The following is a 115,343-nucleotide window of genomic DNA, read 5'->3' as shown; positions in this document are numbered from 1 at the left end:
CGACAGAGCCGCGCTGGGGGCCGTCCCGACTGGTTGGAGCATGTCATGGAATATGTGGTCGAGAACCTGGACGAGCCGCTGAAGGTGGACGATCTGGCGGCCCTTGCCGACATGTCGCGGTCCGAGTTCAGTCGACGGTTCAAAGAACTGGCTGGGCAGACGCCGCATCAATGGGTGATGTCGACCCGCATCAAACAGGCGCAGCAATTGCTCAGTGAAGGCGGGTTGCTGTCCCATGTCGCCCACGACACCGGTTTCTCCGATCAGGCGCATTTCAGCCGGAACTTCCGGCAGGCGACGGGCTTGACCCCGGGGCAATGGACCCGCCGATACGTTTCGACAAATCGCGGCCCAATTCTTCAAGACAGTCTTTCCCACGCCCTCTAAATCCCTCGGCGCGATCCGGACACAGCCTCATGCCGTCCGACCAAAGCGCTGTAGTGAGGGGAAAATCAGTGAACAGAAATTCTTGGTCGAGGGGATTGCCCTCGCGCATCGTATTGTCCGCATTTCTGGCCGCGTCGGCGGGCGGTGCTGCCCTGGCGCAGGACAGTACGGAAACGGAAGATACCTACGTGCTGGAGCCGATTACCGTGCTCGGCAATCAGGAAGACGCGACGGGGCCGGTGACTGACAAGGGCAATCCGCCGACCGTCACCGGATCGAAAGTGCCGGTCTATGCGAATGAGGTTCCGCAATCTCTTTCGGTGCTGGGCAAGGAAGATCTGGAACGGTTCAACGCCGACCGGGTCAGCGAGACCCTGCGCTACACGGCCGGGATGATGACCGACGTTTTCGGCGACGATAACGATACGGATTGGATGCGCATTCGCGGGTTCCAGGCCGATCAGAACGGCATCTATCTGGATAATGCCCAGAACCTGGCCTTCGCTTTTGGCTCATTCTACACCGATCCCTATGCGCTGGAACGCATCGAGGTGCTGCGCGGCCCGTCTTCGGCCCTGTATGGCGGGTCCAACCCCGGCGGGATCGTGAACTATGTCTCCAAGCGTCCCGGGGCGCGCATTCGCGAGACCGTCCTTCAGGGCAAGGACGCGCCGTCCGGGTCGATTGCCTTCGATGTCGGCGATCCGCTGGACAATGGGGAGGCCTACCGTGTCGTCGGCCGGTTCGAAGGCGGCGACAAGTATGACGAATTCAATCACGGCGAACGTTATACCTTCGCGCCGTCCTACAAGGTCACGGCCAAGAACGGTACGGAATTGACTTTCCTCGCCAATCTGCACATCGCGGACGAGAAGCATAACGGCAGCACTTTCCTGCCCTATCACGGCACCGTGCGGCGTCAGAGCTTCGGCTACATCGACGACGATGAAAACTTTTCCGATCCCGATTGGGATTCGTATCGCCGTGAACAGTTTTCGGCGACGGCGATTGTCGAACATACCTTCGTCAATGATTTTACCTTCACGGCGATCGGTCGCGCAGGGGTGGCCAGTGTCGAAGAAAGCTACTGGTATCCAGGCGGATATACCGGCTTCGCGGCAGTCCCTGCCGACAATGCCGGTACGTTGAGCATCATCGGCTTTGAACACGATACCCTGACCCGTACCGCACAGACGGATGTTCGGTATTACGGCATCGTCGAAACCGGGCCTGTCGAACACGACCTGCTTTTCGGGGTCGATGCCCGATACTACTGGTTGGACGAAACGCAGGCCTTTGGCTTCGGCACCACGTCGGTCACCAACCCGATCAATCCGGGTGCGCCGGCCCTCGGTGCGCCGTTCCAGGACGCGACATCCACCCAGACCCAGGTCGGCTTGTACTTCCAGGACCAACTGCGCTTCGGCGACGGTTGGATCGTGACCGGCAATCTGCGCTTTGACCGGGTCCATACCGAACAGGACGGCGCGAACGGCTTTGCTCGGCGCGATGGGAAGTTTTCGTACCGCGCGGCCGTCGCTTATGACTTCAGCCAGGGGATCACGCCCTATGTGACCTATTCGACGTCGTTCAATCCGCAGATCACGTCCCCGGCCAATGGTGTCACCAAGCCGGAAACGGGCGAGCAGATCGAGACCGGTTTCAAATGGGCGCCGAATTCCGGCAACATGTATGTCAATGCCGCGATCTTCCAGATCAACCGGAATGACGTTGTGACCGGCGTCAATCCGAACTTCGAGCAGATCGGCGAAATCCGCTCTCGCGGTGCGGAACTGGAAGGCGGTTATGATTTCCGGAACGGCCTGACGGTCGCGACCGCCCTGACCTATCTGGACGTCGAAATTCTGGACGACAAGAATGCCAGCCTGATCGGCAAGACGCCGACATTGACCCCGGATCATGAACTGACCCTGCGGGCCGACTATGCCTTCGGGGGTGTCGCGGAAGGTCTGTCTCTCGGGGCGGGTGTTCGGCACCGTGGCGAAAGCTACGCCGATACGGCGAATACTCTGGACGTGCCGGATTCCACCATCTTCGACCTGTATGGATCCTATCAGGTGGTGGAGAACGCCGAACTCAATCTCTCGGCCACCAACATCGCGGACCGGCGTTACGTGACCGGCTGTCAGACGGAAACCGTGTGCTCCTACGGCTCCGGCCGCGAAGTTACACTGTCGTTGAGAGCGAACTGGTAAGCGCCATTCGGAGTAGGGGGCTGTGTCGGCCCCCTTATCGGAGTCGCATCTGTTTCCGTGCCTCCCCGGATTGGATAGACTGCCTGCGTCACAGACCGGTTCTTCCGGCAGTTATCCAATCCGTCAGAGGGTTATCCAGTGCTTTCCAGTGTCGACATTCTCGACCGGTTGATCGCCTTCAACACCGTCAGCCGCACGCCGAACATCGGACTGATCCGCTATGTCGCGGAGCTGCTGACAGGGGCTGGTATCGAGTGCCGCATTGTGGAGGGCCCGAACGGCGAGAATGCCAATCTTTATGCGAAAGTGGGTCCTGATGGCGGAGGCGGTGTCATGCTGTCCGGCCATACCGACGTCGTTCCCATCGCGGGTCAGAATTGGACGGTCGACCCATTTCGGATGACCGCGCGCGACGGCAAGTATTACGGCCGCGGTACGACGGACATGAAGGGCTTCGTCGCCTGCGCCGTGCGGGCGATGTTGCTCTCCGCCGACAGGCCGCTCACCAAGCCGCTGCACCTGGCCCTCTCCTATGATGAGGAGATCGGATGCGTCGGTGTCCGGCGTCTTCTCGATATTCTGGACAGGGCACCGGACCAACCGGGTTTCTGCATCGTCGGCGAACCGACCGAACTGACCGTTGCGACCGGGCACAAGGGCAAGATTGCCGCCCGCGCCGTCTGTACGGGTCGCGAAGTGCATTCGGCGCTTGCGCCGCAAGGGGTGAATGCGATCCATCTGGCGGCGGATTTCGTCGCGGCGCTGAGGGAGCTTCAAGCGGACCTGGCGGAATTCGGTGCGCGGGACCTGGAATACGACATTCCCTATTCAACGGTCCATGCCGGGGTCATTAGCGGTGGGACGGCGCTGAACATCGTGCCGAACCATTGCAGCGTCGATTTCGAAATCCGCCACCTGAAGGCCGACGATCCGGCGGCGCTGCTGGGACGCGTCGAGGCCGCCGCCGAAGCGATTTCGAAACCCTGCCCGGAAGGCTGCGGCGTTGTGATTGAGATCGTGAACCGGTATCCCGGTCTCGATACCTCCGCCGATGCGGAGATCGTATCCTTCGTCAAGTCGCTGACCGGTGCGAATGCCACGACCAAGGTGGCGTTCGGGACCGAAGGCGGATTGTTCGACGCGCGTCTTGGCATCCCCACCGTCGTTTGCGGGCCGGGCTCCATGGCCCAGGGACATAAGCCGGACGAGTTCATCGAAGCGTCGCAGATGGCAGCCTGCGACCGGTTCCTGGAAACGCTACTGGACCGGATGTCGGCCTGACGCCAGGGGCGGGACGCGGTCCCGGCAGAGCGCTTCGAATGCCTGCAGGATACGAGGCTTCATCTCCGTCCGCATGGTCAGCAAGCCGACCCGCAGCGGATCGATCGGATCGGAAATCGGCCGAAAGACCAGCGGCTTGCCATCCGGCGCATTCGGATTGGCGCTGGGCACGTTCAGCAGGCCGTAACCGAACCCATTCGCGACCATGGTCCGGACCATCGCCAAATGCGCGGACCGATCGGCGATACGCGGCTTCAAACCGACCCGATGAAACAGCGATTGGAAGTAGTCGCGGCTGATCGGCAGGTCCAGCAGCACGAGCGGATGCGCCGCCAAGGTCCGCAACGACACACTTTCCCGGTCGGCCAGGGGATGATCCGGGGCGAACAGCGCATAGGGACGCAGATCGGCCAGCGGTTCGAAGGCGATGTCCTTCGGAATCTCCAAATCGTAAGTAATGGCGGTATCGATCTCTGCGCCCCGGATCATTCGGAAAAGATCGGCCTGATGGGCCACCTCGTGCCGGAAGGCCGCGCTGGGATATCCTTCTTCGAAGGCCTTGCGCAATTCGGGCAGGAAATAGGGTGCGATCGTCACCAGGCATCCGACGGATATCGGCCCGCCAATTTGGTCGGATATCTCCCCGGCCATGGCATGGAGTGCCCCGGCCCCCTCCAAGAGCTCGCGGGCGGCCTTGTAAAGCCGCCGGCCGCCGGGCGTAAGTGACAGACCCTGCGCGTGCTGTCGAACGAATAGGGTGATGCCCAGCGCGTCTTCCAATTGGGAAATGGCGGTCGAGATCGACGGCGCCGATACGTTCAGCCGCCCGGCTGCGACGGCGATGCTGCCCGCGTCCCCGACGGCGACGAAGTATTCGATCTGCCTCAGCGTATACCGGATCGCCATGGGGTTTCCGCCGGTCAGTCCGACGCCGGGCTATTCATCGCCCGGCACGCCATAGCTGGGCGCTGCGCTGGGATCCAGGGCGCGCCGCACATAGTCCTTCATCTGGGGTTCATAGCGGCGCCACAGCGCGTCCAGTTCGGCGATCGGATCGCCTTCTGTCCAATCGACGCGCAGGTCGGCCACCGGCCAGGGGACGTTGTCGACAAGTTTCATTCCGGCCGAATGGACCGGACCTGCTTCACCTCCGGCATCCAGCGCCGCGCGCATCGCGCCGAGCATCCGGTCGCCCAGCGGCCCGCTGGATCCGGTGAAGGCCTCCGCCATGGCCACTGGCACATCCGGATTTGCCAGCAGATTGCCGCCGCAGGCGACATTCGTCGCTTTCGCTTCGCCCCAGACGCCAAGCACCTTGCCGCCGGAATGAATGGCGCTGCCGCCCGCGGCATCGACCGCTAGGATCTGGCGGAAGTCGATATGCGGGCCGATGCGCCGGAGGATGGCGACGGCCTCGTCGGCCGTGGCGCCGCGAGCCAGAAGATCCAGCCCCTGTGTCCCCAGCCTGGGATCGGTGACGTTCTGACTGGCGATCGCGCCTGTTCCGGCCTGGGCATAGGCGCAGCGTGCGGCGACGGCGGGTGAGGAAGAGGATACGGCGACGCCGAACATGCCCGTTTCGGCGCAGCGCGCGACAATGGAAAAGGTCATGCGCCGCGCTCCCGGTCGGATTGCTGGGCGAAGAAGGACGTCTTCGGATATTCCGGCACGGCCACGTCATAGGCCTCACCCCGGACTCGGCGCGGATCGGTGCCGCGTACGAATATCCCCATATGCTTCGTGGGGACCGGGTTGGGTGTGCAGGGCATGGCGTCACCGGCCGAATAGACACAGATGAACAGCGTGCGCGGCTGTGTCGACAGGTTCGGCTCCGACCCATGGGCCAGGCGCGTATGCATCAGGCAGACCGAACCCGCCTTACCCATGCACAGAACCGATTCCCGCTTCATCTCCTCCTCGATCTCCGGGGCGACGGCACCGGTGAAGACTCCGTCCTGCCAGATGCTGTGAATCGGTCCCTTGTGACTGCCGGGCGCGACCGCCAGCGGGCCGTTGTCTTCGGTCACATCGTCGATCATCAACAGGGCGGTGATGAGGTCGGAATTCGAATGCGGCGTGAAGGCGAAGTCCTGATGCCATTTCACCATGGTCGCGGCGCCCGGCTGCTTTGAATTGATCTTGGTGTGATGCAGCTTGATGTTCGGCCCGATCAGGTCGGCGACCATGTCCGTCATTCGGCTTTCCGCCATGGCGTCGTAATAGGCGTCGGATACTTCCGTCGGCGCCTGGACGCGGCGCAGAGCGGCGGGCTTGCCGTCGCCCGGCGGCTGCAGATCGAATCGCGGTCTGCCGTCGACCGTTTCGCCGTAGGGCGCATCGTGATGGGCGCTGTCTGCGACCCAGCGGTCGAAATCCGACCGCAGGCGGGCCAAAAGCGCCGCATCGACGGCGTCCTCAACGACCAGATAGCCATTGTCCTGGAAGAATTGTTTCTGAGCTTCCGTCAGAACCGTCATGTTCAATCCTCCTTGTCCGGAATGACGGCGGTCGCTTCGATTTCGACCAGCCATTCGGGGCGGGCGAGGGCAGGCACGACCAGTCCGGTCGAAACCGGATAGACGCCCTTCGTGTATTCGCCCATGGCCCGGTAGACCGCCTCGCGATAGCGGATGTCGGTCAGATAGACGACCAGGCGGCAGATATGCTCCATCTTCGCGCCGCTTTCTTCCAGCAGCATGCGAATATTCTGCATGGCCTTGTGTGCCTGGGCGCCAGCATCGCCGATACCGACCGATTCGGAAGTTTCCAGATCCTGGCCGATCTGACCGCGCACGAAGACCATGGTTCCTCGCGCCACCACGGATTGGCACAGATCGTTGTCCAGTTTCTGTTCCGGATAGGTGTCTTTCGTATTGAACTTACGAATTCTCTTATGCGCCATTTGTCTTGCTTCCCTGTTGAATGGCCGTATCAGCCGACCTTCGCTTTCGGTTCCGGTGCCGACAAATGCTCCCGGACGCTGGTGTGGTACGCTTCGTAACTGACCTGGGTCATGATGTGATCCGCAATGAACCGCGCGTCGTGCCAGACACCCCAGATGAAGGACGATCCGCGCCGGGACAGCCAGGGCAATCCCAGGAAATAGACGCCGGGCTCCGTCGAAACGCCGCGCTGATGGTTCGGCTTCCCAGCGGCGTCGAAGGCATCGACCTGCAGCCACCCGAAATCATAGGAAAAGCCTGTGGCCCAGATGATCGATGTGATCCCTTGGTCCTTCAGGTTCAGCGACTCAATGGGGTTCGTCACGCAATCCGGGTCGGGCAGGAATTGGCGCGCCTCCGGCTCTTCCGGCAAGTCCAACCCGTTCCGTTCGGCATAGGCGTCGGCCTCGTCCAGAACAGACAGGTAATTGGCGTCCCCCCGCGCGATATTGGCCGCCAGATCGTCCCGGAAGAACAGCGACCCGTCGCGGAACGCCTCCGTCCGGCCGACCAGCGTCATGCCGCGTGCCGCCAGCCGGCGGAAATCGACCGTGTCGCCGCCATTGGCGCCGCTGACCGAGATCGTGACATGTTCCGTGCCCGGCGCCGGGGTTTGAATGTCCCATTTGCCCATGACGCCCAGCCACCAGCAGTAATCCAGTCCGCGATACCGGCGCGGCGGCCGGTCATGCGGTCCAACGGACAGGAATGTCCGGCGCCCGGATCGCAGCAATTCATCGGCGATCTGTCCGCCGGACGATCCGGCCCCGACCACCAGGACCGCTCCTTCCGGCAACTCGTCGGGATTCCGATAGGCGCTGGAATGGATCTGATGAATTCCAGCCTCCGCCGGAACGATCGCAGGCGTGGTGGGCTTCTGGAACGGGCCGGTTGCCGCCACGACATGGGTCGCGTCGATCACACCCTCTGACGTTTCGACACGGAAACCCGCACGACCCTCATTGCGGCGAACGGACGTCACATTCACGCCGCAGCGGATCGGCGCGCCGATCTTGTCGGCATACTGGACGAAATATTGCGCCACCCGTTCCTTCGGCGCGAAGGCCTCGGGATCGACATCGTCGAAGGTCATGCCGGGGAACCGGTCATGCCAGGCCGGGCCGTTGGCGACCAGCGAATCCCATCGTTCCGTGCGCCAGCGTTCCGCGATGCGGTGCCGTTCCAGGACCAGATGCGAAATGCCGTTCCGTCCGAGATGTTCGCTCATGGCGACCCCGGCCTGGCCGGCCCCAACCACCAGCACATCCACTTTCTCGACAGTCACCGCGCTACCCTCGCTTCCTTGTCAATTGCGTTTTGAACGGGGATCAGCTTAGGGAGAGGCATTGATTAGGTAAAATATCAATTTTCTACATATGGGATAGTGTATTCCTAATCAACTTATGTCATGGGCAGTGGTTGCTATGCCGACAGGTGGTTTGAAGTGCCGGCCGGCAAGGTTTACGGTCCGCGCCGTTCTGGCGAAATGCAACGACGGTTTTTTGGCGATGATCACCGAAATCGAAGACTATTTCACCAAGGGCTGCGGGCGCTGCGACAAGTTTGGCACGCCAGAATGCGTCACGCGCGGATGGGCGGACGGGTTGACGGCCCTGCGCCGCATTTGCCGCGAAATGGGGCTGACCGAAACGGTGAAGTGGGGCCATCCCTGTTACATGCATGCGGGTCGCAACATCGTCCTGATCGGGGCGCTGCGGGGCAATTTTCGGATGTCGTTCTTTAAGGCTGCCCTGATGAAGGACCCCGAGGGCATTCTGGAGCGGCAAGGTCCGAACACACAGAATCCGGATGTCATCCGGTTTGACCGCAACGAACGGGTCGCGGAACTGGAACCGGTCCTGCGCGCCTATCTGGCGGAGGCCATGTCCTATGCCGAGGCCGGTATCGTCCCGGAACGGAGAACGGCTGAATTCGACCTGCCGGACGAACTGGCCGAGGCGCTGGATGCCGATCCTGAACTGGCGGAGGGGTTCCATGCACTGACGCCGGGACGGCAGCGCAGCTATGTAATCAACCTGAATGGGGCGAAGAAAACCGAAACCCGCATTGCCCGGATCGCCAAGTTTCGCCCGCATATTCTGGCGGGCAAAGGCGCGACGGAGCGGTAGGTCGACTTTCGGTCAGGGATGGGTGGGGAAGAGCACGAAGAACCCTGAAATCGTAACCACGGACAACAAAGTCGTCACCAGCATGACAGTGGAAGTCCGGCGGACATAAATCCCATGCGCCTGGGCCAGAACGAAGGGGCCGGACCCGATGGGCAGCGCGGCCGATAGAATCGCGACCATGGCCCACAGCGGGTCGGTCGGAAACAGAACCAGCACCGCACCGGCCGTCAGCAGAGGATGCAGGATGAGTTTCGCCAGGGTGATGGAGGCCACTTCCATACTGCCCTCGGTCAGGGGTTTGCCGACGAGGAACAGCCCAATCGAGAACAGGGCGCAAGGTCCGGCTGCCGCCCCAAGAATGCTGGTATAGGTTTCCACGAAGACAGGCAGGCCCAACCCGCCCCAGGCCCAAAGCAGCCCGGCGCAGGGGGCTACGATCATCGGGTTCCGGGCCAGCGCGCCCAGCACCCTGGCCACGATCTTCAGAATATTGGAATTCTGCTGCCGGGCGATTTCAATGGGGATAACCGCCAGGCCCACTGACAGGACCGAGATGACGGTCGCGACGATGGCGGGCAGAGCCGCTTCTTCGCCATAGGCCGCAATGGCGAGCGGGATGCCCATGAAACCGGTATTCGGATAGGCGCTGTTCAACCCGTGCAGGGCCGATTCCGCAGCGCTGAGACGGAAGACATAGCGACCCAGAACCCCGGTCAGCGCCCAGATCGCCGCCAGTGCGCCGGTGAAACCCAGCATGAAGGGAAGGTTGTAGACCTGTGCCAGATCGACATTGGCCATCGCATTGAACAGAAGCGCCGGGATCGCCACCCAGTAGACAAAGGCGTTCAATGCCTGGCTGCTTTCGGGCCCGAGGATGTTTCGGTAGCCGCACAGATAACCGGAAGCGACGATCGCGAAAATCGGCAGAACGATGTCGAACAATGCCTGCACGGTCCGGTTTCCTCTGTTGAACGCCCTAAACGGCGTTCCCTAACCTAGCCGGACGGCTACGCAAACCAAAACATCGTTCGGGCCGCGGCGGAAAGGCGATCGGTAGTTCTGCCTGTCGAATTCTTGGCACGGCGCATTCTGCTTGGCGAAGCCGGGCAACACCCGCTACCGTCCGGGCCATGAGCGATACTTTCGATTACATCATCGTCGGCGCCGGGTCGGCCGGATGCGTTCTGGCCAACCGCCTGTCGGCTGACAGCGGTGTGCGCGTCTGTGTGCTGGAAGCCGGCCCATCCGACTGGAACCCGCTGATCCATATGCCCGTCGGCTATATGAAGCTGATGCAGAACCCGGTCTATAACTGGCTCTACGAAACCGAACCGTCGGAAGGAACCGCGGGACGTCGGGTGCCGATCCCCCGGGGCAAGACGCTGGGCGGGTCCTCGTCGATCAATGGCTGCATCTTCAACCGGGGTACGGCAGAGGATTTCAATCACTGGGCCCAGTCCGGCAATCGGGGCTGGGGTTATGACGATGTGTTGCCGTATTTCAAAAGCCTGGAAAGCTATTCCGGAGACGATCCGGACGGGCGACGCGGCCGTAACGGCCCCTTGCGGGTAACGCCCACGGACTGGCGCCATCCGCTGGTGGAGGCCTTTCTGGATGGGGCGGAGACATTGGGCATTCCCCGCAATCCGGACTACAACGGTGCCCGGCAGGAAGGTGCTTCCTACACACAGCGCACCATTGTGCGGGGTCGGCGGCAGAGCGCGGCGAAAGCCTTCCTGACGCCGATCAAGAACCGGCCGAACCTGGACATCCGCACCGGCGCCCATGTCACCGCATTGACGTTCGATGGCACACGCTGCACCGGTGTGCGCTATGCCAAGGGCGGGCGCGGCGGCGCGGAAACGGAGATCGTCGCGGGCCGTGAAGTCATATTGTCGGGCGGTGTCATCAATTCGCCGCAGATCCTGCAACTGGCCGGGTTCGGCGATCCGGACCATCTCGAAAAGATTGGCGTTCCCTTTCGCCACGCCCTGCCCGGTGTGGGCCAGAACCTGCGCGACCACTTCACGCCTCGCTTCAGCGCGCGGGTAAAGAATACCGATACGTTCAACGAGCGTGTTCACGGGCTGCGTCTGATGGGGGAGGCGGTGAAATGGGCGTTTCGGCGGCCCTCCGTCCTGGGTGTACCGTCGACGGTCTGCTACGTCTTCACGCGGTCGGATCCGGCGCTGGATGTGAACGACCTGCAGATCACCTTCATGCCGGCCAGCTATAAGGAAGGCGTGCAGAGCACGCTGGACGACCGGCCGGGCATGACCGTCGCGGCCTGGCAGCAGCGGCCGGACAGTCTGGGCACCGTCCTGGCGCGGTCGGCGGATCCGTTCGAGAAGCCGATCATCGACGCCAATTATCTGGGTGAGGAAAGCGACCGTCGTGTCTTGCTGGCGGGCATGAAGCTGGCACGGAAGCTTCTTCGGACCGCACCGATGGCGCCGTATTTCGAAGGCGAACTTTATCCCGGCGACGCAGTGCAGAGCGATGAAGAGCTGCTGGCCGTCGCGCGGGAGCGGGGAACGACCGTGTTCCATATGATGGGAACCTGCCGTATGGGACCGGACAATGACCGGACCGCCGTCGTCGACGACAGGCTGCGGGTAAAGGGCGTCGAAGGTCTGCGCGTCATCGACGCGTCGATCATGCCCTCCATGCCCTCTGCGAATACGAATGCGGCGACCCTGATGATCGCGGAAAAGGGCGCAGCCCTGGTCCGCGAAGACGCCCGTTAGAGTCGCCGCCGCCTTCGCTTAATCGAACATGTCCGGTTGGTCTTCCACCAGCTGGTTCCAGATCGTCTGGAAATGCAGCCAGCCGATATATTCACTGCCGACATGTTCGCGGCTGTATCGCGCCCGCTTCTCGGAAATGCGGATCGGCGTAATGCCGCTGGCGGCGATGTCGAGCTGCTGCTGGCAGCAACGTTCCAACGCGATGAACCAGAAGGCCGCGGAATCGATGGAATGCCGGCTGGCGGTCAGAAGTCCGTGGTTCTGGTGGATCGCCGCCTTCACGCCCTTGAAGGCCTTCGCAACATCCGACCCGGCATGGTTCTCGACCGCGACCTGACCGCCTTGTTCGCCGATCACGACGTGGTCTTCGAAAAAGGCGCAGGCGTCCTGGGTGATAGGGTCGATGGCGCGGCCGGTCGCCGCCCAGGCCGTGCCATAGACGGTGTGCGCGTGACACATGGCGATGATGTCCGGATGTTCGTCATGGACATTGGCATGCAGCACGAAACCGGCGCGGTTGACCGCGTGACGGCCCTCGATGACGGTGCCCTTATGGTCGACCAGAATGAGGTTCGACAGTTTGACCTTGTCGAAATGCACGCACATCGGATTGGTCCAGTAGAGCTCCGGACGTTCGGGGTCCCGGACCGTCAGGTGACCGGCGAACCCATAATCGAACCCTTGCTGCGCGAAGGCGCGGCAGGCCGCGACCAGACGTTCCTTGCGATGCTGGCGCTCCTCGGCGACCGTGTCGAAATCCGGCAGCTCCGGAAAGATCAGGCCGCTTTGTTCGGGTTGATAGATCGAGACGCGGTTTCCAAGGTCCAACATGGCTGTATCCTTCTTGCCTGAGGATCCGGCGGGGCTGTAATGCGCCGCGATCCTGCCGAGTGCGCAAGAGTGTGGCGACGACCTTGGGGTCGCACAATGCCGCGCCCGCAATAAGACTTATTGCCCGTGATGAGGCGGAGGACTGGGGAGCAAGCGCGATGAAGGACGAACGGCTGCTGGAAATGCGGGTGTTCAGGACGGTGGTCGAAACCGGCGGCTTCACCTCTGCGGCCCATGGATTAGGCGTCAGTCAGCCTTTTGTCAGCCAAACGATCCAGCGTCTGGAGGCGCGTTTGGGTGCCAAGCTGCTGCATCGAACGACACGCGGGCACCGTCTGACGGCGGAGGGGGAACGGTTCCTCGACACCGCGCGCCGGGTCATCGACCTCGTCGAACAGGCCGAGGCGGACTGGCAGCGGGGTGAGGCGCAGGTGGAGGGACATCTGCGCGTATCCGCGCCCATCGCGTTCGGGCTGGATCGCGTGACACCGCACATGCCGGATTTCCTGAACCGACACCCGAACCTGTCGATCGACCTTCGGCTGACCGACGATCAGGAAAGCCTGATCGACGACCGGATCGATGTTGCGATCCGGATGGGCGCGTTACCGGATTCCGGCCTGATGCACCGCCGCCTCTGCGGCTTGCAACGGATCATCGTCGCCGCGCCGGACCTTGTTGCGCGATACGGCGAACCGCACGGGCTGGAGGATCTCAGCGCGATGCCCTGTCTGGCCTGGGACGGCAGCCGCGATCATCTGAACCGCTGGAAATTCGTCCAGGATGGCGAAGCCGTCACCTTCCGTGCGGCCAGCCGGTTCCGCAGCAACCAAGGTATGACGCTGTTCCAGATGTGCCTGGCCGGTGTGGGGGTCATGCGCATGGCGGAACATCTGGCGCGTCCTGCCATCGACCGCGGCCATCTTGTGCAGTTGCTACCCGCCATCACGGTGAGGGACGACGGCGCGATCCATGCGGTCTTCCTGCCGGACCGGCATTTGGTTCCGCGCATCCGGTCCTTTATCGACTTCATGGCGGCCGCTTTCCGCGATCCGGACTGGGAGGAGGGGACCGGGGGTCAGAGCGGTATGCGTTCAGATGGAACCACCTGAGATCGGTATGGCGGGTTGTGGGTTAGGAGCGTCGGCGCAGGCGATGCGGGGCATCGTCCAGCCGTCGCGACGACACCGACGGCCCGCCATACCGACCTTGGGCGCCGTCGTCGGCTCCCTGGACCGCGTCGCGGCACGCTTCCGATGCCCCGCATCGCAACGCGCGCCGCTCCTAACCAGGAAACCGAAGGCGGCGTCTCAGGCGGTTTCATCTGAACGCATACCGCTCTAGCCGTACTTTTGAACGAGATCCCGGATCTGATCGCGGTTCAACAGTCTGGGATTGGCCCCGCGCAGCATCAGCATCAATTTGGCCGTCTCCTCGAATTCCTCCATGGCGTAAACGGCGGAGTCGAGATCCCGGGCGGCTACGACCGGCCCGTGATTGGCCAGAAGCAAGGCACTGTGTTTCCCGGCAAGTCCTCGAACCGCATCCCCCATGGCCGGGTCGCCCGGCATGAAGTAGGGCAGCAGCTTCACCTGCCCCAAACGCATGATCGAATAGGCTGTGATCGGCAGCAGGACATTATCCGGGTCGATTTCCGGCAGAACGGAGACCGCCGTCGCATGGGACGAATGCAGATGCAGTACGGCGCCTGCCGACCGGGTCTCGTAGAAAGCCTGATGCAGCGATAGTTCCTTGGTCGGGCTTAATCCGGCGATGTGTCGTCCGGTCTCATCGAGGACCGATAGGGACGCGGGGTCCAGATTGCGAAAGCTCGATCCGGTGGGCGACACCAGCAAACGCCCGTCCGGCAAACGGGCGGAGATATTGCCGGAAGAACCGCCGTTCAAGCCCCGGTCGAAGAGGGATTTCGCCCAATCACACAGGCTTTCGCGCAGTTTTGCCTCGTCGCTCACGATTCGCCCTCCAGCACTGTCAGGGCGGTTTCGAAGAAATCCGCATCGCCGAAATTGCCGGATTTGAGCGCCAGCGCGGGACCGTCGCCACCGGCGCTCATGGCGGGCACGCCGGGGGCAATCTCGGGTCCGATTTCAAGCTGGGACAGACCGAGGGCGGTGACCACCGCCCCCGAAGTCTCTCCGCCGGCGACGACCAGCCGTGCGATACCGGCGTCGCGCAGCCGGACGGCGACATCTGCGAACAGGGTTTCGATCAGGTTAGCGGACGCTTCACGGCCCAGGCTCGCTTGCGCGGCCGCAACCGATTTCGGATCCGCCGTGGAATAGGCGATTGGCGCATCGTCGGATCGCTGCATCAGCCAATCGGCGACACCATCCGCCGTTTGGGCGCCGGCCAGGATCTGAACGGGGTCGATGGCGAGGGAGGGATGGGACAGCGCATACCGCGCGACCTGCATGCGGGTCATGGATGAACACGAGCCCGACAGGATAGCGGCCGGACCGGATCGCCCCGTCCATGAAACCCGATCGGTTCGGGCGGTAATACCCAGGCTCTCCGGCAGGCCGAGACCGATCCCAGAACCGCCGGTGATCAGGGTATCGTCAGGGCAGGCGAGGCCGATCTGATGCAAGTCGGCGTCCGAGACGGCGTCGACGACCACGATTGAGGAGCCGTTCGCGACCGCCGTATCCAGGGCCGCGCGGATCGCATCGCGACCGGCGGCGACCACAGGATGGGCGATGTGCCCGACGGACTGACGCGTCTGTTGGGATAACCAGCGACGGATATCGGAATCCCGCATTGGGGTCAGCGGGTGATCGCGCATGGAGGATTCGCTCAACAGCCGGTCACCGACGAACAAATGGCCCATATAGAGACTGCGCCCATTGGCGGGAAAGGCGGGACAGACGATGGCGCGCGGAAGGGCCAAGGCGGACATCAGGGCATCGATTACCGGGCCGATATTGCCCCGGGGGGTGGAATCGAAGGTGGAACAGTACTTGAAGAAATATCGGCGGCACCCCTGATCGCGCAGCCAGTTCAGGGCGGCGAGGCTGTCTTCCACCGCCCGGTCCGCCGGACAGGTGCGCGTCTTCAAGGCGACCACCCCGGCATCGACATCGCCCTCCGCAGGGGATGACGGGATGCCGCAATACTGCGTCACGCGCATGCCGCGGTTCGCAAGGGTCAATCCAAGATCACTGGAACCGGTAAAGTCGTCCCCGATACAGCCAAGCAGCATGCGCTCTACGCCTCCACCGCTCGTACCGGTCCGAAATCCAGGCGCCGCGCGAAATCGGGCAGACCGTCCGTTGCCGCGAACAGGTCGAACACTTTCGGATCGTGCCCCGGCACCACCAGCGAAGGCGAGGACGCGAGGCGCTGGACGGTCTGAAACCCATCCAGCATTTCCTGAAGATCCACCACGATCGGGAACGGCTTCCCTTTCAGGAAATTCTCATAGTAATGCGATGCGTCCGACGCGAGGCACAGCCAGCCTGACTGGGTCCGGACACGGACGACCTGCAGCCCCTTTGTGTGGCCGCCGATACGATGAACGGTAACGCCCGGCGCAACCTCGCCGTCCTGGTGATGGAACCGGACACGTCCGTCGTAAAGGGTTCGGATCATTTGGCAGACATGATCGGCGGAAAACGGGTAGCGCAGATGAGAATGGCACATGCAGGGACCGGTGACGTATTGCAGTTCGGTTTCCTGAATATGGTATACCGCGTTGGGAAACCGGTTCATGCCCCCCGCATGGTCGTAATGCATATGGGTGATGATGACGGTGTCGACGGATGCGGGATCGATGCCGACCGCGCTTAGAGCCTCGTCCGGGTTCCGCAAGACAGGACGGCCGCGACGGTCACCCTCCGGCTGATCGTATCCGGTATCGACCAGGATCGTGCCCAGCGGCGACTTCAGAACCCAGATGAAATAGTCCATGTCGTGCGGACTGGCATGATCGTCATCCAGGATGAAGGAATCCTGGCGTGTTCGGGAGTTGCGCTCGGCATACTTCACCGCGGTGACTTGCCATATCTGATCCATGTCCTGTTCCCCTCTTTCAACTCGCAATGGGCCGGTCGTAGGTTACGACGGATTTAGCCGCGACCATCCCCGCAACCGCCGCGTCGAACGCCTTAAAGTGCGCGCTTTCCAGATGCGTGTCGAATGCCGCCGCGTCGGCATAGATCTCATAGAGGAAGACCGTCGTCGGACTGTCGCTGTCGGACCAGACATCGAAGCGCAGGCATCCGGGTTCCAGATCCAGAGAGGTCCGTGCCTGTTCGCGCATTCTTTCCAGAAAGGCGTCGCACCATTGCCGGTGAATGTCGAAGGATACGCAAACCGCAAACATGTCAGTCCTTTCCAATTGCCGGAGATTTCGGAAGGCACGCGGCGACCAGCCGTCGTGCCGCCGGAATCTGGGACAGGATCAGGGCGATGTTGAGCGCCACCAGAATGGCCGCGCCGGGCCGGGTGATGAAGATCGAAAGGTCGCCGTCCGAAATCAGCAGCGACCGGCGGAACGTTTCGTCGAATAATCCGCCCAGGATGACGCCGATCACCAGGGGCGCGATCGGATATTTCATCGCCGTCATGGCATAGGCGGCAAAACCGACGCCCAGCATCAGGAACAGGTCGTTGATCCCGCCGCCGACCGAGAACGACCCAATCGTCGTCAGAACCAGCACGACCGGCAAGAACACCGTCCGCGGCAGTTTCAGGATCAGGATGAAGACGCGTGCGGTGAACAAACCCATCAGGAACATGGTCAGCGATGCCATTACCAGAATGGCGACGATATGGACGATCAACGCCGGGTCGATGGTCGGGCCTGGGATGACATTGTTGATCTTGAGTGCCCCCAACAAGGCTGCCGCCGGGGGAGAACCCGGAATGCCCAGAACCAGTAGCGGGATCAACGCCCCGCCGATTGCGGCATTGTTCGCCGTTTCGGCGGAGATGAGGCCGCGTAGGGACCCAAGGCCGAAACGACTGGAATCGCGCGCGACGCTTTTCGCAACGCCATAAGATACCCAGCCGGCAACATCCTCGCCGACGCCGGGCAGGGCGCCGATCCCGGTGCCGATTCCGCCGGACCTCAGGATTCCCGGAAAATGACGGACGACTTCGCGCAGCCGGGGAACGATTCGTCCGACCGGCAGGGGGGCCGCGCCACCCACGGCCGCGCGCATTCCGTCCAGGATCTGGGGTATCGCGAAGGCGCCCATCAGGACCGGCACGATCTGAAACCCGGACAGCAGATACGACCAGCCGAAGGTGTATCGCGCCTCCGACAGGATCGGATCCATGCCGACCATTGCCATGGCCAGACCGATCAACCCCGCGATCCAGCCTTTGATGACCAAGTCCTGGCTCATCAACGTGCCGGACAGAAGAATGCCGAACAGGGCCAGCAGGGCCTTTTCCGGCGATGCGATGTTCTTTGCGACCAGCAGCAGCAGCCAAACGAAGATCAGCAGGCAGAACGCCCCGAACAAAGTTCCGATAAAGGAGGCGGTTGTGGTGATGCCCAGGGCTTCACCACCCCGCCCCTCCTTGGCCAGAGGATGACCGTCCATCGCCGTGGCGGCAGAGGCCGCCGTCCCGGGGATGTTCAACAGAATCGACGGGTAGGAGCCGCCATAGATGGCGCCGACATAGGCGCCGATCAGGGCGATCAGAGACTGTTCCAGCGGAAATTTGTTTCCGAAGAACCCGGTCAGAATTGTCACCGCCAAGGTCGCGGTCAGTCCCGGTAGGGCCCCGAACACAATCCCAAGAAAGACGGAGGCAACGAGATAGAGATAGGTCAGCGGGTCGCTGGCCAGGGTGTAAAGACTGTTCGCGAAAGCGATGAGTTGATCGAGGACGAATTCCATCGCGTCAGTCTCCGGACCAGAGCGGGCGCAGGGTGACGTAGTAGTGATATTCGATCTGGGCAAAGACCAACCCGGTCCGGTTTGGCACGTTCTGCCGGAAGCCGAAGGCCATGCCGATAACCAGGATCAGCGGTGCCATCAACGCGACGAGGGGCGTCGCCTTGATCACACGATCGATGGCGCCGCGACGGGATTCGATCGCGAACATTGAAACGGTCAGGGCAATCCATGCGGCCAGGGTGATGGCGTCGTCGTCATGGGGTTTCGCCCATTCGTCCGGAAAGGGATGCGCCGCGACGGCAAATACGGCCGGAAGACAGGCAAAAACGGCACTAAGCGCCATTGGGACGGCGCGGCCGGAATGAAATCCATAGGTCAGCGCGGTCAATGTCAGGCCGCTTGCCAGCACAAAATCGACGCGCGGCACCAAACAGACGATATAGGCGATCAGGATCAGCGAGAGCAGGGCGATCCGGCGCAGTTCGACGCGGTCGTTGATGCCGATGGATCGCAAGGCGCGTGCCGCGCCGCCGTCCCGGATTGAGATTGTCAGCAAAGTAATGGCGAGGAGCAGCAGCAGGCCGAAAATGCCGAAGGGAACGATCGCCGCCGAATTGAACCATTGTGCCGAGTTCACCCCTGCCGCCTTGGCGTCGTAGAAGGGCAGCAAACTGGTCTGCCAAAGAAAAGCTACCGACAGGGCGACCAGGATCAGGGACGTCCAGAAATCGCGGGCCCTCAAACCAACCTTGTCATCCATTATAGAACTCCATTCGCCTGGGAGAGCGGCCGGCCCGCGTAGGCTGACGGGCCGGCGCTTCCCACTTGAACCCGAAACCGATCAGGGTTTCTCGATTCCCAGCGTCGCCGGGTCGACTGTGGCGGCGCCGAGATCCCACAGGGTCCAGGCGAAGGTGCTTTCCAGCTTGGCGAAGATGGCAGAAGCTTCCGCTCCCGACTGGCCGGAAATGTCGTAATGGTTGGTCTTGGCCCAGTCCGCGACCGTGTCGGACGCCATGGCCTTGTCGAAGGCTTCCGTCAGGGCCGCCTTCACGTCATCCGAAGCCGAGGCATGGACGGCGAAGCCGATGGCCTGTTTCAGGGGCAGGTACTTGTCCAGACCGTCATAGACCGAGAATGCCGACGGAATGTCGATCGACCCGACCTTCGCCGGTTCCGGTGTCAAGGTTGCCAGCGGCCGCAGCAGCCCGCCATCGATCAATGCCTGCTGTTCCGCAAGAGAGGTGACGACGACGGCAACCTCACCCGCGACGGCGGCCTCTTGACCGGGCGCGGATCCTTTGTAGGGGACGAATTTGAACGTCGCGCCGGTGCCGTTCTCGATGGCCAGCAGGTTCAAATGGTGGATCGACCCGGACCCGGACGCGGCGGCGGGAATGCTGCCGGGGGCGGCCTTTGCGGCTTCGATCAGGTCTTGCAGGGTCTTGTGCGGCGAATTGGCAGGCACCGAGATCAAGTCAGGGGACCCCCCGACGATGAACGGATGCCAGTAGGAGAACTTCTGATCCCAACCGCCCTGAACCGCGGCGGTGACGTTCGATTCGGACAATCCGACCAGGGTATAGCCATCGTCCGGCTGGTTCATGACATAGACCATGCCGTTCGATCCGGCGACGCCGCCGGTCTGATTGATGACATTGATGCTGACCGGAAGGTGCTTTTCCATCTCGGCCATGATCATGCGGTTGATCGTGTCCGTTCCGCCGCCGGCGCCCCAGACCACCGCCGCCGTAATGTCGCGGTAGGGATAGGTTTGCGCCTCGGCCGCCGACACGACGCCAAAACCCAATGCCGCTACGGCGGCTGCCTTTAAGAACCTCCTCATCGCTTCCTCCTGTCAATATGGTGTGTTTGTTGTTGTGTGTGTTTATGTATACGTAATAATATGCACCGTCAATAATGCTTCACAAAATCCCGGCGACGCGCTTTTGTCGGCGGATGCGAAGAGGGAGGTATCATGCCGTCGGACTTCAGAATTGCCGTCTTCTCCGGGGACGGAATCGGCCCGGAAATCACGGCCCCGACATGCCGGGTGCTGCGCAAACTGCAGGACCTGTCGCGACGGTTCCAACTGCATTTCGAGGACGCACCGGCCGGCGCGTCCCATTACGCGAAGACCGGCGAGTCTCTGCCTGCGTCATCCTTGGCGACGGCGCGCGAAGCCCATGCGATCCTGCTGTCCGCAATGGGGGATCCCGCCATCCGATATCCGGACGGCACCGAAATTTCGCCGCAGATCGAACTGCGCAAAGAGATGGGACTCTATGCGGGGCTAAGGCCTGTTCGGATCGCGCCGGGCTATCCGACCCCGCTGCGGCTGCCGCAGGACCGCGTTGTCGACTTCATGCTGGTGCGCGAATCGACCGAAGGATTGTTCTGGTCCATGGGGCGGGGCGAAGTCACACCGGACGAGGCGCGCGAAACCCTGGTCATCACCCGCGAAACCTCCCGAAAACTGTTTCGGCAGACTTTCGAACTGGCCCGACAGCGCAGTGCGCGGCAGGGAAGGCAAGGGCGCGTGACCTGTGTCGACAAGGCGAATGTGTTCCGCGCCTTCGCCTTCTTCCGCGATGTCTTCAAATCCGAAGCGGCTGCCTATCCGGATGTCGCCCATGACGCCTCATATGTAGACGCCATGGCGCTGAAAATGGTGTCGGCTCCCTGGGCGCTGGATGTGCTGGTTACCGAAAACATGTTTGGCGACATCCTGTCCGACCTTGGGGCGGGGCTGATGGGGGGGCTCGGTCTGGCACCGTCCGCGGATATCGGCGACACGAACGCCGTGTTCCAGCCGTGCCATGGCAGCGCACCGGACATCGCCGGGCGCGGCGTCGCCAACCCGATCGCGATGATCCTGTCCGGCGGCATGATGCTGGATTGGTTGGCGGCCCGTCATGGCGATGCTGCGCTGGCCGAAGCGGCGACCAGACTTCAGGCGGCCACGGACAAGGTCATCGCGGACGGCGCAACCCTGACCCCCGATCTGGGGGGCAACAGCGACACGGAAGGGGTGGCCGATGCGATCATCTCGGCACTGGAAAGTGGCTGGTCGTGAGCATTTCCCATAAGGCGCCATTGCGTGTCGCCGTGATCGGCGCAGGTTATTTTGCTCAGTTTCATCACGATGCCTGGCGACGGATTGCCCGGGCCGACCTGGTCGCGGTCGCGGACCGGGATATCGACAAGGCGCGTGCCGCCGGGGTGGAAGCCTTCGACGATCCGATCCAGATGGTGCGGGAGGTAAAGCCCGACCTGATCGATATCGCGACGCCACCGGACACGCATCTGGACATGATCCGGATTGCATTGGACAACGGCGTGCCGGCAATGATCTGCCAGAAACCCTTCTGCGGCGATCATACCTCGGCGGTCGAGGCGACACGTTTGGCGGATGCCGCTGGCGCGACCTTGGTCGTCCATGAAAATTTCCGGTTTCAGCCCTGGTATCGTGACGCCGCGGTGGCAATTCGCGACGGCCGGCTGGGACAGGTCATGCAGGCGACCTTCCGAATGCGACCGGGCGACGGGCAGGGGTCGGACGCCTATCTGTCTCGCCAGCCCTATTTCCAGACCATGCCAAGATTTCTGGTGCACGAAACCGCGATCCATTGGGTCGACACGTTCCGATTTCTGTTCGGGGAGCCGGATTGGGTGTTTGCCGATCTGCAGCGGCGAAACCCCGTTATCGCTGGAGAGGACGCCGGCAGCATCCTATTCGGGTTCGAAAATGGTATGCGCGCGTTCTATGACGGAAACCGCCTGCTGGATCACCCGGCGCCAAATCGCCGGATGACCATGGGCGAAATGTCGGTGGAAGGGGATCGCGGCGAAATTCGTCTATCGGGTGAGGGCGCCCTTCGTCTCCGCGCCTTCGGGGCGGACGATTGGCAGCTGCTGTCTGCCGCGCCGCAGACGGAAGGATTCGGCGGCGACTGCGTCCACGCATTGCAACGGCATGTGGTAGAAGGACTGCTCGACGGGACGCCGATCGAAAATCGGGCCGGTTCCTATCTTCGGAATATCGAGATAGAATCCGCGATCTATCAATCCGCCCAGGAGGGCAGGAAGGTCGAAATTCGACGATGACACCCGCGACCAGTATCCAATCCGAAGCAGCCGCGGGTTCAGACGCGGCCCCGGGCCCGAAGGGCCTGTCGCAGACTCAGCGGGCGGTGCGGGACCTGCGGGAAATGATCGTCAACAATCACCTGCCGCCGGGTTCCAATTATCTGGAAACCGAACTGGCGGAAATGCTGGGCATGTCGCGAACGCCCGTGCGCGAGGCGGTGATCGTTTTGGAATCCCAGGGCCTGGTCGAATCCCGGCCGCGTCGCGGTGTGCGCGTCCTGCCTCTGTCGGCGCGGGATATGGAAGAGATCTATGAAGTCCTGACCGAACTGGAGGCCCATGCCGCGGAACGCGCTGCCAGCGCGCCGATCAAGGCGGCGGACCGCGAGGCGGTCGAGACGGCCTTGCGGGACATGGATCTCGCGCTGGCCGGTGACGACCGGGAGGCCTGGGCCGAGGCCGACAAGCGGTTCCACGATCTGCTTGTCCAATTGGCGGGAAACGGGCGGCTGTCGGCCATCGTCGATTCATTCAATGATCAGGTCCATCGCGCCCGCATGCTGACCGTGCGGCTGCGCCCGTCACCGACCAAGTCAAATCAGGATCACCGGGACTTGTTCAACGCCATCCTGGCGGGGGATGCGGCCAAGGCACGCGCCCTTCATGTGCGGCACCGGACCGAGGCGAAAAACCTGATCATCGGCCTGCTGGAAAGCCATGGGTTTCATCAGGTCTGACACCGCAGGAAGGCCGCTGACTATCGAACTTCCACGGATTGCCGCATCCATTCCTGCAAGACCCCGATGGAATGTTCCGAGTTCACGCCCCCTTCCGGCGCGATGACCAGCGGACCCGGCCGGTAACCCCGGCTTTGCAGGCCCTGCTGGACGGATTCCACCAGGCGGATGTCTTCTTCCACCGTCGTGGCGCGGTCTTGCTGTGCCAGGCGTTGGATCACTTCCGAATCGTATCCGCCTTCCGTGAACCAGCCGCGCCAGACGGTAACCTGGTCATGGCTGTCAGTCCGCCAGTGATAGGTGTTCAGCACATTGCCCGGATAGACCTGAAAGGAGAACAGGGGCCAGAGGAACCAGGACCGGTACTCTCCCGCATGTTCATTGGCGGCCAGGTCGATCGGATAGCTCATCGAATCCAGACCTGAACACTCCGTCGTATGGCGCAGGACGTAACCCGGCTGGCGTTGAATGTCATAAGTCTCGGGCTTCACCACGCCGGTCGAGAAAGTCGGGTGGTTCAGGCTGCAGTGATAGCATTCCGAATAGTTCTCGACCGAGACCTTCCAATTGCAGTTCTCCGGGATTTCGACCCAGTTGACCGGCTGAAGGCTGTCGATCTGAGGGACGTAATCGCGCAGTTCCTCGCGGACGCCGGGATACCAGACATCCATCGGTTCCGCATCGGGGTCCAGATTGACAAAGATGAAGCCGTTGAAGATTTCCAGCCGCACGTCGGTCAGGCAAATCGCCGATTTGTCGAAGCCTGCGACCTTGTTGATATTGTTGCCGCCGCGCAGCCCGCCGGTCAGATCGTAGGTCCAGGCGTGATAGGGACAGACAATCATGCGTGTCGTGCCCTGGCCCTGCACCAGCTGATGTGCGCGATGCTGGCAGACATTGAAGAAACAGCGCAATTCCCCGTCGCGGCCCCGGATGCAAAACAGGTTCTCGCCGGCGATCCGGAAGGTGAAGTAATCGCCCGGTCGGGCGACCTCCGACACATGCCCGGCAAACTGCCAGGTCCTGGACAGCAGGCCGGTGCGTTCCTGACGGAAGATTTCCGGATCGGTGTAGTAACGGGCTTCCAGGCTGCGCAGCGGGGCGGCATCGGTCATTTGCGGGTTCCATCATCAGAAACATACAGACCCAGCCGATGGCGGCGGGCGTGGAAGGTATCGATCCGTTCGATAACCTCCGGTTTCGCATCGGCGATGACGAAGGCCATCAGAGTTTCCAGAAGCGCGATGATCGAAACCGAGGACGGGAAAAACTGGGGTGTGTCGGCGGACACGACGAAACCATGTTCGGATCCGATGACGATCGGCGAGGCGGCGCTGTCGGACAGCCCGATGACGGTTACGCCCTGTTCCCGCGCGATCGTAACCGCTTCGACAATTTCCTGGCGGTAGGGTTTGCAGGTCATGGCGATCAGCACATCGCCTTTCCCGGCCCCGGCCAGATCGTCGACCGCAACATTGCCCGGACGGGGGATCGCCTCGATCTTGCCGACCGCCATATCGGCCAGATAGGCGAAGTTGCGGGCGTTGGAATGGTGCACCCCGACGCCCAGCACATAGGTCTTCCGCGCCGCTACGATGGCATCGGCCGCTGCCTTGATCTGTTCCTCGCTGGTTGCGGCGAAGGTCTCCTCGATATTGCGCAGCGCGCTTTCCGCCATATCGGAAAACAAGGCGCCCAACTGTCCATTGGCGCTCAGCGACTGCAGCCAGCGGGCCCGATCCGGGAAGCTGGCATTGCCGCGCCGGATCTCCTCCCGGAAGGGCACGCGGAATTCGTCGTAGCCTTCGAATCCGAAGGACCGGGCCAGCCGGACAAAGGTGTTCGGCTTCACATCGGCCGCTTCCGCGATCTCGCGGATCGAACTGACGCCGACATCGTTCGGGTTTTCGATCACATAGGTCGCGGCCTTGCGGGCCTCCGGAGACAAGGTGTCGAGCCCGTTGGCCAGCGCTTCCAGAACCGCGGCGGGATCCCTTAGATCGGAATATGGTACATTTGTATCAGTCATCATTGACTATGGTAAAAATGTTTGCTTATCGTGTCCACAGAAATCGCAAACGGGATTCGAGGAGCCATCCCCATGTCGGACAAGAAGCTGCCGGAGACAGCGCGTGTGGTGATCGTTGGCGGCGGCGTCATGGGGTGCGGCCTGGCCTATCACTTGGCGCATGAAGGCTGGACCGATGTGGTCCTGTTGGAAAAGGCGGAGCTGACCAGCGGGTCGACCTGGCATGCCGCGGGGCAGATCACCTACTCGACCTCCAGCTACGGCCTGGGCAAATGCGTCGACTACAATGTCGGGCTCTATGCCGGGAAGCTGGAGGCGGAAACCGGGCAGTCGGTCACCTGGCACGGCTGCGGCTCGTTCCGGTTGGCCTATACCGAGGATGAGATGGACTGGCTGCGGCACACGCTGTCGGTCGGTCGGGCCCTGGGGTCCAACATCCATCTGGTCGACCCGGACTATATCCGGCGACATCATCCCTTCTACAATCTCGACGGCGTATTGGGCGCCCTGCATACGCCGGATGACGGCCATGTCGACCCGTCCGGCGTGACCCAGGCCCTGGCGACCGGGGCGCGGCAGCTGGGCGTGAAGATCATCCGCCGCTGCCGGGCGACCAACATCACCCAACTGCCGTCGGGCGAATGGCAGGTCGACAGCGAACAGGGCACGATCCGGTGTGAGCATGTCGTGAATGCGGGCGGAACCTATGCCCGCCAGATGGGTGAATGGTCCGGGCTGCAATTGCCCATGACCTCCATGACCCACCATTACTTCGTCACCGACACCGTGCCGGAATTCCTGGACCTCGACCGCGAGCTGCCGGTCATCCGCGATGATCGCGAAGTATCCGGCTACATCCGGATGGAGCAGAAGTCGGGCCTGATCGGAATCTATGAGAAGGAAAACCCGAATACCGTCTGGGAGGATCATTGCCCCTGGGAGGCGGAGAACGAGCTGTTCGAGGCCGATTACGACCGGGTCATGCCCTGGCTGGAAAATGCGCTGGAACGGATGCCGATTTTTGCCGAACTGGGCATCAAGCGGGAAGTCCACGGCGCCATCAGCCATCCGCCCGACGGCAATCCGCTGATCGGCCCGGCGCCCGGGGTGCGGAACTACTGGTGCTGCTGCGGCACGCAGATCGGGATCGGCTGGGGTCCGGGTCTGACACGCGAACTGGCGCGCTGGATGGTGCATGGCGCGGCGAACATCTCCATGCGCGAATTCGACCCGCGCCGCTTCGGTGCCTATGCCACGAAAGACTGGCAGGTCATCAAGGCGAAGGAAGATTACTGCCTACGCCACGAAATCCCCTTTCCACATTTCAATCGGCTGGCCGGACGTCCGGTCAAACCGTCCGCCCTGTACGACCGCCTGAAACAGAAGGGCGCGGTGTTTGAGGAAGTCTTCGGCCACGAACGCCCCCGCTGGTTTGCGACCCAAGGGGTGGAACAGCACGACCATTATTCCTTCCGCCGCACGATTGTGCATGACGTGGTTGGGGCCGAAGTGAAGGCCGTCCGCACGCGCGTCGGGATCATGGACATTTCCGCCTTCACCAAGATCGAGGTTTCCGGCCCGGATGCCGCCGGCCAGTTGGACCGGTTGATCGCCAACCGGCTGCCGCGCAAAATCGGCGGCATCGCGCTGACCCATTTCCTGAACGAGGCGGGTCGGATCGAACTAGAGGCGACAATTGTCCGGCTGGAGGAGGATCGCTTCTATCTGGTCTGCGCCGCCTTCTTCGAGCAGCGACTGCTGGACCATCTCGCCCGGCACGCCGGGAATGCCGACCTGACCGTCCGGAACTTGTCGACGGACTGGAACGCGCTGGCCCTCAACGGTCCGAAAGCGCGGGACGTGCTGGCCCGCTGTACAGATGCCCCGCTGGACAATGCCGGTTTCCCCTGGCTGCAGGCCCGCCGGATCGCGGTCGCGGGTCAGAGCCTCTGGGCCTTCCGCCTGTCCTATGCCGGGGAGTTGGGCTGGGAATTGCACATCCCGCGCGACGCCACGCTGGCCGTCTATGACGCGCTGTGGGCAGCGGGTGAGCCGCACGGCATCGCCGATTACGGGTCCTTCGCCATGAACGTGATGCGCATGGAAAAGGGCTTCAAGGGTGCCGGTGAACTGACCAATGAAGTCACCCTGCCGGAAGCGGATGTCATGCGCTTCGTGCGCCTGGACAAGGAATTCGCCGGTAAGGCGGCGACGGAAAAAAGCGCCGCCGGAACTCTGCCCTGGATCTGTGCGTATCTGGAGATTGAGCCGGACGGCGATGTCGACGGACATGGCGGCGAGGCGGTGTTGATGGGCGACCGCGTCGTCGGCAGTACCGCCTCCGTCGCCTATGGCCATACGGTCGGCAAGATCCTGGCCTTCGCCTATTTGAAGCCGGAAGCGGCCAAGCCCGGTCTCGACCTGACCGTCGTGATCCATGGCAGGCCCCGTGCGGCGAAAGTCTTGGCGGCACCGGCCTATGACCCCGAAAGCCGTCTGCCCCGCACCGATGCATTGGAAGTGGCGGCGGAATGATGTCTGAGATCCGTATCGTCGGCCTAGCGGCCTGGATCGTCCCCCTGACCAGCCATGTCGCCTATCACATGGCGGCGGGTAAAACTTGCGACACCGTTGAGACGGTTGTGATCCGCCTGCGAACGGATGACGGGCTGGAAGGCTGGGGGGAGGTCTGTCCGATCCCCGGTTACTTGCCCGCCTATGCGCGGGGTGTCGTTCCGGCGCTGACCGAAATGGCTTCGGTCCTGATCGGGAGTGCCCTGACCGGACCGGAAGCGGTCTTGGCGAAACTGGATGCGAAGCTGAAGGGTCATCGCTATGCCAAGTCCGTGGTCGATATGGCGCTCTGGGACCTGATGGGCAAACGGGCTGGCCTGCCGCTTCATGCGCTGCTGGGCGGCCGGCGTGTCGCTGATTTGCCGCTCTATCACTCGATCAGTTGCCTGCCGCCGGATGTGATGGCCGGGATGGCCCGCGACGCCCATGCGACGGGCATCCGCCAGTTTCAGGTCAAGCTGGGCGTCGATAGCGATTGGCAGGCCGATGTCGCGCGTCTGCGCCTGGTCCGGGAAGCCGTCGGGCCGGGGCCGCTGGTTTATGGCGACTGGAATTGCGGCAGCACGCGGCTGGACGCCATCCGCGTCGGTAGGGCTGTGGCCGATCTGGATATCATGCTAGAACAGCCCTGCGAGACGATCGAAGAATGCGCCGCCGTCCGCGACGCGACCGGCCTGCCGCTGAAATTGGACGAGGCGGCACATGATCCTGCCTCGCTGTTGTCGGCTTACCGGATGGGGTGCCTGGAGGCGGTCGCAGTCAAGCTGTCGAAGTTCGGCGGTGTCAGTGCGGCCCGTCGGGCCCGCGACTTGTGCCTGCATCTCGGTGCCAAGATGTGCATTGAGGACACTTGGGGGTCCGACATTACGACCGCGGCCGTCCTGCATCTCGGCGCCGCCAGTCCGCCGGAACTGGTGATGAATGTCTGCGATTTGTCGCATTACGTCGCGCCGCGCCTCTGCCCCGATGCGCCGGTGCGGCGGAACGGCCGGATCGCCCCGCCGGAGGGCCCTGGCCTGGGCGTTGAACCGAATATGGACGTCCTCGGGACGCCCGCACTCGAATTGTAAAGGAAGCAACCCGTGACCAAGCTGCACAGCCAAGCCGAATGGATCGAACGCGCCCACGCCGTCCTGCCGGGCGGCACATTCGGCAATTTCGCGCCGGATATCGTTATCCGCGAGGGGCGCGGCAGCCGGGTCTGGGACGAGGACGGCAAGGAGTATATCGACTATCTGATCGGGTCCGGCCCGATGCTGCTGGGGCATGGCGATCCGGAGGTCATGGAGGCGGTGCTGGAACAACTGCCGAAAGGTATGACATTCTTCGCCAACAACGCCGCCGGCATCGAACTGGCGGAAGCCATCTGCGACGCGGCCGCCTGTGCCGACCAGGTCCGATATGTCTCGTCGGGCGGGGAGGCGGATATGTATGCGATGCGCCTTGCCCGCGCCTTTACCGGGCGCGACAAGATTCTGAAATTCGAAGGCGGCTATCACGGCATGTCGGCCGAAGCCCAAATGAGCCTGGCGCCGGATCGTCTGGTAAATTTCCCGCAGGCGGTGCCGGACAGTGCCGGCATTCCGGAAGGCGTGCGCGCCGAAATGCTGATCGCGCCGTTCAACGATATCGATTTCGTTCGTTCCTTGGTGGCAGAGAAGGGTAGCGAGATCGCGGCCATCATTGTCGAACCGTTGCAGCGCATCGTGCCGCCGCTGCCCGGATTTCTGCAGGCTTTGCGGGATCTGTGCGACGCGGCGGGGATCGTTCTGATTTTCGACGAGATCGTCACCGGTTTCCGCCTAGCCTATGGCGGCGCGCAGGAATTCTACGGCGTGACGCCGGATCTGTGCACCTTGGGCAAGATCATCGGCGGCGGCTTCCCCCTGGCCGCCGTCGCGGGGCGCCGGGAGATCATGGCGCATTTCGACAAAGGCGCGGTGGGCGCCGACAAATGGCTGATGCAGCTCGGTACGTTGTCCGGCAATCCGGTCGCCGCTGTTGCCGGGCTGAAAACCATGGAGATTCTGCGACGGCCCGGCCAGTACGACCGGCTGCGCGATAACGGCGAGCGGATCATGGCCGGCGCTACGACGGCCCTGGAAAAGGCCGGCATCGCCCACCGGATCGTCGGCGACGCGACCCTGTTCGATATCGTCTTCACCGACCGGGATATTCGGGACTACCGGGGCGTCAAAGCGGCGGATGCCAAGGCCAATGCCCGGTTCAACGCCAGCCTGCGGGCATCGGGCATCTTCAAGTCACCCGGCAAGGTCTATCCGTCTCTCGCCCTGTCCGATGAGGATATCGCGGCTACACTCGACGCGCTGGGCACGGCAGCGGATGCCCTGGCGGCGTAGCGTCAGCGGCTTATGAGAAAAGATAGACCGGACTGGTCCAGGCCTGGAACCCGTCTTCCGTCGTGACCCGGATCCAAAGCGGATTGTCTCGATCAGTCGCCAGTTGCACAGGGACATGCGCTGTAACCGGCCCGCCGTCGAGCGTGTCCGGCAACCGGGAAAGGCGAAGCTCCAGGTCCAATCCGCCCGCATCGACAACGCAATCGTCTATTCCGATATCGGCGACGCGGAGGGTGGCGGCAGCATGGTTGGTCTGAATGTCGAGGGTCGTCTCGTCACTCATATCCTCCAACCAGAGGTCGATTGCCCCAAAATTGCCGGCGGTGACGGACTCCCATTCCACCGTATCGTCTCCGACCCGGCGCGACGGGGCATCCGGGTTCCATGCGCAGATATCGGTGGTGCGGGCAATCCTGGCACCGCGGACGGTCACCCTGCCTTCCCAAGACGCCCGAGCGCCACGCCCCTTGACCATCGCGCCGCGCCACAAAAGCCGAACGCGGCTCAAGGGCCCGGTATCCGCCTGGGTCGCCGGATTATGGACCGTGGCGACAGTGTCCATCCCATTCAGAACGTCGACGCGCAGGATTGGCAAGCGCGCTTGGGACGTGAAGGAAACCCGTGCGCCTGTGCCGGTGACCCGGGCGATATCCCCCATGCCAAGGACATCGGTACGGGTCACCGGTCCCTCGCCGACATGCGGATCGACGGCGAAACGCTCCGCTTCCGTATCCGGTTCCACGGATAGGTCGATATGTATGCGCTCGCCGGTCGTGGCGTAATGCCGCCGGTTCTTCAGGCATGCGAACAAGTCATCGCGGGTCAGGCGGTCCATAAGGAAACAGGTCAGGCCGCCATAAGCCCCGAACTGAGACGTTCCCGGATAGCTGGCACCAGGCCGCCCCTTGTGGCCGTCGGAATTGGCGACCACACCGACGCGATAGCCTTGTTCGAAACAGTCGGCCATCAGCCACTCGAACGTGCCCCAGGCGGAATGAATTTCCATCGCCGTTTCGATACGCGGGTCATGGGCATAGGCCACGTCGGCAGGCCGCCCGCCGATATGGGCATAGGCGACGCAGTCTTCGTTGCGAAGGGCGGCGAACAGCTCCCGCGCGGTGGGGGCGTCGTTCATGATTTCCGCCCGGTCGGCGATCAGCGCGTGAGAAGACCGGCGGATCGGCCGACCCTCGGTGCGGAAATAGACATTGCGATCGCCGCCTACGCCGGTATTCCCCGACCACTCATACCCCGGCAGAGTCAGGAAGCGGTCGTCCTCGTGGTATTCGGCGGTCAGCTCGTTGATATGCGCCCAGAACGCGCCATTCACCTGAAAATCGTTCGCCTGATGGCTGGTCGCATCCAGGAAGGCCATGTTCCGCGCGAAGTCGAAATATTCCCGGGCGGTGTTGAGGCCGACAGACTCGCCGGACTGACCATGCATGTCGGCCCACCAGGATGCCTCCGTCCCGGCCCGAATCATCAGGGGGTTGGTTCGCGCCAGCAGGGACCCGTCCGCGTCATGAACGGCGATGTCCAGTGTACCGGCCGTGGCGGCGCTTAAACCATCGATCACCAAGGACCTTTGACCGGGTGGGAAGGCCACCGTTTCCGGCAAGCCGCCGACCGGCGAGGATGCCGTCAGCCGGAGCGTCCGGTCGACCTGGTTCGACGGATTGCCGTAGCGGTCTTCGGCCTTGATACCCAGGCGGAAGGTTTCGCCTGGACGGCGCAAGGTCGGCAGAATCGCCTTCCAGACCGCCGGCGGACCGGGAACGATGTCGATGGTCGGGCTTTCCGCGATTGGGATGTAGTGTCCCGTGGCACACACATCGGCGATCACCCGCCAGGTGAAGGCGCTTTCACACATCGATTGCAAGATGTGGCCGGGCGAACCGCCGGACGTGTCCCCCACAACGATCACGATCGTATCGCCTTCGCGCAGGAAACCTTTATGCACGAAGATTGTAAGCGCCCGGTACCACGGCCGCATATGCCCCGACGAGTCGAAGGACAGCTTAAGCGGCGTTCCGTTCGAAGCCGTCGCCGTCACAAAGTTTGGTGCGGTCGGATCGTGTGTCTGCAAATCGCCACCATCCGCCGTGAAGCGAAAGACGACCTTGATGGATCCGGTATCGTCCAGACCGTAGCGCCCACAGGTATAGGTCAGCCGGAATGTTTGGTAACTGCGCGCCTGAAAAGCCCCCTTCGGCTCCAGGTCCGCATGTCCGTACAGTACGGGATCTTCGGCCGGCAGCGCGTCGGTAAAGATCTCGCCAATCAACTCGGGCCGGGGTGCGGGCATGGGAGGTTCTCTGCTTTCTCTGGCGACTATCCCAGGTAGGGATCGTGGAGAACTTATGGCGCGCGGCTGCAGGGCCGCAGATCAAACCATAAGAGGCCCGCATCCAGATTCAACAGCATTCGCTCGGCTGGTGAAGTCAGTTTTCCGGAAGGCCGAGAGCCATGCCGTCGTGTCCCGGATCCGCCCCGCCGGTCCATAGGCCGTCCGGTTCCCGCTTCAGGCCGTGAACCGCCGCAAAACCATAGCTCAAATGACTGCGGATGATTTCATATCCGCGCTCTTCGAGCGGCCGGGTCACATAACCCGGAATCCGGTTGCTGATATCGATCGCGTTGCTGGTCGCGGAGAAGCGGGGTGCCGCGATGGCCTCGACGATGGGCATGTCGAATTCCAGCACGTTCAGCGTTGCCTGCAGTACGCCCATCGCGATCTGTGTGCCGCCCGGTGCGCCGATGATCAGACGAGGATCGCCGTCCTTGAACGCGATCGTCGGGCAGACCGAACTGAACCGGGACTTGCCGGGGGCAATTGATCCTGCCCGCCCGGGACGCGGATCGAAGACGCCCATGCAGCCATTGTACATGAAGCCCAGGCCTTCCGTGATCACACCGGACGGCATGCCGAGCGAATGGGTCATGCTGACAATGCCGCCCTCCGGATCGACAACGGCGATATGCGTCGTGTCCTTGGATTCGTCGAACGCCTTCACGAGGCGTTCCACGGACGCGACCTCGCCCGCCCGGATGGCCGCGGCCTGGTCCCGCGCATAGTCCGGATCGGTCAGCCGGGCGACCGGCACGTCGTAGAATGCGGGGTCGCCTACAAAGGCATCCTTGTCACGGGTCGCGCGCTTCATCGCTTCGGCGACGATGCGCAGATATTCGGAAGAGTTGTGGCCGAGCGACTTGAGATCAAAATGCGCAAGCATCTGCAGCATTTCGATCAGCATGATGCCGCCCCCCGGCGGCTGGTTGCTGGCGATGTCGAAATCGCGGAACCGCCCCCATAGCGGCTCCGTCCTTGTGGTCCGATAGGTCTCCAGATCCTCGCGGGAAAGCAGACCGCCATTCGCTTTCATATCGGCCGCGATCCGGTCCGCGATTTCACCGCGATAGAAGACATCCGCGCCTTCCGCCGCGATGGTGCGCAGAGTCTGGGCCATGTCGGGATTGTGCAGCCGCTCCCCTGGTCGCTTGAGGCTTCCGTCGGCATTGAAATAGATGCGCCGTCCCGATTCCGTGAAAGCCAGCCTGTCCGACGTCAGAACCCGCCCCATGCCGTCGTTCTGGGTCCAGAAGAAATACATGTGCGGCCGGATGACGACGCCGCGTTCGGCATGGTCGATGGCGGGCTGGACAACGTCGGCCCAATCCATGACGCCATGCTCTGTCTGCGCCTCGTAATAGGCTTTCAGACTGCCGGGAACGGTGATGGACTGATAGCCGACATCGTTGACCCGTCCCTTCAGAATGAAGCCGAACCCGTCGCGCGTCTCACCTTCGATCAGGTGTTCCCACATGTCCGGGCGCGCGGCCGAGGGGGTCTTCCCGTGGAAATCGATAAGACCGTGGACCCCTTTCTTCGGCAGGAAGATCTGCATGCTGCCAAAGCCTGCGATGCCGCACATCTGCGGATCGACGACGCCCTGGACCAGCGCGACGGCGATGGCCGCGTCGACGGCGTTTCCGCCGCGTCGCAGGATTTCGATACCGGTTTCGCTGGCCTCAGGTTGAGGGGTGCTGACGAAGGACTTGGCTTTCATCTGAACTGAACTCCGAATGGGACCGTGTTAGCGGCCGGCAAAGCCGAGGGCATCGCGCATGCGGTAGTACGAAATGGCGGTGGCGAGCGCCGGGCGACGCAGACTGTGAAAAGGGATGGTCGGTGCGTCAACCACAGGGAATCCCGCTTCCCGACCTATGGTATGAGCGGCGGCGGCTTTGCCCAGCGCCGTGGCCATGGCAACCCCCCGGCCGTTGAACCCGACAATGGCCAGGCAGGCCGGACGCGGCGCGGCAAGTCGCGGCAATTCGTCGATCGTGATCCCGATCCGGCCGGCCCAGATATGTGACCAAGCCTGTCCCTCGACAGCGGGGAAGAGCCGCGTTATGGCGCGGATCAGGTCTCCGCGAATGCGATTGTCGATCTTGCCGCTCAGCGGTCCGCGGCCGGTGATCGCCAGACGACCGGCGGCATCCATCCGGATCGCATTCGCCAGCTTTCGCGTATCCGACATGGCGGAGACACCCGGAAGGATCGATCGGGCGATATTGGCGGTCAGGGGTTCCGATGCGATCTGCATCGCCTGCACGGTCATAAAGGTCGTCGACCAGCCGGGAATGAGGTTCTCATGATAAGCGCCGGTCGCAAGGATCACCTTGTCCGCACGGACCGTGCCCCCGTCGGTATCCAGGTGCCAGCGCCCGCCTTCGCGTGCCATTGCGCGAACGGGGCTGTGCTGATGCAGTTTCGCCCCGGCCGTCTTCGCGGCGCGCGCGAGACCCCGGCAATAGGACAGGGGCTGAAGCCGCCCGGCACGGCGGTCGATCATCCCGCCGATATAGTTTGATGTTCCCAACAGGGATTCAGTCTGGTTGCGATCCAGCAATTCGACCGGCGCCCCCCGCCGTTCCCACTGGGCCGCTTGTTTCTCGATGGTCGGCAAAGCAACGGGGCTGTGGGCGGCCCGGACCCAGCCGCGGCGGTCCGGTTCGCAATCGATGGCGTGCTTTTCGATCAGGTCGAAAACGAGATCGGCGGTACCCGCCGCCGTCTGTGCGACGACGGCACCCGCGTCGCCGTACCGTGTCTCCAGGTCGTCCGGACCGTATTTCAGTCCCGGAATAACCTGACCGTTATTGCGCCCGGAGGCGCCGGCACCGAATGCCTGCGCCTCCAGCAACAGACAATCGGTGCCTGATTCCGCCAAATGCAGCGCGGCGGAAAGGCCGGCATAACCGCCCCCGATCACCGCGACGGACGTCTGGCATTCGCCTTTATAGACCTCCGTCTCGACAACCGGTTCGGCGGCCGTGTCCGACCAGACTATGCGCTCCATTCCGCCTACTCGGCCGCTTCGGGAAGGGCATAGATCCGGGCCGCTTCGCCCGGGGACAGAAGGCCTTCGGCAATATCGTTCTCGATGTCGCTGCGCGCACGTTCTCTCGGGTCGCCGTAGCCCCCGCCGCCGCCGCAGAAGACCTCGACAATGTCGCCCTTCTTGAGGTTCACAAGGTTCTTGGAGCCGACGATCACTTCCTCACCGCCCCGCAGAACGCGGCAATATCCCTTCGTGCCGTCACTGCCGCCGAACAGGCCGGAGGGGGCATATTTGTGATGGTCGGAATAGATCGCGAAGGTCGCGCCGTCCTTCAGGATTTCATAGCTGCGCAGGAAGCCGGCCCCGCCGCGATGGCGGCCGTGGCCGAAGGAATCCATGACCATGCTATAGGCCTTGACCCGGAAGAAGCTGTATCCCGTATCCAGGGATTCCACCGGCGTGTTGGCACAATTGGACAGCTGGTTGTCGATTGCATCGCACCCGTCCTGATCGACGCTGCCGCCGAATCCGCCGCCATAGGGTTCGATATGAACGGCAAAGCCGTTGTCGTCCTTGTGGGCCAGGCAGGCAATTGTGGTGCAGTCGAAGCCCATGGCCGTCACCTTTTCCGGTGCCGCCTTGGACAGGGCCTTCATGATCGCGTCATAGGCGCGATAGGCGGGTATCATGCGGGCGCGTACCGGGGCGGGCGGTTTCGGGTTCAGGATCGAACCATACGGCGCCCGGAAGGTGATCGGCCGGCGAAGGCCGGAATTGAACGGCACATCGGAACCCGTCAACGCAACCTTCACCGCCGACAGCGCGACCGATTGGGTTGAGGCGAAGGGGCAGTTGATGTTGCAGTTGACCTGCGGGTCGGTGCCTTCGAAATCAACGTCGATGCTGTCGCCCTTGACCGTGACCTTGGCCCGGATCCAAACCGGATCGTCCCCATCGAATGCCGCATCGTCGATGCAGTCCTCTCCGGTATAGACGCCGTCCGGCAGATCTTCGATCGCAGCGCGGACGCGGCGTTCGGTGTAGTTGAGCATCTCGTCCATGGTTTCCAGAACCGCGTCGACGCCATGCTTCGTGCACAATTCCTTCAGACGGCCGCCGCCCATGAAATTGGCCGCGAACTGGGCATTGAAATCGCCGATCGTCTGGGTCGGAACGCGGATGTTCGAGGCGATAAGCCGTTCGAAGTTACCGCCGTTCCAGTCGCGATCCATGTTGTATTTCGACGGCGGGATCAGGATCCCTTCCTGATAGACGTCGGATGCGTTCGGGTTCAGACCCGCGCTGCCGCCACCGAGGTCAAGATGGTGCGCAACGCTGGCTCCGAAACCGATCAATTTGCCTTCGAAGAACACCGGGTTGAAGATGAAGACGTCCTGCAGGTGCTGACCACCGTGATATGGGTGGTTGTTGATCAGGAAATCTCCTTCCTGCAGCGTCTCGGGCGGGAAGAGTTCCAGACAGGGCTGCACGATGGCGTCAATCGTGCCGAGTTGCATCGGGATCAGTTCCGCCTGGGCGATGGTTCGACCTTTTGCATCCAGCAGAGCGGCGGAGCCGTCCCGTGCCTCGCGCAGAATCGTCGAATAGGCGGAGCGGATCAGTTTTACACCCATCTCGCGGGCGGCCGCCTGGACGCCCTGGCTGATGACGGCGTAGTCGAGCGCGCTGATCTTCATGACTTAGATCCTCTTCATAATCAGATTGTTCGCATGATCGAGCTCGGCGCGCCAACCGACCGGGATGAACGTGGTCGCGGTACTGCCCTCGATGATGGTCGGGATGTCGATGGTGCCGGCATTCTTCACCGCCTCGCTGGCGATATGCTGGCAGGTGATCCAGTCGCCGCCTTCGAAAACGGGATGATCCGCCGGCGTGCGTGCGACGTCGCCGGTCGAATGCATGACGGGAACTTCCTCGACGGGATAGGTCGCCCCGACGCGGAAGGACACGATTTCCACCGGCCGGTTCGATCCGATGCCGTGATAGAACATCCGGTAGTGAGCCTCCTCGAAACCGTCACGGAAATCGTCGACGGTCAGCGCGTTCAGGCGGTCGCCCGGCAGTTCGACTCCCAGTTCGAAGGCCTGGCCCACGAAACGCATCTCGGCCGTATAGGTGAATTCAAGCCGGTCGCCGGAAAGTCCCATCTTCTGGAATTCCTCGACCAGTTCGGCTTTCAATTCTTCCAGGATCGCGGCGCCGTCCTTTGGCCCGGCATTCATCGGCATCTGCTGCGTCCGGCTGGCATATTTGACGAAATCGGAGGCGAGCAGACCGAAGGCCGAGATCACTCCGGCATTCGGCGGAATGCAGATTGTGGACACACCCAGCTCGTCGGCGATGGATGCCGCATGCAGCGGCCCTCCGCCTCCGAACGGCACCAGGACGTAATCGCGCGGATCGCGGCCGCGCTCCGTCGATACCAACTGAATCGCCCGAACGATGTTCGAGTTGACCAGTTTGACGACGCTTTCCGCAGCTTCCTCGATCGATATGCCGAAATGTTCGGCGATGCCGGTGAATGCGTTTCTCGCCGCTTCGACATCGATCTTCATTCGTCCGCCGAGGAAGGCCTCCGGGCGGACCGCGCCGCGCACGACCTGGGCATCGGTGACGGTCGGCAGTTCGCCGCCATGGCCATAGCAGGCGGGGCCGGGATCGGCGCCGGCGCTCTGCGGTCCGACCCGCAACATGCCGCCGTCATCGATCCAGGCGATGGAGCCGCCACCGCCGCCGACGGTCACGATATCCAGAACCGGCGTCATGACCGGCAGGCCGCCGATTTCCGTTTCCATGGTCAGGGCCGGTTGGCCGTCATTGACCAGACAGACATCCGTCGAGGTGCCGCCCATATCGAAGGTGATCAGGTTCTTGAAATTCGACTTCTCGACCTGACGCGCCGCGCCGACGACGCCGGCGGCAGGACCGGAGAACAAGGCAGTAATGGCGCTGCGCCGCATGGCAACCGCCGGAAGCCGGCCGCCATTGGACTGCATCACCGTCAGATGCCCTTTGAAGTCGGCTTCTGCGAGGCTCTTTTCGAACCGGCCCAGATAGCGGTCGATGACCGGCTGCACATAGGCTGACAGGCTGGTGGTCGACGCCCGCTCGTATTCACGGAAGATGCGGACGATCTCACTGGAACGGGTGACCAGCAGATCGGGCAGGGCCGCCTCGATCATTTCCACCAGCCGGTTTTCGTGGACCGGGTTGGCGTATCCGTTCAATAGGCAGACCGCAACGGCGCCGTAATTGCCTTCCTTGAGTTTCGGGATCAAGACCTCGCGGACGGCCTTCTCGTCTAGCGGTGTCGCGATGCTGCCATCGGCCAGCACCCGTTCGGACGCTTCGAAGCAGTCACGGCGGGCCATCACGGGCTCCGGCTTGCGATACTTGATGTCATAGATGCTGCGGCGGTCGTGACGCTGCAGGAATAGGATGTCCCGGAAGCCTTCGGTCGTCACGAACGCGACCTTGGCGCCTTTGCGCTCTAGCACGGCGTTGGTCGCGACAGTGGAACCGTGGGCCAGATCGGTGACGGATTCCAGAGAAAGCCCCGCGGCCTTGATTCCGTTCAAGGCGCCGATATCCGGGCTGTGCGGCGTGCTGGGGACCTTGGTGATGGTGATCCCGCCATTCCCTACGGCCACAAGGTCCGTAAAGGTTCCACCGACTTCAACACCTACGCGCATCGACAACATCCTTTCATACATTCGTGCAATTCGTTCCCAAGAGACATCGCCGTTCAGCGCATCATCGAAGGCAACCAGAGTGAGATCGCCGGGAAGGCGATGAGCAGTCCAAGCGTGACCAGGTCCGCGACGATGAACCAGGACACGCCGCGGAAAATCTGCGGCAGGGTAACCAGGTTGCCGAGCGACGATTTCATCACGAAGACGTTCAGCCCGACCGGCGGGGTCACCAGTCCGATTTCAAGCAACTTGATCAGAATCACGCCGAACCAGATGAGGCTGACATCCGCCTGGTGCAGCAGGGGCAGAATGATCGGCAGCGTCAGCAGCATGATGCCGATCGAATCGATGAAGCAACCCAGCAGGAGGAACAGCAGCGAAAGCTGCAGGATCAGCAGGATCTGGGAGTCCGAAGTCAGGAAGGACCCGGCCAGAAAATCCGGCACACCGGTCAACGCCATGAACCGCGCGAACAGCCCCGCGCCCACCGCAATGATGAAGATCGACGCCGTGCCTTCGACGGCCTGACGGGCCGCCGTCCATGCGCGCATCCAATTGAAGTTGCGCTGCACCAAGGCAATCAGAACCGTCAGCCCTGACCCTACCGCGCCCGCTTCCGTCGGCGTGAAGATTCCGGCGTAGATGCCGCCTAGGACCCCAACCACCAGCAGCGGCAAGGGCCAGATCTGGCGCAACGCCCAGATACGGTCGGCGGTACTCGGCTTTTCGACCATGTCCGGGGCCAGTTTCGGGTTCAGCTTCGCCCGGATGATGATCATCAGGCAGAACATGATCGCGGACAGGATTCCCGGAAGGATGCCGGCCGCAAAAAGTTTCCCGATCGAAACTTCCGCGAAGATACCGAAAATCACCATCAGAATGGACGGTGGGATAAGGGAGCCGAGCGTTCCGGCCGATGCGACGGCGCCCGTGGCGAGGCCGGGATTGTAGCCCAGTTTCAGCATTTCCGGCACGGCGATCCGGCTCATGGATGCCGATGTCGCGACCGACGACCCCGAGGCCGCGGCGAACATTGCACAGGCGGAAACGCTGGATACCGCGAGGCTGCCCGGAAGGCCTGCGAGCAGGATGCGCATGGCGCCGAACAAGGACGACGTCAGCTTCATCTCAGTGGCGAGAAATCCCATGAACATGAACATCGGAACAGCCGAAAGGGACCAGTCGCCGATGAATTCATAGGGCACATTGCTGAGCAGTCCGAAGGCGACATTGCCATTCGTGACGATCGCAACGCCAAAGAACGCCACCAGCGCCAATCCCACCCCGATCGGCACCCTGAGCGCGAGCAGCAGAAGCAGCACCGCGATGCCGACGAGGCCCATTTCGACCCGATCCATACCGTACATTCCCCATCCTGTGAGGTGGCCGAAACCTTGCCCTGCCACTCAACGAATTCCGTGCGTGATGCGTGACGCCCCTTGTTCACAAAAGCGGGAAAAAACGCGTCATAAGTGCATCTTTTGCACAGGAATTATTGTTACACTCGCTTTAGTCTCGTAAGAATGGTATGGGCCAAAAATGAATTTTGCAAACCGAGATTTCAAAAATGGCGAACGAAATGAAAGCTAACGAGTTGACCTCGTCAGACATCGATACTGTCCGTCGGCAGTTCGCTGCCGAGGTCGGAGACATGTCCGATCAATGGGTTGGCCAGCAGGTCCGGGACATTCGAAAAGCCAAGCGATTGTCCCTGAAACAGCTGTCCGAAGCGGCGGGTATTTCGATCGGACTCCTAAGTCAGATCGAGCGCGGCTCGTCCTCTCCTTCCCTGCGGTCGTTGCAGGCGATTTCCAAGGCCGTCGGAGTCTCGCCGGTCTGGTTTTTCAACGACGGCAAGATCCCACCGGCCGAGGAGCGTAAGGTCATTGTCCGCAGCGGTTCGGGACGAAAACTCGACCTGCCGCACAAGCGGCTGATGAAGGAACTGCTGACCCCCGACTTATCCGGCTCCCTTCAGATGCTGCTGGTGACAATTGAGGCCGGCGGCACGACGGGCGGGGATTCCTACTGGCACCCGGGCGAAGAATGCGGGTATGTGCTGCAGGGCGAAATGGAACTCTGGGTCGGGGAACAGCATTTCCATCTGCACAAGGGCGACTCCTTCCGCTTCAAGAGTGAACAGCCGCATAAGTCTTATAACCCCGGTAAGACCATCGCGCGCGTACTGTGGATTACCTCTCCACCCTTCTATTGAGCCTTCTCAGAAGCCGGTCTGAAAGAAAAAGGCGCTCACCCCGGTTTGGGGCGAGCGCCAATTTTCTTGGCCTGTGTAGACAGATCAGTTCATGCCGAATGTGGAGACATCGACTTTCTTGTAGATGTCTTCGACGAAGAGCTTGGTCAATGTATCCTTGTCCGTCATTTCGACGCCTTCCAACTTCTTCTCCCATTCCGCGACGATCGCCTTGAACGTGTCGATCAGGTCGACGGCCAGTTCCTCGCTGACGCCATACTGTTCCTGCGCCATGGAAACCAACGCCGCGGAGTCGCTGGCCACGAAGTTGACGTGCTTCTCCATCAGGGCCGGATCGACTTGGATGAATTCCATGCCATGTTCGGATTCACCCTGTTCGATCGCCTTTTGGGAATTGTCGAGATACATCAGCGCGGAACGAATGAAGGCCGCACCGGCTTCTTCGAGCAGAATAGCCCGCTGCTCGTCGGTACGATCCTGCCAGAACTCGATATTGTATGCCCACATCGGACCGGAGTAGTAGGATCCCAGCGGGATCATCGGCACGTATTTTGCCACGTCCCAATAGCTGCGCGACAGCAGGGAATCCAGTGGGTTCACACCGCAATCCAGCGTACCACGATCCAGACCGGTATAGATTTCGCTGGACGGGACATTGACGGACACCGCGCCCATGGCACTGGCCCAACGGTCCCAGATTCCACCCGGCATGCGCAGGCGCTTGCCTTCCAGGTCGGCCGCGTTCCGGATCGGCTTGTTGCAGATCAGGTAGTAGATCGGCGTGCCATAGCCGCCACCGAAGACAACACCGTTTTTCTTATATTCCTCGATCAGCGCCGGATGCGTGAACGACATGATCGTCGATGCCGCCGCCAGGGCGTAGAAGTTGTCGGTCAGGAAGGCCAGTTCCGAAATCAGGTTCGTGATCGGCAGGTCGGACGGGGTGTAAGTCCCCGCGTGGTAGGCGACCTGCGCGACGCCGTCCCCGGTTCCGCTCAAGGACGCCCGGCCGCCCAGCAGCACACCGCCCAGGAACACATCGAACGAGATATCACCGTCCGTGCGTTCCTTTACGCGCTCCGCGAAGTTTGTGTAGTTCTCGACGGAGAAGGGATGGCTCGCGTCGAGGAAGTTGTTCGCCGAAAAGGTCTCAGCCTGCGCGGTCGCCGCGCCGGAGGTAAGAGCGGCCACGGCCACTCCCAAGGCAATCTTCTTTAACATTCATTCTACTCCCCGTTCATTCATTCCGAAGTTTACGGACGCCGGGTCCTCCTCGAGTGGATGAATCCGGCGCTTTCGTCGCCCGATGAAAGGCTTCGAATTCAGGCGGTCGCCGCGCGGCCGCTGGATTCCTTGGATGCTTCGAGCGCCTTTGCGCGTCGGTAGAGCCACCAGCCATACGGCTTGGGCCATTCGGGTTCATAGGCTTCCAAACCGGCAAGGGCGACTTTGGCGTGAAGCCCCCAGTTCGGGTTGTTGAGTGCCTCGCGACCGATTGCGATCAGGTCCGCATCGCCGGACTCGACGATTTCATTGGCATGCTCTGGATCCATGATCAGGCCGACCGCCATGGTCGGCACATCCGCATCCTTTTTGATGCGGCTGGCGAAGGGAACCTGGTAGCCGGGCGCGCGTGGAATGATCAGGGGCGTCGTACGCCGGCCCAATCCACCGGATGAGCAATCGATGACATCGACGCCCCGCTCCTTCAACGCCTTCGACAGCGCGACACTGTCGTCCAGCGTCCAACCGCCCTCTGCATCGTCGATGCAGGATAGGCGATAGAAGAACGGCAGTTCGGCTGGCCATTCGGACCGGACGGCATCCGCGACTTCCAGCGCAAGGCGCATCCGACCGTCCAGATCGCCGCCATACTCGTCATCCCGTGCATTGGACAAGGGCGAGAGGAAGCAATGGATCAGATAGCCGTGCGCACCATGCATGTCCAAAACCTGGAAGCCCGCTTCCCGGACGCGGCGCGTCGCCGTGGCGTAGCTTTCGACAAGGCGCTTGATATCGTCGCGGCTGAGGGCCTTCGGTACCGGCCAACCCGGATTGGCCTCCAGTGCAGACGCGGACACGACCGGCCAAGGCTTCTCGCCACGTTCCTTGGCATCCTTGTCGCTCAGCGGTTCGAATCCGTGATAGGGTGGGGCAACGCTTGCCTTCCGCCCAGCGTGAATCAATTGTGTCGCCGGAACGGCGCCGGCATCCGAAATGCCCCCGACGAGGCGTTTCAAGCCCTCCAGATGATCGTCACTCCAGACACCCAGGTCATGATAGGTCACCCGCCCTTCCGGCTCGATGGCCAGGGCTTCGGTAAAGACGGTACCCGCCCCGCCGACGGCCATCTTGGTCAGATGCACAAAATGCCAGTCACGAACTTTTCCGTCCCGGCCGGCCATGTATTGCTGCATCGGAGAGATCACGATTCGATTGGGCAGCGTTATCGATCGCAGTGTCATTGAATTCAAAAGGGCGGCGTCCAAAACGGAAACTCCTCTCATACAAGTCCTACCAAACACACCGCGGCAAACCTGAAATCCGGGCTGTTTGGTGCCCGGGCCGTTGCAGCGGTATTGAAACTATCGCCTCAATATTTCAAACTGGCAAGGGTCGGCTTCAGAGGCCAGACAAACGGCAGCGTCGTTGACTCGCTGCGCGAACGGTGTTGGAGATAGGTCATGAATGATGGGGCAAGTGTGCGAGAGAGAGCGTTGAAGCGTTTGGAAACGCTGATAGAACTGCTGGCGCGGGTGGTACTCGTGTTCGGCACGATCTCGCTTGTTCTGATGGCGGTTCACGTCATTTTGGACATTCTTGGACGCTTGGCATTCAACAGTCCTGTGTACGGGACGACCGAAATCGTTTCCTTCTATTACATGGTCGGTGCGGTCTGCCTGCCGCTTGCCTATATCGAACTGCGGGACGAACACATCACCGTCGAAGTTATTTATCAGAAATTGCCGCTCGTCCTGCGGCGCGCGATCTTCGTTTTTGCCGCGCTTGCCACAGCCCTGTTCTTCGGCCTGTTCGCCTATCAATCCTGGCTGGACTCGGTCGACGCCATGGCCAGCCGCGAAATGGTCATGGGGGCGGCCCTGATCGAAATTTGGCCAAGCCGCTTCTTCATGCCGATTTCCTTTGGTTTGCTGGTCGTTGCCGCCCTGCTCAGAGCGGCGAAGGCCGTGCTGACGCCCGCTCTTGCGGAACCCCATCTGAAGGCCGCCGCCGAATAGGATATCGATCATGCAGCCGGATTTGCGTCCGCGGCGTCCCGTCGCGGTGCTGCTGGCCCTGTCCTGTGCGCGCTTCTGCATGGGGCTCCAGTTGCAGACCATCGCCTCCCTGACGCCGTTCCTGATGGACGATCTCGGCCTGGATTACAGCGAGATCGGCCTGCTGATCGGATTGTTTCTAGCCCCGGGTCTGGCGCTCGCCATCCCGGGCTCGATCCTGATGAAACGGTTCGGACATGTCCGTCCCGGAATTCTCGGTCTGGTCCTGATGGCCGCGGGATGTGCAGCCCTGCCGCTGGCTGACGACTTCCTTCCGGCAGCGCTTTGTCGGTTGGTTGCCGGCACCGGCGGTATCCTCCTGAACATCGCGTTTCTGCGCCTGACGGCACAACTGTTTCAAGGCGCCAGCATGAATACCGCCATATCCGTCGTACTGAGCTCCTGGCCGGTCGGTCTCGGACTGGGCGCCGTCGCCTATCCCCTTCTCGCGGAGATGGTCGGCTGGCAGTCGACATTGTGGATCGTGGCGGCGCTGACTGCGGCGGTCGCAATCGGCGTATCGTTGACAGTGCCCGACACACCCCGTCAAAGCCGGGGTTCCGGTGAGGCCGGGCTGTCACGTATTTCCAAGCAAAGCTGGAAAGTCTCACTTGCGCTTGGCTCGGCCTTTTCCTGTTTCACGGCCGGCGGGATCATCTACCTGAGTTTTGCGCCTGCGTTCTTTACCTCCCTCGACATGACCCATGCCGAGGCCAGTATCGCGGCCAGCATGATTGTTTGGTTGGGATTGATCGGCACCCCGCTTGGGGCCTGGATCGCCGATCGGTTCGATATGGCCCGCACAATGATGGTATCCGGCGCCTGTCTTTCCGCCTTCCTGATCATACCGATTGCGTTAGGCGGAAATCCGCTTTGGCTCAGCATTGTCCTCGGCATCATCTGGGGACTGCCGGGCGCGCCTTATACCGGCATGCTGCAGCGGGTTCTGCCGCCGACCGACCACGGCCTTGGATACGGCATCTACTTCTTTCTTTTCTACTGCGGCTTCTTCGGTTTTCCGGCCGTGGCCGGCTGGCTTCTGGAAGCCACCGGCGATCCCACCATGCCGATCTGGTTTTCGATGGCTCTGATGGCCGCCAGTGTGCCCCTGGTCGCTATCTTTTCGACGGCTGCAAGGACGCGTCGAAACCTATCGTCGACAGGTTGAAACCGTGCCGTCGTCTAGCGGCTGAAGCGACGGGGGTCGGGGCCTCGATCTAACCCGCTTGGGGCGATCCATTGTACGGACTGTGATCCACACCCCAGTTTGGCAGGAACTCGGGGGTGAAGGACACTCCGCATACGTGCCACATTGATAGACCCTTTTACGGTCAGCCGATGAATTGATACGTCCAGGTTTCCGATACGGCTTCGTCGCCGACATGGAGGTAGGCCCGCATTTCGACAGGATCCTGCCCCTCCGGATCGAGGTCGAACTGGGCGCGCCAGCGGTCCGTACCGGGGATCTTTTCCGTGAAGACGTAGGACACCGCCCCGCGCGACGTTGAGATCGCGGCCTTCACCGGATCGTCGGGCGACAAGTCAGCCAATGGGCCGCCCGCGAATTCGATCACGAATTTTTTGACACCTTCCGGCCTCTGAGTCCCGGGTTCGCCACCGCGTCCCATTCGGGTCGCAACGCACCGGGCCAGCCTGTCCGGCCAATCGGGTTGATTCGCCGTCCAGTGCATTCGGTAGCCGAACCGCAGTTCGCTGCCCTTGCCGACTGTCTCCTGAGGCACCCAGAAGGCGACGATATTGTCATGGATCTCGTCATCGGTCGGAATTTCGACAAGCTGCACCGAGCCCTTGCCCCAGCCGTCATGCGGTTCGATCCACAGGCTTGGCCGTCTTTCGTAATGCACGCCGTCCAGGAAGTTTTCGAAGTTCCGGTCGCGCTGCATCAGACCGAACCCCTTGATGTCGGAATCGAGGAAGCTGGAAACGATGGTCCGGGGCGGGTTGTTCAGGGGACGCCAGAGACGCTCGCCATTCCCGGTGAACAGGGCTAGTCCGTCGGAATCATGCACCTCCGGTCGCCAATCGTTCAATGCCGCATCGCCGTATTCGGCATACCAGAACATGGAGGTCAGCGGCGCGATGCCAAGTCGCTTCACCGGCTTGCGGAAATACAGGCGCTGGTCGACATCGACCGTCACGGCATCGTTGCGGGTCAGGTGAAAACGAAAGGCACCCGTCAGGCTGGGGCCGTCCAGCAAGGCATAGACCGTGACGGTACCGCCGTCGTTTGGTTCGAGGTAGAATTCCGTGAAGGCCGGAAACTCCTCCGGCCCGTCGACCGCCGTGTCGATCGCAATGCCGCGCGCCGACAGCCCGTATTGTCCCAACTCCCCAATGGCCCGGAAGTAGGACGCGCCCAGGAAGGCAATCCAGTCCTGGGTCTTCCAATCGTCCCGGCTTCGGTCTTCGTGCAGGCGGAACCCAGCGAATCCCGCATCGTCCGGCATGGATTGGGCCGGACTGTCCTGCGGCATCTCGAAATAGTCCTTCCGGTACAACAGCTCGGCGGCCATGCCGTCGGAAACGGCGAACATCTTCACCGGACGCTGAAAGTACATGCCGAGGTGGAAGAAGGTCGCCGGAAATTGTCCCGGCCCGTCCGTGAAATGGGCCTTTTCCGACGGATACCGGATCTTACCGTGGTGCTCGTAATTGAGGCTTTCGGTGATATCCGGCGCAGGTTTCGGGGGTGGGGCGAAGGGCTGTCCCGCGAGCCGCGCGGCGCGGCCGATCAGTTGATCGAACACGAAAGGACGCGCCTCCTCGAAGGTCAGACCACCGTTCGGCGCCGCTGCCTGTGCAGCGGCGGGAACGAGGCCCGGTGCCAGACCGCAGGCGGCCATGGTTTCCAGAAACCGTCTGCGGGAAAAGCCACTAGTCATGTCTGAAGGAATCCCCCGTACTAGGTCGAACAGTCGATCAGCCCTGATGCCCGCAACCGGGGCGGGCGGACAGCGTTGGCAGGGCGGTTTGGGGTCGCCGAAGCGGAACGGTCCTACTGGCCGTCCTGGCGCATCTCGATGATCTTCTCGGTCACACGCTCGCGCAGTTCCGTGTCGGTTTCGAGCTGACGCGTGATCGAATTGTATTCGTCTACCGTCAGATCCTCGGATTCGACGGCTTCCGTGATATGACTGCCGTAGAAACTGCGAAGCTTCTCGATCTCGGCATCCGACTTGGCTTCGTCGGCCTTGGACTTGTACTCGCGCACGATGTCCTGAACGTTCATATAGGCGACGACATAGCTTTGAACCTTGTCATCGGTGACGGCCTGGCCTTGCTGTGCAAAGGCTGCACCGGCGGTTAGAAACATCGCGGTCACGACGGTGGCGGCGGCGGTTCGTAGTTTCATGATATCGCTCCTTATCGCGTATGTTCCGCATCGGCCGTCGACGAGCGTCGGCCGGGTGTCTGATATCAAGGAAGACTGAATTGGGCCGCGAAAGTTCCAATCGGTCAGTGTGCCAGGGGCAGTTTGATCTCGATCCGAAGGCCGCCATCCGGTGCATTGTCCGCGTGAACGAAGCCATTCATCGCCGTCACATTGCGCCGTACGATCCAAAGGCCGATGCCGAAATTCGTACCGTTGGGCATGCCCGATCGGGTCGAGTAGTACCGGTCGAACAGGTGGGTCAGAACGTCGGGGTCGACACCGGGGCCCTGATCGGTAATCGCGATCGTCTGATAGCCGGGCTGAGTTTCCTTGCAAGCCACCAGAATGACACCGCCGGTCGGCGAAAAGTCCAGGGCGTTGCTGATCACGTTCTCCAGTGAGGTGGTCAGCAGATCCTCATTCGCCATGACATGGATTCCTGTCGGAATCACCGCATCTATCCGTATATCCCGCGCCGAGGCGACGGGGCGATACTGTTCCAAAACGTCGGAAAGAATCCGATCGACATCCAGTGCGACCATGGGCTCGTCAATTGCAGCCGGTGTCGTCTCGTCCATCTGGCGGGCGGCGGAAATCAGTCCATCCAGTTTCAGGATCGACTGCTCGATGCGCGACAGGCTGCGCGCCGCCGGACCGTCCTGGTCGACGACATAGTTCCGGAACGGCTCGATCGACTGCGAAATCACCGCCAGCGGCGCCTTCAGGGCGTGGGCATTCTCCTCCGCCGCCTGACGGATCTGACTTTCGGACCGTCGCAGAGCGGAAACCAGCCGGTCGAAACGGCCGGCAACCTCGGACAATTCGGGGATCAGGTTCCGGTCCTGGAACGAGACGGCGGTATCGCGGCCGCGCAGGATATCCGCGATCGCGCCATCGAACCGGCGCAGATTGTTCCGAAGGGACAGAAAGACGGACAGGATGAGGCAAGCCATCGCCGCGTAGATGGCCGCCGCGATCTGGATTTCTTCGCGGCGCCAGTATTCGCTGTCTTCCGTGGTGCCCAGAATGGCCGCGCGATCAGTCGAAGATATGACGACCCAGCAGCCGCTTGCGCTGCGTCGGGTACCGAAATAGGTCAGGATCTGCCGCGACCCGTCCGGCCGGTCCTGTCGCAGGGAAAGCGGGCGCCGGCGGTCGCAGGCTTCGGACACGTCGTTCAGCAATCCGGTACTGCGCAGTTCCTTTAACTCGGCGTTGATCCGCGCAGGGTTGATCCGCGGATGACGGGCGACGAACAGGAACGCGTCTCCATTGGATGTGTCCACCGGTCGGAAAAAGACCGCGACCATGCTGTCCTCCGGCGTCAGTTCGGCCAGACGGAACTGAAGGTTCTCCGCGACCTCGGGCGAAAATTGCTCGAGGTCCGGGAAAAGAGAATTGGCGACAATCCGGCCCTCCTGCTGAACCGAGCGGAGCACCAGTTGGTTCTTCTGATTGTCCGCCTCTTCGAGCGGGATGTAGACCAGGACGGGCACCGCGCCGAGCACGACGCAGATGATCGCAAGCTTGATCGAAAGCGAGCGGAATATTTTGCTGCCCGAGGCCTTCATCCGGCACTTACCGCGGCGCCTGCCACCTGTAGCCGAAGCCGGCGTAGTTTTCGATATGGTCAAAGTTCGAGTCCAGGGACCGGAACTTTTGCCGGATCCGTTTGATCAGGGAACGAACATTGGCACGGTATCCGTTCTCGCCGTCCCCGGCGATGAAGCCGTAACCGTGGACCACGTCGTAGATGCGGCGGTAGGGCAGGTCCGTGCCGGGCTTGCTGGCGAGCGCCTTGACGATGCCGAATTCCGACAGGGTCAGATAGACCTGCTCCCCGTTCCAATAGGCGCGGTGGGATTCGAGATCGAGATGCAGCGGGCCGACGGTCAGGGTCGTGTCTTCCGTTTCCGGCTCGGCGGGGACATTGTTCGGCTGGCTCGTGAACGGCGCCAATTCGATCCGTCGGACGATGATTGAGAAGCTTCGGGACTTTTCGACGAAATCCACTGCCCCGCCCAGCAGGGCCGCTTCTTCGTAGATCTGATCGCTCAGGACCGTCAGGAAAATCACCGGCATGTTCGGGGCGATTTTTCGGACATTGCCCAGGACCTCGATGCCGTTCATGCGCGGCATCTTCCAATCCAGCAGGATCAAATGGATGTCGTGCGGCTGGTTCAGGCGTTCGAGAAACGCCTCGCCGTCGGAGAATTCTTCGACCTGATAACCACGGCCGACGAGATTCTGGGCGAGCGATTCCCGGAACAGCGGGTCGTCGTCGACGATCGCCAGATTGCGGCAGGTGTTCGGGGCAATGGAATCCACTGTTTCAGCTCTTAGCATTGGCCAGACTCCCATAGCAGTTTTCCGTCTCCGTTTCGGGGGATATGTCGAGGGTCAGCACGCGGTAGGTATTCGCGGCGATGTCGAGATAGAAAAAAATTTCCATGGCGCAGACATTCGAAACATACTTCCAGACATGGCCCGGATATTTCGGAATGACGTCGTTCGGCGGTCCGAACTGCGCCCGAACGTCTGCTTCGCTTTCACCAATGATGGTTTTGGCAACAACCTTCTCGACCTCTTTCTCGGTGCCCTTGATGGCTTCCGGGCCGGCGGTCGTCACATTGGTCTCTGGTTCCAACCGCCTCGGGGGTTCCGGCGGCCTTTCCGGATAGGGCAGTGATGAGACGCTCGCTCCGTCCGTCGGCGGTTCGGTTACCTGAGCCGGGGCGGTCGGCGCGGTATCCGGTGCGCGCTCCCCGGTCGGGGTCGTACATCCGATCAAAATCAGCATGCCCATCGTCAATATCGTCTTTCTTATCGGCAATGCGCGGCTGTTCCTCTCGTTTGCAAAGGCGGCAAAACCCAAAATTCGGTGTCCAACCAGTATAGGACGCGCCGAGGCACACCCGATTGGCGGGCCTCGACCTAGCCTCCCTTGCATCCGGTGTGCCGGATCGCCGCCGGCTTCTGTCGCACGCCGGCCTTACTACTAAAACGTGGTTGGACCGAAAAAGTTCCAAACTTTGTCACGGCTTGGGTATCATGTTACCCGACAAAGGAAGTATTGCAATCCTATGGTTTCAAATACATTGCGTGCATTGGTGTGCGGTGGCTTTTACATCAATTATAGTTAAATGCTGTCAAAGTCGGTGTTAATCTTATTCTTTGAATGCGTCTCGAAGAAGGCCGGTGCGCTATAACGTTATTTGAAGTATCGGGAAAAGCGGGTAAGTAGGGAACATCGTCCAGGCAATCGCGTCTCACTTGCGACAATGTCCGGTCGATGCGTTCACGGTCGCCGGATCCACACCGATTTATGGGGGACTGCTTTGCGGCGCTTGGATTTGACGGGTTCGATGATTGCAGGCGTTCTGAGCGCCGGCGTCTCGCTGGGCGGATTGTCATCGATTTGCGCGGCGCAAACGGTCGCCCAAGCTGTCCCGGAAGCGCCGGCTGACGCGGGCGACGCTCTTTATGACGGCCCTAAGCGCGGTGAAACCGTTCGCGAGCGCAGCAGACCCGGTTACGACCCGGTCGGCATTCGTATGGGATCCTTCTTCTTGTTCCCGGAGATCGGGATCGAAGAATTCTACCGCGACAACATTTTCTATTCGGATGCCGGGAAGGAATCCGACTTCGTGACGGTTGTCGAGCCGCGCGCCAGCCTGAAATCCAACTGGGACAATCACAGCCTGCAGTTCCAGGGCGGGGTCGAGGCCGGGCGATACCTGGACAATACCAGTGAGAATTACGTCGACTGGGATTTCAGCGCGGATGGGCGGATCGATATCCAGCGCGGCTTCGCGCTGACCGGCGGCAGTTGGGTGGAGCGAAACCACGAGGACCGGCGCTCCGTCGACCAGGTCGGGGCGGGCGAACCCGTGACCTTTTATGCCTACGGTTTGCAGGCCGGTGCGGTGAAGCGGTTCAACCGGTTGTATGTCAGGGCCGACCTGGCATCCGAATGGTTCGCCTATGACAATGTCGATGCAGCGGGGGGCGGCAGTTTCCGTTCGTCCGACCGTGACCGTCGCGTCCTGGAAGGCAGCGTTCGAAGCGGATATTCGGTTTCGGAGCGTCTGGAGCCGTTCGTGGAACTGGCCGTGAACGACCGGTCCTACGATCAGCGCGTCGACGACAACGGGTTCGAAAGGGATTCCCAGGGTTGGGAGGCCACTGTCGGCACCGCGTTCGATTTGACCGGGGTCACCTTCGGCGAAGTCTATGCCGGCTATCTGTCCCAGGATTACGACAGGGACGGGTTTGATACGATCACCGGCTTCAGCTTCGGCGGTGCGCTGACCTGGAATCCGACCGGGCTGACCACCGTGACCGCAGAGGCCGCGCGGACCGTCGAGGAGACGACGCTGTCCGGGGCTTCCGGCGCCTTGGCTTCGGCGATCGATCTGCGGGTGGATCACGAGCTCCGCCGCAATGTCATTCTGTTCGGCACCGTCGGCTACACCACAATCGAATATCAGGACATCAGTCGTGACGACGATCTGGTCAGTGCCGGACTGGGTGTGACCTATCTGGCCAATGAGTTTCTGAAACTCGATATGTCCTACTCGAATGCCCATCGGGATTCGACGGCGAATGGCTCTGACTACAATACGCAAACCGTGCGTTTCCGGGTGACCGGCCGGCTGTGAGGCGCCCCGCCTAACACGGCTACGGGATTGTCACACCATTGCCCTGGCAAGGTTGGAATTCTCTTCGGGTGACTTCGTCTTAACGGACAGTCCGGCCTGACAGGATCCTTTGATCCTTGGGCCAGGAACTTTCGCATGGACTGCCGTCGGCGTCGCCGCCGCGGTCGTGCATGCGGCGTTTTCGATGCCGATCCATCCGTTCACCAGGGAGTGCCGACATGAACACGATTGTTCGAGACGACCCCACCATGATTGAGGCCGTCGAGGCGCGCCAGGCGACTGTCTATCCTGTCATCCTCTGCGGTGGCAGCGGCAAGCGCCTTTGGCCGGTTTCCCGGCACGACTGCCCCAAGCAGTTTCAGCGCATCACCTCCCGGCACAGCCTGATTCAGGAGACCGTGCTGCGTGCCCGCGACGTACTGGGCCTCGGTGCGCCGATCATTCTCTGCAACGAGGAGCACCGGTTCCTGGTTTCCGATCATATGAAAGAGGTCGGGATTGAGCCGCTGGCAATCGTCTGCGAACCGGTATCGCGCAATACCGGAGCCGCCATGGCTGCGGCTGCCGCGATCCTCAAGGAGCAGGATCCCAACGGGGTGATGCTGGCGATGCCGTCCGATCATTTCATCGGCAACGGTCCCGCCTTTCGGGAAGCCTTCGAGCGTGCCCGGATGGCGGCGGATTGCGGCTTTCTCGTGACATTCGGGATCGAGCCGACCCGCCCCGAAACAGGGTATGGATATATCGAGCAGGGCGGCAGCATTTCCGGCGCGCCGCATGTTTCCTCGATTGCCCGTTTCGTCGAAAAGCCGACCGCCGTCGAGGCGGAAGAGCTGCTGTCCCAGGGCGGATATCTGTGGAACAGCGGCATGTTCGTCCTGCCGGTTTCCGTCTTGCTGAAGGAGTTCGAACACCTGGCGCCGGAAATTCACGCGGCGAGCCTCGAAGCCGTCGAGAAGGCCACATCGGTGGATGGGGGCATCACGCTCTCGCGTTCGGCCTTCTCGAAAGCACCCGATCTGTCGATCGATGTCGCCATCATGGAACCCACCCAGAAGGCCGCCGTGGTCCGCGCCGACATCGATTGGAGCGATATCGGCACCTGGCCCGCGGTGCGGCGCATGCGGGCGCCGGACGCGGACGGCAATGTCATCGAAGGCAATGCGGTGACCGAGGATGTCAGCAACTGTCTGATCCAGGCCAATGGGCGTCTGATTGCGGCTGTCGGTCTGCAGGATCTGGTGATCGTGGATACCGAGGACGCGACGCTGATCAGTGCCGCGGACCGGACCGTCAGCGTCGACCGGCTGGTGGGCAAGATGCGCCTTTCCGGCCTCAGTGCTGCCGACAATCACGTTCAGGTCATCCGCCCCTGGGGCACCTTTCAAACCGTGGAGCAGGGCGACGGTTTCCAGGTCAAGCATATCGTCGTGAAACCGGGACAGGAATTGAGCCTTCAGATGCATCATCACCGGGCGGAACACTGGATCGTTGTCGGGGGAACCGGACGCATCACCCGGGACGGCGTATCCGAACTGATGCACGAGAACCAGGCGATCCACATTCCGCTTGGCGCGACGCATCGGCTGGAGAACCCGGGCAAGATCCCCTTGCACCTGATCGAGGTGCAGGTCGGTTCCTATCTGGGCGAAGACGACATCGTTCGTTTCGACGACCGCTACGGAAGGGCCTGACATATGGTGGACCGGATCCTGGTCGTCGGCGGTGCCGGCTTCATCGGCAGTCATGTCTGCAAGGCGCTCGCCGCATCGGATTTCTTGCCTGTCGTCTTCGACAACCTATCCGGCGGGCGGCGCGATGCCGTTCGCTGGGGGCCGCTTTACGAGGGGGACATGCGGGACCCCGATGCCCTGGACCGCGCCTTCAAGAGGCACGATCCGTCGGCGGTGATCCATCTGGCCGGCCATATCGCCGCCGGCGAGTCCGTCGTCGACCCGCAAAAATACTATGATGCGAATGTCGGCGGGTTCCTGTCCCTGTTGGACGCAATCCGCCGGCACGGCGTGCGGTCGATCGTTTTCTCGTCCAGTGCCGCCGTATACGGCGACGCGGCCGACATGCCGATCCGGGAAAACGCCCCGATGAGTCCGACCAATCCCTACGGTTGGACCAAGGCGATGTCCGAGATCATGCTGCAGAACTATGCGGTCTACGGTCTCAACTCTGTTTCGCTGCGCTACTTCAATGCGGCGGGCGCGGATCCCGACGGCGAGATCGGGGAGTTGCACGATCCGGAAACCCATTTGATCCCGCTGATCCTGGAGGTGGCAGCCGGTCTGCGCCCGCATATCGACGTCTTCGGCACGGATCATCCGACGCCGGACGGGACTTGCATTCGGGATTACGTCCATGTCGAGGACCTGGCCAGTGCCCATGTCCTGGCTCTGCGGGCGTTGCTGGAAGGCCGAGTGCACGGTGCCGCCGCGTACAATCTGGGCAATGGGCAGGGCTACAGCGTTTTTGAAGTCATTGCCGCGGTAGAGGCCGTGACCGGGGTTCGAATTCCGACGCGCCACGGCCCGGCGCGCGCGGGCGACCCGCCGCGGCTCGTTGCGGATTCCAGCGAGGCGGAGCGCGTGCTGAACTGGCGCCAGGACCATGCCGATCTGGCGTCCCAGATCGCCCACGCCTGGGCTTTCCTGCGCACGCATCGTTTCGAACACTTAAGATCCGTCAGCTGACGGAATGGAGGAGCCATGCGCAATTCCAATATCATCAACTCCGTCACGGCTCGCTGCCGCGCCTTCGGCAAGGCGGTGCTGGTCGCGGTTCTAGGCGCCGGCTTGCTGTCGGCCTGCGCATCCGGACCCGCGCCGACCGCGATGGCGCCGGACGAAACTGCCTACGAATACCGGCTCGGGCCGGGCGACCTGGTGGCCGTGAACGTGTTCGGCGACGAAACCCTGAGCGGCGAGCAGAGCCTGGACGGCAATGGTGCGCTGTCCATGCCGTTGATCGGGGAAGTGGATGCCGCCGGCCAGACACCCTTGGAACTGCAACAAACCCTGCAAGCCGAATTCAGCGAGTTCATGCAAACGCCGAATGTGACGGTGCGGGTGGTGGAGTACCGACCCTTCTACATCGTCGGCGAGGTGCGGAAACCGGGCAGCTATTCCTATGTCGACGGCATGACGGTGGTAAACGCCGTCGCCCTGGCCGGGGGGTATACCTACCGGGCATCGAAGGACGGTTTCATCGTCCAGCGCGAGCAGGAAAACCTGCTGGCACGCGATCTGACCCCGGTACGACCCGGTGATGTGATCACTGTTCGGGAGCGTTACTTCTGATGCATCCGATCGAACCCGACCGAAGCCTGAGACACCATCCCGACCAACCGGTCGGCCCGCCACAAATGCCATATCTTGTGGCCTATCCACCAATGGATCCGGAGCCGGAGCCGCAGGACGGTGGTTGGGACCTGTTGGTCAAGCTGTGGCGGCGGAAGCTTTTGATTCTGGGCGTGGTTTGCGTCTGCGGCGGTGTGGCGGTCCTGGCCGGGCAGAGCCTGGCACCCCGCTATGAGGCGACCGCGGAAGTCTTGGTAGGCGGATTGCGGCCGGAGGTTTCGCGCAATTCCGCGGAACTGGCGCAGACCAATATGGATGCAGATGCGATCCGAACCGAGGGGCACGTCATCGCGTCCAGAACCCTGGCCGGACAGGTCTCCAAATCGCTCGCGCTGAACAGCCATCCGGAATTCAATCCGTCGCTGAGGCAGGAGGAAACTCTGGCTGAGAAGCTTGGGATCGCGGCGGTGAAGGACTCTCTCGGCAAGGCTGTTGGCGCGCTCTTCGCCATGTTCGGCGGGACGGAGACAGAGACCGATGAGGCGGGGCAGTCCGAGAAGCGACAGCCGGTCGTCGATCAGGAATCGCGCATCGTCTCCAAGCTTCTGTCCGGATTGACGGTGGAGCCGATGGCCCGCAGCCATGTCCTCAACATCACTGCGGCCGCCGGTGATCCGGAACTCGCTGCCAAGATCGCAAATCGCTTTGCCGAAGAGTATGTCGTCCACCGCCTGCATGAACAGGAGGGCGCCATCCGGCGAGCCAATGGTTGGCTTGACGAGCGTCTGACCAGTCTTCAGACGCAGTTGAACGAGGCCGAGGCTGCGGTCGAAATCTACCGAAGAGAAAACAACTTATTCTCGGTGCGCTCCGAAACGGTGGTCGGGCAGCAGATGGCGGAGCTGAACAGCCGCCTGGTCGAAGCACGGTCGAACCTGGCCGAGGCAGAAGCCAAACTGACCCATGCAGAAGCCACGGCCGGGTCTGCCGGCGACGCGGAATCAATCCCGTCGGTGCTGCAATCGCCGCTAATCATTTCGCTGCGGACCGAGAAATCCGGCCTGGAACGGAAGATCGCGGAGCTGCGCGCGGAATATACCGACAAGCATCCGACCATGGTCGCCATGCTGGCGCAGCTCTCCGACATCGAACAGGGCATTGCGACGGAGATCGAACGCATCATAGCGAGCCTGCGGCAGGAGGCGGATATCGCCCGGCAGCGGCTGGACCGTGTCGAAGCCCGGATGGGCGAGGTCGAAACGCGGATGGGCGCGTCGAATGCCCAGACGGTCGAGTTGCGCCAGTTGGAGCGTGAGGCCGAAGCCACGCGGGCGATGTATGAGAGCCTGCTGATGCGGTCGAAGGAAACCGCATTTCAGGCTGGCATTCTGGAGCCGGGCGCGAAAATCCTGTCCGCTGCCGTGGTGCCGGGCTCCGCTTCGTTCCCGCCCAAGAAATTGCTGCTGGTCGTCGGCATGCTGGCCGGCGCGGTGATCGGTATCGTGCTGGCTTTGATTATCGAGAAATTGGACAATACCTTCCGGACCCCCGAGGATCTGGAGGATCATACAAGCATCCCGAACCTGGCCGTCCTGCCGCGCACGGCGCGTCGCTGGTCGGGACGCTGCGACGAGGTCGTGCGCCGTCCTCTGTCCCCCTATACCGACGCGTTGCGTATGATCTGGGCGCAATTGTCTCTGGAGAACCGGAAGGGCGATCTGCCCGGCGTGACCTTGTTCACCTCGGCGGCGGCGGGCGAAGGGAAGTCGCATACGAGTTGCAGCTACGCCCGCCTGATGGCGGCGGAAGGCAAGAAGGTGGTGCTGGTCGATCTCGATTGGCGGCAACCGACCCAACACCGGCTGTTCGGCGAGAAGTTCCGCAGGACGGATATGGTCAATTTGCTGAGCGGGGATGTATCGCCTGAGGAAGCGGTCTTCGTCGACCGGCAGACCGGTTTGCACGTCATCTTCAACGGCAGACTTGGTAAATCTCAGGGTCGGGCCGTGCAACTGGACCGGATCCTGGCGCTGTTGCGCACCCTGTCGAACTACTACGACGTCGTTGTGGTCGATACCTCGCCGCTGCAAGTGACGCCCATGGTGCTCCATCTCGCACGTGCCGCGGACCGGGTGGTCATGTGCGTCAAATGGGGCAGTACCCGCCGCCAGGCCGTTGTCGGCGAGGTGCGGAATCTGCTGCGCGTCGGTGTCCATGTTTCCGGGACGGTGATCACCCAGGTGGAGCCCAAGAAGTACCGTCGGTACAGCGAGGGTTCGTCCTATTACGCGCGGACCTCTCCGGTCATGCGAAGCGCGGCATAAGAAGAGACCGACATGTCCAATATCCGTTTCACGCGGGCGCTGGTTCTGTCCCAGAACTATCACCCGGAGCCGATCGGGTCCGGCCCCTATATGACCGAACTGGCCGAACATCTGGCGGCCCATGGGATGAAGGTGGACGTGGTCACCAACCGTCCCAACTACCCGGACGGGCACGTGCCGCACGAATTCCGGGATGGCCGGAAGGATCTTGAAATCCAGCACGGGGTGACGATCCGCCGGCTGAAGCCGACGCTGATCAATGAAAGAGGCGTCGTCGGGCGACTGATCGGCGAGGGGATGTTCCTGCTTCGCGGCCTGCTGGCCCTCCTGTTCGTGCCGGGCCGACGGCGCACGGTCGTCGTCTCCCTATGCCCGTCGATCTTTACGGTGCTGTTGGGCTGGATCGCGGCCGGCCGACGGTCGGCGCATTTCGCCATCGTGCACGACATACAATCCGGATTGGCGGCGGGTCTCAGCTTTCTGGGCGATGGGCGGCTGCTGACCTGGCTTCGGCGGCTGGAAGCGTTTGCGTTGAACCGGGCCGATGTGGTGCTCGTCTTGTCCGAACAGATGCAGGAGCAATTGCGTCGGATCGGCGTCACGGCGCGGATCGAAATCCTGCCGATCTGGATCGATACCGCAAAGGTGGCTCCCCAACCCGTGCCGCGATCGAACGAGATCATCGTTATGTATAGCGGCAATTTCGGACGCAAGCAGCATCTCGGCCAGGTCATCGATATGGCGGAGAGGCTGCAGCGGCAGGGCAGCGGCATCCGGATCGTGCTGCGGGGACAGGGCGGTGAGGAGCAGACGCTGCTGCGCGCCGTGCGGGACAGAAAGTTGAGCAATGTGTCCTTTGGTCCATTGGTTCCTGCCGCCAATCTGGCGGACAGCATGGCGCAGGCAGATATTCATATCGTCTCGCAGCACCCCGACATCGCCGACTTCGCGGTCCCTTCCAAGATTTACACGATCATGGCGGCCGGTCGGCCGTTCGTGGCTGCGGCGCCTGAAGCAAGCCTGCTTTGGCAGATGAGCGAAGAGTCCGATGCCTTCATATGCGTCCCATCCGGGAATGCCGATGCCTTGGCCCAGGCCATAGACAGGCTTGCGCGCGATGAAGACGCCCGCGCGGCGTTGGCGAGAAACGGACGCGACTATGTCGTGCGCCTGCATGATCGAAACCGCGTTTTGGACGGGTTCCTGGACGTTGTCGAATCGGCCGTGGAGGCTAGGCGGAATGCAGCCTGAAATTCGGCGGGTCGTCATTTTCGAATCCGATCCCCGCGGGCATGCGCGCGAATGGCTGACCCATATTCTCAAAGCGGCCGAGCGCCAGGGGCTGCGCAATCGGATGGTTCTGTTGGTCGCCAGGGAATTGGCGGATGTGCTGCCGGTGCCGCTGACCGGTGGTGCCGATGTCGTTGCGCTGTCCGAAGGGGAGCAGCGACTGTGCAATACGGGTTCAGCCTTCCAACGGGGCATGGCGAAATGGCGCGTGGTGCGACGCCTTGCCAGGCGGATTGGTGTGGACGGTGCGTTCTTCTTGTCGCTCGATCACCTTCTGGCGCCTTTGGCTCTGGGGTGTGGCCTGGGAAAGAACACCTCGGTTACGGGGATACTGTTTCGTCCGACCGCCCATTACGATGCCTTCGAAGGCGGAACAGGTGGGGCCGAGGCCTGGTTGAAACAGAGGATCAAGCGGGATTTCGTTGTTCGCGCGCTTCGGAACCCGGCATTGTCGACCCTGATGTCGCTGGATCCCTACTTTCCGGACTATGCCCAGCGGCACCTGCCGGGCGGCGGCAAGGTGGTGCCGATCGATGATCCCGCACCGACGATGCCGGCCCTCGCGCCGGAGGCGGTAGAGACCAGAAGACCGGGGCGGACCGCCTTTCTGCTGTTCGGCGAGATCACCGAACGCAAGGGGGCACTACAACTGCTCCAAGCCCTCCATCAGGCGCCGGTGAGCCTCCTTCGACAGATTGAGGTTTCCATCGCCGGCCGGATCGATTCAGGGCTCGAGGAGCGGTTCTATCGCCTGCTTCGTGAGCTGGAATGGGGGCGGCCCGACGCGATGGTTCATGTCGAGGATCGTTGGGCGTCCGATACGGAGCTGGCCGACCGGCTGACAAGAACGGATATCGTCCTGGCGCCGTATCAGAACTTTGTCGGTTCGAGCGGCGTGTTGATACGTGCCGCACAATACCGGAAGCCGGTAATATGTCAGGGTTTCGGCCTGCTGGGCCAGTTGGTGCGGGATTTCGGATTGGGAATCGCAACCGATACCTCCGATCCCTCGAGACTTGCCCAAGCATTGGAAATCGCTGCGGAGGATCGGCTGCAGGGGACGGCCTGCGCCGCCCGGTTTCAGGATTTTCTCAACAACCGCGAGGCCGAGACCTTCGGAAACAGGGTTCTGGAAGCGGCCTTTTCCGGAAATCACAACACGACGCTGCGCCTGCCGTCATTGAATGCCGATGGGTTGGTCGAGCCGGAAAAAATGGTCACAGGTGTTCCCCGGTTGGTCACACGAATGGCCGGCCGCCTTGTGAAATGATGCGGACCGATAAGGAACGACATGTCATAGGAGATCCCGATGCGTTACCAAGAACGTCGCGCCGTTGTCGGCAGTGCCGTTGCGGGTGGGCTGAACAATTCGGAACTCAGCCGAGTTAAACCGGCCCAGGAACCGATCTCTCGAAAACAGATTGCGCGAACTCTGGCGCTGACCGATTTCGGCCTGGTGCTGACCTTGGCACCCGTCGCTTACGCTGTGACGAGCTGGAACGGATCGTTAACCGGCTTCTCCGCGCAATTGCCCCTGGTCCTCCTGGCCGCCGTCTTGACCGTTTCCCTGTGCGGTCAGGCCGGCACCTACGAACCGCGGAAGGTGAACCGTCCGGGCATGACGGTGCTGCGGGCAACCCTGTCCTGGGTTGCGGCGGCGCTGTCCGTCTTTGCGGTCGGAATTGTCAGCGGATCGTTGGTCTTCGGGTGGTCGCCCTGGCTTGCCGGTTGGTTCGGCGCAGTTCTGGTTTCCCTGTCCGGAACCCGTGTCGTTTTTTCGGCGCTTGCTACCCGATGGGCCCTGGAGGGGCGGTTGGGAGAACGGGTGGCGATCATCGGTGATCCCTTGATGGTCCGGCGGCTTTCGGGCCGTCTGGCTCGTTCCGAGGAAGGTGCTGCCCAGATCGTCGGCTTGTACAGTGATCGGTCGGTTGGACGTACCTCCCTCGGCGCGATCAGCGGCGATTGCGACGATCTGCTGGCCGATTTGCGGACACAGCCCGTCAATGCGGTGATTATCGCCGTTCCGGAAGGCGAGGACGAAAGGGTCGCCGCATTGCGTGAGCGGCTGTTGGAGGCACCGGTAGACGTTCGGTTGTGCCCGGGCGGGCATGCGCTGCTGGATGGTGGCTATTCGGTCGCCGAGACGTCGGGCGTACCGCTCATGGAGGTCGGTTTTCGACCACTGGCGGGCTGGCGTCGAGTGGTGAAGGAGATCGAGGACCGCGTCATCGGATTGGTGATCACACTCATGATTGCGCCGGTCCTGCTGGGCATTGCCGTGGCGATCAAGCTGGACAGCCGCGGCCCCGTCTTCTTCAAGCAGCGCCGCACGGGCTACAACAATCAGCTGATCGAAGTCCTCAAGTTCCGCACGATGTATATCGAGGACAACGATGCGGATGGCGTTCGACTGACGCAACGCGACGACCCGCGCGTGACGCGGGTCGGCGGGGTGCTGCGGCGTTGGAGCCTGGACGAGTTGCCGCAATTCCTGAACGTGCTGCGCGGGGACATGTCGATCGTCGGCCCGCGCCCGCATGCGCTGCTGTGCAAGGCGGGCGGCAAGTACTACCGCGACGCCGTGCCCGGCTATGACGCCCGTCATCGGGTCAAACCGGGCATTACCGGTCTGGCCCAAATACGCGGCTGGCGCGGCCCGACGGAAACCGAACGGCAGATCCGCAAGCGGGTGGAATATGACATCCGTTACATAGAGAACTGGTCGTTGTGGCTCGACCTCAAGATCATTCTCGTGACCGCATTCACGGGGTTCAAATCGGAAAATGCTTTCTGATCAAGAAGCGGCGACGACCGCAGAGAGCGTCCGGGAAGTGACCCGGCACAATCTGCAACGGGTGTTATGGATTACCTGGGTCGCGCCTTTCCCGGAACGCGACGGCCAAAGAATGTATTCCGGTCGGCTGATCGATGCGGTCGCACGGTCGGGTGCCTCGGTTCATGTCCTTTGCCTGTCGAACGAGGACGGCGAAGGCTGGGGCTCGGCGCCGCCGGGCAACATTACCTGGCATACCGTGGATCGAGGACGCCGTGCGCGGTGGCGCAGCCTGTTCTCCAGCCTTCCCAGCATGGCCTATCGGGCCGGCGGCCGCGAGATGAGGCGCGCGCTGACCATCATGCTGTCCGGCCGCAAGTGGGATGCCATCGTTCTCGACGGCATCTCCTCGGGCTGGGCGCTGCCGGTAATCGAAGCGGTGGTGCCCGCAAACCGCGACGTGCAGGGGAGGCCGAAGCTCATCCATGTGTCGCACAACCATGAAACCTCGACCCGAAGGGCGGTGGCGAAATCGTATATCGGCAATCCGGCGATGTGGCTGGCTCTGCGGCGCGATGCCGAGAAGACGCGTCGGCTTGAACGGCGCGTCGTTGAATCCTGCGATGTGGTCAGCGCCATTACCCAGGACGATGCGGAGCGATACCGGCGGGAACATCCGGAACGAAAGATACTGGTCCTGACCCCGGGATATGGCGGGCATCGCGTTTCGCACAGACAGATTGTCCAGGCGACGCCGCGCAACGCGATCATCGTCGGCAGTTTCGAATGGGTCGCCAAGAAGATGAACCTGAAGGCCTTTCTGGCCGCGGCCGATCGGCGTCTGGCCGATGCCGGGGTGCGCCTGACCGTGGTCGGACGCGGCGACCGAGGGTTCCTGACGGAGCTGGGTCAGAACCTGCGGTCGGTGACCATTGTCGGCGAGGTCGATGACGTGACTCCGTATCTGGAAGATGCGCGGATCGCGGTGGTGCCGGAGAAGACGGGCGGTGGGTTCAAGTTGAAACTCCTCGACTACGTCTTTCACCGCGTACCGATATTCGCAATGGCTGGCAGTTTGGCCGGATCGCCGCTGCGGTCCGGTCGGTCGGCGATGGAATTCGCAACCTTCGAGGAACTGGCCGACGGCATCGTGCAGGCCATCGACGATACCGATCATCTGAATGCATATCAGGACCGCGCCTTCGAAGCGTGCCGCGCAGAATTCGATTGGGAGGATCGCGGCGCGGCCTTGGTTCGGGCAATTGCCAGTTGATGCGCCACGCTTACGCGACATCGCATGCCTATCGTCGGGCGGCGGCCGCCCCGGACATGCTGGACGGCTTCCTGTGTCTGGTGTTTCTGGTCGGCCTTTACCTCGGCATCGCACTGCCCTTGCCGGGCGGCATACCTCTGCCGTCCGTACTGGCCGGTGTTGCCGGCCTGTTACTGCTTTCCAAGAATCTGGGTGAACTGCGTTCGGCCCTTGTCCTGGCAGGCGGGTCGGCATTGTCGATCGCGGTTCTGTCCATTCTGGCGTCGGGCGAGATTTCCCTGCTGGGCGAGAAGTTCAAAGGCTTCGTTCAGCTGACCTACTCGATCCTTATGGCCTTCGGCTTCTTTCTGGCCGCGCGGCACTTTTCCCGGGACGGATTTGCCCGAATTTTTCTGGCCCTTACATTGGCGATCCTGATCGGTAGTGCGCTTGAAACCGTCATCCCGGCGGTACGGGCCATCAGCGACGGCTTTCGTGGCGCGGTGTTCGACTCCGGCGTCTATGCGGCCGACCAACGCGATCTTTCCCTTTACGGCCGGATTCGCCCGAAACTGTTCACGTCCGAACCGTCTTTCATCGCATTCGGCTATACGCTGTTCGCATTCTGCTGGTACGTCCTGTCGCGACAGCCGGGGAAGGTCGTGATGTATCTGACCCTGCTGGGGCTGGGATACTTCCTGATCCGGGGACCGACCATTCTCTTCGGCATCGCGCTGGTGCCGATCTATGAGATATTCCTGGCGTCCCGCCGCCGAATGGCCTCAGGCCACAAGCAACTGGATGTCTGTCGCGCGGCCATTGCCGCGATCGCGACATGCCTATTGGTGGCCATCGGGGCGATTCTTGGGTGGGAGGTCCTATCGCCCCGGATCGATGGCATTCTGTCTGGCCGGGACCCCAGCTTCTTTGCGCGGATCATGGCCCCGGCGATCATTGCCGGCGACGTTCTGACGGAGTATCCCTTCGCAGGCGTCGGGCTGACCGGCTGGGAAGCATTGGAAGCAAAGGTCGTCCATCTCTACGCCACAACCGAATATCTGGCCTATGATGTTCAGTTCGATGGCGCGTCGCAGTCGCTGACCAACTATTTCTGGGCCCTTTGGATATTCATGGGATTGTTTTGGGGCACGGCATTCGTCGTCGCCATCAGTTGCCTGTTGCGCAGCCTGGGTGTGCCGAGCCTGGCCTTCTGCTGGTCGGTATGGATCGTTTTCGGTCAGGCGGCCGGAGGCTTCGTCTCTCCCAGGACCTGGGCCGTCATGGCCCTGGCAGCGCTGGTATCGGTCCTGCACGAAAGGCGTCAGAGGCGGCCCGGCGCGGCCCGGCCGCGCCGTCTGGTGCCGATGGAGCCGCATTTCGCTTTGCCGGCACCGCAACGGGAAGGGGCTGCGCTATGAGGGTTCTTCATCTCGGAACGTCGGACATTCGCGGTGGCGCCGCCAGAGGCGCCTACTTCCTGCATCGGAAACTGGAGGAGATCGGCGTCGACTCCCGCATGCTGGTCGGCCGGAGATACAGCGACAGCGACCGGGTGATCCAATTGGAAGGGGCGCTGGCACCGATTTCCGAGCGCATCCGAGGCAAGTTGGATCAGTTGCCGCTGCGGCGTTATCGGAAGACCGGGGAATCCTTCTGGACGACCGGATGGCAGCCGCGCCGGCTGCGCCGCATCTTGGCCCAGATCCGCCCTGATATCGTGCATCTGCAATGGACCGGCGGCGGATTTCTGCCGATCGAGGCGGTCGAGGATATCGATGTGCCGGTCGTGTGGACGATGCGGGACATGTGGCCCTTCACCGGCGGATGCCATTACACATCCGGCTGTTCGCGTTACGCAGTCGGCTGCGGGCGCTGTCCGCAACTCCGCTCGGACGATCCGGAAGACCTCAGCCATGGGATCGCCCGCCGCAAGGCCCGCGCGCTGCAGCGGTCCAATCTGTGGCTCGTGCCGATCAGCGATTGGCTGGCCGACCGGGCGCGCGAAAGCCGTGTACTGACCGATGGGTTCTTCGCCGAGGAGCGCATCAAGGTGATCCCCAACGGGATCGACACCGGGCAGTTCTATCCGATCGACCGCGCTGTCGCGCGCCGCCAGATGGGACTTCCGGGTGAGGGGTGCTACATCCTGTTCAGCGCGTTGAATGCGCTCAGCGATGAGCGAAAGGGGTTCGCGCATCTGGTCGCCGCTCTGAACCAACTGCGCAGCACCGGCGAGGGCCGCGCGCCCGAATTGCTGATCGCCGGAGACGTGCCGCCGGACCGGTTGCCGAAGCTGGATGTGCCGGTGCGTTTTCTGGGCACAATCGATGACAACGATCGCTTGCGCCTGGCCTATGCCGCAGCGGATGTGGTCGTCGCACCATCTCTGCAGGAGGCGTTCGGCAAGGTCCATGTCGAGGCCATGGCCTGCGGCACACCGGTCGTGGCCTATGCCAGCGGCGGGCCCAAGGAGATCGTCGTCCATCGGGAGACCGGCTATCTGGCGCGTCCGTTCGAGGAAGCCGATTTGGCGGCGGGCATCGATTGGTGCATCGATGCGGCACGGAACGGCCAGGATCTGGCCAGTGCCGCGCGCCATCGGGCCCGGGATAACTACGATACGGCCGTCATCGCGTCTCGCTACCTGAACCTCTACGAGCATATCCTGGGGAGTCAGTCATGATGTCTATCGCCCGCCGTTCCCTTTTTGCCGGCGGCGCCGCCGCTTTCGCCTTGCCCCAGAATGCCGGTCAACCGGCTGCCGCCGCCCCAATCAACGCCACCGAGTTCGGCCTTGTCGGCGACGGCGTGGCGGATGAGACGGAGACACTTCAGGCGGTGCTGGAAGCCGCCTTTGATCGGGGCGGGCAGGCCCGGCTGATCCGCATTCCGGCGGGCCGGTATCGTGTCACCAGGCCGCTGTATCTCAAGACCGCGTCCCGACCGGAGGGCAATATCACCCAGCCGGCCGGTCTGTTGGCCGACGGCGCGACGATCGTCTCCGATTTCGAGGGCGATGCGCCGGTGCTCGCTCTGGAAGTAGAGGCAACGCTTCGGTTCGTACGTGTCGAAGGTCTGGCTGTGCGGGGGAATGGCGGAGAGGGAGCGGGCATTCGCATTTCCTGTCAGAAGCGCGGCACCTATTTCTACAATTTCAGCTTCCGGGACTGCATCGTCGAAAATTGCGGCGGGTCAGGGCTGGAACTGATCGGGAATATCTTCGAAGGACAGATCTCGAACTGCTATTTCCGGGACAATCGCAGGCACGGTGCCTATTTCGCCCATGGCGCCGAAGACACGGTCTTTTCAGCGGTGCATTGCTTCGGATGTGTTTTCGGGGGCAACGGCGGTATCGGCCTGTTGTTGAAGCACGGTGCGACGGATGTCAGCTGCTATGGCTGCTACTTCCTGCTGAACGGCAGCTTCGGCCTGTCCGCAGACCACGGCATCTCGTTGCTGTCCCATTGTGGCTTCGAAAATAACCATCAGGACGCATCCCGCTTTGACGGCGGGGATTACGGCATTCGACTGTTTATCGGCGGAACATTGGTCGGCTGCACTGCATATTCGATCTACAATCAGCACGGTCTGGTACGGGCCTACATCGCAAACCAGCTTACCATGGTCGGTTGCCAGGGCGCCGGATCGGGAGACGCCGCGAGCGCGGGATTGGCGGATCTCGACGGCGACGAAGGTACCGCCACTCTGATCGGCTGCCACGGCAAGGTTCGGTACGGCAACGGCATCGCCGTGAACAAGATCGGCCGTACCGGACTGTCGGTCGGCGGTGACTGGGACAGTCCCAATCAGCTTCGGTTGGGCCGTTACAGGCTTTGGGTCGACAGTGACGGGCAACTGCGCATGGCGAATGGGCGGCCCGACGACGACAAGGATGGGACCGTCGTCGGTTCCTGACTCCGATCAGGCGACCGGCGCGGTCAGCGCCATCCGGCGCAGCTTGCGCTCCAGCTCCAGATTAAGCGAGGCGATGTCGAAATCCGCTTCGACCTTCAGGCGGGCCGACTGACTGTAGCGGCGCCATTGCTCCGGCGAGGCCTCGGCAAGATCGATGAGCGTACGGGTGATGCCTTCCCGGTCCCGTTCCTTGACCAGCAAGCCGGTCTTGCCGTGTTCGACCAGCTCCGGAATGCCGCTGTGCCAGGTTGAAAGCACGATCATGCCGCAGGCCATGGCTTCCATGATGGTGACCGGGATCCCCTCCTGATCGCCGCTTTCGGTCGTCACGCTGGGCGCCAGCAGGATGTCGGCCTCACGCATTGCGCGGGCGATGTAATCCTGTTTGCGCCATCCCAGGAAAGCGACCCTGTCGCCCAGGCCCAGGGCGTCCTTTGTCTGCTCCAGCCGCCCGCGCAATGGGCCGTCGCCGATGATGGTCAGGCGGGCGTCGTGGCCGGCCTCAATCAGGCCGGCCATCGCATGCAGCGCATCGGCAACGCCTTTCTTTTCCACCATGCGCCCGACGACAAGCAGTTGCAGGGGCTGGGATCTGTCCCGATTTCGGGCCCGGTAGACATAGCGGGCGGTGTCGACCCCCATATGGTGGACATCCATGCGGTTCTCCGGACACCCCAGATCGCCTAGCTTGCGGCGCCAATGCTCGGAAATCGGCAAGAAGCATTCCCCCCGCCGGAACAGATCCCGGTAGGCGCCGGGTGTCGCCTTCGGATAGGCGCTGACATCCACGCCGTGCAGGACTGTCGCCAGCGGTCCGGAAATCATCCCAGCTTGGCGCAGGGAATCCGCGAATTCCCCGACCGGTCCGAAATGCGCCAGGATCGCGTCGAACCGCGGCCGATCCTTCAGCATTGCCCCCCAGTAGAGCAACCGCCCGGACAGCGCGTCGCGGCCGAAGCGCGAGACGTTCAAGGCGGGGATGACATGCCGGGGATTCCGCAACGCCATGCCGCATAGCCGAAACGGCGCCTTGCCGAGGCGCAGCAGCCGGTTTCTCGGCATATGCGGATAACGGGATCTGGAAATCAGGGCATAGCGCTGAAAATCCGGGTGTACCAGGCCGTCGTCGCGCGGCCTGTCGGAAAACACCGTGACGTCGTGGCCGCGATCCAGCAGTCCGGTGACCTGATTTAGAACGAAAGTCTCGCTCAGGGCCGGGAATTCTGTGGTGAAAACGGCGATCTTCATTCTCGGTATCATCGATTTCGCTCCAGTCCGATCGCAACGGCCTGCCCGGCGGCATAGGCGCTTTCCCGCAGGTCCGGCAGTATCTCCCGAATGCGCTCGCGATAGGCGGCGCGGTTGTCCAGGATCATGCGGCATGTACGACAGAGGGCGGTGCCGGAAATGGAGGTCAGATCCTGCGCGATTTCCTCCATGCCCAGCCGCTTGAACAGCTCGTTGGTCTTGAATTCATAGGCGATGGGCAGAACCGGTACGCCCGCACACAACGCCAGGATGGCACCATGCATACGGGTCGACACGTACATGTCGTAACCGGCCAAATGGTCCATCAACTGCTGCGGCGAGCGGAAGCTGCGGTCGACCTGCACCCGGTCGGCGTTTTCCCGGCCAATTTCGGCGACAACCCGGTCCGCGACTGCAGAATCGTCGGTCCAATAGGATCCGGCACCCTGGCAGGTCGACACAAAGGTCACCTCGGCGCCGGATCCTTCCGTCAGATGGCGGACCAGCTTGGCCACGGCCGAGACATAGTTTTGCATCGCACCGTCCGCATCGGACCCGCCATGGGGCCAATCGCGTACGGAAATTCCGATGCGCAGCTTGTTACGGGCTTCGGGGACCGGTGTCGGGCGGCCGGCCAGCGCGAAGGCGGCATCGGCGCAGATCGCGATCCGGTCCCCCCGAACCCCCAGGTCCAGCAGATGCTCCACCGAACGGGAATCCCGCACCAACACGGCATGCGCGCCGGCAAATATCGCGCGCAGCAGGATACGGTCGCGCGGGAAGGGGCCCAGACTCTGCGTGAACAGGACATAGGGGCGGCGCATCAGGCGGGCGGTCAGCAGTTCGAGCAGCTTGGGTCGAATCCGGTAATGTGGAACCAGATAGGTGCCGCCGGCGGATACGATCAGATCGCTTTCCGCATAGCCGTCCAGAACGGCGCGCACCCTGGGCGGCACGAAACGCCGCGCCAGATTGCCCAGCGGTGTCCGCCATAATGCCGCCGCCGTCATCAGGCGCACCAGTCCTGGCCGCCGCGTGTCGTCGGGAAGCGATTCCAGGGCGCCGTAGAGCGTTTCCTCAACGCGGTAATCGCAATAGGCCGCGCGACTGTCTTCGGCTTGCTGATCCCGCAGCTCCACCGTGATGTCGCTGCCGAAGACGTCGCGCAGGATCGCGTCCGTGCCGGCCATGATGGCCGCGTCGCCGGCATTCAGCAGGGCGGTATTGGTTACGGTGATCTTCAATGATTGACCCTCATCTGCATCATGCGCTTCCGGAATGTCAGCGTTTCGAACAGCATGCGGCGGCCGCTGGGGGCGATCAGATAGACCGTCAACGCCGTGGCGACCGCGATGCCGGTGTCGTAAATCAGCGATGTCAGCGCGCTGGGCTCGGTAAGAACGACGCCGCTGCCAATGAAGTGGATCAGACCCGCGCCTGCGATACCCGCCGTGACGGGCAGGCAGAGAATTCTGAGAAAGGTCCGGCTTCCGACAGGTCCCTTCCGGCCGACATACCACAACAGGAATGGGGCGCGGACAAAGGCACCGCCCAGCGCATAGGCCATGGCGACGAAGATCGGGCCGAAGGGTAATGAAATCGCCAATGCGACCATGTTGACGCAGACATTCACCGCATTGGCGCGCAGCATTTCGGGCGTTCGGTCCTGACTCATGTACAGCCAGCTCAATGTGAATGTCAGCGGGGCGTAGAGCAGAGAGACACCGAGCCAGGAAAGGATCGGTGCCGCCCGGGACCATTGTTCGCCCAGAACGACGCCGGTCACGGACTCTGCGGACATGAAGATCAGCGCCGCGACCGGTGCGGTCAGCATGCCGATGCGCTGCGCCACCGCCAGATAGGCGGAGCGGTAACGATCCGGCTCGTCGACGAGGCGGCTCAGCATCGGCAGGGCGACGGAGGCGAGCGGGGTACAGATGTTCACCACCGGCATCATCGTCAGCTTCTGGGAGCGCTCGAACAGGCCGAGCGGACCCGGCCCCCACAGCCAGCCGATCGCCATCTTGTCGACGCTGCCGGCAAGCCGTCCCAGGACCATCGCGGCCGTCGCGTTGGTGCCGAAACGGATCTGGTCCCGGATCAGGGACAGGCGCCCCGGCCGACCCGGCAGCCATCCGCTGGTGAGGAATGCGCCGGCGAGCATGGCAAGGCCCCAAGTCAACCGCTGCAGAACAAGGGACCAGATACCGAAATCCGATGCGGCGGCGGCCACGGCGGCCCCCATGGCGATAATCTCCGAGCCGGTCTGGACCACGGAAAGCGTCTTGAACCGCATCTGGCGGCGCAGCAGTGCCAGGTGCTGGGCGCTGAATCCGGTAAAGATCAGTGTCAGGGCGGCGGTCGCCGCGACACCGGTCAGCAATGGCTCGTCGTAAAACCACGCCAGGCCCGGCGCCAGGGCGGCAAACACCACCGCAACCGCAGCACCCAGTCCGGCATTAAGCCAGAACAAGGTGCTGAGCTCCCGGTGGGTGACTTCGGCACGCTGCACCGTCGCCCCGGACAGCCCCATATCCTTGAACAGTTCCAGGACGGCCAGGAAGGCAAGCACAATGGCGAACAGCCCGAAATCCTCCGGCGTCAGCAAGCGCGCCAACAGGATGATCGATCCGATCTGAACCGCGACCTTGATGCTCTGGGCCACCAGGGTCACGACGCCGCCGGAAATCGAGCGCGATGCCAGATCACGCTTCAAGTGGCCGACCCCGAGTGGATCCTGATCGCCGGAATCCCGACGATGCTTATCGGGCGCCATAGGCTTCCGCTTCGGCTGGGATGCGGTCACAGAAATCGCGATAGGCGATTTCCAACCCGGTCTTCAATGGCGTCGCGGCCTGCCAGCCGAGGGTCCTCAGTCGGCTGACGTCCAGCAGCTTCCGGGGCGTCCCGTCCGGTTTTGTCAGATCGTGCTCGAACCGCCCGCCGAAACCGACGACGGTGGCAATGGTTCGGGCCAATTCGGCGATGGTCATGTCCTCGCCGACACCGATATTCACCGGATTTGCCTGGTCGTAATGTTTCATCAGAAAGACCAGTGCGTCGGCGCAATCATCGACGAACAGGAATTCGCGTTTCGGCTTTCCAGAGCCCCAAAGGACCATGCGGTCCTCACCCCGGATCTTGGCCTCATGCGCTTTTCGGATCAGGGCCGCGACGACATGGCTGTTCAACGGATGATAGTTGTCCCCGGGGCCGTAGAGATTGGTCGGCATTGCCGAGATGAAATTACTGCCGTGCTGCTGGCGATAGGCCTGACACTGAAGGATGCCGGCAATCTTCGCGACGGCATACCATTGATTGGTCGGTTCCAACGGCCCGGTCATCAGGGCGGATTCCTGGATCGGCTGTTCCGCCAGACGTGGATAGATGCAGGAAGAGCCAAGGAAAACCAGTTTCTCGACCCCGGCGCGATGGCTGGCATCGATGACGTTCAGCTGAATCCGCAGATTGTCGCACAGGAAATCCGCCGGCATCTCATTATTGGCATGGATGCCGCCGACCTTGGCTGCGGCGCAGAAAACCAGGTCCGGCTTGTGCCGTTGGACCCATTTCGTTGTCGCATCGCTGTCGCGCAGATCGACTTCACTGCGCGAGACCGTCAGGACCTCGCAATCCTCCTCACGAAGGCGACGCCACAGCGCTGCTCCGACCATGCCACGGTGACCGGCCACCCAGACCTTCTTCCCGGCCAGTTTCGTTTGCGTTCCGATCATGGTTCCGTCTCGTCTCATTGTTGCCGTTCAGGGCCGCGCGGTCCGCGTCGACCATTTCCGATACCAGTTGCGGGAAAGTGGTTTCATGCCGCCAACCCATCTCGCCCTGCGCCTTCGACGGGTCGCCGAGCAGCAGGTCGACCTCGGCCGGCCGGAAGTATTTGGCGGAGACCTCGATCAGGACTTTTCCGGTCTCGCGGCAGCGCCCCTGTTCCTCGACACCGGTCCCGTGCCATTCGATCTCACGGCCGATCCTGGCGAAGGCCAGTTCGACGAATTCGCGCACGGAATGGGTTTCGCCGGTCGCGAGGACATAGTCCTCCGGCGTGTCCTGCTGCAGGATCTGCCACATGCCGCGGACATAGTCGCGGGCATGTCCCCAATCCCGGCGGGAGTCCAGATTGCCGAGGTAAAGCCTGTCCTGTAACCCGGCATCGATGGCGGCGACGGCCCGGGTGATCTTGCGGGTGACGAAAGTCTCCCCGCGGATCGGGCTTTCATGGTTGAACAGAATGCCGTTCGACGCGTGAATTCCATAGGCCTCCCGGTAGTTCACCGTGATCCAATAGGAATACAGTTTGGCGGCGGCATAAGGGCTGCGTGGTTGGAACGGGGTCCTCTCGGACTGGGGCGCGGGGGCGTTTCCGTACAGTTCCGACGTGGAGGCCTGATAGAAGCGGACCCGGTCGGTCATGCCCAGGATACGGATGGCCTCCAACAGCCGCAGCGTGCCCAAGGCGTCGACATTGCCGGTATATTCCGGCGTCTCGAAACTGACCTGCACATGGCTTTGGGCGCCCAGATTGTAAATTTCGTCGGGCTGGACCTGCTGAACCAGACGGATCAGGTTCGTCGGATCGGTCAAATCGCCGTAATGCATGTGGAACCGCACCCCCTGCTGGTGCGGATCGGCGTATAGGTGATCGACCCGTCCGGTATTGAAGGACGAGGAACGGCGCTTCACGCCATGAACCTCGTATCCCTTTTCCAGGAGCAGTTCCGACAGATAGGTGCCGTCCTGGCCGGTCACCCCGGTGATCAGGGCGCGTTTCGTTGCCATGCGATGATTCTCCGCTGTGGTGCTTCGGACGTGATGGGCGGGTCGGGCTCGACCGCCGCGTCCCGGCTTCGGCCTAATCAAGGCAATGCCCGGCCCAATCGCCAGTGTTCAAACTGTGACCCATAGGGGTTTCGCCGTGACCGTCAGCACCGGCTTGCGCGGTTGGAACGGTTGCTGCCCTAAGCCCGCCGTTGGGCATCGCGGCGCATTCAAAGTCACAGCTTGGTCACGCGTATCGCTGCGGCCGGATCACTACATTCCGGCCGACCATACAAATCCGAGGCATTTTGAAATGGAGCGAGATCATCGTGCAGATAACCAATGTGACGACATTGGAGACCGAGGAGTGGTCCGAACTGGCCGCGCATATCAAGCCGGTTTCCGAGACCGAACCGATGGCGCTTTACTTTCGGTTCACGGGTCTGGATACCCCGATCCGATCCGCAGTCGAACCCTTCGTGCTGGCCTGCTTGCAGATCTCCATGCTTGAGCAGGAGACGATCGAATCGGCCGGTGACCTGGATGCGGTTCTGGCCGACGGCCTGGCGCGCGGGCAGGAAGTTCAGACGGAGTGGTTCGACTATCTGACAACCACGCCGATCGTTCGCGTGTCTGCGGAAGGTAAGGGCGAGGAGGCTGACGTCGCTGCGCCGGCAAGAGCCGATGCGGTAGCCTGCTGCTTCTCCGGCGGGGTCGATTCCTGGTATTCGCTGATCAAGAACCGCAAGAGCGTCACCCATCTTCTGCTTATCCGCGGCTTCGATATTGATCTAAAGAACCATCGCCTCTGGGACGAAACACGGAACCACGCCCGTCAGGTGGCCGAGGCGCTGGGGCTGCGGCTGATTACCTGCGAAACCAACATTCGCAGCATCGCCGATCCGCGCCACCGACGATGGGGGCGCCCTTTCGACGGCGATTTCTGGGGACAGTGCCTGCACGGTGCCGCGCTGGCTGCGGTCGGTCATGCCGCATCGGACACGATCGGCACCCTGATCGTGCCTGCGACACATACCATCGAACAGTTCAAGCCCTGGGGGTCTTCGCCGGCCCTGGACAGTCATTGGTCCGGATCGCGTCTGACGATTGTGCATGACGGCTGCGAGTTGGATCGGGTCCGGAAGGTTTTCGAAATCGCAGATCATGCAGTGGCAATTCAGAATCTGCGGGTCTGTCACAACAATACGACAGAGCTAAATTGCTGCCGGTGTGAAAAATGCATTCGCACGATGATTGCCTTGAAGCTCTGCGGTGCGCTGCACCGGGCGACCACTTTTCCCGATCATCACGCCCTGGCCAAACTGCACCGGTTGGACGTTCCGCCACATCTTCTCCATCACTACGAAGCGTTGCTCTCGGCGGCGGAGGAATTCGGCAATCGGGAAATGGTCCATGTTCTCGAGGTCATTCTAGGGCGCCGATTTTCGGTCGAACGCGCCGTCGCGACCGGCATCCGCGCCCTGCGTCACCCGGGGCGCCGCCGCGATCCAATTCAGAAAGCGCCAGTGGTCCGGTCCGCGGAGAACACCTCGACGAAAAGGCAGGATGCCGGTGCCGACTGACACCGTTATCGCCCGCCCGGGGCAATCGGATGGCACCGGATCGAGAGGCGGTTGGAAGGCGTTCCGCCGATTGCCCGCCTGGTATCGTGGGGCGCGTTGGGCCATTCGGCGCGTCGCGTGGCGGATACGCGGCCTGGAATACGCCCTGCTGGCGGTCGAAAGGGAACTGTCCTCCACCGTTCGGGTGGCCTGGTGGCGGAAGCCGGGGCTGTGGCGTGACGGGTTCCTGAGCGAGTCCTACGTGCTTTACGATCTGGCGCGAAATCCGCGTGCGCACTATCTCAGCGACCTCGACAGGTCTGTCTCCGTCCGCCGGATAAACCGCGATTATGGCGTCGTGCTGGACGACAAGCTGGTCTTCGAAAATGTCATGGGTCATGGCGGTATTCCGCGGCCGGTGCTTTTCGGCTGCCTGACGGATGGATTGGTCGTACCGATGAGGCCGGGCCGCCCCACAGCGGCATTCCAGGACCTCCTGCATAGCCAGCGGGCTCTCGTGCTGAAGCCCGCGCGTGGCGGCGGCGGACGGGACGTATCCGTCGTCAGCGTCGCGGAAGGCGGCACCCTGCTGATGAATGGACGGCCGACCGATATGGCGGAGGTCGTTCAGTCCGCTGCGGGGTTGGGGATTGTTCTGGTCTACGAAGCGGTCCGTCAGCATCGCGCTTTGGATACCCTGTTCCCGGACGCCGTCAACACGGCGCGTGTATTGACCATGGTGGACGGTAACGGGGACCCTTTTGTTGCCCGCGCGGTGCTGCGCATCGGAACCACGGCGTCGCAACCGACGGACAACTGGATCCGCGGCGGCCTGTGTGCGGCCGTCGATCTGCGGGACGGCACGCTGGGCCGGGCCGTTCAGTTCCCGGCCAATGACGACGAACTGCGATGGCACGACGTACATCCCGATACCGGCGCGGCGATCTCGGGCACCCGTGTGCCGGATTGGGATGCTGTGCTGGAAACGGCCCTGCAGGCCGCGAGGGCGATGCCCTCAACCCCGTATGTCGGCTGGGATTTGGCACTCTCTATGGACGGGCCGGTGGTGATCGAAGGGAACAGTTATTCCGGCGTCAACTTGTTCCAGGTCCACGAACCCTTGCTGAACGATCGGGAGATTCGCCGGTTCTTCGAACGGCAGGGTGTGATCTGAAAATTCCGAAAAAGAACGGTCCGGGCGGAACCATTTCTAGAGCCTCGCGTCAGATAGGTAAGAAGATGCGTGGGTAACAATCCCTCTCTCCCCTATCGCCCGCGCAGAAGTCCGCTGGACTGCATCCCCCATTCGAGTGCTCCCCCAAGCACTCACCCTCCAAACTCGGCGCCTTCCTTCGGGGAGGCGCCAATCTTGTTTCTTTTCAAGTGGTTCCGGGAGCCGACTGGAACCATTACGGGTCACAACCGTCTATTGGAAAAGGCCGCATTCGCAACCGATTGCGGTGTCTTGGTCACTCAGTGCGAAGGTGGAGGCGGAAGTGTCGAGCACGACCCCAATGAATTACGAAATGCCGGTCCGTCCGCGCGGTCCGGATGCGATGACTCGCGCACAGCGCGCGGCGGACCGGTACCTGAAGACGGTCGGTGTCACGATCCCCTATGTGCGCAAACAATTGGTGCGCGCGGCCGCCGATCGGATCGATATTCAGGACCAGTCGCGCGATCAGCGCGTCCTGGCGGTTCGCATGCTGGCCAGTGTCGAGCGCGTCCTTTGCGACCGTCTTGGCGCCAAGCCGGGCAGCGACACCACCGATCCGGACACCGCGCGCCGGCGCTTCCTGTTTTCGATCAATCCCTCGCCGGACAGTCAGATGCGACTGTTGCTCGGCGCGCCGGACCTTTCGAGCAAGGACGATGTCGAAGGTGTGCTGATCCGGATCCCCCCGGTCGACAAGCGCGTACCGATGCCGACACAGGACGTCTCCTTCCGTCTGCCGCCCGGCATGTCTTACGAGCCTCGCGGTACCTGATCGGAGCAGGCCGGTTTCCGAAATCAGAACGGAGTAGGGTGAGATGTCTTCCTTGAACGAATCCGAGTCCTGCCACTTGATACAGGAACGGCCGCAACGGTCCCACTGGGTTGTTGCGGGGCGCCGACTGGTCTGGCTGAGGCGCCTGTATCTGTCGCTTGTGGCCGTCAGCGCGATCAGCGGAATCGGAATCGTGGTGTCCTTGCTGCGTCCCGACAGCGTCACCGCCTATGTTGCGGCGACGGCCCTTGTTGTGCTGTTTGCCCTGCTGTTCACCTGGATCGCCAGCAATTTCTGGATGACGGTGTTCGGTCTCGGCCGGCTGATTTCGGATCGATGGGCGGGCGTGAAAACGAAGACGGGTGTCGAGGCGGCCGGGCGGCCGGTGATCGATACACTCGGTCCGCCGCGAACCGCCATCGTCATGCCGATCTACAACGAGGATCCGGCGCGCGTTGCGGCCGGAATCCAGGCGACGCTGGAATCGGTCGAGGAGGCCGGCGCACTCGGCGCTTTTGATTTCTACATGCTCAGCGACACCAAGGATGCGGATATCGCAATCCGGGAAGAAATCGCCTGGATGGAGCTGATTTCGCAACCGTCTTTCCGCAATCGCGTATTCTATCGCCGCCGGGAATCGCCGACCGAGCGGAAGAGCGGTAATATCAAGGAATTCCTCGAGAAATGGGGCCATCGGTACGAGTACATGGTCGTACTCGATGCCGACAGCGTGATGACCGGCGGCTCGCTTGTGGAATTGGTGCGCCGAATGGACGCCGATCCCCAATGTGGCCTGATTCAGACTTGGCCCCAGATCACCAATGGCCGAACCCTGTTCTCGCGCATGCATCAGTTCGCGTCGCGGACATATGGCCGCATTCTTGCCTATGGCATGGCGACCTTGATCAACCCCCACGGCAACTATTGGGGCCACAACTCGATCATCCGCGTGTCGGCCTTTATGCAGAGCTGCGGATTGCCGCATCTGCCCGGCCCGGCCCCAATCGGCGGTGAGATCTTGAGCCATGATTTTGTCGAGGCCGCCTTTCTGGTGCGCCGGGGTTGGAAAGTCGAACTGGCGCCGGATATCGACGGCAGCTATGAGGAAATGCCGCCGAACATCGTGCAGCATGTCGCGCGGGATCAGCGGTGGTGTCAGGGCAATCTGCAACATGCCTGGCTGCTCGCCGCCCGTGATATCCACCCGGCCTCCCGGATCAATTTCCTGACCGGCATTCTAGCCTATGCGACCAGTCCGATTTGGTTCCTCTTCGTGGCCGTGGCTGCTGTCATTTCCTTCTCGGATCACGCGCTGTTTTCACCCGCAACCGTGCTGATGCGCCAGTCCGAAGCAGGCTGGACCGTCGCGGCCAGCACGGTCGAGAGTTGGCTCGTGGCGGGTCTGCTGGGTGCAACCCTGATCTTTATCCTGTCGCCAAAGCTGATGGGAATCGTTGCCGGACTTGCGGCGCGTCGAGAACCGGTGCTTCGCCTGCTGCGAAATTTCGTAACGGAAGCCGTGCTGTCCGTGCTCGTCGCACCGACCGTGATGCTGCGGCACAGCATATTCATCGCTCGTCTGTTGTGCGGTCATGGCGTGAACTGGAATCCACAACAGCGTGACGAGTCCCGGCTGTCCTGGGGCGAAGCCACAAAGGCATTCTATGCGCAGACCGTTCTGGCGGCCGTGATCATCGTGACCGGCCTCATCTGGCCCACAGGCGTCCATCTATGGCTTTCGCCGATTCTGGCCGGTCTTCTTGTTTCCATCCCGCTGGCCGTCTGGACCGGTCGTGTCCCGGGGGGCGACCGGGAGACCTTGGTGCTGGATGACCGCACCGGCATTCCGCCAGTCATGCGCAGAACCAATGCCCTGTCCGAGAGTTTTGCCGAAAAGATGCCGCCCGGCGACCCCGTGGGCCGCATCCTCGACGATCCGAAGCTCGCCTCTTTGCATCTATTCATGCTGGCGACAGAACCTGACGGCGATAGTTGCCGCAGCGTGGAAGGAGGCGTCATGGCCAAGGTTCATGAGGGCCGCGAGCCCTTGTCCGATGCGGAGCGGGCCTCGATCCTATCCAATTCCGTCGCGCTGCGCCGGCTTCAGGCCGAACGGGCGGTGCGGTCCGGAAGATCCTGAAATCGGGAATTGGCCGTCCGGGAATACCTCTCTGAGATCGTACGTTTCTGCTGTGACAAACAAGGTCACGGCCTTGCCCCAGAAATGCCCGCCGGGCCCTGCCAAATTTTCTCTGTAACAGGCTGACGAAGCCGATCCCGCAACAGCGGGGGCTACGCACCGACACGTTCAACGTTATGGGAGAAGCACCGTGAATCGGCAGCATGAGCAACATGACCTGCAGGCCCACATTCGAAGCCTTCACCGATTTGCAACGGGATTGACCGGCAATCCGGTCGACGCGGAAGACCTGGTTCAGGAATGCTTGCGGCGGGTGCTGGCGCATCTGAAGGGCGACAATTCGGTCACCAATCTTCGCGCCTACCTGTTTCGAACCCTGCGCAACGTCCATATCGATCAGTGCCGCAAGGTCAAGACGCGCGGCTATGAAATGAACGCGGATGCCGACGTCGAATTCCTCAGCGTGCCGCCCAGTCAGGAAGACCGGCTGCGCTGTATGGACATTTCGTCCGCCCTGGATTCGCTGCCCGACAGCCAGCGCGAAGTCATTCTTTTGTCCTGCCTTGAAGGCATGACCTATGAGGATGTCGCCGAGGTGACCGGCAATCCCATCGGCACCGTGCGGTCCCGGCTGCATCGGGGCCGCGCCGCACTGAGGGAGATGCTGGATCCGGCCCAGTATGACCATGAACCGATGCACGGTTCGAATTCGGTGACGATGCTCAGGAAGGCGTAAGATGCATCATACCTCCGGCAACACGATCCCTTTGGTTAGCGACCAACTCCTGGAGGATTACGCCGACGGTCGGCTGGATCCGCAGACCGAGCGGCGTGTCGAGGGGGTGATCGCTAATGACCGCGATCTGCGCGACAAGGTTCTGAGCATGATCGCGGTCCGTGAGGCGATCAGAAGCGATGTCGGGTCGCGGGCGGGAACGCCTCGCGATCCTTTGACCTGGGAGTTGGGCGATGCTGTCGAACGGCAGTTGCGGCGCCCCAAACGGGGCGGGCTCACTCGTATCGTGCCCTTCGGCGCGGTCGCCGCTTCGGCCGTTGTGCTGACCATTGCAGGAATGAACGGAGATTTCTTCGTCACCAAACCGGCCGACCTGCAGCAGGCTGCGGTCCAAACCTTGCTGCAGTCCGGAGTGCCGGCGCAGGTTGCGCAAACCAAGGAGGTTGAGCCGGGCGGCGAGGTCGTACCGGTTACCTCCGTGCCGGACCGGTCCGCGCAGACCTCGTCCGCCGAAGCGATGCCGGAAATCGTTCCGGATTTTTCAAAATTCGGCTTCGACCTTGTCGAGACCCGGCTTGTGGCCGGCAACCCCGATGACGCCGTCCATCTGCTTTACGAAGGCAAGAACGGACGTCGGCTGTCGCTCTATTACAGCGGCACCAAGGGCGAGGATAAGCAGCAGGTGTCGGTCCGGCAGGAAGGGCCGCTTGCCTTGCTGTTCTGGCACGCCGAAGGCCGTTCCTTCAGCATGATCGGGGAGGTTCAGCGCAATGAGCTGTTGGATATGGCCCGGACCGTGACGAAGGGAATCTCGGTCGACCAAAGTGCCGATAACGGACCGCAGGACGGAACCAATCCCGCGGTCGAACCGTCTTTGGATCAGGAAGGCGGGATCAAGGCCCGGTCGGACGCCTGAGCCGAATTTCCCGGGAAGCGGCGGTTCGGAGTACCGGTCCCGCCGTTTGAAACTGAAACCACAAAGACATGTTGAGGACGCAACGGAGAGTCTCCGAACGGGTGAATTTGCCCACATCCCGGATGAAATCCCGTCCTCATCGACGAAGGAATGAGCCAATGGCGACGCAGACTTCTATGGACGAGTTCGTGATTCCGCTGTCCCGGATCTCCATGCGCGACGTCGCGAGGGTGGGCGGAAAGAACGCGTCACTGGGTGAGATGATCGGGGCGCTGTCGGAAGCCGGCATTCGCGTGCCGGGCGGCTTCGCGGTAACCGTCGACGCCTATTGGGCCTTTGTGGAGCACAACGATCTTAAGCGTCAGATCGACGAACTGACCGGCCTGATCGATCCGACCGCCCAACACGCCCGCGTCATCGCCGCCGAGATCCAGGCGGCGTTTCGCCGTGGTCGGATGCCGGAACCTGTCGCGGCCAAGATCTGCGACGCCTATCACGCCATGCTGGCGGAGTCCGGCGAAGACAAGCTGCCGGTCGCCGTCCGGTCCAGCGCGACCGCCGAGGACATGCCGAATGCCAGTTTCGCCGGTCAGCAGGATACCTATCTCTATGTTCGGGGCTGCGAAGAGATCTTGCGGCGGGTTAAGGACTGTTTCGCATCCTTGTATAACGAGCGGGCCATCGCCTATCGCGCAGAGAATGCGATCGATGATGCGAACCTGGCCCTATCCGTCGTCGTGCAGCGGATGGTGCGCTCCGACAGCGGGTCGGCCGGCGTTGCGTTCTCGCTGGATACAGAGACCGGCAATCAGGACATGGTCGTCATTTCCGGAGCATGGGGGCTCGGCGAATCCGTTGTTCAGGGCAGCGTGGATCCGGACGAGTTCCAAGTCTTTGCACCGTTGCTGGAACGCGATGTTTCGCCGATTGTCGACCGGTCGACCGGCGCGAAGAAGACCATGATCGTGCCGGTATGGTCCGGCGACGGATTTACGGTTCGTGCGGTCGACACACCCCCGGAGAAGGCCCGCCGATTGTGCCTGGACGACGCGTCGGTTTTGGAACTGGCGCGCTGGGTGAAGCGGATCGAGGCGCATTATGGGCACCCGGTCGACGTCGAATGGGCGCTGGACGGTGAGACGCAGGAATTGTTCATCGTGCAAGCCCGGCCAGAGACCGTCATTTCGAACCGGTCGGATAGCGGCATGTGCCGGACGCGGATTTCGCAGAAGGGGGCACCGCTTACACGCGGCGTCGCAATCGGTGACGGCGCGGTTTCCGGCTGCGTGCGTCAAGTGGTGTCCCCGGGATTCCAGGACGAGTTTCAGGACGGTGAGATCCTGGTGACCGAAATGACCGACCCGAACTGGCTGCCGGTCATGCGGCGTGCCGCGGCAATCGTGACGGAAAATGGCGGCCGTACGTCCCATGCCGCGATCGTCGCGCGGGAGTTGGGGCTACCCGCCATTACCGGGGCCGAGGGTGCGATGGAAGCCCTGCGCCCCGGTGCGGAGGTCACGGTGGCCTGCTGCGAGGGGTCGATTGGGCGAGTCTACGAGGGCAGAGCGTTGATCGAGACCGAGGAGATCGATCTGTCCGACTGTCGGGAAACCCGGACAAAGGTGATGCTGAACCTCGCGGATCCGACTCGGGCGCCGAAATGGTGGCGACTGCCGGCGGACGGTGTCGGTCTGGCGCGGCTGGAATTCATTGTCGCAAATCAGATCGGGGCGCATCCATCGGCCCTGCTCAACCCCGCCATGGTCGATTGCGAGGCCACCCGCCGGAAAGTTGAGGCGCTGATCGGCACCTATGAGGATGGCCGAGCCTATTTCATCGACAAACTATCGACAGGCATCGCGAAAATTGCCGCCACGGTTTGGCCGAACCCGGTCGTCGTGCGGACCAGCGACTTCAAGACCAACGAATACCGGGACCTGCTCGGCGGCAGCGTGTTCGAGCAGCATGAGGAGAATCCGATGCTGGGCTGGCGCGGTGTCAGCCGTTATCTGCATCCCGATTATGCCGAAGCCTTCGCGATGGAATGCGAGGCCCTGCGCCAGGTGCGTATGGAGATCGGTTTCGACAACGTTCATGTCATGCTGCCTTTCTGTCGCACGACGGGTGAGGCGCGGGATGTCCTGGACCTGTTGCGTCGTCATGGCCTCACGCGCGGCGAGAATGGCTTGAAAATTCTGGTGATGTGCGAGGTGCCGTCCAACGTCTTTCAGGTCGACGGCTTCTGCGAGCTGTTCGACGGATTTTCCATCGGCAGCAACGATCTGACCCAGTTGATCCTCGGTGTCGAACGCGACAGCGGACGGCTGTCCTCGCTGTTCAACGAGAACGATCCGGCCGTCCGAACAGCGATCGAAACCGTCATTCAGCGCGCGCACATCCATGGCAGGACCGTTGGGCTGTGCGGACAGGCACCTAGCGACAATCCCGAATTCGCAAAGTTTCTCGTGGATGCCGGCATCGATTCCATTTCGGTCGTGCCGGACAGCTTCGCCGGGGTCAAGAAACTGGTCTGGGATATGGAATCGCCCGAACCGGCCTTGCAGGTCAGCGCGGCCGAATGACCGCAAACGCAGTGCAAACTCGGGAGTCACCGATGACCGATTATCATCACTTTCATCCGTCGATCCTGCGGGCCTACGATATCCGCGGTGTCTACGGAGACACTTTGAGAGACAGCGACGCCTATGCGATCGGTCGTGCCTTCGGCAGTCAGATCGCCGAACTGGGCGGCAAGTCCATCGCTGTGGGTTGGGACGGCCGGGCGTCGTCGCCGGCTCTTTCCATGGCCCTGTCCCAAGGCCTTGCGGAATGCGGTCTGACCGTGAAGCAGATCGGTTGCGGTCCGACGCCGATGCTGTATTTCGCCGTCCACCATCTGAAAGCCGATGGCGGAATCATGGTGACCGGGTCTCACAACCCACCGGACTATAACGGCTTTAAGCTGATGGCCGGAATAGCCGCGATCTTCGGAGAGGAGATCCAGTCGATAGGCCGTCGCGCCGCCCGGGCGGATTACGTCACCGCCCATGGTCACATCGAAAAGATTTCGGTCGAGACGGCCTATGTCGACCGGCTGACGCGCGATGTTCGTCTGGACGACAAGATGGCCTGCGGCTGGGATCCGGGAAACGGCGCGGTGGCCCAGATTCTCGAACCGTTGCTGGAGCGGATTCCGGGGCGCAATTTGCCGATCAACGATATCGTTGATTCCAGCTTCCCGAACCATCATCCAGACCCCAGCGATCCGAAGAATCTGGAGCAGGTCCAGCGGCTGGTCCGGGAAAAGGAACTGGACATCGGCTTCGCCTTTGACGGCGACGGTGATCGGTTGGGCGTCATCGACCGGAACGGCCGCATCGTTTGGCCGGATCAGCTGTTGGTGCTGCTGGCGCGGCAGGTCCTTGGAAAACTTCCGGGTCGTACGATCATCGCCGACGTGAAGGCCAGCCAGACATTGTTTGACGAAGTCGCGAAGGCCGGCGGCAAACCGCTGATGTGGAAGACCGGCCATTCCCTGGTGAAGGCCAAGATGGCGGAGACCAAAGCGCCGCTGGCCGGCGAAATGAGCGGCCACATCTTCTATGCCGACCGCTGGTATGGCTTCGACGACGCGATCTATGCGGCGCTGCGGTCCCTGGAAGCGCTGGCCGAAGACGGTCGGCCATTGCACGAAATTGTCGATGCCCTGCCGGTCACGGTTGCCACGCCCGAGATACGTATCGATTGCGGGGACGACGTGAAATTTGAGGTCGTCGATGCGGTCGGCCGCAGTCTGCATGGTTCACCGGGCAAGGTCATCGATATCGATGGGGTGCGTGTCGTCGGCGAGGACGGTTGGTGGCTGTTGCGAGCGTCCAATACTCAGCCGGCCCTGGTGGCGCGTTGCGAGGGCGTCGATGCCGCCGCTCTGGAACGTCTGCAGGCACAGCTTGACCGGGCCCTTTCGGAGGCCGGGTTAGGCAGTCCGGCAGAACCCGTCCGGGCGACCGCCTGACAGTTTCGGCGGAACCGGTTCAACCGATCCAACGACAGGAAACCTAAAATGAGACCAATCCGGAAAGCCGTCCTGCCCGTGGCCGGGCTGGGGACGCGGTTTCTGCCCGCCACCAAGGCGGTGCCTAAGGAGCTGCTGCCAATCATCGATACGCCGATCTTGAGTTACGCGATCGAAGAGGCAACGCAGGCAGGGATTACGGAGTTCATTTTCGTGATCGCCCGCGGCAAGGAAGGGATCGCAAAGCAGGTGGGGCACAATCCCGATCTGATGCGCACCTTGAACGCTGACGGGAAGGGCGACCTTGCGGCAGTGGTCGAAGCATCGACGATCCCGGAAGGCAGGGCAAGCTTCATCTATCAGGACAAGCCTATGGGGCTGGGTCATGCGATCTGGTGCGCCCGGCATGCCGTCGGTGACGAGCCGTTCGCGGTCCTACTGCCGGACGATGTCATTCTGTCGCCGCAGTCGGCTCTGGCGGATCTGCTGGCGGCCCACGAGGCGGTCGGCGGCAACATCGCCGCCGTCATCGATGTGGCGAAGCAAGATACCTCAAAGTACGGCATTCTGGCCGTAGAGGGGGAGGAGGGCCGGATGGTTCGGGCCTCCGACCTGGTCGAGAAGCCGGCCCCAGAGAAGGCGCCGTCGAACGTTGCGATTATTGGCCGCTATGTATTGGAGCCTGGCATCTTCTCGGCGTTGAGCGACACGAAGGCCGGGAGCGGCGACGAAATTCAGCTGACCGACGCGATGCGCCGGCGGATCGCCGACGCGCCGTTTCACGGCGTGAGGATCGACGGAACCCGGTTCGACTGCGGCACGAAGAACGGTCTTCTGGAAGCGACAGTCGCATTCGCCCTCGCGCGTGAAGACACGGCGGGAACCATGCAGCGCATCCTTTCGTCTTATGGGCAGCATTCGGCATGGAGCCGAGTAGGATAAAGGGAGTAGGCGAATGCCATACCATCAGGATATCTCCGCCTGCTTGCGGGATCGGGTCGAACTCGGTCTGAGCGAGAGCGAGCTTTCGTTTTTCCTCGACGCCTTGGATCCGGCCCTGGGCCGGCTGCGCAAGGCCTATCATGACGGCGGGATCGGCCTGCTGCGCGTCCCGGAACGCGAAGACGATTGGCCCGCTTTGAAGGAAGTCGCCGGCCGTTACCGCGCCAGCTTCAGCGATGTCGTGATCCTCGGCACCGGTGGCTCCAGTTTGGGCGGCCGCGCGCTCCACAACATGTCGAATATCGGGTTCTCGGAACGCAGCCGCGGCCCTCGTATGCACATCGTCACCAATATCGATCCATACAGTTTCGACGAGTTGCTGCGCTCACTGGATCTTTCGCGAACCGGCTTCATCGCCATTTCCAAATCCGGTGGAACGTCGGAGACCCTGCTGCAGACCTTGACCGTCCTGCCGATGCTGCTGCGGACGATCGGCCCGGAGATGACCAGCAAGGCATTCAGCATCGTGACGCAGAACGCCGACAGTCCTCTGCGCCGCATCGCGGGCAAGTACAATCTGCCGGTATTGGAGCATGACTCCGACGTCGGGGGCCGCTATTCCGTTCTGACCACGGTGGGCATGCTGCCGTCGCTGATCGCCGGCCTGGATGCCGAGGCCGTTCGGGAAGGCGCCCGCGAGATCCTGTTCCGCACGCTGGATTCGGGGCGCCCGGCCGACAGCGCACCGGCCGTGGGCGCTGCCGTGTCCGTCGGGCTTGAACGCTATCACTCGATCAGTTGCTCCGTCATGCTGGCCTATTCCGATCGGCTCGGGTCGCTTGCCCGCTGGTATCGTCAGCTCTGGGCGGAAAGCCTGGGCAAGGAAGGCAAAGGGACGACACCGATTTATGCCGCCGGTCCGGTCGATCAGCACAGCCAACTCCAGCTTTGGCTGGACGGGCCGCGCGACAAGATGTTCACGGTTCTGGGCGGGCCGGTCGCGCCGCTGGCCAAGCCGGTGGACTGTTCCGAGATCCGCGACCCGCGCCTGGATTTTCTCGATCAGGTCACGCTGGGCGACCTGATGGAAGTCTCCCGCCAGGCCACGACGGAGACGTTGATCGGGAATGGCTGTCCGGTGCGGACCATCGATATGGACGCGATCGACGAGCGCTGCATGGGCGCGCTGATGATGCATTACATGCTGGAAACCATTCTCGCCGCCGACCTGCTTTGCGTGAACCCGTTCGACCAGCCTGCCGTGGAGCACGGCAAGACGCTGGCGCGGCGCATGCTGCTGGAGCGCAAATCGGCCGCCGCGAGCATCATTCCGGAACGGGCCGCGTAGCTACTACCCTCCGCTCCTCCCAGGCCCGTTTCGGTACCGGCACGTCGCAGCTTCGGCTGCGGCGTGCCGGGCCTTGAATTCTCCCCTTAGCGCAAGCATGTCGGAGAGATGCGACACAAACAAATCATGGCGATATCAATCGCCTTAGCCCTGATAGCGGCGCTCGCCGGTTGCACCGACTTGCGTCAGACGGAACCCGATCGGACGGCGAATGAGCAATTGCTGATTTCGACCGCCGCCGACAAGGCCATCGCGCAGATCGACTTCGGCGACTTGCGCGAGCAGTCGGTCTTTCTCGAGACGGAATATCTGGAAAGTTACGACAAGCCCTATGTGATCGGCACGTTTAGGGCCCGGATCGCGCAGCAGGGGGGCTATCTCGCGGCCGACCGGAAGAAGGCGGAGTATATTGTCGAGATCCGGTCCGGGGCTCTCTCGATCAACCGCGAACTGTTCTATATCGGGGTCGGCGGATTCGAAGTCCCGATCCCCCTGTCTGAGGCCGTGGAGCTGCCCTTGGCCACGCTGTACGAAGATTTCGACCGGACCGCGATCGCCAAATTCGCGGCCGTGACCCTGGCGGCGGAGGATGGCCGCATGATCCAGAGCGTCGGACCGGTCTACGGCCTTGCTTGGATGGACGAGGATTCCGTTCTGGGAATCGGCTGGGACACGTCGAACACTCTACCCAAGGCCCTGCAGGACAATCCCCGGCCTGCTGAATAGGCCCCCGACAATTCGGCCTCGGTTCATTGAAAGCGGTACGTCCGCAGGTGTGGTGCTCGGTTTCCCTTAAGGGGTCACTCCAGAATGTCATCTGGCGCACCGTATGCGGCTGTATCGAGATGGAATGAAAAATGGTGTCCCCGGCGGGATTCGAACCCACGGCCCCAGGATTAGGAATCCTGTGCTCTATCCTGCTGAGCTACGAGGACACGCGGGCCCGCTATATCACGGTCCGGGCGCGGTTACCAAGTCCCGGTGTTGCCCATCGACGCCCAGGGTTCGGCCTGGGGCAGGGAGTCGCCGCGCTGCAGCAGTTCGATGGAGATATTGTCGGGCGAGCGGATGAAGGCCATGCGGCCGTCGCGCGGCGGGCGATTGATGGTGACGCCCTGATCCATCAGGCTCTGGCAGGTCTCGTAGATATTGTCGACGCGGAAGGCCAGATGGCCGAAATTCCGGCCGCCGGTATACTCTTCCGGATCCCAGTTATACGTCAGCTCCACCAGCGGCGCCTTTTCGGCGTCGGCATTGTCCTTATCGTCCGGCGCGCACAGCATGACCAGGGTGAAACGGCCCTGTTCGCTGTCATAGCGGCTGTGTTCCTGCATACCCAGCTTGTTGCAGTAGAAGTCCAGGCTGGCGTCGAGATCGGTCACGCGGACCATGGTGTGAAGATACTGAAGTCCCATCGGGCTTACCCCTCTGTCTGGAAGGATTGGCGGTGTCGCGTTTAGAGGTAGCGACCGGTCCCGCGTCCGGCAACCCCTTGCACCGGAACGCTCGGGAAAGGCAGTTGTGACGTCACACCCTGTCCGGTCAGACGAGATGCCCGAACAGGAACAGACAGGCGACGACGGCAGCCGTGATGCCGGCGAGATCGGCCAGCAGCGCCGCGCACAGCGCATGCCGAACCCGGCGGATCTGAACCGCGCCGAAATAGACCGCCAGGACATAGAAGGTCGTTTCGGTCGATCCCTGCAAGGTTGTGACCAGATAGCCGACATAGGAATCCGGGCCAATCGCCAGATCGCTGATGATCGAAGCCATGATGCCATAGGCACCGGACCCGCTGAGCGGCCGCATCAGGGCCATGGGCAGGGCTTCCGCCGGGAGGCCCAGCGGACCGGTGATCAGCCCGATGGGCGAGATCAGCAAATCCATCGCGCCCGATGCCCGGAACATGCCGACCGCAACCAGGATCGCGACCAGATAGGGGATGATCCGGACGGCGACATTGAACCCGTCGCGCGCGCCTTCGACGAAACTCTCATAGATCGGGACGCCCTTGGCGACGCCGAAGGTCAGGAAGCCGACCATCAGGCCCGGAATGATCCAGGGGGCAATGCTGGACCCGTAAGCGACGGTCAGCGGGATGAAGCCGATCAGGCAACCCAGCGCGATGGCGGACACCCAGAGCGGATAGGCCTCGCCCGCTTCCTGCGGCAAGGCTTCCCCTTCAGCGGGATGGGCATCTTGAACGTCGGCATCCGGCTTGTAGTCCGCATCCGGCGGCGGGCTTTTGAAATGGCGCTGCAACAGCTTGGCGCTGAGAATGGCGATCGTCGTCGAGCAGATTGTTGCGATCAGCGTCGTCGGGACGATACCCGCCGGGTCGCTGGATCCCGCTGCGGCGCGGATTGCGATGACACCGGTCGGCAACAGCGTCACCGACGAGGTGTTGATCGCCAGGAACAGCGCCATGGAATTGGTCGCGGTGCCCTTATGCGGGTTCAGCTTGTCCAGTTCCTGCATGGCGCGGATGCCGAACGGCGTCGCCGCGTTGCCGAGGCCCAACGCATTGGCGGAAATGTTCATGATCATCGCGCCCATGGCGGGATGCTCGGCCGGGACGTCCGGGAAAAGACGGACCAGCAGCGGCCGCAGCAGCTTGGCAACGATGCGCAGCAGGCCGCCATTCTCCGCCACTTTCATCAGGCCCAGGAACAGGGCCATGACCCCGATCAGACCGATGGCGAGGGTGACCGACGCCTCGGCCGTGCCGATCATCGACAGGCCGAGATGTTCCATCGGCGATTTGGCGGCTTCCTCGCCGGCCGCAGCGACCGGCGCGGTCCATGTCGCATGGCGATAGGCCGCCACCAGAAAGGCGATGGCGACCATGGCGAAGAAAATGATGTTCATGGCTGGAGGTCCCGCTGATTCGAGGCGCGATCACTGCGCCGCGATTCGGGGCTTCTGTCGATGGGCTTGGGGCGGTGACGCCTATTGGAACTGGTCGAGCAGGCGGTCGATGTAATCCAGTTCCTCGGACGACCGGTTGCGCTGACCGGCGCGGCGTCGCAATTCGTCACGGATTTCGCGGGCGCGTTCCAGGCTGCCCTCGTCCGGGACATCCACTTCGCCCTGCATTGGGCCGCGGAAGGTTTCGCTGGCCTGGCGCCCGAACGGGTCCATGGTCTGCTGTCCGGACTGGCCGGGCATTTGTTGCCCCAGGCCCATTTGGCGGTCGAAGCGTTCCATGAAGGCGTCGCGGGCAGCCTCGGCGGCTTCCTGCAAGGCGTCCATCGCCTGACCCTGTGCGCCCAGCGCCTCGCCGGGTTCCCCCTGGCCCAGCCGCTCGGAGGATTCCGCCATGCCCTCGTCGGCACGGCCGAAGGGTTCCGGGATCTCGCCCATCATCTCGCCGAACTGACGCATGATCTCGCCCAACTGACGGCGCAGGGCGTCCTGAAGCACGGCGTCGGCCCCGCCCTGACCGCCTTGCTGCCCTTGGTTGCCGTCGGCCTGGTTCTGGCTTTGGCCGTCCTGAGCTCCGTTGCGTTGGTTCTGACCTTGCTGTCCGCGCTGTTGGGTCTGGCGATGGGTGCGCTCCATCAATTCGCGCTGCCCTTCCATGATGTCCTTCATGTTCTCCAGAAGCTGCATCGCTTCCCGGTTTTCCTGGGACATCTGGGTCTGCATCCCGGCCTGCATGTTCTCCATCATGCGGCGCAGCTGTTCCAGCATCTGCGTGGCGCTTTCGGTCATCCCGTTGCGCATCATCTCGCGGATCTGGTCCATCATCTCGTTGATGTCCTGGGTCGAGATCATGTTGTCGCCGGGATTGAACTGCGGCACCTCTTCGCCGTCCTCCATGCTCTGGCGAAGCTGCTCGGTCATCGCCGACATATAGTCGTTCATGGCCGATTGCAGTTCATTCATCAGGCGTTCCAACTCCGCGTCGCTGGCCCCTTCGGCCAGGGCTTCCATCAGCGCCTGTTCGGCGGCGCGCAGCCGCGCCAGGGCCAGGGAAACGCCGCCGTCTTCCAGATACAGCGCCGTCTTCCACAAAAGATCCACGACCTCGTCGACCGCTTCCTTGCCGGACAGGTCGCCGCGCTTCGGGCGGCGCAGACGGGAATAGGCCTCGCGCAACGACAGGAAGACGGTCACGTCGTCGCCATAGTTCTCATGGCCCCAGGCCACGGCTTCCAGCGCGTCGGCCACCGGCAGGCGATTGCGGCCCGGATCCCAGGCAAGTTCGCGCCGCAGTTCGACGATGATCTGTGCGACCGGGTGATTGAACTTGCGCGCCGGCAGGATCAGCGTCACCGGCTCGGAGCGACCTTCTTGCCCCAGCGCGTCGGTGGCAACCAAGGTCAGGCGGACCTCGCCACCGGCCCAGGGATGGGAAGTATAATCGCGATAGACGCGGCGCGGCTTGCCGTATTTGGCGATGTCCGGAACGGGAAGAGGCGAAACGATCGCCATTTCCTCGTCGCCTTCGGCGCTGGATTGCGCCGATCCGATCGGCCGGTCGGCGCGTTCGATGACTGCGGACAGACTGACGATGCCGTAATCGTCCGATACCGTATGGGGGATGGTCAGCGCCTGCTGCAGACTGGGCGCCGGCGGTTCGGGCAGGGTGACGACCGGGGCTTCATCCGCAACCGTGTGGATGACCCAACCCGCCAGTTCCCGGCCGTCCGACAGAACGGTGACCGGACCGGTAGACGTCACTTCATGTTCGATGGCAAAGCCGCCTTCGGCAAAGGCGGTGAAGGGAATGGTGGCATTGGGGGTGACCAGGTCCGCATTCGGAATATCGCCCGTCACCTGGATCACCAGTTTGGAGCCGACCGGCGCGGTATGGTCCGGCCCGTTCGGGGCGACGGCTTCGTCCTGAGACGCAGGGTCGCCGCTGCGCGCGATGAATTGCGGCGGCAGGCCGGTATATTGCGGCGGTGCCAACCAGGCGTCGATGCCGATTGCCAGACCGGCCGTCGTGGCGGACCCGGTCGGCAGAAGCGCTTCCGTCAGTCGGGCGGGCGCATCGCGCCCCGCCATGCCAAGGCCCGCGACCAGCAGGACCATCGCGAAGATGCGCAAGGCCATGGGGTCCAGCCGCGCGAGCTGCGGCGCGGGGGGCCCGACGGACAGGGCGCGGATCCGCGCCGCGATACGCCGCCGATGTTCTTCCCATAAGGCGAGCTGGATTGGGTCGTCCGTGCTGGGCCGGTCGGCCAGCGATTCCAAGGGACGGTGGTCCAGGCCGTTGACGAGTTCAATCCGGCGCCGGGCGGAAATTCTGTCCGGCCAGGTCAGCGACCGTGCGCCGCGCCAGGCAAGGCCCAGAAATATCGCGGCGGACACCGCCAGAACGGCGATATGAGCCCAGATCGGCAGATCCGGCAAAAGCCCCGTCAGGGCAATGAACAGGAAGACCAGCGCGAAGGCTGCCGGTTGCCAGAAGGCTGCTTCCAGGCGTTCCCAAATCAAAACCGCGCGGGAGAGACCGACGGGCCATGCGCCCGCCTCTCGATCCTGGCCCCCCCGAGCCGTTTTTTGGGTCATCCTGTCGCTCCGATCCTTCTCGGTTCGCGGGTTTCGCCACTGCCGTCAGTGTGCAGCCAATCCGGTATGGAGTCCATGCCGATCAGGGCGTCATAGGTCTGGCGCGCCCGCACGACATCGAACCGGTCCCCGTCTACCATCACCTCCGGCACCAGCAGTCTGGAATTATAGGTCGATGCCATCACCGCGCCATAGGCCCCGGCACTGCCGAAGGCGACCAGATCGCCTTCCGCGATCGGCGGCAGCATACGGCCCTTGGCGAAGGTATCGCCGGATTCGCAGATCGGCCCGACCACGTCGACCGGCTGAAGGGCGGCATCCGCCGCCGCTTCAGCGACCGGCCGGATACCATGATGGCCGTTATACAGGGCCGGCCGGATCAGGTCGTTCATCGCTGCGTCCAGCACCAGGAAGTGCTTGGTCTCGCCCGGTTTCACGACCAAGGCCCGGGACAGGAGGATGCCGGCATTGCCGACGATCATCCGGCCCGGCTCCAACATGACCGGGCAGTTCAGGCGCGCGATCTCGGACGCGGCCATGGCGGCATAGGCGTCGGGCAGGGGCGGTTCCTCGGTGTCGTAGGGAATGCCCAATCCGCCGCCCAGATCGACCCTCACAATGCCGTGACCGGCGGCGCGAAGACGATCCACCAGATCCGCCACACGGCGGAAGGCCTGCCGGTAGGGTTCCAGATCGGTCAACTGGCTGCCGATATGGACCGCGACCGACACCGGCTTGATGCCGGGCAGAGAGGCCGCCAGCGCATAGATCGCGTCGGCCTTGTCGATGTCGATGCCGAACTTGTTCTCTTTCTTGCCGGTGGAAATCTTCTCATGGGTCTTGGCGTCGACATCCGGATTGATCCGGATCGCGATCTCCGCGACCTGGCCGAGACCGCTCGCAACCTTGGACAGCAGGTGCAATTCGCTTTCGGATTCGACATTGATCTCGTGAATTCCGGTTTCCAGCGCAAACCGCAACTCGCTTTCGGTCTTCCCCACGCCGGAAAAGACGATGCGTTCCGGTGGAATGCCCGCAGCGAGCGCCCGGCGCAATTCGCCTTCCGACACCACATCCGCGCCGGCGCCCAGACGGCCCAGCAACGCGATCACCGCCAGATTGCTGTTCGCCTTCACCGCATAGCAGATCGTCGCGTCCAGCCCGGCCTTGGCGAAGGCATCGGCGAAAACGGTGTAGTGGCGCGTCAGGGTCGCGCGGGAATAGACATATGCCGGCGTGCCGACTTCTTCCGCAATGCGGGTCAGGGGCACGTCTTCGGCATGCAGAACGCCGTTGCGGTATTCGAAATGGTTCATCGGGTCGGCACTTTCATTCTGGACCGGACCAAGTCCGGACTAAAGGGGCGTCACTCGGGCGCCGGATATTGCTGCGGATAGGGGGCCTGATCCCCGGAGGGCGGTTTGGGCGACGATTTCTTGCCGCATCCGGCCAAGGGCATGGCCAGCGCCACGGCGACCAGAAGCACCGTTCCCGCGCGCCGCAACACGCCTTTTCGTTCGTCCCGCATCGTACCGTCCTTACCCTTGCACAATCGTCACAGATACTCGGCCCGCGCCGCCTTTACCGCCTCCCGCACGCGAGCCGGGGCCGTGCCGCCGAAACTGGTGCGGCTGGCGACGGAGGCGGCGGGCGTCAGCACCGAGTATATATCGTCGGTGATGCGGTTTTCCACAGCCTGCATTTCCTCCAGCGTCAGGTCGGCCAGATCGACTTGCCGCGCCTCCGCCTTCGCGACCAGCGCCCCGGTCACGTGATGCGCGTCCCGGAACGGCAGCCCCAGAACCCGGACCAGCCAATCGGCCAGATCCGTTGCGGTCGGGAATCCCTGTTTCAGCCCGTCCTGCATTCGGTCCGGCCGCGCTTTCAAATCGTCGACCATGCCGGCGGTCGCGGCGACGGCCAGCGTCAGGCTTTCCACCGCATCGAACAGCGGTTCCTTGTCTTCCTGCATGTCCTTGCAGAAGGTCATCGGCAGGCCCTTCATCATGGTCGAAACGCTGATGAAGGCGCCCAGCAGGCGGCCCGGCTTGGCGCGGACCAGTTCGGCGGCGTCCGGGTTCTTCTTCTGCGGCATGATGGAAGAGCCGGTGGTGAAGGCGTCGCTGAGGCTGATGAAGGCGAAGCGGTCCGACATCCACATCACGATCTCCTCCGCCAGACGGCTGAGATGGATCGCGTGGATCGATCCGGCGGCCAGGAATTCCAGAATGAAATCCCGGCTGCCGACGCTGTCCATGGAATTGCGGGTCGGGCCGTCGAAACCCAGTGCTGCGGCCGTTTTGTGCCGGTCGATGGGGAAGGAGGTGCCGGCCAATGCCGCCGCGCCCAGGGGACATTCGTTCAACCGCTTGCGGCAATCGGCCATCCGGCCCCGGTCCCGCGCGACCATTTCGACATAGGCCATCAGATGATGACCGAATGTCACCGGCTGCGCGCTTTGCAGATGGGTGTAGCCGGGCATCAGCGTGTCGGCATACATCTCCGCCTTGTCCAGCAGGGCACGTTGCAGATCGGCCATCAGCGCATCGATCCCGTCCAGCGCGTCGCGCAGCCAAAGACGGACATCGGTGATGACCTGGTCGTTGCGGCTGCGGCCGGTATGCAGGCGGGCACCCGGATCGCCGATCTTCTCGCGCAGACGTGATTCCACATTCATGTGGATGTCTTCTAGTTCCGTCTTGAAATCGAAGGTCCCGGCCTCGATTTCCTGTTCGATCTCTTTCAACCCGGCGTGGATCGCGTCGCGATCGCCGGCGCTGATCACGCCCTGGGCGGCCAGCATGTCGGAATGCGCCAACGAACCGCGGATGTCCTGCTTGTAGAGGGCCTTGTCGAAGCCGATGGAAGCGTTGATCTTTTCCATGATTTCGGCCGGGCCGCCGGAGAACCGGCCGCCCCACATATCATTCTTGGACATCGCGTCTCGTCCTAACCAGATTTCGTTCGTCTCAGTGAGGTGACCCCGTGACCGACCCGTCAGACCGCCTTTCGCAGCCCACCCGCCGCGCCGTCGCCGCCGGCCTTGCCGCGACCGGTCTGATCGGCGCAGGAATCACCGCCGCGCAGCCTGGAAAACCAGCCTTCGCGGGCGCGGACTATCCGCCGACGCAAGGAGAGATGCAAGGCTTCGTTCTGTTGAAGGAACGCGCGCCCGCGCCGAACCAATCCTTCTTCGACGGTGACGACAATGTCCGCCATTTCTCGGATTTCGCGGGCGAGGTCCTGTTGGTGAATTTCTGGGCCACTTGGTGCGCGCCCTGCATCAAGGAAATGCCGAGCCTCGCGCGTCTCGATGCAGAACTGAAAGACGCGCCGTTCCGCTTGCTGGCGGTCAGCCAGGACCGGGGCGGCAAGGATGTCGCCGAACCCTTCATCCGCGATCGCCTGAACCTGCCGGATTTGCAGATTTTCTATGATCCGAAGCTGAAGCTCGGCCGCTCCTTGGGCGTCCGGGGGCTGCCCTCGACCTATCTGATCGACGCCACCGGCCGATTGGTCGGCGGATTGACCGGTCCCGCCGAATGGGACGGCGACGACGCGCTCGCGCTCATCCGCCATGTACTCGGGGAAGGCGGAACGCCGAAAAACGCGACCACCGAAACCTAGTCGCAAATCGCGGAGGACATTTGATCGCCGTTAAGCTGGCGGAGTGTCGGTATGAATGGGACACGCGGCTGCAATCGGTTATCGCGCGTTCCCGGGATCGGTGCTTGGCAGGGGGCTTGGTCGCCGATCCAGATCGCGGTCCGCGTTCCGTTGGATCCCGCTAGACTCCGTGTCCCATGGGCCACAGGACGGTGCGGGACGAGTTCAGCTCAGCGCCTGCTTCACGATCGGCGAGGCCTTGCCGAAATCCATGCGGCCGGCGAAACGGGTGCGCAACTCGCCCATGACCGCGCCCATCTCCTTCAGGCCGGTGGCACCCATTTCCTCGATCAGGCTCTTCACTTCCGTCTCGATTTCGCTGTCGGACATCTGCTTGGGCAGGAAGCGCTGAATGACCTCGATCTCCGCCTGCTCGCCTTCGGCAAGTTCCAGGCGGCCGCCCTTTTCGTACATCGAGATGGATTCCTTGCGCTGCTTCACCATGCTCTGCAGCATCTGAAGCAGTTCGTCGTCGGAAATCCCGTCATTGTTGCCCTTGCTGCGGGCGGCGATGTCACGGTCCTTCAGGGCCGCGAGGATGAGGCGTAGCGTCGACACGGCGCGGTCGTCCTTCGCGCGCATGGATTCCTTGAGCGCCTTGTTCAGCTCGTCACGCATGATTTCCTGTCTCCCATTTCCCGCCGCGCCGGATCATAGCGCATGGTCCCCTGCTTCGGGAAGGGCGGGACCATACCCCAAGGCATTGACCGGGGCAACCATTCGAAAAATTGTTAAGTTATTGTAATTAATAGGTTTTATAAAAACCGCCACGGCTTGACCTTTCGGGGCGTGGGGCGTATTCATCCCCGGGTCTCCGGCGGGTTCGTCTCCGGGGCCCAGGCGCCGCCCACCGGCGGAGACCGCCTAACCCTTTGACGAACGGGACGCTTTCGCCAATGCCTGCTGAGACTGCCACGCTTTCCGCCACCGACACCCCCGAATTCGCGCCGAAGCCCGATGGCGCCACCGCCGCCTTGGTGCTGGCGGATGGCACGGTTCTTTGGGGACGCGGTGCGGGAGCGGAAGTGACGCGCGTCGGCGAGGTCTGCTTCAACACGGCGATCACCGGATATCAGGAAATCCTGACCGATCCGTCCTATGCCGGGCAGATGGTGACCTTCACCTTCCCGCATATCGGCAATGTCGGCGCCAATCTGGAAGATGTCGAGACGACGACGCCCGCCGCCTGTGGGGCGATCCTGCGCGCCGATATCACGGAGCCTTCGAATTTTCGCGCCGTCAGCCATCTGGACGGCTGGCTGAAAGCCCATGATCTGCCCGCCCTGACTGGGGTCGACACCCGCCGGCTGAGCCGCCGCATTCGCGATGCCGGCGCACCGAACGCGGTTCTGAGCCACAATGCCGATGGCGTCTTCGATCTGCCGGCCCTGTGGAATCAGGCGCGCGACTGGCCGGGCCTGGAAGGCATGGACCTGGCGAAGGACGTGTCCTGCACGCAAGCCTATCAGTGGGAGGAAACCCGCTGGGTTCTGGACAGCGGCTATGGCCGTCTGGGCGAGCCGAAATTCAAGGTCGTCGCAATCGATTTCGGCATCAAGCGCAACATCCTGCGCTGCCTGGCGACCCTGGGCTGTGCGGTGACGGTGCTGCCCGCGACGGCGACGGCGGAAGAGGTCCTGTCCCATAGTCCGGACGGCGTCTTCCTGTCCAACGGCCCCGGCGATCCGGCGGCGACCGGCGTTTATGCGGTCCCGATGATCCAGGGCGTGCTGGCCGCCGACGTACCGGTCTTCGGCATCTGCCTCGGCCACCAGATGCTGGCCCTGGCGCTGGGCGCGAAGACGAAAAAGATGCATCTGGGCCATCACGGCGCCAACCATCCGATCAAGGACCTGACCACCCAGAAGGTGGAGATCACCAGCCAGAACCATGGCTTCGTGGTCGACAAGGACAGCCTGCCGGCCAATGTCGAGGCGACGCACTTCTCGCTGTTCGACGGCACGCTGGCCGGGATCCGGGTCAAGGACCGACCGATTTTCTCGGTGCAGTATCACCCGGAAGCCTCGCCCGGTCCGCAGGACAGCCATTACCTCTTCCAGCGGTTCGTCGACCTGATGGCGGCGCGCAAGGGGTAAAGTCTAGGCGCGGCGCTGGATGACCAGTGTGACGCCGAGACGTTCCAACTCCGCCTTGTAGAGCAGGCCGTCCGGATCGAACCAGAGGGTGGCCCGCTCGTCCGGGGATTCGACGGTGTAGCCGTTCAGGTCCAGAACGCCCTTGTCGGTCGAAATGCGCTCCTTGCCGATGGCGGAGACGCGCCGTTCGAACATCTCGCCGTCGATGACATGCAGGACGCGCTTCCGCTGCAGCATGCGTTCGCGCCAGAGCTGGGTCGAGGGCACCAGATGCCGGTCCCCGGTGCCGACCTTGCCGTTATGGGTGAAGCGGAACTGGGAACCCTCCATCCGGCCGGTCATGCGGTTGTGCTGATCGTTTTCCCGAGCATCCACATCCAGTCCGACGAGCACGCCGTCTCCATAGATTTCCGAAACCGACATGTGCAGGGAATAGATCGAGATGCCGCCGATCACCTCGACTTCGATCTTCGTTTCCATGCGGACTTCCCAATTGCCGTCCTCAGTCCGCAGGATTGTCCCTTCGGCATGACCGGAGGGGTCGTCGCCGACGTTGATATCGTAGGACAGCGTCGTGCCCGCCAGATCGCCGAACAGGGCGTCGGGTTCCGCCGATGCGGGGATTGTCACCGCCAGGAACATGGCCAGTGCGGCAAGCCATGTTCGTCGGGAAGATCCAATCACGCCGCCAATGCCCCGGCAAAGGCATCGATGACGCGCGCGATCCCGGCATCGTCGATATCCCGGTGCACCACCAAGCGCATGAAGCTCCCGGACAGACCGGTGACGATCCCGGCGCCGCGCAGGCTTGCCTGGACGGCCTCTGGATTCGGCGCGGTGATCGTGACCAGAACCATATTCGTCTGGTTCGGCGCCTGATCGACCGACAGCCCCGGCAGGTTCGCCAACCCCTGGCGCAGCGTCGCGGCGCGGGCGTGGTCTTCCGCGATGCGCGGGGCGTGATTGTCCAGGGCGTAAATCCCGGCAGCCGCCAGAATGCCGACCTGGCGCATGCCGCCGCCCAGCATCTTGCGATACCGTCGCGCGCGCCTGACCAGGTCCTTGGGGCCGCAGAGCACCGTCCCGGCGGGCGTGCCAAGGCCTTTTGACAGGCAGGCGGACACGCTGTCGGCGCAGCGGGCCAGGGTCTTTACGTCGATATCCAGCGCGGCGGCGGCGTTGAAACCCCGCGCCGCGTCCAGGTGAACCGCCAGTCCGAAATCGCGGGCGGCCTGGGCCGCCGCTTCCTGTTTATCCAGCGGCACCGCTTTGCCGGTCACCGTGTTTTCCAGGCAGAGCAGTTTCGTGATCGGTAGATGCGGGTCGTCCGGTTTGACCGCGCTGCGGACCGATTGCGGATCGATGCTGTTATCCGGGTTCACATCCAGCGGATCCAGCGCGATCCCGCCCAGAACCGATGCGCCATGGGCCTCGGCGCTGAAGACGTGATAGGGGCGCCCGACCAGCACCTCCTCGCCCCGCCCGCAATGGGCCAGCATGGCGCAGAGGTTGCTTTGCGTGCCGGTCGACAGGAACAGCGCCGCTTCCTTGCCGAACAGATCGGCGGTTTTCTCCTCCAGGGCGATGACGGTCGGATCGTCGCCGAACACATCGTCGCCGACCTCCGCCGCGGCCATCGCCGCCAGCATGCCGGGGGACGGGCGCGTGACCGTGTCGCTGCGCAGGTCGACCAGACTGTTGCCGTTGTGACCCAATGCCGCTTTCGCCGTGCCTACATACATGTTCGTCGCTCCAGGATGAGGGGAGGGTGCAGACTAGGATGGCGCGGCCAGGAAGGAAACGATCTGGTCGGCACCCCAATCCGAAATCTTGTGGCGCGCATGGGTCTCGTCGATCCGCACGGTGAACGCGCCCCCGGCGCCCAGGTCGGACAGGTGCTTGGTCAGGGCCGGCTCATAGGCGCGGCCCTTCACGTTGCGGAAGCAGCAGCGGTCGAACCGGTTGAACAGATGCATCTGCGCGCGCCCTTCACCGGCCGCGCCCATCAGGAACAGATCCATCATGCCGACCAATTCGCGCAGCGGCGGATACTCCGCAATTCCGATTGGCGCGTCCTGTCCTTCGCGCAGATAATAGGGCAGGATTCCGGCGGCCGCGACCGACCGGGCGATCCGGTCGTCGAGGGCCGCGGTCAATGCGACCGTCGCTGCGCCGGCCGAAAGCCCGACGGCGTCGATACGGTCGAAACCCAAAAACGCCAGAAGATCGATCCCGGCCCTTACCGGTTCGATATGATATGCAAGGCCGTTCTCCAACTCGCGCAGGCCGAATTGCAGATTGATCTCACAGGCCGGATCGATGGAACCGGGGCATTGGACCTCGCGGGAATTTTCGCCATAGCCCAACTGATTGAACGCGACGATCGTGTATCCTTCCGCCAGCATCCGCTCCAGAAAGCCGTCCGCCTGCATGAAATCGCCCGCGAAGCCGTGATGATAGATCAGCGCCTTGCCGGCCTGCGGCACCTCAGGCGTCAGAAGGTAGAAGAATGACAGAACGCCCGGGCCGGGTTCGACATAGAAGCGGCTCGCCCCCTTCAGTCCGGATAATGTCTGTGCTGAGTCCCAAAGGGCGCTCGGCACCGAAAATCGATGATAGCGTGCCGCGACGCGATCCGCGCTGCCGCCATAGACCAGGCGTACCAAGTCCGTTCGACGATTGCGCAGTTCAACCGCGTCATTGATGGTCAGGAATTCAGAGGCATCCTGCAGTGCTAGTTCCGGTCGCAGGGTCTCGAAGACATACGGGTCGCTTTCCTTGTACCGCTTATAAAGCATGTTCCCAGTGTCACTGATCCGGATCAGCGCGACCGCGCCGCCGACCAATACGGCCAGGCAGAGGGCGGCGAGAATCAGGCGCTTCACGGGCCGGGCCATGACGAGAATCCTTGTCGGGTCTGGTGGGCGTCTTGCTGCGGATTGCGGAATTCTGTAAGTCTTCGGCGACGCCAACCTTATGCCGCGCCGGCCCTTCGGGTCGATACCGGAGTTCCGGAGAAGTCCCCGTGACCGATACCAAGACCCAGTCTTCCGCGCGGGACCGCGCGATGGCGACCACGTTCGGCGTCTTGCTGGGATTGGCCGCGCCATTGACCGCTTTCGGCAATGCGGCGCTGGGGATCGCATTCGGCCTGGCGGTGCTCATAAGTCTCGTTCCTTTGCGGCGGCAGGATTCGCGGACGCTGTTCATTCGGCCCTTGCGGACGCGCGCGGCCCTTGCCGTCGGCGTGATGCTGATCTGGTGGACCGTGTCGGCGGTTTTTTCTGCCGACCCGGCGGGATCGTTCGAGGTCATCGCGAGGGTCGCCCTGTTCGGCCTGGCATTCTGCGCGGTGATTCAGGCCGCTGCCCAAATGCGGGGCGCGCCGCGCGCGGCAGAGAATGCCTTCGTCCTGGGGCTTGCAGGCGTTGGTGTGCTGGCGGTCCTGGCGCTGGCGGTCGATACCGGACTTCTCAGATTGTTCAAACCGCTGACGGATGGGCCGATCTATCCGCAGGACATGTTCAATTCCTACAAATCCCTGTTGTCCATTGCGTTGCCCGTCGCGATCTGGATCGCCTGGCGTCGTCCGGAGATATGGGTGCGGCTGACGGTGGCCGTCGCCCTGGTGACGGGATTGGCGTTGATCCTGGGATTGCAGGGCCAGGTATCCTTTGCGGCCCTTGGCGGATTCGTCGGGGCAGTGGGGGCGATCTCACTCTTGTGGGTGGCCGGACGGCTTGGGCGGATCGCCCGCACCGTCCTGATCGCCGGTGTACTGGTTGCCGCATTGAGCGGCGGGGCCGTGATCCTGTCGAAACTGCCGGACGCCCCCATTACGGAGGCGGTGCGGGACAATCCGCCCTTGCCCGCCGTCGATGTGCATCGCCAGGCGATCTGGGGGTTTGTCTTCGGCAAGGCGCTGGAACGGCCAATCCTGGGGCACGGCATCAATGCGATCGACAAGGTCGAGGGCGCGAAGCAGGAAGTCCTGGACTTCAATCAGGAATACGTCCCGGCGCATCCGCATAACTGGTTCCTGGAAATTCTGTCCGAGACAGGGTTCCCGGGACTGATACTCTTCGCGGCGTCGATCATCTTGAGCATGATCGCCGTCGGGCGCCTGACCTTGCGGGGTCGGGCGGGCGGTTGGGCCGCGATCGCGGTGATGGGGGCGTTCTGGACCAGCTCCCTCGCTAATTTCTCGATCTGGGCGGCCTGGTGGCAGATCGCCTATCTGGCCATACTCGCTATCCCGGCCGCGGCGCTGATGATTACCCGCCGGTAGCCCGCCCGCGTCCTAGTCCTCGCCCGGTACGGCGACCTTGCCGCTGTCGACCAGTTCGAATTTCCAATCCTCTGCCTCCGTGCCGTCCAGGTTCAGGTGCCCGGCCAGGAAATACAGTCGGTCGCGATCCGGTCCTTCTGCGGTGCAGAACCTGTCCTGCAGATAGAACGGCGGCGTCGCCTGATAGTTCAGTGTTGCGCGGACATGGGCCGGCGTGCCCGTCAGCTCCGACCGGGGAATGACGACGTCGAAGCGGTCACCCCCGCCGGACTTATAGTCCGGATCGTCGCCGACATGATGGGCGGCGGCCTCGCGGGCCAGAACCTCCGTTGCACCGATGGCTTCGGCCAGTTCGATCCGGTCCTTCAGGGGCAGATAGCCATGCGGCAGAATGCGATTGTCCTTCACCTCGCCGCAGATCGACAGGAAGCTGGTGGTCAAATTGCCGCCCGGCGCCGGATTGTTCCCGCACATCGGCTTCTCTACCGGCGCTGGGGACACGACCAGTTCCTGATAGATCTGTGCCTGGTTCTGGCGGGTCAGGGTTTGCAGGTGGGGTTGGAATTTCGGGTCGCCAGGATGGCGCAGACCCGAACAATCGTCCTTCCACCACAGTTCGCCTTCGATAGGCGCGCCTTCGGCATCGACGATGACACCGGCACCATTCGTCCGGCCGGATGCCCAAAGGACCGATCCGCGTTCGTCCAGTACCTCGAAAGTGACGAAGGCGCGGCGGAAGCCAACACCGGACGGGAATTTATGCCCGACCTTGCTGTCGATCGCGACGGTGGCGGTCAGAGCGTCCTTGCCGAATGCGACATTTTCCACCGCGACGGTCGCGGTGTAGTGATCGGCGTTAATCAGCATTTCCTGTTCCGTCCGGACCAGGGAGGGTTCGCCCTTGGACACAAGCATGGGATCCTGGGTCGGGATGCCGAATACGTCGGGGAATTGCTGGGCCATCTTGATCAGGAAGACGTTCAGCCCGACCAGCGTATGCCGGGCGAAGCCGGATCGGGCGGGGATATCGATCTCCTCCGGCGGCAAGTTGTATTCGGCCTGCGGGAAGTTCGAGAATTCCTGGATCGACGCGATCTGGCTGACGATGGGCTTGCCGTCGACCTCGTTGACCATGTGGCAGTCGAGGCAGGATTGCGCCCGGTCGCCGGCACCCAGCGGCAGTTTGCCGTTCGGCGTGCTGCCGGTCCGATAGGCGCTGAACAGCCATTCCGGATAGGTCGTCTGTTCGTAGGTATAGCCCAGCGGCTCGTTGTCCCGCATCACCGGCAGGTGGACCGTGTGGCAGGTACCGCAGAGTTCCGAGGATGCGAACTGATCGTCATGAACGGGATCGATACCGATCGAATGCTTCATCGGTATGATCTTCGGCTTCTCGAACGGACCGCGCAGCGCGTCCGGCGCACCGACCCAGAAACTGCCCGTGACGGTCCGCGCGAAGCCTTTCAGTCCCAGTTTGGTCGGATTCAGAAGATCCTGACGTTCCTCGACGCAGCCATTCTCGGCGGCATTCCGGGCAGCTTCGATCTGCGCATCCGTCTGCACTATCCGGTGACAGGATGTGCAGGAAATGCCGTCCCGCGCCAATGCCCCGTAATTCGCGTGCTCGGCGGTCGGGTTGCCGGGCGGATAGGGCACGGCGGAGACCATGGATCGGGTAAAGTCCGCGTCGCAATTGCCGGTCGCTTCCTTGTTGTCGATGGCGAATTGGCGCTGGCCCATGATGCCGTGACACCCGAGACAGATATTCTCGATCATCCCGGCCGAATCCGGATGGAAGGTCTGTGTCTCGCTGGCCAACTGGGCGAAGAAGATCGGATCGCGCCCGGCCAGGCCCATCGGAGAGGTGCGCCACGTCCCGTATGGGGAATAGTTGATCAGCTGATCGGTGTGCTTCTTCGGCTCCGTCATGGAGAATTGCAGACCGGTCCCGCCTGCATCGTGACAGCCGGCACATTGGTCGGAGGTCAGGAACTCGCTATGCGCCGTCACCTTGCCCGCCGGAACCCAGACATTGTCGTATGTCGCGGAGGGGAACCGGTCGACGCTGTTCCAACTCGGCGCGGCCTCCGTGGTCTTCCCGAATTGATCCAGGAACGCGCTGCCATATTCATAGAAGGGCTGCCCCAGGCGCGGCGCCGGATCGTCGGGCAGAACGACCAGCCGGTGATGGGACGTGGGCGGGTCGGCAAGGGTCCAGTTCTGACTGAGGAAGACCAACGGCCGGCCTGGCTCCTTTTCGATATTCTTCAGGCTGGCGAAGGTCAGATGCTCTTCGGATGAGGCATGGCAGTTCACGCAGTACTGGCCAAAGCCTTGCAGCGGCGCGCCATTGTCCGGCCCCGGCGGCCAGTCGGGCGCCCAGCCCTCATACCCATACCAACCCCAGAACCAGCCATCATGAGACGCGTCGTTGTCGCGGACCATGAAGGCGATGCCGCTGGTCGGCAGCAGATAGTTCGTATCGGGGACGTCGCAGCGCGATGCCGGCGCCGGGTACATTTCCTTCGCCATGATCGCACCGTCCGGGATCGGCGTGCGCTCCTTCGGCTCTATGGGGTCTCCGTGCTCGTTAACCGGCCGGTTCACCCGTAGCCATTCGTGCATTTCCTTGGAATACCAGATCACCACGGGGGCGTGGGTGCCGTGATACTGGCCGACCCATTTTGCATCCTGCAGGCGTTGGGTATAGGGGCCGGTATCGCGTACCGATTTGTCGCGAACCCAGCCCTTATCGGGGTCCCGGTGGCAGAAATTGCCGAAAAATTCCCCGACAACTGCTTCGTATTCGTTGAGGGGCAGGGCGCTGGGATCGCGCATCGTCACGGCCAGCGAGTCACACAGCGCGGCATCCGTCGGCAACAGGGGGCGATCCATCTTGGCGCTGCACTGCCCTTCCGCAAGGGCCGCTGCCGTGCCGCTAATGAAAATGCCTGTCGCGATACAGGCGCCGCACAGCGCTCTTATTCCGCTAAGCATCGTCAGATTCCCCTTATAAATAATCGCTATGCGAGTAAACGTAACACATCCATTGGTGTTTTATGTGAAGTTTTTTGAAGTTTTGAGTGTTCTGCGGCGACCGCTGCCCCGCTGTCCCTTGACCGCAGCAGGGATAGCCCGTATCACCCGCGCCATTACGCGGATGCCGGGGGCGGGACTATCCTTCCCGCTGGGGCGGTCCTTGAGTGTGGACGATAAGACCCCGAACGCGCCCGGCACGAAAGGAGCAACCAACCATGCAGGTGGGATCCATCTCCCTTGGCCGGCTTGTGCCCGCCACCATTGCCATGGGCGTTATCATTCTGGCGTCCAACTTTCTTGTCGAAATTCCGGTTCAGGGCCATGTCGGCGGCATCGATCTGTCGAACTGGATCACCTATGGCGCCGTCACCTATCCGATCGCCTTCCTGGTGACCGATACCACCAACCGCCTGTTCGGTGCCGCCGCGGCCCGGGTCGTGGTCGTGTTCGGCTTTGTCATTGGGGTCGTCCTGTCGCTGATCCTGGCCGATGCGCGCATTGCCCTGGCGTCGGGCAGCGCCTTCCTGATCGCGCAATTGCTGGACGTCTTCGTCTTCGACAAGCTGCGCCGCCAGACTTGGTGGAAGGCGCCCTTCGTATCGTCCTTTGTCGGGTCGGCCATCGATACCGCGCTGTTTTTCAGCATTGCCTTCGCCGGAACCGGTCTGCCCTGGATGACCTGGGCGTTGGGCGATTTCTGGATCAAGCTGGCGATGGCGACCTTGCTGCTGCCGGTTTTCCGGGCGTTGATGGCCCTGTTCCCGACCGCGCCGCGCAACGGCGAGGCGGCGGCCTGAATCCGGCATGCGCGTCGATCTCTTCGATTTCGATCTGCCGGACCATTGTATTGCGCAGGGTCCGGCCGAACCGCGGGAATCGGCGCGCCTGCTGCGCGTACCGGCCGACGGCGCATTCGGCGATCACCGTATCGCCGACCTGCCGTCGCTGTTGGATGACCGGGACCTTCTGGTCGTCAACGATACCAAGGTCATTCCGACCCGGCTGGACGGCAGACGCGGCGAGGCGAGCTTCGAAGCGACGTTGATCGAACAGAAGAGCGGCGATAGTTGGGATGCCTTCGCCCGGCCGGGCAAGAAGCTGAGGGTCGGCGATGCCGTCCTTTTCGCCGGCGAACTGGAAGCAACGGTCGTCGACAAGTTGCCGGACGGCCGGGTGACTTTCCGATTTTCCCTGTCCGACGCGGATCTGCGCGACGCGCTGTGGCGTCACGGCCGCATGCCGTTGCCGCCCTATATCAAGCGTTCGAAAGGCGGCGATACAGATCAGGACGCGAAGGACCGCGAGTCCTATCAGACCGTCTTCGCGGAACGGGAAGGCGCCGTGGCCGCGCCGACGGCCAGCCTGCATTTCACCCCTGCATTGCTGGACGCGCTGGCGGATAAAGGGGTGCAGACCGTGCGGCTGACCCTGCATGTCGGCGCCGGAACTTTTCTGCCGGTCAAGGTCGAGGACACCGCCGAGCACAAGATGCACAGCGAATGGGCGCATCTGCCGGCAGAGGCGGCGCAGCGCCTGAACGATCACCGGCGCGCGGGCGGCCGCATTGTCGCGGTCGGCACGACCCCGATGCGGACTCTGGAAAGTGCCGCGACGCCGGATGGCACGATCCGGCCCTTCGAGGGCGACACCGACATCTTCATCACGCCGGGCTACCGATTCCGGGCCGTGGACCGGCTGATGACCAATTTCCACCTGCCGCGCTCGACCTTGTTCATGCTGGTCAGCGCCTTTGCGGGGCTGGATCGGATGCAGGCCGCCTATGCCCATGCCATTCGGACCGGATACCGCTTCTATTCCTATGGCGACGGCAGTCTGTTGGACCGCGCGGGAGACGATACATGACCGAATTCGGCTTCACCCTGATCGGCACCGACGGCATGGCCCGCCGCGGCCAGGTCCAGACCGCCCATGGCACCATCGAGACGCCCGCCTTCATGCCGGTCGGCACGGCGGGGACGGTGAAGGCGATGATGCCGGAATCGGTCGCCGCAACCGGGGCTGAGATCGTCCTGGGCAACACCTATCACCTGATGCTGCGGCCGGGCGCGGAACGGGTCGCGGAACTGGGCGGCCTGCACAAATTCATGAACTGGCCGGGGCCGATCCTGACCGATTCCGGCGGCTATCAGGTCATGTCCCTGGCGGCGCTGCGCAAGATCACCGAAGAGGGCGTGCGCTTCCGCAGCCATGTCGACGGCAGCTACTATTCCCTGTGGCCGGAAAGCTCGATGGAAATTCAGCGGCTGCTGGATGCCGATATCACCATGGCCTTCGACGAATGCACGCCCTATCCCGCCGATCACGAAACAGCGAAGGCGTCGATGGAACTGTCGATGCGCTGGGCCGCGCGGTCGCGTGACGCATTCGCGCGCCGTCCGGGCTATGGCCTGTTCGGCATCGTCCAGGGCAGCGTCTACGAAGACCTGCGCCACCAGTCGATTGAGGCCCTGACGGATATCGGCTTCGACGGCTATGCGGTCGGTGGCCTGGCGGTGGGCGAGGGGCAGGAACTGATGTTCTCCACCCTGGATTTCACCATGCCGGCCATGCCCCAGGATCGGCCCCGCTATCTGATGGGCGTCGGCAAGCCGGATGATCTGGTCGGCGCGGTGAAGCGCGGCATCGACATGTTCGACTGCGTCCTGCCGACCCGGTCCGGCCGCAATGCCCAGGCCTTCACAAGGCGCGGCACCGTCAATCTCAAGAATGCCCGCCATGCCGCCGATCCCCGGCCCCTGGACGAGAACTGTCCTTGCCCGTGCTGCCGCAATTACAGCCGCGCCTATCTGCATCACCTGACCAAGGCGCAGGAGATGTTGGGGCCGATGCTGCTGTCCTGGCACAATATCGCCTATTATCAGCAGTTGATGGCCGGCATGCGGCAGGCCATTCAGGAGCGGCGGTTCGAGGATTTCGAGGCCGCCTTCAACGAGGAACGCGCGGGCGGTGATATCCCGCCACTGTGACGGGACGATGACCGACGATCCGAAATCGCGAATACTGGTGCGGGCGCTGGACGAGGGATTCAGCGTCGCGGGCGTCGCAGCGGCGGCGATGGGCGAACGCGAGCAACGCCGCCTCGAAGAGTTCGTGTCCCAAGGTCAGCATGGCGAAATGACCTGGATGGCCGACAAGCTGGACCGCCGCCGATCGCCCAAGGACCTGTGGCCCGAGGTGCGCAGCGTCCTTGTACTGGGGACCAATTATGGCCCGGAAGACGATCCGATGGACCTACTGGATCGGCCGGAACTCGCCAACATTTCCTGCTATGCCCGGAATCGCGATTATCACGACCTGATCAAGAAGCGCCTGAAACGGGTCGCGCGCTGGATGGCGGAGAGCTTCGATTGCGAGGTGAAGGTCTTTGTCGATACCGCGCCGGTCATGGAAAAGCCGTTGGCCGCGCTGGCCGGTATCGGCTGGCAAGGAAAGCACAGCAATCTGGTGTCGCGGGATTTCGGGTCGTGGCTGTTTCTGGGGGAAATCTACACCACCCTGGAGTTGGTCCCCGACGCGGTGGAGGGGGATCATTGCGGCGGCTGTCGACGGTGCCTGGACATCTGTCCGACCGACGCCTTTCCCACACCCTATACATTGGATGCCAGGCGCTGCATCAGCTATCTGACGATCGAGCATAAAGGGCCGATACCGGTCGAGTTCCGGGAGGCGATGGGCAACCGGATCTATGGCTGCGACGATTGCCTGGCGGTCTGTCCGTGGAACAAATTTGCGGTTCCGACCCAGGAAAGCGCGTTCCTGCCTCGCGACGGCGTACGCGGCGCGACATTGCGTGATTATCTGGTCTTGGACGATGCGGGCTTCCGGTCCCTGTTTACCGCCAGCCCGGTCAAGCGCATCGGACGCAGTCGCTTCATGCGCAACGTTCTGATCGCCAGCGGCAACAGTCGTGATGCAGAACTGGCGGAACCGATCGCGGGATTGCTGGAAGATGAGGACGCGACGGTGCGTGGGGCGGCGGTCTGGGCATTGCGGCGCTTGGCGCCTGAGACCGCGGCAGCCTGTCGACAGCGCCTCCGGTCCGCCGAATCCGACCCTCAGGTCCTGGAAGAATGGGACCGCTGAAACGAAAAGGCCCGCCGGTAAGGGCGGGCCTGATCGGAATGATATGCGCGTGACTTACGCGGCGATGGCGGCCTGGCGCTTTTCGATGCGGCGCTTCAGCTTCTTCGCTTCGTCCGTCAGCTTACGGTCCGGCGTGTTCAGCAGGAAATCGTCGATCCCGCCCTTCTTGTCGACGGTGCGCATGGCGCGGGTCGACAGGCGCATCTTCACGCGTTCGCCCAGAATATCGCTCTGCAGGCGGACGACGTGCAGGTTCGGCAGGAAGCGCCGACGGGAGTGGTTCATGGCGTGCGAGACGTTGTTACCCGTCATCACACCCTTGCCGGAAATCTCGCAGCGACGAGACATGGTTCATTCCTTTCAGTCTATCGAAAGTTCCGCACGGTCCTTGAAAACCGCACCTTCTTTCGCGTTATTGCTTGTTTATAAGCGTCTTCTCCAGGCCCGCACGGCCCGGAAAGCGGCGCTTTTTAGAGTATCGGACCCCAGGGCGTCAAGTCCGCAAGCCCGGATTTCGGCCACTGTTGCCCATTCGCGACAGAGAAATCCATCGATAATTGTCTGAAACCGATTTTTCGCGTGAAATCAGAGGCCTTTTGCGGCATCGTCACGTCGTTCCGCAAGAATGCGGCATCGAAATATTTCGGTTCTGGGGGTGTGTAGCGTTATGCGCGGTACGAAAACCATTCTGGCGGCACTGGCCGTCGTCCTGGCTTCGGCACTGCCGGCCATGGCCGAAGAAGACGGCAAGGAGCCGTCTTTCATCCGCTTCGGCGCGGGCTATTACGACGTGAACGACGATATGGGCGCCGGTGAATTCCACATGGAATACATTTCCGGCTCCAAATGGTGGGTGTTCAATCCTTTTGTCGGCGTGATGGCCACGACGGACAGCGCGTTCTACGGCTATGCCGGCGTTCGCCTGGATCTGTTCATGGGCCGCCGTTTCGTCATCACCCCGTCCTTCGCGCCGGGTCTGTATCATGACGGCGACGGCAAGGATCTCGGCTATCCGATCGAGTTCCGTTCGGCGATCGAGTTCGCCTATCGCTTCGACGACCGATCCCGCCTGGGCCTGAGCTTCTATCACCTGTCGAATGCCAGCCTGGACGAAAACAATCCGGGCACCGAAGTCGCGACCATCCATTACTCCTATCCGTTCAACCGCTTGTTCAGCGACTGACCGGGGGAAGCCGGGGTAAACGGAAGGCCGGACCCTCGGGGCCGGCCTTTTTCATATCCGGTTTGAATTTGCGCCTTCGTCTCCGCACTATACCGCGACCCAATGGTCGAAAACGTCGTATGAAAGAGGTATCGGGATGGCCTGGACGGAAGAAAAGCTCGCCGCGCTGCGCAAGAAATTCGACGGCATGACTGGTGGCGATCTGATCAATCCCGACTATCAGGAAATTGCGGAACATATTTTCTCCCAGGGTGGCAATCGGCCCGCACCTTATGCCGGTTTCCCGACCCTGCTGGATGCCCCGGCACGCAGTGGCGATGACGCATTGGAGGGATTGCAGGTCGCGCTTTACGGCATGCCGATGGATCTGGGCGTGACCAACCGGACCGGCGCGCGATTCGGACCGCGGGCCATCCGCGCCATCGAACGGGTCGGGCCCTATAACGACTTCCACCACACTGCGCCGCTGCATCAGATGGCCGTGGCGGATATCGGCGACGTGCCCTTCCGCAGCCGGTTCGAATTGCACAAAAGCTTGGAAGACATCGAAACTTTCGTGGCGCGCATGGTGTCCGCCAATGTCATACCGGTTGGGGTCGGCGGCGATCATTCCGTGACCCATCCGATCATGCGCGCCCTGGGCAAGGATCGCCCGGTCGGCATGGTTCATATCGATGCCCATTGCGATACGGGCGGCGCCTATGAAGGTGAGAAGTTCCATCATGGCGGCCCATTCCGGAATGCCGTGATGGACGGTGTCCTGGACCCCGAACGCTGCATCCAGATCGGCATTCGCGGTGCCGCCGGCTATATCTGGGAATTCTCCGAGGAGGCGGGCATGACCGTGATCGAGGCGAAGGACATCGCCGCGATGGGCATCGATGCCATTGTCGCCAAGGCGCGGGCTGTGATCGGCGATGGTCCGACCTATTTCACATTCGACATCGACGGTCTGGATCCGGCTTTCGCGCCCGGCACCGGCACGCCCGAGATCGGCGGTCTGACCACGCGCGAGGCCATGGCGATCATTCGCGGTCTGAAAGGGTTGAACTTCATCGGCGGCGATGTCGTCGAAGTCGCGCCATCCTACGACGCCACCGCAAACACCGCCCATGCCGGGGCGCAAATGCTGTTCGAAATCCTCAGCCTGATTCAGTTCAGTCCCTCGCTTCCCAAGGCGGAGAGATAACGGGCGGCCGTTCGGCCAGGAATGGTGGGGAGGATTCCCGCCATCTAAATTTCTGCCCTCACTGTCTCAACTTGGTCATGCAGTCTTGATACCCTCCGCGCGCGATGGGCGACGCATCGTCTTTCCGTGTCGATGTTGGGCCCGCCGTCGACTGCGATCCGTCACGATTGGCGGGCGGATGCCCGGTGGTCCTTTCGGGTCTTGCTGAAGTGTCCGGACCGGCCTTAATCCCCACGCAAGGTCGGTCTCAAACTCGTGCGGGAGCAAGAACCATGAGTGAGAAGATCTTCAACGTGCTCTTTCTGTGCCGTGGCAACTCGGCCCGATCCATCATGGCCGAGGCGATCCTGGAACGGGAAGGCACGGGCCGGTTCAAGGCCTATTCCGCCGGAAGCCATCCGCGCGGCGAGGTGCATCCCTATGCGGCCGACCTGCTGCAAAAGTTCAATCATCCCGTCGACAGGTTGCGCTCGAAAAACTGGGACGAGTTTTCGTCCGACGACGCGCCGAAGATGGATTTCGTCTTCACCGTCTGCGACCAGACCGCGAACGAGGTTTGCCCGACATGGCCGGGCAAGCCGATGACCGCGCATTGGGGTTGCACCGACCCGGTCGCTGTGGAAGGAACGGAAGCGGAAATTCGGGCAGGTTTCGCCGATGTTTATGGGCAACTCGCCAATCGGATATCCGTCTTTGTAAATCTGCCCCTGGCGGCGCTGGATCGCCTGAGCCTGCAGCGTCGTCTGGACGAGATGGGGGGCAAGGCGAAGGAAATGGTTTGAGTGCGTGATGTCCGTTAGCGATTCCGTCCCTTCTCCCATCGGCGTCTTCGAACGGTTCCTGTCGGTCTGGGTGGCGGTCTGCATCGTCACCGGAATCGGCCTTGGATTGGCCGTGCCCGGGCTGTTCGAAGCGGTCGCCGGGCTGGAATATGCCAGCGTCAATCTGGTCGTCGCCGTCTTCATCTGGGTGATGATCTATCCCATGATGGTGAATGTCGATTTCGCGTCGATCGCGGATGTCGGCAAGCGGCCGAAGGGGTTGTGCATCACCCTTGTCGTGAACTGGCTGATCAAGCCGTTCACGATGGCGTTTCTGGGGGTGCTGTTCTTTGAGCATCTGTTTGCCGGGCTGATCGATCCGCGTGACGCGCAATCCTATATTGCCGGCGTGATTCTCCTGGGCGTCGCGCCCTGCACCGCGATGGTGTTCGTCTGGAGCCAGCTTGTCCGGGGGGATGCCAATTATACCCTGGTCCAGGTGTCGGTGAACGACGTCATCATGATCTTCGCCTTCGCCCCGATCGCGGCGTTGCTGCTGGGCGTGACGGATGTCGTCGTTCCGTGGGACACGCTGCTGCTGTCGGTCCTGCTGTATGTTCTGGTGCCGCTGGCGGCGGGCTATGTGACGCGCAAACGGCTGGACCGGTCGGGCGATACCAACCGCATCGCATCCTTTACCGCGCGGATGAAGCCCTTTTCGGTGATCGGTCTTTTGGCGACGGTGATCCTGCTATTCGGGTTCCAGGCGGAAACGATCGTCGGAAACCCGCTGGTGATCGTCCTGATAGCGGTCCCTTTGCTGGTCCAAAGCTATGGGATTTTCATCATCGCCTATGGTTGGGCTTATCTGTGGAAGGTCCCGTTCTCGACCGCTGCCCCGGCCGCGCTGATCGGTACATCGAATTTCTTCGAACTGGCCGTCGCGGTGGCAATCAGCCTGTTCGGCCTGAACTCCGGTGCCGCACTGGCGACGGTCGTGGGCGTGCTGGTCGAAGTGCCCGTGATGCTGTCGCTTGTCGCCTTCGCCAATCGGACCCGGCATCTGTTTCCGGAAAGCCGATCCGTCTAGGATGCCGTCACCGGACCCAGCCGTGACGGCAAATGCGCCTTCAGAAAGTCCAGGGTGACGCGGGTCTTCAGCGGCAGATAGCGGCGGCTGGAATAGATCAGCCAGATACCGGTATCCGCGCTGCTGGCATAGGCCGTGTGGCCGGGAAACGGATCGATCAGCCGCCCCTGCGCGAAAGCGTCTGCCGTCAGCCAATCCACCAGCAAGGCCGGCCCCAACCCCATTTCGGCGCAATCCCGCAAAGCGATGGCGTTGGAAACGCGCAGATCGCCGGTGACCGGTACTTCTGTTTCCTGTCCGGCGCCATCGCGAAACATCCAGCGCGATTGGTATTCCGGTAGGGATTGTCGCAAGCACCTGCGCCGCGTCAGGTCGCTGGGATGGTCCAATCGCGTGGCGGGATCCTGCTGGTAAGCCGGGGACACGCAGACCCGATATCGGGTCGTTCGAAGGCGGGTCGCAATCACATCGGTCTCCGGCGGTGGACCCAACCGGATCGCCAAGTCGATGCCGTTTTCGACCAGGTCGAGCTGCCCGTCACTGGCGATCAGGTCGAGCGCCAGGTCGGGGAAGGCGGCCCGGAACGCGGGTAACAAGGGCACAAGGCAGACCTGCGTGAAGGCAATCGACGCGGTCAGCCGGATCGTTCCCATGGGCCGCGCCGCAAGGTCGGTTGCCTCCTGTCGGGCCTGTTCCAACTCCTCGATCAGCGGTTCGATCCGGGCGAGATAGGCCGCACCTGCCTCTGTCAGCGCGACCCGGCGGGTGGTGCGTTGAAACAGGCGCAAGGCCAGTTCATCCTCCGCCGCCGCCACCGCCCGGGAGATGGCGGAAGGGTCGACATCCCGTTCACGGGCGACCGCCGCGAAACTGCCGAGCCGGGCGACATCCGAAAGCAGACTGAGCGTAGACAGATCCATTAATGCGAAAAATGCATGAATATCATGCGTGGAGCAATATTTAATGCGGTACTCAATCCGGGTACGACGGCCAAACAGAAACGCCAAGGAGGCCAATGTGCAAAAGATTGCTTTTCTAGGAATGGGCGCGATGGGGCGCCGCATGGCGGCGCGGCT

At 62.5% G+C, this 115,343-nt stretch carries 96 protein-coding genes and 1 tRNA gene (1 of these 97 running past the window's edge); 49 read left to right on the top strand and 48 right to left on the bottom strand.

Annotation, left to right across the window (positions count from 1 at the left end):
• The 3 genes from ACO06O_RS11295 to argE form a co-directional block, all read left to right on the top strand.
• Positions 1 to 387: the 3' end of a helix-turn-helix domain-containing protein gene (locus ACO06O_RS11295; RefSeq protein WP_421879706.1), read on the top strand. Its footprint begins 480 nt before the window's first position; 387 of the gene's 867 nt are visible here — the last part of the coding sequence; the start codon falls outside the window, past its left edge; the stop codon is at positions 385 to 387.
• 113 nt (positions 388 to 500) lie between these two features.
• Positions 501 to 2,603, top strand: coding sequence for a TonB-dependent siderophore receptor (locus ACO06O_RS11290; protein WP_421879703.1), 2,103 nt, complete (start codon positions 501 to 503; stop codon positions 2,601 to 2,603).
• Positions 2,604 to 2,741: 138 nt separating this feature from the next.
• Positions 2,742 to 3,884: an acetylornithine deacetylase gene (gene argE / locus ACO06O_RS11285; protein ID WP_421879700.1), complete on the top strand. Its 1,143-nt coding sequence runs from the start codon at positions 2,742 to 2,744 to the stop codon at positions 3,882 to 3,884.
• On the opposite strand, the gene ACO06O_RS11280 is transcribed toward argE, so the two are convergent.
• Genes ACO06O_RS11280 through ACO06O_RS11260 form a run of 5 tightly spaced genes read right to left on the bottom strand, consistent with a single transcriptional unit; the run spans position 3,861 to position 8,111 of the window.
• Positions 3,861 to 4,790, bottom strand: coding sequence for a LysR family transcriptional regulator (locus tag ACO06O_RS11280; RefSeq protein ID WP_421879698.1), 930 nt, complete (start codon positions 4,788 to 4,790; stop codon positions 3,861 to 3,863). The two genes, argE and ACO06O_RS11280, sit on opposite strands and share 24 nt — an antisense overlap.
• Before the next feature lie 30 nt (positions 4,791 to 4,820).
• Complete coding sequence (locus ACO06O_RS11275; RefSeq protein WP_421879696.1) at positions 4,821 to 5,495, bottom strand: DUF1028 domain-containing protein; 675 nt, start codon at positions 5,493 to 5,495, stop codon at positions 4,821 to 4,823.
• The gene (locus tag ACO06O_RS11270; protein ID WP_421879694.1) at positions 5,492 to 6,361 is read right to left on the bottom strand and encodes a phytanoyl-CoA dioxygenase family protein; all 870 of its coding nucleotides are present in this window, start codon (positions 6,359 to 6,361) and stop codon (positions 5,492 to 5,494) included. Before ACO06O_RS11270 ends, ACO06O_RS11275 begins: the two co-directional genes overlap by 4 nt.
• A gap of 2 nt (positions 6,362 to 6,363) precedes the next feature.
• Complete coding sequence (locus tag ACO06O_RS11265) at positions 6,364 to 6,786, bottom strand: RidA family protein (protein WP_421879691.1); 423 nt, start codon at positions 6,784 to 6,786, stop codon at positions 6,364 to 6,366.
• A 29-nt stretch (positions 6,787 to 6,815) separates the two neighbouring features.
• The gene (locus ACO06O_RS11260; protein ID WP_421879687.1) at positions 6,816 to 8,111 is read right to left on the bottom strand and encodes a flavin-containing monooxygenase; all 1,296 of its coding nucleotides are present in this window, start codon (positions 8,109 to 8,111) and stop codon (positions 6,816 to 6,818) included.
• A 223-nt stretch (positions 8,112 to 8,334) separates the two neighbouring features.
• Between ACO06O_RS11260 and ACO06O_RS11255 the strand changes: the two genes are divergently transcribed.
• Positions 8,335 to 8,955 carry a YdeI/OmpD-associated family protein gene (locus tag ACO06O_RS11255; RefSeq protein WP_421879684.1) on the top strand — a complete coding sequence of 207 codons (621 nt, stop codon included), beginning with the start codon at positions 8,335 to 8,337 and terminating at the stop codon, positions 8,953 to 8,955.
• Between the two features lie 12 nt (positions 8,956 to 8,967).
• Here ACO06O_RS11255 and ACO06O_RS11250 read toward each other — a convergent pair whose 3' ends face one another.
• Complete coding sequence (locus tag ACO06O_RS11250; RefSeq protein WP_421879680.1) at positions 8,968 to 9,906, bottom strand: AEC family transporter; 939 nt, start codon at positions 9,904 to 9,906, stop codon at positions 8,968 to 8,970.
• A gap of 179 nt (positions 9,907 to 10,085) precedes the next feature.
• Between ACO06O_RS11250 and ACO06O_RS11245 the strand changes: the two genes are divergently transcribed.
• A complete protein-coding gene (locus tag ACO06O_RS11245; protein WP_421879678.1) occupies positions 10,086 to 11,702 on the top strand; it encodes a GMC family oxidoreductase in 1,617 nt (538 codons plus the stop codon).
• 18 nt (positions 11,703 to 11,720) lie between these two features.
• Here the strand turns inward: ACO06O_RS11245 and ACO06O_RS11240 are convergent, their stop codons facing one another.
• The gene (locus ACO06O_RS11240; protein ID WP_421879676.1) at positions 11,721 to 12,533 is read right to left on the bottom strand and encodes a class II aldolase/adducin family protein; all 813 of its coding nucleotides are present in this window, start codon (positions 12,531 to 12,533) and stop codon (positions 11,721 to 11,723) included.
• A gap of 158 nt (positions 12,534 to 12,691) precedes the next feature.
• On the opposite strand from ACO06O_RS11240, the gene ACO06O_RS11235 reads away from it, so the two are divergent.
• Entirely contained in the window at positions 12,692 to 13,645 is a 954-nt protein-coding gene (locus ACO06O_RS11235; protein WP_421879673.1) for a LysR family transcriptional regulator, read from the top strand.
• Between the two features lie 228 nt (positions 13,646 to 13,873).
• On the opposite strand, the gene otnC is transcribed toward ACO06O_RS11235, so the two are convergent.
• The 7 genes from otnC to ACO06O_RS11200 all read right to left on the bottom strand — a co-directional run bounded on the left by otnC (position 13,874) and on the right by ACO06O_RS11200 (position 20,249).
• The gene (otnC, locus tag ACO06O_RS11230) at positions 13,874 to 14,506 is read right to left on the bottom strand and encodes a 3-oxo-tetronate 4-phosphate decarboxylase (RefSeq protein WP_421879671.1); all 633 of its coding nucleotides are present in this window, start codon (positions 14,504 to 14,506) and stop codon (positions 13,874 to 13,876) included.
• Positions 14,503 to 15,753 (bottom strand): 3-oxo-tetronate kinase, encoded by a 1,251-nt coding sequence (otnK, locus tag ACO06O_RS11225; protein WP_421879668.1) that lies wholly within the window; start codon positions 15,751 to 15,753, stop codon positions 14,503 to 14,505. The genes otnC and otnK overlap by 4 nt, the downstream gene beginning before the upstream one ends.
• A gap of 5 nt (positions 15,754 to 15,758) precedes the next feature.
• Positions 15,759 to 16,565 (bottom strand): N-acyl homoserine lactonase family protein, encoded by an 807-nt coding sequence (locus ACO06O_RS11220; RefSeq protein WP_421879665.1) that lies wholly within the window; start codon positions 16,563 to 16,565, stop codon positions 15,759 to 15,761.
• Between the two features lie 16 nt (positions 16,566 to 16,581).
• A complete protein-coding gene (locus ACO06O_RS11215; protein WP_420420181.1) occupies positions 16,582 to 16,875 on the bottom strand; it encodes a putative quinol monooxygenase in 294 nt (97 codons plus the stop codon).
• A 1-nt stretch (position 16,876) separates the two neighbouring features.
• Positions 16,877 to 18,403 carry a tripartite tricarboxylate transporter permease gene (locus tag ACO06O_RS11210; protein WP_421879662.1) on the bottom strand — a complete coding sequence of 509 codons (1,527 nt, stop codon included), beginning with the start codon at positions 18,401 to 18,403 and terminating at the stop codon, positions 16,877 to 16,879.
• 4 nt (positions 18,404 to 18,407) lie between these two features.
• Positions 18,408 to 19,163, bottom strand: a complete 756-nt coding sequence (locus ACO06O_RS11205; RefSeq protein ID WP_421879659.1) for a hypothetical protein — start codon at positions 19,161 to 19,163, stop codon at positions 18,408 to 18,410.
• A gap of 81 nt (positions 19,164 to 19,244) precedes the next feature.
• Complete coding sequence (locus ACO06O_RS11200) at positions 19,245 to 20,249, bottom strand: Bug family tripartite tricarboxylate transporter substrate binding protein (RefSeq protein WP_421879656.1); 1,005 nt, start codon at positions 20,247 to 20,249, stop codon at positions 19,245 to 19,247.
• A 132-nt stretch (positions 20,250 to 20,381) separates the two neighbouring features.
• Between ACO06O_RS11200 and ACO06O_RS11195 the strand changes: the two genes are divergently transcribed.
• The 3 genes from ACO06O_RS11195 to ACO06O_RS11185 are packed head-to-tail and all read left to right on the top strand — an operon-like array spanning position 20,382 to position 23,229.
• Positions 20,382 to 21,479 (top strand): isocitrate/isopropylmalate dehydrogenase family protein, encoded by a 1,098-nt coding sequence (locus tag ACO06O_RS11195; protein WP_421879653.1) that lies wholly within the window; start codon positions 20,382 to 20,384, stop codon positions 21,477 to 21,479.
• Positions 21,476 to 22,510, top strand: a complete 1,035-nt coding sequence (locus ACO06O_RS11190) for a Gfo/Idh/MocA family protein (protein ID WP_421879650.1) — start codon at positions 21,476 to 21,478, stop codon at positions 22,508 to 22,510. The genes ACO06O_RS11195 and ACO06O_RS11190 overlap by 4 nt, the downstream gene beginning before the upstream one ends.
• Positions 22,507 to 23,229, top strand: a complete 723-nt coding sequence (locus ACO06O_RS11185) for a GntR family transcriptional regulator (protein ID WP_421879647.1) — start codon at positions 22,507 to 22,509, stop codon at positions 23,227 to 23,229. The genes ACO06O_RS11190 and ACO06O_RS11185 overlap by 4 nt, the downstream gene beginning before the upstream one ends.
• 20 nt (positions 23,230 to 23,249) lie before the next feature.
• Here ACO06O_RS11185 and ACO06O_RS11180 read toward each other — a convergent pair whose 3' ends face one another.
• Together ACO06O_RS11180 and ACO06O_RS11175 are read right to left on the bottom strand one after the other, a co-directional pair.
• Positions 23,250 to 24,344: an aromatic ring-hydroxylating oxygenase subunit alpha gene (locus ACO06O_RS11180; RefSeq protein ID WP_421879643.1), complete on the bottom strand. Its 1,095-nt coding sequence runs from the start codon at positions 24,342 to 24,344 to the stop codon at positions 23,250 to 23,252.
• Positions 24,341 to 25,261 carry a MurR/RpiR family transcriptional regulator gene (locus ACO06O_RS11175; protein WP_421879640.1) on the bottom strand — a complete coding sequence of 307 codons (921 nt, stop codon included), beginning with the start codon at positions 25,259 to 25,261 and terminating at the stop codon, positions 24,341 to 24,343. The genes ACO06O_RS11180 and ACO06O_RS11175 overlap by 4 nt, the downstream gene beginning before the upstream one ends.
• Before the next feature lie 69 nt (positions 25,262 to 25,330).
• On the opposite strand from ACO06O_RS11175, the gene ACO06O_RS11170 reads away from it, so the two are divergent.
• The 3 genes from ACO06O_RS11170 to ACO06O_RS11160 are packed head-to-tail and all read left to right on the top strand — an operon-like array spanning position 25,331 to position 30,192.
• A complete protein-coding gene (locus ACO06O_RS11170) occupies positions 25,331 to 27,793 on the top strand; it encodes an FAD-dependent oxidoreductase (RefSeq protein ID WP_421879637.1) in 2,463 nt (820 codons plus the stop codon).
• Positions 27,790 to 28,902 (top strand): mandelate racemase/muconate lactonizing enzyme family protein, encoded by a 1,113-nt coding sequence (locus ACO06O_RS11165; RefSeq protein ID WP_421879634.1) that lies wholly within the window; start codon positions 27,790 to 27,792, stop codon positions 28,900 to 28,902. Before ACO06O_RS11170 ends, ACO06O_RS11165 begins: the two co-directional genes overlap by 4 nt.
• 12 nt (positions 28,903 to 28,914) lie before the next feature.
• Entirely contained in the window at positions 28,915 to 30,192 is a 1,278-nt protein-coding gene (locus ACO06O_RS11160) for an aspartate aminotransferase family protein (RefSeq protein WP_421879631.1), read from the top strand.
• 10 nt (positions 30,193 to 30,202) lie between these two features.
• Here ACO06O_RS11160 and ACO06O_RS11155 read toward each other — a convergent pair whose 3' ends face one another.
• The 6 genes from ACO06O_RS11155 to ACO06O_RS11130 all read right to left on the bottom strand — a co-directional run bounded on the left by ACO06O_RS11155 (position 30,203) and on the right by ACO06O_RS11130 (position 40,608).
• Entirely contained in the window at positions 30,203 to 32,497 is a 2,295-nt protein-coding gene (locus ACO06O_RS11155; RefSeq protein WP_421879628.1) for a hypothetical protein, read from the bottom strand.
• 136 nt (positions 32,498 to 32,633) lie between these two features.
• Entirely contained in the window at positions 32,634 to 34,259 is a 1,626-nt protein-coding gene (gene ggt / locus ACO06O_RS11150; RefSeq protein WP_421879625.1) for a gamma-glutamyltransferase, read from the bottom strand.
• A gap of 27 nt (positions 34,260 to 34,286) precedes the next feature.
• Positions 34,287 to 35,555, bottom strand: a complete 1,269-nt coding sequence (locus ACO06O_RS11145; RefSeq protein ID WP_421879622.1) for an NAD(P)/FAD-dependent oxidoreductase — start codon at positions 35,553 to 35,555, stop codon at positions 34,287 to 34,289.
• A 5-nt stretch (positions 35,556 to 35,560) separates the two neighbouring features.
• Positions 35,561 to 37,234: a hydantoinase B/oxoprolinase family protein gene (locus ACO06O_RS11140; RefSeq protein WP_421879619.1), complete on the bottom strand. Its 1,674-nt coding sequence runs from the start codon at positions 37,232 to 37,234 to the stop codon at positions 35,561 to 35,563.
• A gap of 3 nt (positions 37,235 to 37,237) precedes the next feature.
• Complete coding sequence (locus ACO06O_RS11135; RefSeq protein ID WP_421879616.1) at positions 37,238 to 39,250, bottom strand: hydantoinase/oxoprolinase family protein; 2,013 nt, start codon at positions 39,248 to 39,250, stop codon at positions 37,238 to 37,240.
• 53 nt (positions 39,251 to 39,303) lie between these two features.
• Positions 39,304 to 40,608, bottom strand: coding sequence for a TRAP transporter large permease (locus ACO06O_RS11130; RefSeq protein ID WP_421879613.1), 1,305 nt, complete (start codon positions 40,606 to 40,608; stop codon positions 39,304 to 39,306).
• 209 nt (positions 40,609 to 40,817) lie between these two features.
• Here ACO06O_RS11130 and ACO06O_RS11125 point away from each other — a divergent pair, with 209 nt between their 5' ends.
• Positions 40,818 to 41,465, top strand: coding sequence for a cupin domain-containing protein (locus ACO06O_RS11125; RefSeq protein ID WP_421879610.1), 648 nt, complete (start codon positions 40,818 to 40,820; stop codon positions 41,463 to 41,465).
• Positions 41,466 to 41,549: 84 nt separating this feature from the next.
• Here ACO06O_RS11125 and ACO06O_RS11120 read toward each other — a convergent pair whose 3' ends face one another.
• Entirely contained in the window at positions 41,550 to 42,686 is a 1,137-nt protein-coding gene (locus tag ACO06O_RS11120) for a C4-dicarboxylate TRAP transporter substrate-binding protein (RefSeq protein ID WP_421879606.1), read from the bottom strand.
• A 101-nt stretch (positions 42,687 to 42,787) separates the two neighbouring features.
• Positions 42,788 to 43,930 (bottom strand): NADH:flavin oxidoreductase/NADH oxidase, encoded by a 1,143-nt coding sequence (locus tag ACO06O_RS11115; protein WP_421879603.1) that lies wholly within the window; start codon positions 43,928 to 43,930, stop codon positions 42,788 to 42,790.
• 219 nt (positions 43,931 to 44,149) lie between these two features.
• Between ACO06O_RS11115 and ACO06O_RS11110 the strand changes: the two genes are divergently transcribed.
• A complete protein-coding gene (locus ACO06O_RS11110) occupies positions 44,150 to 44,704 on the top strand; it encodes a TRAP transporter small permease subunit (RefSeq protein WP_421879600.1) in 555 nt (184 codons plus the stop codon).
• A gap of 10 nt (positions 44,705 to 44,714) precedes the next feature.
• On the top strand, positions 44,715 to 45,911 hold the full coding sequence (locus ACO06O_RS11105) for an MFS transporter (protein WP_421879597.1): 1,197 nt from the start codon (positions 44,715 to 44,717) through the stop codon (positions 45,909 to 45,911).
• Positions 45,912 to 46,074: 163 nt separating this feature from the next.
• On the opposite strand, the gene ACO06O_RS11100 is transcribed toward ACO06O_RS11105, so the two are convergent.
• The 5 genes from ACO06O_RS11100 to ACO06O_RS11080 form a co-directional block, all read right to left on the bottom strand.
• Positions 46,075 to 47,646, bottom strand: coding sequence for a glucan biosynthesis protein (locus ACO06O_RS11100; protein WP_421879594.1), 1,572 nt, complete (start codon positions 47,644 to 47,646; stop codon positions 46,075 to 46,077).
• A gap of 113 nt (positions 47,647 to 47,759) precedes the next feature.
• The gene (locus tag ACO06O_RS11095; protein WP_421879591.1) at positions 47,760 to 48,116 is read right to left on the bottom strand and encodes a DUF4168 domain-containing protein; all 357 of its coding nucleotides are present in this window, start codon (positions 48,114 to 48,116) and stop codon (positions 47,760 to 47,762) included.
• A 104-nt stretch (positions 48,117 to 48,220) separates the two neighbouring features.
• Positions 48,221 to 49,708: a sensor histidine kinase gene (locus tag ACO06O_RS11090; protein WP_421879589.1), complete on the bottom strand. Its 1,488-nt coding sequence runs from the start codon at positions 49,706 to 49,708 to the stop codon at positions 48,221 to 48,223.
• A 7-nt stretch (positions 49,709 to 49,715) separates the two neighbouring features.
• Positions 49,716 to 50,465 (bottom strand): response regulator transcription factor, encoded by a 750-nt coding sequence (locus ACO06O_RS11085; RefSeq protein WP_421879586.1) that lies wholly within the window; start codon positions 50,463 to 50,465, stop codon positions 49,716 to 49,718.
• 4 nt (positions 50,466 to 50,469) lie between these two features.
• On the bottom strand, positions 50,470 to 50,937 hold the full coding sequence (locus tag ACO06O_RS11080; protein WP_421879584.1) for a hypothetical protein: 468 nt from the start codon (positions 50,935 to 50,937) through the stop codon (positions 50,470 to 50,472).
• A gap of 565 nt (positions 50,938 to 51,502) precedes the next feature.
• Here ACO06O_RS11080 and ACO06O_RS11075 point away from each other — a divergent pair.
• The 12 genes from ACO06O_RS11075 to ACO06O_RS11020 all read left to right on the top strand — a co-directional run bounded on the left by ACO06O_RS11075 (position 51,503) and on the right by ACO06O_RS11020 (position 67,663).
• Positions 51,503 to 52,798 (top strand): outer membrane beta-barrel protein, encoded by a 1,296-nt coding sequence (locus ACO06O_RS11075; protein WP_421879582.1) that lies wholly within the window; start codon positions 51,503 to 51,505, stop codon positions 52,796 to 52,798.
• A gap of 218 nt (positions 52,799 to 53,016) precedes the next feature.
• Positions 53,017 to 54,492, top strand: coding sequence for a mannose-1-phosphate guanylyltransferase/mannose-6-phosphate isomerase (locus tag ACO06O_RS11070; RefSeq protein ID WP_421879578.1), 1,476 nt, complete (start codon positions 53,017 to 53,019; stop codon positions 54,490 to 54,492).
• Between the two features lie 3 nt (positions 54,493 to 54,495).
• Positions 54,496 to 55,500: a UDP-glucose 4-epimerase GalE gene (galE, locus tag ACO06O_RS11065; RefSeq protein ID WP_421879576.1), complete on the top strand. Its 1,005-nt coding sequence runs from the start codon at positions 54,496 to 54,498 to the stop codon at positions 55,498 to 55,500.
• A 15-nt stretch (positions 55,501 to 55,515) separates the two neighbouring features.
• Complete coding sequence (locus tag ACO06O_RS11060; RefSeq protein WP_421879574.1) at positions 55,516 to 56,106, top strand: polysaccharide biosynthesis/export family protein; 591 nt, start codon at positions 55,516 to 55,518, stop codon at positions 56,104 to 56,106.
• Positions 56,106 to 58,430 carry a GumC family protein gene (locus ACO06O_RS11055; RefSeq protein WP_421879571.1) on the top strand — a complete coding sequence of 775 codons (2,325 nt, stop codon included), beginning with the start codon at positions 56,106 to 56,108 and terminating at the stop codon, positions 58,428 to 58,430. Before ACO06O_RS11060 ends, ACO06O_RS11055 begins: the two co-directional genes overlap by 1 nt.
• 12 nt (positions 58,431 to 58,442) lie before the next feature.
• A complete protein-coding gene (locus ACO06O_RS11050; protein WP_421879569.1) occupies positions 58,443 to 59,681 on the top strand; it encodes a glycosyltransferase family 4 protein in 1,239 nt (412 codons plus the stop codon).
• The gene (locus tag ACO06O_RS11045) at positions 59,671 to 60,990 is read left to right on the top strand and encodes a glycosyltransferase (RefSeq protein ID WP_421879567.1); all 1,320 of its coding nucleotides are present in this window, start codon (positions 59,671 to 59,673) and stop codon (positions 60,988 to 60,990) included. Before ACO06O_RS11050 ends, ACO06O_RS11045 begins: the two co-directional genes overlap by 11 nt.
• Before the next feature lie 39 nt (positions 60,991 to 61,029).
• Entirely contained in the window at positions 61,030 to 62,517 is a 1,488-nt protein-coding gene (locus ACO06O_RS11040) for an undecaprenyl-phosphate glucose phosphotransferase (RefSeq protein ID WP_421879565.1), read from the top strand.
• Positions 62,507 to 63,769, top strand: a complete 1,263-nt coding sequence (locus tag ACO06O_RS11035) for a glycosyltransferase (RefSeq protein ID WP_421879562.1) — start codon at positions 62,507 to 62,509, stop codon at positions 63,767 to 63,769. Before ACO06O_RS11040 ends, ACO06O_RS11035 begins: the two co-directional genes overlap by 11 nt.
• Positions 63,769 to 65,166, top strand: coding sequence for a hypothetical protein (locus ACO06O_RS11030; protein WP_421879559.1), 1,398 nt, complete (start codon positions 63,769 to 63,771; stop codon positions 65,164 to 65,166). Before ACO06O_RS11035 ends, ACO06O_RS11030 begins: the two co-directional genes overlap by 1 nt.
• On the top strand, positions 65,163 to 66,431 hold the full coding sequence (locus ACO06O_RS11025; RefSeq protein ID WP_421879556.1) for a glycosyltransferase: 1,269 nt from the start codon (positions 65,163 to 65,165) through the stop codon (positions 66,429 to 66,431). The genes ACO06O_RS11030 and ACO06O_RS11025 overlap by 4 nt, the downstream gene beginning before the upstream one ends.
• A complete protein-coding gene (locus ACO06O_RS11020) occupies positions 66,428 to 67,663 on the top strand; it encodes a right-handed parallel beta-helix repeat-containing protein (RefSeq protein ID WP_421879553.1) in 1,236 nt (411 codons plus the stop codon). Before ACO06O_RS11025 ends, ACO06O_RS11020 begins: the two co-directional genes overlap by 4 nt.
• Before the next feature lie 6 nt (positions 67,664 to 67,669).
• Here ACO06O_RS11020 and ACO06O_RS11015 read toward each other — a convergent pair whose 3' ends face one another.
• From ACO06O_RS11015 to gmd, 5 genes are read right to left on the bottom strand one after another with little or no spacing between them, the layout of a single operon-like run.
• Positions 67,670 to 68,911, bottom strand: coding sequence for a glycosyltransferase (locus ACO06O_RS11015; RefSeq protein WP_421879550.1), 1,242 nt, complete (start codon positions 68,909 to 68,911; stop codon positions 67,670 to 67,672).
• Between the two features lie 8 nt (positions 68,912 to 68,919).
• Positions 68,920 to 70,155, bottom strand: coding sequence for a polysaccharide pyruvyl transferase family protein (locus tag ACO06O_RS11010; protein ID WP_421879547.1), 1,236 nt, complete (start codon positions 70,153 to 70,155; stop codon positions 68,920 to 68,922).
• The gene (locus ACO06O_RS11005) at positions 70,152 to 71,687 is read right to left on the bottom strand and encodes a lipopolysaccharide biosynthesis protein (RefSeq protein ID WP_421879543.1); all 1,536 of its coding nucleotides are present in this window, start codon (positions 71,685 to 71,687) and stop codon (positions 70,152 to 70,154) included. The genes ACO06O_RS11010 and ACO06O_RS11005 overlap by 4 nt, the downstream gene beginning before the upstream one ends.
• On the bottom strand, positions 71,674 to 72,645 hold the full coding sequence (locus ACO06O_RS11000) for a GDP-L-fucose synthase family protein (protein ID WP_421879539.1): 972 nt from the start codon (positions 72,643 to 72,645) through the stop codon (positions 71,674 to 71,676). Before ACO06O_RS11000 ends, ACO06O_RS11005 begins: the two co-directional genes overlap by 14 nt.
• Positions 72,551 to 73,705, bottom strand: a complete 1,155-nt coding sequence (gmd, locus tag ACO06O_RS10995; protein WP_421879536.1) for a GDP-mannose 4,6-dehydratase — start codon at positions 73,703 to 73,705, stop codon at positions 72,551 to 72,553. The genes ACO06O_RS11000 and gmd overlap by 95 nt, the downstream gene beginning before the upstream one ends.
• A gap of 308 nt (positions 73,706 to 74,013) precedes the next feature.
• Here gmd and ACO06O_RS10990 point away from each other — a divergent pair, with 308 nt between their 5' ends.
• The 11 genes from ACO06O_RS10990 (at position 74,014) to ACO06O_RS10940 (ending at position 88,057) form a co-directional block, all read left to right on the top strand.
• Positions 74,014 to 75,267: a hypothetical protein gene (locus tag ACO06O_RS10990; RefSeq protein ID WP_421879533.1), complete on the top strand. Its 1,254-nt coding sequence runs from the start codon at positions 74,014 to 74,016 to the stop codon at positions 75,265 to 75,267.
• A 70-nt stretch (positions 75,268 to 75,337) separates the two neighbouring features.
• The gene (locus ACO06O_RS10985) at positions 75,338 to 76,420 is read left to right on the top strand and encodes a sugar-transfer associated ATP-grasp domain-containing protein (RefSeq protein ID WP_421879530.1); all 1,083 of its coding nucleotides are present in this window, start codon (positions 75,338 to 75,340) and stop codon (positions 76,418 to 76,420) included.
• Between the two features lie 322 nt (positions 76,421 to 76,742).
• Entirely contained in the window at positions 76,743 to 77,234 is a 492-nt protein-coding gene (locus ACO06O_RS10980) for a hypothetical protein (protein ID WP_421879527.1), read from the top strand.
• Positions 77,235 to 77,277: 43 nt separating this feature from the next.
• Complete coding sequence (gene mdoH / locus ACO06O_RS10975; RefSeq protein ID WP_421879524.1) at positions 77,278 to 79,374, top strand: glucans biosynthesis glucosyltransferase MdoH; 2,097 nt, start codon at positions 77,278 to 77,280, stop codon at positions 79,372 to 79,374.
• A 190-nt stretch (positions 79,375 to 79,564) separates the two neighbouring features.
• Positions 79,565 to 80,110, top strand: a complete 546-nt coding sequence (locus ACO06O_RS10970) for an RNA polymerase sigma factor (protein ID WP_421879521.1) — start codon at positions 79,565 to 79,567, stop codon at positions 80,108 to 80,110.
• A gap of 1 nt (position 80,111) precedes the next feature.
• Complete coding sequence (locus tag ACO06O_RS10965) at positions 80,112 to 81,026, top strand: anti-sigma factor family protein (protein ID WP_421879517.1); 915 nt, start codon at positions 80,112 to 80,114, stop codon at positions 81,024 to 81,026.
• Positions 81,027 to 81,184: 158 nt separating this feature from the next.
• Positions 81,185 to 83,608: a phosphoenolpyruvate synthase gene (gene ppsA, locus ACO06O_RS10960; protein ID WP_421879512.1), complete on the top strand. Its 2,424-nt coding sequence runs from the start codon at positions 81,185 to 81,187 to the stop codon at positions 83,606 to 83,608.
• Between the two features lie 32 nt (positions 83,609 to 83,640).
• On the top strand, positions 83,641 to 85,041 hold the full coding sequence (pgmG, locus tag ACO06O_RS10955; RefSeq protein ID WP_421879509.1) for a phosphoglucomutase/phosphomannomutase PgmG: 1,401 nt from the start codon (positions 83,641 to 83,643) through the stop codon (positions 85,039 to 85,041).
• Positions 85,042 to 85,089: 48 nt separating this feature from the next.
• Positions 85,090 to 85,983, top strand: a complete 894-nt coding sequence (locus ACO06O_RS10950) for a UTP--glucose-1-phosphate uridylyltransferase (RefSeq protein WP_421879506.1) — start codon at positions 85,090 to 85,092, stop codon at positions 85,981 to 85,983.
• A gap of 13 nt (positions 85,984 to 85,996) precedes the next feature.
• The gene (locus tag ACO06O_RS10945; protein ID WP_421879502.1) at positions 85,997 to 87,331 is read left to right on the top strand and encodes a glucose-6-phosphate isomerase; all 1,335 of its coding nucleotides are present in this window, start codon (positions 85,997 to 85,999) and stop codon (positions 87,329 to 87,331) included.
• A gap of 126 nt (positions 87,332 to 87,457) precedes the next feature.
• Entirely contained in the window at positions 87,458 to 88,057 is a 600-nt protein-coding gene (locus ACO06O_RS10940) for a DUF6655 family protein (RefSeq protein WP_421879498.1), read from the top strand.
• Between the two features lie 132 nt (positions 88,058 to 88,189).
• Here the strand turns inward: ACO06O_RS10940 and ACO06O_RS10935 are convergent.
• The 7 genes from ACO06O_RS10935 to argH all read right to left on the bottom strand — a co-directional run bounded on the left by ACO06O_RS10935 (position 88,190) and on the right by argH (position 95,789).
• Positions 88,190 to 88,266, bottom strand: a tRNA-Arg gene (locus ACO06O_RS10935).
• 33 nt (positions 88,267 to 88,299) lie between these two features.
• Complete coding sequence (locus ACO06O_RS10930) at positions 88,300 to 88,746, bottom strand: VOC family protein (RefSeq protein ID WP_421879494.1); 447 nt, start codon at positions 88,744 to 88,746, stop codon at positions 88,300 to 88,302.
• Positions 88,747 to 88,873: 127 nt separating this feature from the next.
• Positions 88,874 to 90,199 carry a nucleoside recognition domain-containing protein gene (locus ACO06O_RS10925; protein ID WP_421879490.1) on the bottom strand — a complete coding sequence of 442 codons (1,326 nt, stop codon included), beginning with the start codon at positions 90,197 to 90,199 and terminating at the stop codon, positions 88,874 to 88,876.
• Positions 90,200 to 90,280: 81 nt separating this feature from the next.
• Positions 90,281 to 92,851 (bottom strand): TIGR02302 family protein, encoded by a 2,571-nt coding sequence (locus ACO06O_RS10920; RefSeq protein WP_421879486.1) that lies wholly within the window; start codon positions 92,849 to 92,851, stop codon positions 90,281 to 90,283.
• Positions 92,848 to 94,167 (bottom strand): diaminopimelate decarboxylase, encoded by a 1,320-nt coding sequence (lysA, locus tag ACO06O_RS10915; RefSeq protein ID WP_421879483.1) that lies wholly within the window; start codon positions 94,165 to 94,167, stop codon positions 92,848 to 92,850. Before lysA ends, ACO06O_RS10920 begins: the two co-directional genes overlap by 4 nt.
• A gap of 50 nt (positions 94,168 to 94,217) precedes the next feature.
• On the bottom strand, positions 94,218 to 94,379 hold the full coding sequence (locus tag ACO06O_RS10910) for a hypothetical protein (RefSeq protein WP_420420256.1): 162 nt from the start codon (positions 94,377 to 94,379) through the stop codon (positions 94,218 to 94,220).
• A gap of 27 nt (positions 94,380 to 94,406) precedes the next feature.
• Complete coding sequence (gene argH, locus ACO06O_RS10905; protein WP_421879480.1) at positions 94,407 to 95,789, bottom strand: argininosuccinate lyase; 1,383 nt, start codon at positions 95,787 to 95,789, stop codon at positions 94,407 to 94,409.
• Positions 95,790 to 95,836: 47 nt separating this feature from the next.
• Here argH and ACO06O_RS10900 point away from each other — a divergent pair, with 47 nt between their 5' ends.
• Positions 95,837 to 96,478 (top strand): TlpA family protein disulfide reductase, encoded by a 642-nt coding sequence (locus tag ACO06O_RS10900; protein ID WP_421879476.1) that lies wholly within the window; start codon positions 95,837 to 95,839, stop codon positions 96,476 to 96,478.
• A gap of 204 nt (positions 96,479 to 96,682) precedes the next feature.
• Here ACO06O_RS10900 and ACO06O_RS10895 read toward each other — a convergent pair whose 3' ends face one another.
• Positions 96,683 to 97,138 (bottom strand): GatB/YqeY domain-containing protein, encoded by a 456-nt coding sequence (locus ACO06O_RS10895; RefSeq protein WP_421881103.1) that lies wholly within the window; start codon positions 97,136 to 97,138, stop codon positions 96,683 to 96,685.
• 275 nt (positions 97,139 to 97,413) lie between these two features.
• On the opposite strand from ACO06O_RS10895, the gene carA reads away from it, so the two are divergent.
• Positions 97,414 to 98,613 (top strand): glutamine-hydrolyzing carbamoyl-phosphate synthase small subunit, encoded by a 1,200-nt coding sequence (carA, locus tag ACO06O_RS10890; protein ID WP_421879473.1) that lies wholly within the window; start codon positions 97,414 to 97,416, stop codon positions 98,611 to 98,613.
• 3 nt (positions 98,614 to 98,616) lie between these two features.
• On the opposite strand, the gene ACO06O_RS10885 is transcribed toward carA, so the two are convergent.
• The 3 genes from ACO06O_RS10885 to ACO06O_RS10875 are packed head-to-tail and all read right to left on the bottom strand — an operon-like array spanning position 98,617 to position 101,510.
• Entirely contained in the window at positions 98,617 to 99,297 is a 681-nt protein-coding gene (locus ACO06O_RS10885) for a DUF6134 family protein (RefSeq protein ID WP_421879470.1), read from the bottom strand.
• Positions 99,294 to 100,355: a low-specificity L-threonine aldolase gene (gene ltaE / locus ACO06O_RS10880; protein WP_421879467.1), complete on the bottom strand. Its 1,062-nt coding sequence runs from the start codon at positions 100,353 to 100,355 to the stop codon at positions 99,294 to 99,296. The genes ACO06O_RS10885 and ltaE overlap by 4 nt, the downstream gene beginning before the upstream one ends.
• Before the next feature lie 33 nt (positions 100,356 to 100,388).
• Complete coding sequence (locus tag ACO06O_RS10875) at positions 100,389 to 101,510, bottom strand: alpha/beta fold hydrolase (protein ID WP_421879464.1); 1,122 nt, start codon at positions 101,508 to 101,510, stop codon at positions 100,389 to 100,391.
• A gap of 128 nt (positions 101,511 to 101,638) precedes the next feature.
• Here ACO06O_RS10875 and ACO06O_RS10870 point away from each other — a divergent pair, with 128 nt between their 5' ends.
• Complete coding sequence (locus tag ACO06O_RS10870) at positions 101,639 to 102,901, top strand: O-antigen ligase family protein (RefSeq protein WP_421879461.1); 1,263 nt, start codon at positions 101,639 to 101,641, stop codon at positions 102,899 to 102,901.
• Positions 102,902 to 102,913: 12 nt separating this feature from the next.
• Here ACO06O_RS10870 and ACO06O_RS10865 read toward each other — a convergent pair whose 3' ends face one another.
• On the bottom strand, positions 102,914 to 105,898 hold the full coding sequence (locus ACO06O_RS10865) for a hypothetical protein (protein ID WP_421879458.1): 2,985 nt from the start codon (positions 105,896 to 105,898) through the stop codon (positions 102,914 to 102,916).
• A 257-nt stretch (positions 105,899 to 106,155) separates the two neighbouring features.
• Here ACO06O_RS10865 and ACO06O_RS10860 point away from each other — a divergent pair, with 257 nt between their 5' ends.
• From ACO06O_RS10860 to queG, 4 genes are read left to right on the top strand one after another with little or no spacing between them, the layout of a single operon-like run.
• Positions 106,156 to 106,737, top strand: coding sequence for a queuosine precursor transporter (locus tag ACO06O_RS10860; protein WP_421879455.1), 582 nt, complete (start codon positions 106,156 to 106,158; stop codon positions 106,735 to 106,737).
• A gap of 7 nt (positions 106,738 to 106,744) precedes the next feature.
• Positions 106,745 to 107,803 (top strand): tRNA preQ1(34) S-adenosylmethionine ribosyltransferase-isomerase QueA, encoded by a 1,059-nt coding sequence (queA, locus tag ACO06O_RS10855; RefSeq protein WP_421879452.1) that lies wholly within the window; start codon positions 106,745 to 106,747, stop codon positions 107,801 to 107,803.
• A complete protein-coding gene (gene tgt, locus ACO06O_RS10850; protein ID WP_421879448.1) occupies positions 107,800 to 108,927 on the top strand; it encodes a tRNA guanosine(34) transglycosylase Tgt in 1,128 nt (375 codons plus the stop codon). Before queA ends, tgt begins: the two co-directional genes overlap by 4 nt.
• A 7-nt stretch (positions 108,928 to 108,934) precedes the next feature.
• On the top strand, positions 108,935 to 110,044 hold the full coding sequence (gene queG / locus ACO06O_RS10845) for a tRNA epoxyqueuosine(34) reductase QueG (RefSeq protein ID WP_421879445.1): 1,110 nt from the start codon (positions 108,935 to 108,937) through the stop codon (positions 110,042 to 110,044).
• Positions 110,045 to 110,098: 54 nt separating this feature from the next.
• Here the strand turns inward: queG and rpmB are convergent, their stop codons facing one another.
• Positions 110,099 to 110,392, bottom strand: coding sequence for a 50S ribosomal protein L28 (rpmB, locus tag ACO06O_RS10840; protein ID WP_420420270.1), 294 nt, complete (start codon positions 110,390 to 110,392; stop codon positions 110,099 to 110,101).
• Positions 110,393 to 110,711: 319 nt separating this feature from the next.
• On the opposite strand from rpmB, the gene ACO06O_RS10835 reads away from it, so the two are divergent.
• The 4 genes from ACO06O_RS10835 (at position 110,712) to arsB (ending at position 114,267) form a co-directional block, all read left to right on the top strand.
• A complete protein-coding gene (locus ACO06O_RS10835) occupies positions 110,712 to 111,227 on the top strand; it encodes an acyloxyacyl hydrolase (protein ID WP_420420271.1) in 516 nt (171 codons plus the stop codon).
• A 136-nt stretch (positions 111,228 to 111,363) separates the two neighbouring features.
• The gene (gene speB / locus ACO06O_RS10830; RefSeq protein WP_421879441.1) at positions 111,364 to 112,416 is read left to right on the top strand and encodes an agmatinase; all 1,053 of its coding nucleotides are present in this window, start codon (positions 111,364 to 111,366) and stop codon (positions 112,414 to 112,416) included.
• Between the two features lie 272 nt (positions 112,417 to 112,688).
• On the top strand, positions 112,689 to 113,198 hold the full coding sequence (locus ACO06O_RS10825; protein WP_421879438.1) for an arsenate reductase ArsC: 510 nt from the start codon (positions 112,689 to 112,691) through the stop codon (positions 113,196 to 113,198).
• Between the two features lie 7 nt (positions 113,199 to 113,205).
• Positions 113,206 to 114,267 (top strand): ACR3 family arsenite efflux transporter, encoded by a 1,062-nt coding sequence (arsB, locus tag ACO06O_RS10820; protein WP_421879435.1) that lies wholly within the window; start codon positions 113,206 to 113,208, stop codon positions 114,265 to 114,267.
• On the opposite strand, the gene ACO06O_RS10815 is transcribed toward arsB, so the two are convergent.
• Positions 114,264 to 115,187, bottom strand: a complete 924-nt coding sequence (locus tag ACO06O_RS10815; RefSeq protein WP_421879432.1) for a LysR substrate-binding domain-containing protein — start codon at positions 115,185 to 115,187, stop codon at positions 114,264 to 114,266. The genes arsB and ACO06O_RS10815 overlap by 4 nt on opposite strands.
• Positions 115,188 to 115,343: the final 156 nt, after the last annotated feature.

Origin of the sequence: Pacificispira sp., from assembly GCF_965228185.1 — a bacterium.
Classification (GTDB): domain Bacteria; phylum Pseudomonadota; class Alphaproteobacteria; order UBA8366; family Aestuariispiraceae; genus Pacificispira.
The sequence above is the reverse complement of the archived record's forward strand: the minus strand, read 5'-3'. Positions and strand labels throughout refer to the sequence as shown.

Excerpts from the sequence above, each read along its gene's own strand:
- ACO06O_RS11280 (WP_421879698.1), bottom strand. The coding sequence starts at position 4,790 with ATGGCGATCCGGTATACGCTGAGGCAGATCGAATACTTCGTCGCCGTC.
- ACO06O_RS11275 (WP_421879696.1), bottom strand. The coding sequence starts at position 5,495 with ATGACCTTTTCCATTGTCGCGCGCTGCGCCGAAACGGGCATGTTCGGC.
- ACO06O_RS11270 (WP_421879694.1), bottom strand. The coding sequence starts at position 6,361 with ATGACGGTTCTGACGGAAGCTCAGAAACAATTCTTCCAGGACAATGGC.
- ACO06O_RS11265 (WP_421879691.1), bottom strand. The coding sequence starts at position 6,786 with ATGGCGCATAAGAGAATTCGTAAGTTCAATACGAAAGACACCTATCCG.
- ACO06O_RS11255 (WP_421879684.1), top strand. The coding sequence starts at position 8,335 with ATGATCACCGAAATCGAAGACTATTTCACCAAGGGCTGCGGGCGCTGC.
- ACO06O_RS11245 (WP_421879678.1), top strand. The coding sequence starts at position 10,086 with ATGAGCGATACTTTCGATTACATCATCGTCGGCGCCGGGTCGGCCGGA.
- ACO06O_RS11240 (WP_421879676.1), bottom strand. The coding sequence starts at position 12,533 with ATGTTGGACCTTGGAAACCGCGTCTCGATCTATCAACCCGAACAAAGC.
- ACO06O_RS11235 (WP_421879673.1), top strand. The coding sequence starts at position 12,692 with ATGAAGGACGAACGGCTGCTGGAAATGCGGGTGTTCAGGACGGTGGTC.
- otnK (WP_421879668.1), bottom strand. The coding sequence starts at position 15,753 with ATGCTGCTTGGCTGTATCGGGGACGACTTTACCGGTTCCAGTGATCTT.
- ACO06O_RS11220 (WP_421879665.1), bottom strand. The coding sequence starts at position 16,565 with ATGGATCAGATATGGCAAGTCACCGCGGTGAAGTATGCCGAGCGCAAC.
- ACO06O_RS11215 (WP_420420181.1), bottom strand. The coding sequence starts at position 16,875 with ATGTTTGCGGTTTGCGTATCCTTCGACATTCACCGGCAATGGTGCGAC.
- ACO06O_RS11210 (WP_421879662.1), bottom strand. The coding sequence starts at position 18,403 with ATGGAATTCGTCCTCGATCAACTCATCGCTTTCGCGAACAGTCTTTAC.
- ACO06O_RS11205 (WP_421879659.1), bottom strand. The coding sequence starts at position 19,163 with ATGGATGACAAGGTTGGTTTGAGGGCCCGCGATTTCTGGACGTCCCTG.
- ACO06O_RS11200 (WP_421879656.1), bottom strand. The coding sequence starts at position 20,249 with ATGAGGAGGTTCTTAAAGGCAGCCGCCGTAGCGGCATTGGGTTTTGGC.
- ACO06O_RS11195 (WP_421879653.1), top strand. The coding sequence starts at position 20,382 with ATGCCGTCGGACTTCAGAATTGCCGTCTTCTCCGGGGACGGAATCGGC.
- ACO06O_RS11185 (WP_421879647.1), top strand. The coding sequence starts at position 22,507 with ATGACACCCGCGACCAGTATCCAATCCGAAGCAGCCGCGGGTTCAGAC.
- ACO06O_RS11180 (WP_421879643.1), bottom strand. The coding sequence starts at position 24,344 with ATGACCGATGCCGCCCCGCTGCGCAGCCTGGAAGCCCGTTACTACACC.
- ACO06O_RS11175 (WP_421879640.1), bottom strand. The coding sequence starts at position 25,261 with ATGATGACTGATACAAATGTACCATATTCCGATCTAAGGGATCCCGCC.
- ACO06O_RS11170 (WP_421879637.1), top strand. The coding sequence starts at position 25,331 with ATGTCGGACAAGAAGCTGCCGGAGACAGCGCGTGTGGTGATCGTTGGC.
- ACO06O_RS11165 (WP_421879634.1), top strand. The coding sequence starts at position 27,790 with ATGATGTCTGAGATCCGTATCGTCGGCCTAGCGGCCTGGATCGTCCCC.
- ACO06O_RS11155 (WP_421879628.1), bottom strand. The coding sequence starts at position 32,497 with ATGCCCGCACCCCGGCCCGAGTTGATTGGCGAGATCTTTACCGACGCG.
- ggt (WP_421879625.1), bottom strand. The coding sequence starts at position 34,259 with ATGAAAGCCAAGTCCTTCGTCAGCACCCCTCAACCTGAGGCCAGCGAA.
- ACO06O_RS11145 (WP_421879622.1), bottom strand. The coding sequence starts at position 35,555 with ATGGAGCGCATAGTCTGGTCGGACACGGCCGCCGAACCGGTTGTCGAG.
- ACO06O_RS11140 (WP_421879619.1), bottom strand. The coding sequence starts at position 37,234 with ATGAAGATCAGCGCGCTCGACTACGCCGTCATCAGCCAGGGCGTCCAG.
- ACO06O_RS11135 (WP_421879616.1), bottom strand. The coding sequence starts at position 39,250 with ATGCGCGTAGGTGTTGAAGTCGGTGGAACCTTTACGGACCTTGTGGCC.
- ACO06O_RS11130 (WP_421879613.1), bottom strand. The coding sequence starts at position 40,608 with ATGGATCGGGTCGAAATGGGCCTCGTCGGCATCGCGGTGCTGCTTCTG.
- ACO06O_RS11125 (WP_421879610.1), top strand. The coding sequence starts at position 40,818 with ATGGCGAACGAAATGAAAGCTAACGAGTTGACCTCGTCAGACATCGAT.
- ACO06O_RS11120 (WP_421879606.1), bottom strand. The coding sequence starts at position 42,686 with ATGTTAAAGAAGATTGCCTTGGGAGTGGCCGTGGCCGCTCTTACCTCC.
- ACO06O_RS11115 (WP_421879603.1), bottom strand. The coding sequence starts at position 43,930 with ATGACACTGCGATCGATAACGCTGCCCAATCGAATCGTGATCTCTCCG.
- ACO06O_RS11110 (WP_421879600.1), top strand. The coding sequence starts at position 44,150 with ATGAATGATGGGGCAAGTGTGCGAGAGAGAGCGTTGAAGCGTTTGGAA.
- ACO06O_RS11105 (WP_421879597.1), top strand. The coding sequence starts at position 44,715 with ATGCAGCCGGATTTGCGTCCGCGGCGTCCCGTCGCGGTGCTGCTGGCC.
- ACO06O_RS11100 (WP_421879594.1), bottom strand. The coding sequence starts at position 47,646 with ATGACTAGTGGCTTTTCCCGCAGACGGTTTCTGGAAACCATGGCCGCC.
- ACO06O_RS11095 (WP_421879591.1), bottom strand. The coding sequence starts at position 48,116 with ATGAAACTACGAACCGCCGCCGCCACCGTCGTGACCGCGATGTTTCTA.
- ACO06O_RS11090 (WP_421879589.1), bottom strand. The coding sequence starts at position 49,708 with ATGAAGGCCTCGGGCAGCAAAATATTCCGCTCGCTTTCGATCAAGCTT.
- ACO06O_RS11080 (WP_421879584.1), bottom strand. The coding sequence starts at position 50,937 with ATGCTGATTTTGATCGGATGTACGACCCCGACCGGGGAGCGCGCACCG.
- ACO06O_RS11075 (WP_421879582.1), top strand. The coding sequence starts at position 51,503 with ATGATTGCAGGCGTTCTGAGCGCCGGCGTCTCGCTGGGCGGATTGTCA.
- ACO06O_RS11070 (WP_421879578.1), top strand. The coding sequence starts at position 53,017 with ATGAACACGATTGTTCGAGACGACCCCACCATGATTGAGGCCGTCGAG.
- galE (WP_421879576.1), top strand. The coding sequence starts at position 54,496 with ATGGTGGACCGGATCCTGGTCGTCGGCGGTGCCGGCTTCATCGGCAGT.
- ACO06O_RS11060 (WP_421879574.1), top strand. The coding sequence starts at position 55,516 with ATGCGCAATTCCAATATCATCAACTCCGTCACGGCTCGCTGCCGCGCC.
- ACO06O_RS11055 (WP_421879571.1), top strand. The coding sequence starts at position 56,106 with ATGCATCCGATCGAACCCGACCGAAGCCTGAGACACCATCCCGACCAA.
- ACO06O_RS11050 (WP_421879569.1), top strand. The coding sequence starts at position 58,443 with ATGTCCAATATCCGTTTCACGCGGGCGCTGGTTCTGTCCCAGAACTAT.
- ACO06O_RS11045 (WP_421879567.1), top strand. The coding sequence starts at position 59,671 with ATGCAGCCTGAAATTCGGCGGGTCGTCATTTTCGAATCCGATCCCCGC.
- ACO06O_RS11040 (WP_421879565.1), top strand. The coding sequence starts at position 61,030 with ATGCGTTACCAAGAACGTCGCGCCGTTGTCGGCAGTGCCGTTGCGGGT.
- ACO06O_RS11035 (WP_421879562.1), top strand. The coding sequence starts at position 62,507 with ATGCTTTCTGATCAAGAAGCGGCGACGACCGCAGAGAGCGTCCGGGAA.
- ACO06O_RS11030 (WP_421879559.1), top strand. The coding sequence starts at position 63,769 with ATGCGCCACGCTTACGCGACATCGCATGCCTATCGTCGGGCGGCGGCC.
- ACO06O_RS11025 (WP_421879556.1), top strand. The coding sequence starts at position 65,163 with ATGAGGGTTCTTCATCTCGGAACGTCGGACATTCGCGGTGGCGCCGCC.
- ACO06O_RS11020 (WP_421879553.1), top strand. The coding sequence starts at position 66,428 with ATGATGTCTATCGCCCGCCGTTCCCTTTTTGCCGGCGGCGCCGCCGCT.
- ACO06O_RS11015 (WP_421879550.1), bottom strand. The coding sequence starts at position 68,911 with ATGAAGATCGCCGTTTTCACCACAGAATTCCCGGCCCTGAGCGAGACT.
- ACO06O_RS11005 (WP_421879543.1), bottom strand. The coding sequence starts at position 71,687 with ATGGCGCCCGATAAGCATCGTCGGGATTCCGGCGATCAGGATCCACTC.
- ACO06O_RS11000 (WP_421879539.1), bottom strand. The coding sequence starts at position 72,645 with ATGATCGGAACGCAAACGAAACTGGCCGGGAAGAAGGTCTGGGTGGCC.
- gmd (WP_421879536.1), bottom strand. The coding sequence starts at position 73,705 with ATGGCAACGAAACGCGCCCTGATCACCGGGGTGACCGGCCAGGACGGC.
- mdoH (WP_421879524.1), top strand. The coding sequence starts at position 77,278 with ATGTCTTCCTTGAACGAATCCGAGTCCTGCCACTTGATACAGGAACGG.
- ACO06O_RS10965 (WP_421879517.1), top strand. The coding sequence starts at position 80,112 with ATGCATCATACCTCCGGCAACACGATCCCTTTGGTTAGCGACCAACTC.
- ppsA (WP_421879512.1), top strand. The coding sequence starts at position 81,185 with ATGGCGACGCAGACTTCTATGGACGAGTTCGTGATTCCGCTGTCCCGG.
- pgmG (WP_421879509.1), top strand. The coding sequence starts at position 83,641 with ATGACCGATTATCATCACTTTCATCCGTCGATCCTGCGGGCCTACGAT.
- ACO06O_RS10950 (WP_421879506.1), top strand. The coding sequence starts at position 85,090 with ATGAGACCAATCCGGAAAGCCGTCCTGCCCGTGGCCGGGCTGGGGACG.
- ACO06O_RS10945 (WP_421879502.1), top strand. The coding sequence starts at position 85,997 with ATGCCATACCATCAGGATATCTCCGCCTGCTTGCGGGATCGGGTCGAA.
- ACO06O_RS10940 (WP_421879498.1), top strand. The coding sequence starts at position 87,458 with ATGGCGATATCAATCGCCTTAGCCCTGATAGCGGCGCTCGCCGGTTGC.
- ACO06O_RS10930 (WP_421879494.1), bottom strand. The coding sequence starts at position 88,746 with ATGGGACTTCAGTATCTTCACACCATGGTCCGCGTGACCGATCTCGAC.
- ACO06O_RS10925 (WP_421879490.1), bottom strand. The coding sequence starts at position 90,199 with ATGAACATCATTTTCTTCGCCATGGTCGCCATCGCCTTTCTGGTGGCG.
- ACO06O_RS10920 (WP_421879486.1), bottom strand. The coding sequence starts at position 92,851 with ATGACCCAAAAAACGGCTCGGGGGGGCCAGGATCGAGAGGCGGGCGCA.
- lysA (WP_421879483.1), bottom strand. The coding sequence starts at position 94,167 with ATGAACCATTTCGAATACCGCAACGGCGTTCTGCATGCCGAAGACGTG.
- ACO06O_RS10910 (WP_420420256.1), bottom strand. The coding sequence starts at position 94,379 with ATGCGGGACGAACGAAAAGGCGTGTTGCGGCGCGCGGGAACGGTGCTT.
- argH (WP_421879480.1), bottom strand. The coding sequence starts at position 95,789 with ATGTCCAAGAATGATATGTGGGGCGGCCGGTTCTCCGGCGGCCCGGCC.
- carA (WP_421879473.1), top strand. The coding sequence starts at position 97,414 with ATGCCTGCTGAGACTGCCACGCTTTCCGCCACCGACACCCCCGAATTC.
- ltaE (WP_421879467.1), bottom strand. The coding sequence starts at position 100,355 with ATGTATGTAGGCACGGCGAAAGCGGCATTGGGTCACAACGGCAACAGT.
- ACO06O_RS10875 (WP_421879464.1), bottom strand. The coding sequence starts at position 101,510 with ATGGCCCGGCCCGTGAAGCGCCTGATTCTCGCCGCCCTCTGCCTGGCC.
- ACO06O_RS10865 (WP_421879458.1), bottom strand. The coding sequence starts at position 105,898 with ATGCTTAGCGGAATAAGAGCGCTGTGCGGCGCCTGTATCGCGACAGGC.
- ACO06O_RS10860 (WP_421879455.1), top strand. The coding sequence starts at position 106,156 with ATGCAGGTGGGATCCATCTCCCTTGGCCGGCTTGTGCCCGCCACCATT.
- queA (WP_421879452.1), top strand. The coding sequence starts at position 106,745 with ATGCGCGTCGATCTCTTCGATTTCGATCTGCCGGACCATTGTATTGCG.
- tgt (WP_421879448.1), top strand. The coding sequence starts at position 107,800 with ATGACCGAATTCGGCTTCACCCTGATCGGCACCGACGGCATGGCCCGC.
- queG (WP_421879445.1), top strand. The coding sequence starts at position 108,935 with ATGACCGACGATCCGAAATCGCGAATACTGGTGCGGGCGCTGGACGAG.
- rpmB (WP_420420270.1), bottom strand. The coding sequence starts at position 110,392 with ATGTCTCGTCGCTGCGAGATTTCCGGCAAGGGTGTGATGACGGGTAAC.
- ACO06O_RS10835 (WP_420420271.1), top strand. The coding sequence starts at position 110,712 with ATGCGCGGTACGAAAACCATTCTGGCGGCACTGGCCGTCGTCCTGGCT.
- speB (WP_421879441.1), top strand. The coding sequence starts at position 111,364 with ATGGCCTGGACGGAAGAAAAGCTCGCCGCGCTGCGCAAGAAATTCGAC.
- ACO06O_RS10825 (WP_421879438.1), top strand. The coding sequence starts at position 112,689 with ATGAGTGAGAAGATCTTCAACGTGCTCTTTCTGTGCCGTGGCAACTCG.
- arsB (WP_421879435.1), top strand. The coding sequence starts at position 113,206 with ATGTCCGTTAGCGATTCCGTCCCTTCTCCCATCGGCGTCTTCGAACGG.
- ACO06O_RS10815 (WP_421879432.1), bottom strand. The coding sequence starts at position 115,187 with ATGGATCTGTCTACGCTCAGTCTGCTTTCGGATGTCGCCCGGCTCGGC.